The organism is Streptomyces liliifuscus, assembly GCF_016598615.1.
GTDB classification, from domain to species: domain Bacteria; phylum Actinomycetota; class Actinomycetes; order Streptomycetales; family Streptomycetaceae; genus Streptomyces; species Streptomyces liliifuscus.
Window position 1 is genome coordinate 7,449,981 of record NZ_CP066831.1, and the last position, 113,197, is coordinate 7,563,177.

The following is a 113,197-nucleotide window of genomic DNA, read 5'->3' on the forward strand; positions in this document are numbered from 1 at the left end:
GTCCGAGGCGATCGCGCGCTCCGGCAGCAGATCGTCCGCCAGAACCGGCCGCGGGGCGTCCTGCCAGGCGAAACACGCCTTGAGTCCGGCGGCGGCGGCCTGCGCGGAGCGGGTCGCGGCGAGCAGGTCGGGCACGACCGGACCGGCCACCACGGGTCCCGCGGCATACGGCCCGATCAGGGACTTCGCGACACCGAGCGGATTGTCGCTGCCACCCGCGATGACGACCAGCCGGTCCCCGAGCACCCCGGTCAGCACCTGGAGCTTGGCGTGCCGGGCCGCCCGCCGGATGGCCTCGACCGTCAGCTCGCTGTCACCGTCGGGTGCCGTGCCCAGCACCACGCACACATGCTCGGGAGAGTTCCAGCCGAGCGCCGCGGCTCGGGACACCGCACCTTCGTCGGCCTCCCCGGAGAGGACAGCGTTCACGACCAGGGACTCCAGCCGGGCGTCCCAGGCACCGCGCGCCTCGGCGGCCTGCGCGTACACCTGGGCGGTCGCGAAGGCGATCTCCCGCGCGTACACGAGCAGCGCCTCGCGGAGCACCGACTCGTCACCGGGAGCGGCCACCTCGTCGATGGCGCTCTCCATCACCTCGATCGTGGTGCGCACCATCTCGACGGTCTGGCGCAGGGTGATCGCCCTGGTCAGCTCGCGCGGCGCGGTGCCGAAGACGTCCGTGGAGATCGCCTGGGGAGCGTCCGGATGCCGGAACCACTCCTTGAACGCGGCGATACCGGCCTGGGCGACGAGGCCGATCCACGACCGGTTCTCCGGGGACATCGCCCGGTACCACGGCAGCGTCTCGTCCATGCGTGCGATCGCCTGGGCCGCGAGACTGCCGGACGACTTCTCCAGCCGCTTCAGGGTCGCGGCGTGCGCATGGGCGGCGCGGGCGGCGCGTTCGGTGTTGCTGGATTCGGGTTCGGGCACGGGACAAGACTGCCTTATCAGGACGGGAGTATGCGGCGGAGGGTCTCGGACGGCCCGTCCGACGGGTCTACGGTGGGTCCGTGATGGACGTACGGCGCGCCGACGAGCGCTACCGCGGAGGCGACCCGGCGGCCGGGATCGAGTCCCTGCACGCCTTCTCCTTCGGCCCGCACTACGACCCGGACAACCTCCGCTTCGGCGCGGTCATCGCCTGCAACGAGGAGCACCTCGCACCCGGCGCCGGCTTCGACGAGCACCCGCACAGCCACACCGAGATCGTCACCTGGGTCGTCGAGGGCGAGCTGACCCACCGCGACACGGCCGGCCACGAATCGGTCGTGGGCCCCGGTGACGTCCAGCGCCTCAGCTCGGCGGGCGGGGTCCGCCACATCGAACGCAACGACGGGGACACGCCACTGCTCTTCGTCCAGATGTGGCTGGCCCCGCTGGAGCCGGGCGGCGACCCCGCGTACGAGGTCGTCCACGGCATCGCCGACTCCACCCCGTACGCCGTCCCGGAGGCGGCCGCGATACTTCACGTACGCCGCCTGGCGCCGGGCGAGCGCACCGCCGTCCCGGACGCGCCGTTCGTGTACGCACATGTCGTACGCGGCGAAGTCCTGCTGGACAGCTGGGTGCTGAGCCCCGGGGACGCGGCCCGCATCACGGACGCGAAGGACCTGGAGGCGGTCGCCAGGGACGGGGCGGAGCTGCTGTTCTGGGAGATGGCGTAGGGAGCCTCTTACGGGGTGCTGGAGAGCTCGGCCAGCACCGCGTCCGTGAAGGCGGGCCACACCTCGACGGCCCACGGCCCGAAGGCCCGGTCCGTCAGCGCCACGCAGGCCGCTCCGGCATCGGGGTCGATCCACAGGAACGTACCCGACTGCCCGAAGTGCCCGAAGGTGCGCGGCGAGGACGAACTCCCCGTCCAGTGGGGCGACTTGGAGTCCCTGATCTCGAAGCCGAGGCCCCAGTCGTTGGGGTTCTGGTGCCCGTACCCCGGCAGGACGCCTTTCGTCCCCGGGTACTGCACGGTCATCGCCTCCGCGACGGTCCGCGGATCGAGCAGCCGCGGCGCCTGCACCTCGGCGGCGAACCGCACCAGATCGTCGACGGTCGAGACCCCGTCCTTCGCGGGCGAGCCGTCGAGGGCCGTCGACGTCATCCCGAGCGGTTCGAGGACCGCCTGCTTCAGATACTCACCGAAGGGAATCTCCGTCGCCTTCGCGATGTGATCCCCCAACTGCTCGAACCCGGCATTGGAGTACAGCCGCCGCACCCCCGGCGCCGCCGTCACCCGATGCTCGTCGAAAGCCAGCCCACTGGTGTGCGCGAGCAGATGCCGCACGGAGGACCCCTCGGGCCCGGCGGGCTCATCCAGCTCGACGGCCCCTTCCTCGTACGCGACAAGGGCGGCGTAGGCGGCGAGGGGCTTCGTCACGGACGCCAGCGCGAACCGCTGAGTGACGGGCCCATGGCTGCCGAGCACGGTGCCGTCCGCCCGCACGACGGCCGCGGCAACGGTTGGGACGGGCCACTTCTCGATGAGGGCGAGACTCTCCAAAGACATGCACAAGAGCCTACGACCACGGTGATGGCCCCGGTTCAGGGCAGCACCCCTTCAGGGGCGCGGGGAACTGCGCGACAAGCCCCCACCGGGCCCGCAGCTCAGAACCGAAGCCGCATCAAAGGATCAGGCGTACGAACAAACCCCATGGACGCATACAGCGGCGCGGCCTCCGCCGAAGCAGTCAGATCGATCTGCCCGACCCCTTCCTCCCGGAACCACGCGATCAACGCCTCCATACAGGCCCGCGCATACCCCCGCCGCCGCACCTCGGGGTCGCTCGCGACACTGAACACGTAGCCGATCCGCCCGTGCGGATTCCCGGCCCGCCCGATCCGGTACTCCACCGTCCCCACGACAAGCGCCCCCAGCACCCCCACCCGCTCGGGGTGATCGACGACGAACGCGGCGAAACCCCCGTCGGGATCGGCCAGCCGCCCCCGTACGGTGGTCAGGGACTCGGCATGCCAGTCGGTGGACGTGTCCGCGCCGGCCATGGAGTCGATCATCACCTGGCGCAGTCGAAGGAGTTCCTCGGCGTCCTCGGGCACGGCACGACGTACAAGACTCATGATCGGCACGGTAGCCACGGACCCCGGCCGATGTCGTCGGAATTTCATCGGAATCCGCTTGCTTGGAGTGCACTCCAAGGTTTTAGCGTTGAGGCCATGACGGTGATGGAGACCACGGACACCAGGAACGACACCTGTGCCGGCCCGCCGCACGCGGCCCGGCGTCCGGACGGCCAGGACCAGTACACGATCAGCGAGGTCGTCGCCTTCACCGGCCTGACGGCGCACACCCTCCGCTGGTACGAGCGGATCGGGCTGATGCCCCACATCGACCGCTCGCACACCGGCCAGCGCCGCTACAGCAACCGCGACCTCGACTGGCTCGACCTCGTCGGCAAGCTGCGGCTGACCGGAATGCCGGTCGCCGGGATGGTGCGGTACGCGGAGATGGTGCGCGAGGGCGACCACACGTACGCCGACCGCTTCGAGCTGCTCGAAGCCACCCGCCGGGACGTCCGGGCGCGGATCGCCGAGCTCCAGGACACCCTCGCGGTGCTCGACCGGAAGATCAATTTCTATGCGGACGCCGGGCGGGCCCTGGCGTCGGAGAGGTCCCGATGACGGACAGCAGGATCGCGAAGGCACAGCTCGGCACGGGCGGCCCGGAGGTCGGGGTACAGGGCCTCGGCTGCATGGGCATGAGCTTCGCGTACGGCCCGACGGACGCCGACGAGGCCCGGGCCACGCTGGAGCGCGCACTGGAACTCGGCGTGACGCACTACGACACGGCGGACGTGTACGGCCAGGGGGACAACGAGGAGTTCCTGGCACCGTTCTTCCGGGCGCACCGCGACGAGGTCGTCATCGCGACCAAGTTCGCCATGACGATCCCGCCGGACGAGCCGACGAAGCGGATCATCCGCAACGACCCGCCGTACATCAGGCAGGCCGTGGAGGCGAGCCTCAAGCGGCTGGGCGTCGAGGTGATCGACCTCTACTACATGCACCGCCGTGACGTGAACGTCCCCATCGAGGAGACCGTCGGCGCCATGGCCGAGCTGGTCCGCGAGGGCAAGGTCAAGCAGCTCGGCCTCAGCGAGGTCACGGGCGGCGAACTCCGTGCCGCGCAGACGGTGCACCCGATCGCGGCCGTCCAGTCGGAGTGGTCGCTGTTCAGCAGGGACATCGAGGCGGGCGTGGTCCCGGCGGCCCGCGAACTGGGCGTGACCCTCGTCCCGTACTCCCCGCTCGGCCGGGGCTTCCTCACCGGCTCCTTCACAAACGCCGACACGGAGCTCACCGCGGGCGACTTCCGCCGTCAGCAGCCCCGCTTCACCGGCGACAACGCGGCGGCGAACGCGGCCCTCCTGGAGCCGATCCGGGCGGTGGCGAAGGCCCACGACGCCTCCGCGGGCCAGATCGCCCTGGCCTGGGTCCACCAGCAGGCGTCCGTCCACGACCTCCCGGTCGTCCCCATCCCGGGCACCCGCAGGCGCACCCGGATCGAGGAGAACACGGCAGCCACCCGCATCGTCCTGAGCGAGGACGACCTGGGAGTACTGGACGGGATCGCCGCCCAGGTATCAGGCAACCGCTACGCGGACATGACGTTCGTATCGGCGGGCCGGGAGTAGCCCCTTCAGGGGCGCGGGGAACTGCGCGACAAGCCACGATGGTCCGCAGCCGACAACCGACCCCCAGCCCCTCACACCTCACAGCTCGGCCAGCAACTCCGCCTTCTTCACGGAGAACTCCTCATCCGTGACGAGCCCAGCCTCATGAAGCTCCCCAAGATGCCGGATCCGGTCGGCGATGTCGGCCGGATCCCGCCGAGGCCCGGCACCGGCATCGGCCCCCGCCCCGGTCACGGCCCCAGCAGGACTCTCGGGCAGGGCAGAAGACCCACCGGTCCGAACCGCCGCGAGCACGGACGCCGCGAACGGCAACGACTCATGAACCGGCCCGTACCCCAGCCCGAAGACAACGGCGGCCGGATCCTGATCCGCCTGAGCCGGCTGCGCAACCCCCGCATCACGCCGAAGCAGCCGCAGATGCCCCTCGAAGACCTCGGGCGAGCGCCACTCGACACCACACAGGTCGGACACGGCGAAACTCTGGTCGCCGGCCTTCCACTTGGCGGAGGACGCCCCCGTCCAGAACCACCGGAAGTGCACGGACTTCCCGTCGAAGGAGGCCTTCCCGTCGTACGCCTTGAACTGCAGCGGCGTCTCGGGCGGCCGCACCAGATACCGCTCGGCGGGACCCGCGTCCTTGCTCGGGAGCATCGCCCGCAGTTCGTCCGCGTAGTACTCGGCGAGCGTCTCCCGCTCGGCGGGCAGTACCAGGCGATAGGGGTCGGACGCGTCCTTGAGCTGTCCCGCGGCCGCCTCCATGAGCGGATCCGCTCCCGGTCTCGGCTCGGCGCGCAGGACGACCGTCCCGCGCTTGCCGGGCGTCAGCGTCACCGCCGCGATCGCGTCGAGCGGGATGCGGCGCTCACCGAGCGCCTGGAACAGCCTCGGCGTGCGGATCCCCCGTTCGAAGCGGATGAGCACGGAGTCGGACTCGAACTCCCAGGCGGCATGAAATCCGGCCAGTACGTCACCCATGCGGGCCATCGTATGCGGCATGCGCTTCGTAGTCCCCTCCCTGAGCAGACCGCACTTTCTTCGTTCTCTACGCGCGTCCGACTTCAGCCGTGTCGGACAAACCCTCCCGGCACACGTCATCCTCCTGGGCGCAGCGCACCGCGCGGTACGCGCCAATCCCGATCTCGGCGAAGTTCCGCAGGCTGTCGGTGCCGGGCACGAAGTACCCGGTGTGTCCCCGGGCGCCCCGGGCCGACAGCACCCGCGCGCCGAACTCCGCGGACATCGGATCGGCCCCGTGACCGAGCCCGCCGACCTCCAGATGCGGTACGTCCTCGATCCAGTCGTCGGCGTCCCGTACGGCCCACACCCGGGCGGAGGTGTGCAGCTGCGCGGCCCTCTCGACCCGCATACCGGGGCTGCCCGCCACCGCGATGTCGGAGACCCGGGAGGGCAGCGAGTGCGCGGCGACGCCGCAGACCACGGAGCCGTAGCTGTGGCAGTACAGGGCCACCCCGGAGCGTCCGGGCAGGGCCCGGACCAGGGCGTTGAGCCGGACCGCGCCCTCCTCGGCGCGAATCCCGGTGGCCGCGTCCATGCCGAGTCCGCTGGGCGCCGTGTAGTCGGCCCAGGCGATGACGGCCGTACGAGTCTCCGGGCTCGCGGCCCGCTCGGCGCTGTGGAGCGACTTCGCCATGCCGACGGGCGCCGAGTACGTCCGGTTGGTGCGCTGGAAGGTCAGGAGGTTGGTGTCGACGCCGGGCACCACGACCGAGACCCGCTCGGCCCTGTCCAGGTCGCCGAAGACCTCCGCGACCCGGCCCGAGCCCATCGGGTCGAAGGCGAGGATGTGTCGCTCGCCGCTCATCAGGTCCTCGTACCGGTGCATCCGGCGCCCGGCCTCGTGCTGTCCGGTCGGTGAGAGCCGGTCGTCGTGCATGCGTTTGAGCTCGACCTTGCGTGCCTGGTCGAGGGCGATGTGGTTGGCGCGGTAGCGGAGCTGTACCGGCGCCCCGTTCATGTTGCCGACCGCCAGCGGATAGCGGGCGGCGAGCCGGGCCCGCTGCCGCGCGTCGAGCGAGGCGAAGAAGTGGGCCAGCCGGGCGGGCTTCGTGTCGTCCGGGTCGGGCAGGCGATGTCCGCCTATGTGACCGCGTTCCCAGGCGGACAGCGACGCCGCGAGCGGTGTGGTCGCGCCCCGGTGGTTGCGCACGGCTGTCCAGCCGGTGGTCCCGAGCATCACGAACACCACGGCCAGCGCGAGCAACATGCGCCAGACGTTCAGTTGGGGGGTGGAGTCGAAGGAAGTCACTGAAAGGACACACTAGGAGAACGGGAGTGTCTCGCGTTAACCGAGTGAGGCGGATCACGTTTCAGGAGGGGTAATTGGGTAAAACCGGGCGCATATTGAGTCGTTCGGTCACCCTGTGTAGGTGAGTGACTCGCCCTGTCGAGCGCGGAGTTCGACTCTGCGTGCGACTGTCGTCACTCAGTGTCCGTATGGTCGTTCCCGCCGTCCGTATGCCAGTTCTCCGCCAGCGCGGGCCCCACCTGATCGAGATAAGAGGCGGTCAGCTCACGCATCGCCGCCACGCTGAAGTCCTCGCCCGCGCCCCAGAGCCGGCCCGTCAGCCGCATCACCCCGCCGAAAACGGCCATGGCCACGCGCGGCCGCGGATCGGTGTCCACGTCCAGGCCCTCACGCTCAGCGATCACTCGCGCGAGTTCCTCCTCCAGCCCCTCCTGACGGCGCAGGTGGGCGGCGAGCAGCGCCGGCGTCGACTCGATCAACTGGAAGGCGCGCATGTGCAGTTCGAGCGGGATGACGGCCTCGATGGCCTCACCGATGGTGTCCCAGCTCGCCATGACGGCCTGACGCAGCGCCTCCAGCGGGGCCTCGTGGGGAGGGCGCCCGCGCACCGCCTCGACGAAATGCGACTCGGCCATCTCTTGGACGGCGAAGGCGGCGTCCTCCTTGCCCGCGAAGTACCGGAAGAACGTGCGCTGCGAGACGTCGACCGCCTCGACGATCTCGTCGACGGTCGTCCGCTCGTACCCCTGGGTCGTGAACAGTTCCAGTGAGGCCCGCACCAGGGCGTCCCGGGTGCGTTGCTTCTTGAGCTCGCGCAGTCCCGGCCGTGACGCCGTGTCCATGGAACCTCTTCCCGTCTTCGTCCTTCTGCGTCTGTTTCGTCCCTCCGGCGCGCCGCAGGTGTCCGTTCGACCAGCTGAGCCTATCCGTGAGTGACGTGACAGTTACCGACTTGTGAATTGGTTTGTCAACTGTCAGTGGCTGTCATTAGCCTCGATGCATGACTAGTCAGACCACCGTCGACACGACCGGCCCGGCCGACAAGGCTCCGCCCGCCGCCTCCGGTCCGACCCCGGGCAAGGGGCTGCGCGGCCACCCTTGGTACACCCTGTTCACCGTGGCCGTGGGCGTGATGATGGTGGCGCTGGACGGCACCATCGTGGCCATCGCCAACCCGGCCATCCAGAAGGACCTGAACGCCAGCTTCGCGGACGTCCAGTGGATCACCAACGGCTACTTCCTCGCGCTCGCCGTCACGCTGATCACGGCGGGCAAGCTCGGTGACCGGTTCGGCCACCGGCAGACCTTCCTGATAGGTGTGGTCGGCTTCGCGGCGGCCTCGGGGGCCATCGGCCTCTCCGACAGCATCGCCTTCGTGGTCGTCTTCCGAGTGCTCCAGGGTCTGTTCGGCGCACTGCTGATGCCGGCCGCGCTCGGTCTGCTGCGCGCCACCTTCCCGGCCGAGAAGCTGAACATGGCGATCGGCATCTGGGGCATGGTCATCGGCGCCTCCACGGCCGGCGGTCCGATCCTCGGCGGTGTGCTCGTCGAGCACGTCAGCTGGCAGTCCGTCTTCTTCATCAACGTGCCGGTCGGCATCATCGCGGTCGTCCTCGGCGTGGTGATCCTCACCGACCACCGCGCGGAGAACGCGCCGCGCTCGTTCGACCTCCCCGGTATCGCCCTGCTGTCCGGCGCCATGTTCTGCCTGGTCTGGGCGCTCATCAAGGCTCCGGAGTGGGGCTGGGGAGATGCGCTGACGTGGTCGTTCCTGGCCGTCTCCGTACTCGGCTTCGGACTGTTCGCGTTCTGGGAGAACCGGGTGAGCGAGCCGCTCATCCCGCTCGGGCTCTTCCGCTCCGTGGCGCTGTCGGCCGGTGTGGTCCTGATGGTGCTCATGGCGATCGCCTTCATGGGCGGCCTGTTCTTCGTCACCTTCTACCTGCAGAACGTGCACGGGATGAGCCCGATCGACGCGGGTCTGCATCTGCTGCCGCTCACCGGCATGATGATCGTCGGCTCGCCCCTGGCCGGCGCGATGATCACCAAGACGGGACCGCGCATCCCGCTCGCGGGCGGTATGGCGCTCACGGCCATCGCCATGTTCGGTGTGTCGACGCTGGAGACGGACACGAGCAGCGGCCTCATGTCGATCTGGTTCGCGCTCCTCGGTCTCGGCCTCGCACCGGTCATGGTCGGTGCCACGGAGGTCATCGTGGGCAACGCGCCCATGGAGCTCTCCGGTGTCGCCGGTGGTCTTCAGCAGGCCGCGATGCAGATCGGCGGCAGCCTCGGTACGGCGGTCCTGGGTGCCGTGATGGCCTCCAAGGTCGACGGCGACCTCGCGGGCAACTGGGCGGACGCGGGCCTTCCGCAGCTCACCCCGGTCCAGTTCGACCAGGCCAAGGAGGCGGTCCAGGTCGGCGCGGCGCCGGTGGCACCGGGCACGCCGCCCGAGCTCGCCGAGAAGATCACGGGCGTCGCGCACGACACGTTCATCTCCGGCATGAGCCTGGCGAGCCTCGTCGCGGCCGGTGTCGCCTTCGTGGCCATCTTCGTCGCCTTCCTCACCAAGCGGGGAGCCAACGCGGAAGCGGGCGCGGGAGTCGGGCACATCTAGTCCGCCCACCCTTCTCCGCCATCTCGGGCCCAGCCCCGCCGAGTTCACTCGGCGGGGCTTTCGCCTATCAGGGTGACGCCGTTCCGTATGACTTTCATATCGGTCGCGCCGCAGGTCAGAGTGCTCTCAACTGATCCGTGGGGAACGGGCAGTTCGGTGAGGCCGGGGCGCGCTGCCGGAGGGGGGCAGCGCGCCGCGGAAGCCGGGGGAGAGAAAGTACGGGTCTGAACCGAAGGGACCGGGGTACCCGGCTTCCGAGCCCGAACCGGCCGATATGCGGCCGGCTCAGAGGTCCAGGGAGTTGATGATGGCGGGCTTCGGTCACACCACGCGCAAGCACCCTCGCTCACGTCGCCGTACGGGGTCACGGAGCGGGCCGGACCGCGCGACGCTCGGAATCATCGGAGTCATCTGCGCGGTCGCCGGTTTCTTCGTGCTGGGGATCATCCTCGGCCCACTGGCGATCGTCTGCGGATGGCTGGCCATGGGACGCCGCTGGAACGGCGCCCGCCCACTGCCGGCGGTGATCGCGCTCGTACTCGGCGCGATTGACACGATCCTGGCGATCGTTTGGATGGCCGGAACGGCGGGCCCGGGCAGCGGGATGTTCTAGCAGGACCGTGCGGTTGTGCGTCGTCTGCGGGTCGTCCGTGGCTGGTCGCGCAGTTCCCCGCGCCCCTAAAAACGGCCTCGTCTTTTAGGGGCGCGGGGAACTGCGCGACCAGCCCCCACGCACCCGCACCCGACGAACAAACACACACCGCTCAACTCAACCGCTCCTCCGCAACGACAGACGCCGAGTCGGACAACGCGGCAACCTGCGCCCGCAGGGCGCGTACCTCCTCCGCCAGTGCCTCGATCGCCGCGGTCTGCCGCCGCTCCTCCACATCGTCCGACTCGAACCGCGATATGAACCACGCGGCGATATTGGCGGTCACGACACCGAGAAGAGCGATCCCGGACAGCATCAGCCCGACCGCTATCATCCGCCCGAGCCCGGTGGTCGGAGCGTGATCGCCGTACCCCACGGTCGTCATCGTGGTGAAGGACCACCACACCGCGTCACCCAGCGTCCTGATGTTGCCCTCTGGCGACTCCCGTTCGACGGACAGCACGGCGAGCGAGCCGAACATCAGCAGCGCCACCACCGCACCCACGACATACGTGGTCAGCCGTATCTGCGGCGCCATCCGGGCCCGCTGCCCGACGAGCAGCAATGTGGAGACGAGCCGCAGCAGCCGCATCGGCTGGATGAGCGGCAACAGCACCGCGCACAGATCGAGCCAGTGCGTACGGACGAACTCCCGCCGCCGCTCGGTGAGAACGAGCCGTACGAGATAGTCCAGGGCGAACAACCCCCAGACCGCCCACTCCACCCTCGTGCACCAGGAGGTCACCTCCCGGTCGGCCTCGGGCCACACGATCGGCACGGCATAGGCAACGGCAAACGCCACCGCGAGCCCCAACAAGGGCCGCTGCGTACGCTGCTCCCAACGGTCCTGCGCCGACTGCTGCTTCATGCGCGCATAGTAGAAAACGCGAAAGGGGTGGCGAGCCCACGGCCCACCACCCCCACCGCACTGTGCTAGACGCACCTGGTCAGACGCGCCCCTGTCTTTTGGCTTTTAGGGGCGCGGGGAACTGCGCGACCAGCCCCCACGCACCCGCAGCCGACAACCGAGCCCGGCGCGGAGCGCTACGCATCTCCACCCGCGGCACCCGGATCCGCGGCAGCCGCATCCAACAACTGATACCGATCAATCGCCTGCTTGAGCACGGACCGATCAACCTTGCCCTCACGCGCGAGCTCAGTCAGCACCCCCACCACGATCGACTGCGCGTCGATGTGGAAGAACCGCCGAGCAGCCCCCCGGGTATCGGCGAAGCCGAACCCATCGGCACCCAGCGACTGGTACGTCCCCGGCACCCAGCGGGCGATCTGGTCCGGAACCGACCGCATCCAGTCGGAGACGGCCACGAACGGCCCCTGCGCCCCGGACAGCTTCCGCGTCACATAGGGAACCCGCTGCTCCTCCTCGGGGTGCAGCAGATTGTGCCGCTCCACCTCGACGGCCTCGCGCCGCAACTCGTTCCAGGAGGTCGCAGACCAGACGTCGGCCCGTACGTTCCACTCCTCGGCGAGGATCCGCTGGGCCTCGACGGCCCACGGCACGGCGACGCCGGACGCCATGATCTGTGCCGGGATGGAACCCGAAGTGCCTTCCGCGAAGCGGTGGATGCCCTTCAGGATGCCGTCGACGTCCACGCCCTCCGGCTCGGCGGGGTGCTGGATCGGCTCGTTGTAGACGGTGAGGTAGTAGAAGACGTCCTCGCCGTGCGGGTGCTCGGCGGACGAGCCGTACATCCGCCGGAGCCCGTCCTGCACGATGTGCGCGATCTCGAACCCGTAGGCCGGGTCGTACGCGACACACCCCGGGTTCGTCGAGGCGAGCAACTGCGAGTGTCCGTCCGCGTGCTGCAGACCCTCACCGGTCAGAGTCGTACGACCGGCGGTCGCGCCCAGTACGAAGCCGCGCGACAACTGGTCGGCCATCTGCCAGAACTGGTCGCCGGTGCGCTGGAATCCGAACATCGAGTAGAAGACGTACACCGGGATGAGCGGTTCGCCGTGCGTCGCGTAGGCCGAGCCGGCCGCGATCAGCGAGGCCGTGCAGCCCGCCTCGGAGATGCCGTCGTGCAGCATCTGCCCGGTCGGCGACTCCTTGTACGCGAGGAGCAGGTCGCGGTCCACGGCCTCGTACTGCTGGCCGAGCGGGTTGTAGATCTTCGCGCTCGGGAAGAACGAGTCCATGCCGAACGTGCGGTACTCGTCGGGCGCGATCAGCACGAACCGCTTGCCGATCTCCTTGTCCCGCATGAGGTCCTTGAGCAGCCGGACGAACGCCATGGTGGTGGCGATCGACTGCTGACCCGAACCCTTCTTCACACTCGCGTACGTCTTGTCCTCGGGCAGTGCGAGCGGCTTCGACCGCACGACGCGCGTCGGGACGTACCCGCCGAGCCCCTTGCGGCGGTCGTGCATGTACTGGATCTCCTCCGAGTTCCGGCCCGGGTGGTAGTACGGCGGCGCGCCGGACTCCAGCTCCTGGTCGGAGATCGGCAGGTGCAGCCGGTCGCGGAAGCCCTTGAGGTCGGCGACCGTCAGCTTCTTCATCTGGTGCGTGGCGTTGCGGCCCTCGAAGTTCGGGCCGAGCGTCCAGCCCTTGACCGTCTGCGCGAGGATCACGGTCGGCTGACCGGAGTGCGCCTTGGCCGCCGCGTAGGCCGCGTAGACCTTCTTGTGGTCGTGACCGCCGCGGCCCAGGTGCAGGATCTGGTCGTCGGTCATGTTCTCGACCATCGCCCGCAGCCGGTGGTCGTGACCGAAGAAGTGGTCGCGGATGTACGCGCCCGTCTCGGTGGCGTACGTCTGGAACTGTCCGTCGGGCGTGGTGTTCAGCTGGTTGACGAGCACGCCGTCGCGGTCCTGCGCGAGCAGCGGGTCCCAACTGCGGTCCCAGACCAGCTTGATGACGTTCCAGCCGGCGCCGCGGAACTGCGACTCCAGCTCCTGGATGATCTTTCCGTTGCCGCGCACCGGACCGTCGAGCCGCTGCAGATTGCAGTTGACGACGAAGGTGAGGTTGTCCAGGCCCTCGCGTGCGGCGATGGACAGCTGGCCGAGCGACTCGGGCTCGTCCATCTCGCCGTCACCGAGAAACGCCCAAACGTGGGACTTGGAGGTGTCCGCGATACCGCGCGCCTCCATGTAGCGGTTCATGCGCGCCTGGAAGATCGCGCCGAGCGGACCGAGGCCCATCGAGACCGTCGGGAACTCCCAGAAGTCCGGCATCGACCGCGGGTGCGGGTACGACGACAGGCCGTTCGGCGCCTTCGACTTCTCCTGGCGGAAGGCGTCGAGCTGCTGCTCGCTCAGCCGGTCCAGCATGAACGCGCGTGCGTAGATGCCGGGGGAGGCGTGCCCCTGGAAGAAGATCTGGTCGCCGCCGTCGCCCTCGTCCTTGCCACGGAAGAAGTGGTTGAAGCCCACGTCGTAGAGGGAGGCGGAGGACGCGAAGGTGGCGATGTGGCCGCCGACGCCGATTCCGGGGCGCTGCGCCCTGGACACCATCACGGCCGCGTTCCAGCGGGTCGCGTTGAGGATCTTGCGCTCGATCTCCTCGTTGCCGGGGAAGAACGGCTCGTCCTTGGTGGCGATGGTGTTGACGTAGTCCGTGCTGCGCATCTCCGGCACGGCCACGCGCTTCTCGCGGGCCCGTTCGATCAGCCGCAGCATGAGATAGCGGGCGCGCTCCCGGCCCCGCTGGTCGACGGCGGCGTCGAGGGAGTCGAGCCACTCCTGGGTCTCTTCTGGATCGAAGTCAGGGACCTGACTCGGAAGGCCGCCAATGATGATCGGGTTGCGATCGGGTCCGGAAGCCACGCTGTTCCTTCGCTCTCAGGGGGCCGCTTTTTCTCGGTTTTTCTCGGTTTTTTCTTGGGGGGTCTCTCTGGTTACCTGGGTCTCTGCACCGTTCCCCATCGTGTACCTCGGGGGCGGAAACGTCATCTCTACCGAGAGGTAACCGAGACGTTCGTCCCGTCTCCCCAAGGGCGGGCCAGGCAAATCGCAACGATACGCCCGACCCGTGACGCGTACCGCAAAGCCTTTCGAGTCCCGTACCCTCGTAGGGTTCGTAAATCCACAAATGGGGCAGATTGGTGTGGTGTGCGTCACCAATGGCCAGGATTCTCTGCCTGGAGTTGCGGCGACACGGTCGGGATCGTCACCGTTTCGGCGGTCCCGACGGCCGGGTACTTGCGCGATCCGCCCCGCCCGTGTGGACTACGGCCAATGCTTCGCGCACGCGCGTGGCTTGAACTTCCCCAAGCTCCAGGCTTCGCCCGAGCAGGGGGAGACCCCATTACCGAACATGATCAGGAGGCAACCCGTGAGCGCGACCGCGGACCACGCGGAGGAGCGGACGAGCCTGGCCACCAGGCTGGGATTCCAGCCCGAGCAGGTGGTCCAGGAGATCGGCTTCGACGACGACGTCGACCAGGAGCTCCGCGAGGCCATTGAAGAAGTCATCGGCAGCGAGCTCATGGACGAGGAGTACGACGACGTCGCCGACGCCGTAGTGCTCTGGTTCCGTGACGACGACGGCGACCTGACGGACGCGCTGGTGGATGCCACCACGTACGTCGAAGAGGGCGGCGCCGTCCTGCTGCTGACGCCGAAGACCGGCCGAGACGGGTATGTGGAGCCCAGCGACATCGCGGAAGCCGCGACGACCGCGGGTCTGTCCCAGACCAAGAGCATCAGCGTGGGGAAGGACTGGAGCGGGACCCGGCTGGCTACGCCGAAGGCGGCCAAGTCAAAGCGGTGACGCTCCGCTGAGTTGGGCGGGGGTTCAGGGGTTGGCACCCCTGGGCCCCCGTTTTTCGTTGGCGGGTGCGGGTGCGGGTGCGGGTGCGATTTCGGGTGCGGGTCCGGTGGGGGCTTGTCGCGCAGTTCCCCGCGCCCCTAGGTACCTAGGCCCCCAGGTACCTAGGGGCGCGGGGAACTGCGCAGTCTTTATGGGGGTTCGGGGGCGGAGCCCCTGAAAAGGGACGGGAATGGGTAGGGGCGGCGGGGGCGAAAAGAGGTTTCTGCGTAGGGTGGGGGACCCGAACGGCCCACGGAAGGGATGCAGGACCATGACGATCGAGGTCGGCGACAAGGCCCCGGACTTCGAGCTGAAGGACAACCACGGCGCCACCGTGAAGCTCTCCGACTTTCGCGGCGCGAAGAACGTGGTGCTGCTCTTCTACCCCTTCGCCTTCACCGGCGTCTGCACGGGCGAACTGTGCGCCCTGCGTGACAACCTGCCGAAGTTCTCCGACCGCGACACCCAGCTGCTCGCCGTCTCCAACGACTCCATCCACACCCTGCGCGTCTTCGCCGAGCAGGAGGGCCTGGAGTACCCGCTGCTGTCCGACTTCTGGCCGCACGGCGAGGTCTCGCGCGCGTACGGGGTCTTCGCCGAGGACAAGGGCTGCGCCGTGCGCGGCACCTTCGTCATCGACAAGGAGGGCGTCGTCCGCTGGACCGTCGTCAACGCCCTGCCGGACGCCCGTGACCTGAACGAGTACGTGACGGCGCTCGACAGCCTGTGATCCCGCCGGGATCGTGCCGGGATCCCGGCACGATCCCCGCTCCGTGACCGGCCTGTGATGCCGACACTCTGGGATTCTTCACGCCCAGGGCCTGCGGCGGTGGGGAACCCCTCACTAGGATCGACACGTTGATCCGATACCAACGCACTACGGGGCGCACCGCCCCTGGACACCAATGGGAGGACTCGTGGGAGTCAGCCTCAGCAAGGGCGGCAACGTATCGCTGTCGAAGGAGGCCCCGGGACTGACCGCGGTCATCATCGGTCTGGGGTGGGACATTCGCACCACCACCGGTACCGACTTCGACCTGGACGCCAGCGCCATCCTGACGAACGCGGAGGGCAAGGTCAGCAGTGACGCCAACTTCGTGTTCTTCAACAACCTGAAGAGCCCCGACGGCTCGGTCGAGCACACCGGTGACAACACCACAGGTGAGGGCGAGGGCGACGACGAGCAGATCAAGGTCAACCTCGCCGGCGTCCCGGCCGACATCGAGAAGATCGTCTTCCCGGTCTCGATCTACGACGCCGAGAACCGCCAGCAGTCGTTCGGCCAGGTGCGCAACGCGTTCATCCGCGTCGTGAACCAGGCGGGCGAGGCGGAGATCGCCCGGTACGACCTTTCCGAGGACGCCTCCACGGAGACCGCGATGGTCTTCGGCGAGCTGTACCGCCACGGTGCGGAGTGGAAGTTCCGTGCCATCGGTCAGGGGTATGCCTCAGGTCTGCGCGGCATCGCGCAGGACTTCGGCGTCAACGTCTGAGCCACCCCGGGGTCGTCGTCCGGCCCCGGGCAGCTTCAACCGCTTCACCTTTTTTCCGTCCGGCGTCGCACACTCCTAGTGCGGCGCCGGACGTGCTCGACAACCCAATGGCTTGACCGGGGAGGACAAGGATCATGGGCGTCACGCTCGCCAAGGGGGGCAATGTCTCCCTCTCCAAGGCCGCACCGAACCTCACACAGGTGATGATCGGGCTCGGCTGGGACGCACGCTCGACCACCGGAGCAGACTTCGACCTCGATGCCAGCGCGCTGCTGTGCAACTCGGGGCGGGTGCTCGGTGACGAGTGGTTCATCTTCTACAACCAGCTCAAGAGCCCTGACGGCTCGGTCGAGCACACCGGGGACAACCTCACGGGTGAGGGTGACGGCGACGACGAATCCCTCCTGATCGACCTCTCCAAGGTGCCCGCCAACGTCGACAAGATCGTCTTCCCGGTCTCGATCCATGACGCCGACAACCGCGGCCAGACCTTCGGTCAGGTCAGCAACGCCTTCATCCGGGTCGTCAACCAGGCCGACGGCCAGGAGCTCGCCCGCTACGACCTCTCCGAGGACGCCTCCACGGAGACCGCGATGATCTTCGGCGAGGTCTACCGCTACGGCGCCGAGTGGAAGTTCCGCGCGGTGGGACAGGGGTACGCGTCCGGACTGCGGGGCATCGCCCTGGACTTCGGGGTCAACGTCTCGTAGGGCCGCCGGATCCGGGGAAGGTGCCCCCGGTGACCGAAGGAGAGACCATCGCCCGCCATGCACCGAAAGCAGTGTGGCGGGCGGGGCGGAAGGCGCGTCACTGGCGTCCGCACCCTCTGGACCTGCGACTCTCCGGGTGGGGTGGCCCGGCCCTCTCGTCCGAGGGGGCGTCCCTCTAGACTTTGTGGTCAATGTTTCGTAAAGCCGGGTACGGCGGGGGGAAACCCCCTCCGGACTTCGTCCGGGGATAGCCCCCCATACTCACGATTGGGTAGCCAGTGGTTCTGAAAACCTTCGGCTGGTCGTTCGCGGTCACCGCGCTCGGCTTGGTCGCAGCGGTGCTGATCGACGGATGGACCGCGTTCGGGATCGTGCTGATCCTGTCCATCCTCGAGATCTCGCTGTCCTTCGACAACGCTGTGGTCAACGCCGGAATCCTGAAGAAGATGAGTGCCTTCTGGCAGAAGATCTTCCTCACCATCGGCATCCTGATCGCCGTATTCGGAATGCGGCTCGTCTTCCCGGTCGTGATCGTCGCGATCAGCGCCTCGCTCGGCCCCATCGAGGCGGTCGACCTGGCGCTCAACGACGCCGACCGCTACCAGGAACTGGTCACCGACGCCCACCCGTCGATCGCCGCCTTCGGTGGCATGTTCCTGTTGATGATCTTCCTCGACTTCATCTTCGAGGACCGTGACATCAAGTGGCTCGGCTGGCTGGAGCGCCCGCTGGCCAAGCTCGGCAAGGTCGACATGCTGTCGGCCTGCATCGCCATGATCATCCTGCTGATCACCGCGCTGTACCTCGCCCCGAAGGCCCACCTGCACGCCGGGTCCGCCGACAAGGCGGAGACGGTCCTGCTCTCCGGCCTCGCCGGCCTCGTCACCTACCTCGTGGTCGGCGGGCTCTCCGGCTTCTTCGAGAACCGTCTCGAGGAAGCGGAGGAGCGCGAGCACGAGCAGGAGGAGGAGGCCAAGCGCAGCGGCAAGCAGGTCTCCGCGGGGGCGCTCGTCGGCAAGGCCGCCTTCTTCATGTTCCTGTACCTCGAGGTCCTGGACGCGTCGTTCTCCTTCGACGGCGTCATCGGCGCCTTCGCGATCACGAACGACATCATCCTGATGGCCCTCGGCCTCGGCATCGGCGCCATGTACGTCCGGTCGCTCACGGTCTACCTGGTCCGCCAGGGCACCCTCGACGACTACGTCTACCTGGAGCACGGCGCGCACTACGCGATCGGCGCCCTCGCCGGCATCCTGCTCATCACGATCCGCTTCGAGGTCAACGAGATCATCACCGGCCTCATCGGTGTCGTCCTGATCGCCTGGTCCTTCTGGTCCTCCGTCCGCCGCAACCGAGCAATCGCGGCCGCAGAGGGAAAAGCTGAGGCCTCGGACGACAAGGCTGAGATCTCGTCCGGGGTGTGACACGGCTCCGAGTGAGGAACGCTCTGTGAGGGGCGGCCGTCGAGGGATTCCTCGCGGCCGCCCCGGCGCATTCATCGAGGTGAACAGGGAAGCGTGGGGGCGGGAATGAGCTTCTGGGAAGGCTTGTGGCGCGGACGGTCGACAGACTTCGACTCGGGCAGCGCGGCGACCAACGCCATCGAACTGACCAAACGGAACCAGACCATCTCGCTCACCAAGCAAGGCGCGGCCACCGGCAACCTCCGCATCAACCTGTCCTGGCGGATGCGCACCTCCGACATAGGCGGGTCCCAGCGGGACAGCCTGCTGCGCCACCCCTTCAAGGCGTTCAAGCCGGACGTGGTGCAGGCGCACACCCAGAGCATGGTCAACGTCGACCTCGACCTGGGCTGCATGTACGAGCTCGCGGACGGCACCAAGGGAGTGGTCCAGCCACTGGGCGGTTTCCTGGGCGAGCTCAACGGCGCGCCGTACGTGAAACTCAGCGGTGACGACCGCTTCGGCTCCGGCTCCGGCGAGACGATCTTCGTCAACCTCGACCACCGCGAGCAGATAAAGCGGCTCCTGGTCTTCGTCTACATCTACGACCAGACCCCCGCCTTCGACCGTACGCACGCGATCGTGACGCTCTTCCCGAGCAACGGCCCCCGGATCGAGATCGGCCTCGACGAGCGGCACTCCCAGGCCAGGTCCTGCGCGGTGGTCATGATCGAGAACATCAAGAACGAACTGGTGGTGCGTCGCGAGGTGAAGTTCGTGTACGGGTTCCAGGCCGAGCTGGACCGGCTCTACGGCTGGGGGCTCCAGTGGGGTCGCGGTTATAAGACGAAAGCCGACCGCTGACCACGCGGTGCCGTTGGGCTCGGCGGAGGCGCCTCGGAGCTCGGGGTGTCAGGTTCGGTGGCGGCCGCGGCTTGTCCGTGGCTTGTCGCGCAGTTCCCCGCACCCCTGAAGGGCGCGGGGCGCCCCTAGCGGCCGATGAACTGGGGGCCCTGCGGGGGCAGCCTGAAGTCCGGGTCGGGGAGGGGGGTCACCGGCTGGGGGTAGCCGTAGCCGGACTGGGCCGTTGCCGGAGCGGGCTGGGACGGGGCCGTCTGCGGGTAGCCGTAGGCGGGCTGGCTGGTGGGCTGTGGGTAGCCGTACGCGGGCTGCGCGGCCGGCGGCTGCTGCCGGGTGGGCTCCGGACCCGCGGCGGCCGGTGGATAGCCGTACGACGGCTGCTGGGGCATCGGGGGCAGCTGCGTGTGCTGCTCGGGCGGCAGCGGCTGCGCACCGGCGGGCGGGCCGGGCAGCGCGGACGCCGACTGGTCCCCGCCCTCGGACTCGTCCACCGAGATGCCGTAGTCCGACGCCAGCCCCTGCAGGCCGTTCGTATAGCCCTCGCCGAGCGCCCGGAACTTCCAGCCCTCGCCGCGCCGGTACAGTTCGCCGCACACCAGCGCGGTCTCCTCGCCGGTCTGTGGCTTGATGTCGAAGTACGCCACCGGCTCGGCGTCCCCGAGTACTGCGTCGTACAGCAGGATCCGCAGGGCGCTGACCCGGTCGAAGGTGACGCCGTCGGCGGAAGCGACAAGGAGAATTCGTCCCACTCCATTGTCAACGCCGACGAGATCCGACTGAATCGTGTCGGTGAGTCCCTCGGCGAGACCCTCGTTCACGCGCTTCTTGCCGAGTCGCCAGACCTTGCCCGAGGGATGCCGGGGCTGGTTGTAGAAAACGAAGTCCTCGTCGGACCGCACACGACCGTCGAGGCCGAGGAGCAGCGCCGAGGCATCCACGTCCGGGACACCCCGTCCCGGTGTCCAGCGCAGCACGGCGCGCACCGCAGTGGCGTCCAGCGGGACGTTCGACCCCTTCAGCATCGCGTGCGTCATGCGGTCATCCTGCCTTCTCGGTCCTGGTCACGACAACGCGGGGTGACTTCCCGACCGGCCCGATCCGCGGAGGGAAGACACAATGGTGTTTGCCTGCGTTACCTGAATTTCATGCCCGGTGGGAACCCTTGACATGGATCTCTACGTACTATTACCGGCCACATATCGTCAGGCCACCTAGCCGCCCCGGGGGAGACTCATGCGTCATTTCGGGCACATCGCCCCTGAGGTGCGGGAGCGCCTCTTCCACCAGGAGCCGTGCGTGTTCACCGCGGACTCCCCGGCCAGAATGCTGGCCGTGGCTCTCGGAGCCACCCTCTACAGCCCTGCCACCAGGCCGAAGCTGGCCGACGACATCGTCAAGCAGACCGGGCGCGGTGTCGTCTCGATGGTGCTGTGCCTGGAGGACTCGATCGACGACGCGGAGGTTCCCGAGGCGGAGGCGAACCTGGTCCGGCAATTCGCCGACCTGGCCGAACGCTGCCCGGAGACCGAGCTTCCGCTGCTGTTCGTCCGGGTCAGAGCGCCCGAGCAGATCCCCGACCTGGTCGGGCGGCTCGGCGCGTCCGTCCGCCTGTTGTCCGGATTCGTACTGCCGAAGTTCACCGAGGAGCGGGGAATCCCGTTCCTGGAGGCGCTCACCGCTGCCGAGGCCGCGAGTGGACGACGGCTGTTCGCGATGCCCGTCCTGGAATCGCCCGATCTGCTGTACCGCGAGTCGCGGGCGGAGACCCTCGCCGGGATCTTCCGGGCCGTCGACAAGTACCGCGACCGCGTGCTCGCGCTGCGGCTCGGCGTCACCGACTTCTGCTCCGCGTACGGACTGCGCAGGGCGCCCGACATGACCGCGTACGACGTGCAGATCGTCGCGTCCGTGATCGCGGACGTGGTGAACGTCCTCGGCAGAGCCGACGGCACCGGATTCACGGTGACCGGGCCCGTGTGGGAGTACTTCAGGGTCCAGGAGCGCATGTTCAAGCCCCAGCTGCGGCGCAGCCCCTTCACCCCGGAGGCCGAGGACCTGCGTGCCCTGCTGATCGAGCATGACATGGACGGGCTGCTGCGGGAGATCTCCCTCGACCGGGCCAACGGACTGCAGGGCAAGACCTGCATCCACCCCTCGCACGTCCTGCCCGTGCACGCGCTGTCCGTCGTCAGCCACGAGGAGTTCAGCGACGCGCAGGACATCCTGCGGCCCGAGCGGGGCGGCGGGGGCGTGCTGCGGTCCGCGTACACGAACAAGATGAACGAAGTGAAGCCGCACCGCGCCTGGGCCGAGCGCACCCTCCAGCGGGCCGAGGTCTTCGGCGTCGCGAACGAGGACATCGGCTTCGTGGAACTGCTCGCCGCGGGAATCCCCGGCTGACGGCCCCATCACGCCCATCAACGCTCACTGACACCGGCCGACACCCAAGGAATCCATGAACAACGCTGTGAACGACGGGGGCGGGGCAGGGGTCTGGTCGGCGACCGGATTCCACCCCGGGACCAAGGCCGGGGCCGACGCGGTCCCCGGCGCCGGAAGCCCGTCCGGGACACCGGGCGGAGCCGACGGTGACATCTGGTCCGGATGCTGGGTCGCCGAGCGGCTCGGCGTCGAACTCGTCGGGGACGAGGGGCTCGGCGAGCTGCTCGGGCTCGCGCTGCGGCGCAACCCCAAGCGGGCCCATCTGCTCGTGTCGCACGTGCTCGGCAAGCACATACCCCAGTCGCCCGCCGTGGTGTACGGGTACGGCTTCGCGCTCGGCCTCCGGGTGCGCGACCTGCTCGGCGAGGACGAGGCGCGCCGGGCCGTCGTCCTCGGGTACGCCGAGACGGCCACGGGGCTCGGACACTCCGTCGCGGACGGTGTGGGCCTCGCGCCCTGCCTCCACTCGACCCGGCGCCCGGTCGACGGTGTCGCACGGGCGGGCGGCTTCGAGGAGTCCCACTCGCACGCCACCTCGCACCTGCTGCTCCCGGAGAACCCCGGCCTGCTGGCGGGCGACGGCCCGCTGGTCCTCGTCGACGACGAGTTCTCCACCGGCAACACCATCCTCAACACCATCCGTGACCTGCACGAACGCTATCCGCGCGACCGGTACGTCATAGTCGCCCTGGTCGACATGCGCTCGGCCGCGGACTCCGGACGCCTGGACGACCTCGCCCGCGAGATCGGCGCCCGAGTGGACCTCGTGACGGCCGCCTCCGGCACCGTACGGCTCCCCGAGGGCGTGCTGGAGAAGGGGCAGGCGCTGGTCGCGCGGTACGAGTCCGAGGCGCAGGCCTCCGCCTCGGAGGCGCGGGAAGCGCAAGAGGCCCAGGGGGAGCCCGCCCGGCCGGTCCTCCGTGTCGAGCTGGGATGGCCCGCGGGGATACCCGACGGCGGACGGCACGGCTTCACGCCCGACCACCGCGTACGCCTGGAGGGCGCCCTGCCCGCCATGGCGGCCCGTATCGCCGACGCGCTTCCGTCCGACGCCCGCCGCGTCCTCGTCCTCGGCTTCGAGGAACTGATGTACGCGCCGCTGCGGCTCGGCGTCGCCCTGGAGAAGCTGACCGACGCCGAGGTCCGCTACTCCACGACCACCCGCTCCCCGGTGCTCGCCGTCGACGACCCCGGCTACGCGATCCGCACCCGGCTCGTCTTCCCCGCCCACGACGACCCCGCCGACGGCCCAGGCGAGCGCTACGCCTACAACGTCGCGGGCGCCGGCTTCGACGCCGTCGTCGCCGTGGTCGACTCCGCCGCCGACACGCCCGAACTGCACGCTCCCGACGGCCTCCTGGCGCGGCTCTCCGCGCACACGCCGAGCGTGCTGCTCGCCGTCGTCCCCTCGTACGCGCCGGCACGGCCGTCCACTGCGTCGCCCACTGAAAGGCCATCCATGCTGCCCGAGCCCCTCCGTGGCCCCGACTTCTCCTCGTACGCACCTGACGAGGTCGGCTGGCTGCTGCAGGATCTCTCGGACACGAAGCTGGAGGCACCGACCGAGGAGCGCGAGGAGGCCATCCAGAGCGGCGGCGCCCACTACGCGGAGTCGCTCCCGGTGGAGTACCAGCCGAGCGAGGCGTACCAGGAGCTGTTCCACAACGCGCTCGCCGTCTCGGCCACCCGTATCGCCCAGGCCGTCGGCGTCGTCACGGAGACCGTGCTCGCCGAGCGGTCGCCGCGCCCCGTCCTCGTGTCGCTCGCCCGCGCCGGCACCCCCGTCGGCGTCCTGATGCGCCGCTGGGCCCAGCACCGGCACGGCCTGGAACTCCCGCACTACGCCGTCTCCATCGTGCGTGGCCGCGGCATCGACGCCAACGCGCTGCGCTGGCTGGCCGCCCACCACGACCCGGCCGACATCGTGTTCGTGGACGGCTGGACCGGCAAGGGCGCCATCACCCGCGAACTCACCCAGGCCGTCGAGGAGTTCGAGGCCTCCGACGGCATCACCGGCTTCGACCCGGAGATAGCGGTCCTCGCCGACCCCGGCTCCTGCGTGCGCACCTACGGCACCCGCGAGGACTTCCTCATCCCCTCCGCCTGCCTCAACTCGACCGTCTCCGGCCTCATTTCGCGTACGGTCCTCCGTGCCGACCTGGTCGGGGAGCACGACTACCACGGCGCGAAGTTCTACCGCGAACTCGCCGACGTGGACGTCTCCGTCGAATTCCTGGACGCCGTCTCCGCCCGCTTCGACGAGGTGGGCGACGCGGTGGACGACCGGGTCAAGGAACTGCTCGCCACCGACCGCACCCCGACCTGGGAGGGCTGGGCGGCGGTCGAGCGGATCAGCGAGGAGTACGGCATCCACGACGTGAACCTCGTCAAGCCGGGCGTCGGCGAGGCGACCCGCGTGCTGCTGCGCCGCGTCCCCTGGAAGATCCTCGCCCGGGCCGGAGCGGGCGCCGACCTCGACCATGTACGCCTGCTCGCCGAGCAGCGGGGCGTACCCGTCGAGGAGGTGGCCGAACTCCCGTACACCTGCGTCGGGTTGATCCACCCCAAGTACACGCGCGGAGCGACCGGTGCCGACGGCAAGGCGGTGACGGTCTGATGACGAACACCGCCGAGACGACGAACTCCGGTTCGCTGCCCACCTCTTCACCTTCGCCCAAGGTGCTGGTCGCCAGCGATCTCGACCGCACGCTCATCTACTCCTCGGCCGCACTGGCCCTGACCATGCCGGACGCGCGGGCGCCCCGGCTGCTCAGCGTCGAGGTGCACGAGAGCAAGCCGCTGTCCTACATGACCGAGACCGCGGCCGGACTCCTCGCCGAACTCGGTGACGTGGCCGACTTCGTACCGACCACCACCCGCACCCGCAAGCAGTACCAGCGCATCCAACTCCCGGGCCCCGCCCCGAAGTACGCGATCTGCGCGAACGGCGGCCACCTGCTCGTCGACGGTGCGACGGACCCCGACTGGCATGCCTCGGTGACCGAGCGCCTCGCCCGCGAGTGCGCCCCGCTCGACGAGGTGCGCGAGCACATGGAGGCCACCGCCGACCCGGCCTGGGTACGCAAGCACCGCCTCGCCGAGGACCTCTTCGTATACCTCGTCGTCGAGCGCGAACTGCTTCCCGAGGACTGGGTGAAGGAACTGGCCGTCTGGGCGGAGAACCGCGGCTGGACGGTCTCCCTCCAGGGCCGCAAGATCTACGCCGTACCGAAGCCGCTCACCAAGAGCGCCGCGATGCGGGAGGTCGCCCGCCGCACGGGAGCGACCCTCACCCTCGCGGCCGGGGACTCCCTCCTCGACGCCGACCTCCTCCTGGCCGCGGACCGCGGCTGGCGCCCCGGCCACGGCGAACTGGCCGACGCCGGGTGGACGGCGCCCGGGATCACCGCCCTTCCGGAACGGGGGGTCGCCGCCGGCGAGCGGATCCTGAGGGAGTTTCTGCGGGAGGCCCGGTAGGGCTGTCGGTAGGGCTGCTGGTAGGGGTGGGTGGCGGAGGCGGTTGACCGGCGGGCTTCGGTAGGGGGGCCTGAACGGCGGCTGCGGACGGCTCAGGCAGCCACCTTCTCCTCGTCCCCGGTCTGCCCCTCCTTCGCGCGGCGCCGCCCGCCCCGGCCCGGCCTGAACAGCCGTACGCCCGCGAAGAGAAGCACCGCGAGCACCGCCCCCACCAGCACGACCTTCGAGTACGTCGACACATAGCCGGTGACCTGCGACCAGTTCTCGCCGAGCAGATAGCCGGCGAGGACGAAGACGGTGTTCCAGATCGCGCTGCCCAGCGTGGTCAGGCCGAGGAACACGGACAGACGCATGCGTTCGACGCCCGCGGGCACGGAGATCAGGCTGCGGAAGATCGGGATCATCCGGCCGAAGAACACGGCCTTGGTGCCGTGGCGGGAGAACCACGCCTCCGTCTTCTCGATGTCCGAGACCTTCACCAGCGGCAGCCGGGCCGCGATCGCCACCGTACGGTCGCGGCCGAGCAGCGCCCCCACGCCGTACAGCGCGAGCGCGCCTATGACCGAGCCGGCCGTAGTCCACAGCAGGGCCGCGAACAGGTTCATCTGCCCGGTGCTCGCCGCGAACCCCGCGAGCGGCAGGATGACCTCGCTCGGCAGGGGTGGGAAGAGGTTCTCCAAGGCGATGGCGATGCCCGCGCCCGGCGCCCCGAGCGTGTCCATGAGGCTGTTGATCCACTGCGGAGCACTGTTGTCCGGCGCGGCGGCTGCGATGGCTGTCATGCCCCCACGCTAGAAAACCGAAGCTGAAGAGAGCCTGAGGACGATTGCGGGGGGCCTGGTCCTTGTGGCGGACGACGGCAGGGATCCGTGCGGTGGACGACGACAGGGATCCACGTGCGGTGGACGACGGACGACGGCAGGGTTCCGTGCGGTCGTCCTCGGGGATCCGCGCGGTCCCGGTGGGTCAGCCGCAGCAGCCCCCGCCGCAGCAACCGCCTCCGCCCCCGCCACCGGCGCTGGGGCGGGGTGCGGGCGCCGAGGCCGAGCCGCCGACCGCGACCGTCGACAGCAGCTTCACCGTGTCGTCGTGGCCGGCCGGGCAGGCCGCGGGCGCGGACGACTCGGCCATCGGACGGCTCTTCTCGAAGGTGTCTCCGCAGGTCCGGCAGCGGTACTCGTAGCGAGGCATGGGCACAGGTTAGCGGGTGCTCCGCCCGTCTCCCATGGGCCCACCTTCGGGGGGAGTGGTTCGGCTCTCCGAGAGGGCGGGGTTGCCCTTGGCTCCGGGCAGGGCGCTCGCCCGGAGGTCCGCGCCGGCCCGCAGTCGCTGTTCGCGGGCGGCCTGCTCGGGGTGGCGGGAGCGCCAGTACGGGTTGTCGTGCGGCAGGGCCGAGCCGACACGTCCGTACATCCCGAAGAACATCAGCATCACGCCGACCACAAAGCTGAACAGCACGTTCTGGATGCGGAAGGCGAGGAAGTTGAAGCCCGTGTCGAGGAGGGCGAGGTTCACGAAGCCGCTGAGGATGAACAGGACACCGAGGATCATGTTGAGCGTCGAGGCGACATTGCCGCCGATCACCATGCCCACGAAGAGCAGCAGCCCGACACAGATCGACAGCACGCTCAGCGCGCCGTTGGTGTTCAGCCCCGCGACGGTGTCCCCGCCGGTGTCGAAGAAGCCGACCTTGTCGATCAGCCCCAGGATGCCGAAGGCGAGCAGCACAAGACCCATCAGCCCCGCGCCGACCCGGTAGAACTTGCTGAGACGGTGATCGACCGGCAGATGCTCATCGAGCCTGATCCGCCGCCTCGGCGCCGTACGAAGCACGTGCGTGGCCATATCCGCCTCCTCGGGTCCGAGCGGAGGCCGTACCTATCCTCAGCATCCGCCCCGGACGCCCGAACCGCCACACTTGAAGCAGACCTGAAAGACGCCGGGTAACCGGAGCGCCCCAAAGGGGCGCGGGGAACTGCGCGCCAAGCCCCCACGGCCCCGCACATACGCCACGGCCTGCATGGAATGCGCAACCCCCACGGCCCCGCACATCACCCACGGTCCGTATGCCATGCATCAGCCGCCCCACGGCCCCGCGCGCATTTCACCCGCCCCCGGCGGAGCGCTCACGCTCCGCCCCCACGCTCCTCACGAATCTGCGAAACCACCCGGCCCACAGTCCTCCGCACACCCTCCAGCTCGGTCAGGAAGTGCCAGTAGTCGGGATGCCGCCCCTCCAACGTCCCGATCGCACGCTCCAGCCGGGCCACCGATTCGTCGAGCGGCCGCGCATGCTGCGGGTCGGGCGTATTGCGCCCCGACATGGCCAACCGCTGCGCGTCCCGGATGGCGAACCGCGTGCGGTCGATCTCCCGCTGAGGGTCCTTCGACACCTCGTTCAGCCGCCGCAACCGGTCGCCGGCCGCGGACACGGCCTCGTCGGTCGTGTTCAGCAGCGCCCGGACCGTGGACAACAGCGACGTGGCGTCCGCCCACCGCTGCTCGTCCCGCGCGGTCCGCGCCTCCGCGAGCTTCCGCTCGGCCTGCCGGACGGTGTCCGCGGACTGGTCGGGCACATGCTGCAGGTCCTGCCAGCAGGAGGCCGAGAACCGCCGACGCAGCTCGCTCAGCACGGGCTCCACCTGCCCGGACCGCGTGGTGAGCGCCTGCGCGCGGGTCCGCAGCGAGACGAGGCGCCGGTCGATCTCGGCGGCCCGCTCCGGCAGCCGCTCGGCCTCCGCGCGGACCGCCTCGGCGTCCCGCGCGACCCGGTCGGCGCGCTCCAGCGTCTCCGGTACGCCGTGCTGTCCCGCGCCCTGGTTCAGCTTGGTGAGCTCCGGGGCGAGGGCGGCGAGCCGGGCGGCGAGGTCGTCGGCCTTGAGCTCCGTACCCCGTACGGCGTCGAGTGCGTTCGACGCGGCGAGCAGGGACTGGCGGGCGCGCTCGACGGCCGGGGCGAGGCGGGCCAGCTGTGTCTCCGCCTTGCCGAGGAGGGGGCCGAGCCCCTGCTCGAAGCGGTCCAGCTCCTGCTTGACCCGGGCGAGCTCGTCCTTGGCCTTCGTCAGCTCGGTGCGCGCGTGGGCGGCGACGGAGGCCTCGAGGTCGTCCCGGTCGAGGTCGTGGGCGTCGACCGCGCCGATGTACGTACGACTGGCCTCGTCGATGCGGCGGCCGAGCGCGTCGAAGTCGGAGACCGCGCGGCGGGCGGCGGGGGAGTCGTCGACGGCCGTGATCGTCTCGATCGAGATCCGCAGATCGCGCTGCGCGGTGTCGAGCTCGTAGAACGCGGCCGCCGCGGCGTCCTTCGCCGCCTGGGCCTCGGCCCGCTGACTCTCGGAGCGCCCGCCGAACCATCGCCGGGTGCCGCCGCCGGCGAACGCGGCGGGCAGCGTGAGCGCGAGCAGCGGGAGCGGAAGAAGCACCAGGGCCAGCAGGTCGCGGCCAGCACCACGCGCCCCCGTGCGCCCGAACCAGGCACGGGGGCGAGGAACTTGCTGTGCGCATGGCACAAACGGTGTGTACGGCTGCGAAGGTGTCGCCGTCACTTCCCTCTCCCGTGCTGTCATCCGTCCTGCCCCGTGTCATTCTCCCACCAGGTAAGGACGAACACACGGGCCGGTTAGTTCGCGGTACGCACGGTGACTTTCCCGTCCTTCGTGTGGGCGGACACCACATGCGAGCTGCCCTCGTCACGGGGCACGGACACATCCACTGCGCCGTCGTCGGTCCCGGTGGTGACGCGGTACGTCGCCTTCGGCAGCCCGATGGTCAGGGAACCGTCGTCCCCGCGCACCGAGACCCGGTCCGGTACGACGGTGAGGTCGAGCCGCACCGACCCGTCCTGCGTGTTCACGTCCACCCGCCGCGAGTCGACGCCGGTCGCCTCGACCGAGCCGTCGTCGGTACGCAGAGTGAGCGCCCCGGCCACGTCCTCGACCCGTACGGAGCCGTCCTTCGTGTGGATGTCCAGAGAGTCCTTGAAACCGTCGGCCTTCACGCTGCCGTCGTCGTCCCTCACGACGACCGCCACGTCACGCGGCACCTCGATGCGGTGCTTGGCCGAGCAGTCGGAGACCACACCCGAGCAGTGCATACGGAGCTTGAGGGTGTCGTCCTTCATCGCCCAGGTCACCTTGGGGTCCCCACCGATCGCGACCCGGCCCTCGAACCAGCGCGTCACCTGGACCTTGTCGACGTCCGCGGCGACCAGTTCGAGCGCCGAGTCGTCGGAGTCCACGGTCAGCGTCCGCCCACTGAGCGCGAAGGCCCGCTTCTCCGGATCCTTGTCGTCCCCCGCACTGGCCCCGCATCCGGTGGCGAACACGCCGACAGCCACGACCCCCACACCGACGGCGACAATCGAACGCCGCCGCCCACCGCTCCTCGAAGGCCGCTTGCTCAAAGATCGCTGAACACCACTCATGACAGGACTCCCCCGCACTCGAACGCCCTTGGCCCCACGCTGTGACCCGGACATACTTCGACCGTACGGAGCCGGGGCCCACCGGGGGATCCGGGCCACTCCCGGATCGGGGGTGGGGTAAACCCCCGCATCAGAGGGGGGCCGGGCCGGGCGCGGGACCAGCCTCTGTCCCGCGGTAACGGGTTTGCGGGGCACCGCCCCGGGCAATGTAGGCTGTCGACTCGTCCCGGGCGCGTAGCTCAGCGGTAGAGCGCCGCCCTTACAAGGCGGATGTCGGCGGTTCGAAACCGTCCGCGCCCACCAGTCCCAGGACACGACTAAGGCCCAGGTCGACCGGTGTGAATCCGGTGGTCTGGGCCTTGATCATTGTCGGCGACCGTTCGGCGCCGTGCCACTCGCACGCCAGATGGGCGGCGTGGGGGTCACTCACCTTCCTGACCTGTCTGTCGACGTAGCCGACGATCTGGTGGTCATGCCCGTTGACGAGGTGCAGGCAGATCAGTGCGGCCCGCACGGACGAGTGGCCCATACGGTGCATCAGTTCAAGGACGTTGAACTGGACGAGGCCTCCGAGGCAGGGCGCCGCGCACAGCAGCCCGGCCGTCTGCTACCCAGTCGGAGGCTCGGCGCTCAAAACCGACGAGGCGGCACGGTGTTCCTCGCATACGGCCCACCAACTGTCGCCACCCTTGTCCTCAACATGCACGCTCCACACAGCGTCATTGGGGCATGGAGCGTTCCAAGCACACTTCCCCAGGTGGGACTTTGTACCCGACCGGTGTTTGTTCGCTGTCCATCCGACCGGTGGCCCAAGTAGCTGCATGCTTCCAGTGAAGAGGATGCGGGCCGGCGACCGCAGCCGATTGCCCCGAGCCGGGAGCATCGCTGACTGCCGTTGCCGTCTCGAAACGGATCTCTCAGTCGGGTCGGCGGAACCGTGGTGACATCGATGCGCATCAGCAGTTGTCGGTGTGGTCCAGGATTGCGGTGGTGAGTGGGGCGTGCACCTCACGGGGGAGTGCGTGACCCATGCCAGGTATTTCCACGATGCGTGCGCCACGGATCGCCTGGGCGAGGTGGTGGGCGTGCGGTGGCGGGGCGACCGGTTCGGCCGGGGCAGAGATCACGAGGGTGGGCACGCTGGTCTGCGCCAACTGCTCAGTGCGATCCAGTCCGGAGGTGTCGGCACGGGCGTGCGCGGTGCTCGTGCTGTAGCGCCCAGCGTGTTCGATGACCTTGCGTTCCAGGCCGCGGGCGTACTCGGCGTCGAAGGGAAGCTGGTCGCCGCCCAGGAGCCGCCAGTGCTCAACCCGCCGCTCGAGTTCGGCTTCCAGGCCCCGGTCCTTCACGGGGCGGGCCCACATCTCCAGCAGTCGGGGGGCGATGCCGGGGAGTTCCTCGGGCGGGATCAGTGTTCCGTCCGGGTGCACGTACGGGACAGTGCTGAGTGCGCTCGTGCCGATCAGGGTGGCACTGAGCAGGCGGTCGGGATGGTCGGCGACAAGGAGCTGGGCGAGCATCCCGCCCAGGGACATGCCCACTACATGGGCGCGTTCCATACCGAGACCGTCCAGCGCGGTGACGGCGTCTTCCGCGAGCTGGGTGAGGGGGTAGGGCTGCTGGTCGAACGGCCAGGTGGAGCGGCCGGTGTCGCGATGGTCGTAGCGGATCACGCGATGACGAGAGGCGAGCATGTCCACCAGTTCGTCCGGCCAGCCCAGGCCGGACGCTTGCGCACCCATGATCAACAGAAGTGGAGGCGCATCGGCGGCGCCACGATCCTCCACCCACAGGTGTATGCCGGGCGCCGCGTCGACCAAGCGTTCCATGATGCTCCTCTGGTATCCGAGCTTGCCGATACGAGACGTATCGTATCGCCTATCGCGTCGCCTTCGATGGGGCGGGGGTGAGGCGTCGGCGTCAGGGGGCCGTGCCCGGTCCGAGGGGCTCGGCGGGTGAGCGGCTGTCGGGGCGACGAACTGCTCGATGCCTGTGCGAGGCTCAGGGTGACTTCGATGTTCGAAATAGTGCCCGGCGCAGGTGAGCTGCGAGCCTTGTTCTGGGTCGGCCGGGTCCTCAACAGGTCCGTGTGGCGGGGGCGTTGACCCCGGCCCTCTGTGTCAGCACAATGAGCGCGCACTCTTGAGAGCGCTCTCAGGGCGGGTGCTCCTCGTACGTTCGGCTCGTACGTTTTCAGGGAGAGTCATGGTCGGCAGGCAAGGTTCGGCGTTCGGTCGTCGTGCGCTCATCGGTGGCGGGCTCGGGGTCGCGGGGGTCGCCGTGGTTGGTTCCGGGGTGGCGCATGCCTCCGGGGGGTCCGGTCGGCGGCGTGGGCTCGGGTTCTTGGCTGCTGCCATGGACGGCTATCCGGAGCACGGGAGTGTTCGGCTGGCGCAGAGCTACAGCGATCAGGCGGGGCTCTTCAGTACGGCCTTCACGTACGACAACGCTTTGGCCGTTCTGGCTCAGCTGGCGGGTGGTACCGCCGGTGGGCGGGCCAGAGCCGTGGTGCTTGGTGATGCGTTGCTCTACGCCCAGGAGCACGACCCGGTGTACGACGACGGCAGGTTGCGGCAGGCCTACAACGTCGGGCCGTACACCTTCTTCGACGGGTCGCTGCAGCCGGACGGCTTCGTGCGGGCCGACGGCACCGCCAACGTGGGTACGCAGTTCGGGTTCACGGGTACGGCCGTGGGTGACATGGCCTGGGCGGGGATCGCCCTGAGTGCACTCGCCCGGCGGACCGGGGCCCGTCGTTTTCTTGAGGGCGCCGTGCGGATCGGTACGTGGATCGAGCGGATCGGGCGCACCGACGAACCCCTCGGGGGCTACAAGTTCGGCGTCAACGGGGCCGACGAGAAGTTGCCCTTCACCTCCACCGAGCACAACACCGATCTGGTCTGTCTGTTCGGCCGGCTCGCCCTGCTCACCGGCGACCGGGTGTGGCGGGAGCGGCGTGCGCGGGCCGAGGCCTTCGTCAAGAAGATGTGGGAGCCGGCCGGGGGCTTCTTCTACACCGGCACCAATGACGGGGTGACGGTCAACAAGTCCCCGATCCCCGAGGACACCCAGACCTGGACCCATCTCGCCCTCGACTCCCGCTCGTACTCCCGGTCCTTGGACTGGGCTGCGGCCGAACTCGCCGTGCTCGACCACGCCGACCGGCGGAACAGCACGGTTCCCGCGGGACAGACGTACGAAGGCGTCACCTTCAGCTCCGCCAGTCTGGTGGCGAACGAGGACGCCCCGATCGCCGAGTTCCAGCCCAAGCCCGACCGCAATGGGGTGTGGTTCGAGGGGACCGCTCATCTCGCGCTCGCTCTGCGGGATCGCGACGGGCGTCGTGATGAGGCGAGTGCTCGTCGGCTGGTCGCCAGTATCGAGCGGGCTCAGGATCTGCTCGGCGCCGGGCAGACCGTCGGCGGTCGTGCGCTTCCCGACCGTTCCGGTGTCGTCTCGGCGAGCAGCCCGCTCGACACCGGGTTCGGCTTCGGCTACTACCCGTACCGGCACGTGGGGGCCACCGCGTGGTACCTGCTGGCGGCTACGCGGACCAATCCGCTGCGGGCCTGAGCGGGGCGCGCCGGTCGGGCCGGCCTCATGGGCGAGCGGGTCGTGGGCCTCACGGAGGCTCAGGGGGCTCAGGGGGTGGAGCGGCCCTCCGCGCCCGGCTCCTGTGCCGGTGTCTCCGTCTCCCTTACGTGCTTGAGCGACATCCTCGCGTCCACCTTCTCCGCGGCCGCGACCTCCGCCCAGAAGCGGTGGCAGGTCACGAAGACCGTGAGTTCGCGCTCGCGCTCGCGGAGCTTCTCCACCTCGGCCTGTTCGTCGGCCGTCCAGCCGGGGGAGGCGGGGCGCTCCACCTTGCGCCAGCCGTGGTCGTCGCTGAAGCCGTCCAGGGGCTCGACCGACCAGGGGAGGCGCTTCAAGAGGGCCAGAAGCTCGGCCCGGACCTGATGCAGCTCCTCCTGACCGGCCAGGAGGTCACTCGGGAAGTCATAGGTCGTAGCCACGCGACAATGCTACGCCTGTTCGATTTTGGGATGCGAGTTCCTTGGGGGACTTCACGCGAATGTGTCGCGGCGACGGCCTCCTCCACGGCCACGGCGCACTGTCGGGCTCCTGGCGTTGTCCGACCCCCGTCCTAGGGTGGCCACCATGGACAGCGCAGAGACATCGCAGGTGAGACTGCACGCGTGGGCGGAAGGCGACTTCTGGCTTCTCCAGAGGGCCAACAGCCCCGAGATGACGGAGCACTTGGGCGGTCCGGAGACCGAGGAGAAGCTCATCGACCGGCACCGGCGTTACGTCGGCCTGGGGCCGGGGTGCATGTACCGGGTCACGTCGGCGGACACCGGCGACACCGTGGGCTCGATCGGCTTCTGGGAGCGGGAGTGGCGGGGCCGGAAGGTGTGGGAGACCGGGTGGGGGGTCCTGCCCGAGTTCCAGGGACACGGGTTCGCCGCGGCGGCGGCCCGCGCGGTCGTCGAGGAGGCGCGGGCCGCCGGGGAGCACCGGTACCTTCATGCCTTTCCGAGCGTGGATCACCCCGCGTCGAACGCGGTCTGCCGCAGCGCCGGATTCGAACTGCTCGGTACGGCCGAGTTCGAGTACCCGAAGGGCCACTGGATCACGTCGAACGACTGGCGGGTCGACCTCGGCGAAGGCTGACGCGGGGCTTGGCGGGGAGGTCCGTCCGTCCGGCGTGGGGCTTGGCGCCGGGGCCCGATGTCCATGGTCGTTTCCCGCGCTGTCCGTGGAGGCGTCGCCGTTTCCGGGCGCGATGTCAGTGGCGCGCGCGAGACTGGACGTATGTGCCGCAGCATCAAGACTCTCCGACCGCCCGTCCTGCCCGAAGAGGCCACGGAGGAGGACATCCGCGCCGCCGCGCTCCAGTACGTCCGCAAGGTCTCCGGCTTCCGCGCCCCGGCCGCGCACAACCGCGAGGTCTTCGACCGCGCGGTCGATGCGATCGCCGAGGCGACCGCCGAGCTGCTGGACGGGCTGGAGATACGAGGGCAGACGGCCGCGGGCCGCCAGGCCGACAACCGCCAGGCCGACAACCGCCAGGCCGACAGCCGTCAGGCGGGCTGACCGGCCGACCGGCTTCCGCCGAACAAGGCCTGCCGAATGGCGCTGGTCGATTGGCTTCCGCCGAAAAGGCCTGCCGAGCGGCGCCGGTCGAATGGCGTCCGCCGAACTAAGCCTGTCGGCTGGCGCCCATCGGCGGGCGTCCGCCGAACGAGGCCCGCCGAACGAGGCCCGCCGAACGAGGCCCGTAGAACGAGGCCCGTAGAACGAGGGCCGTACGAGGCGCGCGGCCACTGACCTGGCGTACGCAGCCTTGGTGCGCTCAGCCGCCAGGATGCGCTGAGTCGCCGGTGCGGCCAGCCAGCGGTGCGGCCAGTCAGTGGCGCGCCCACGCGAGGCCGAGCCCATCCGAGGCCGCGTCCACCCGAGGGTGTGCGCATCCGAGGGCGTGCGCATCCCAGGCCGCGTCCACCCGAGGGCACGCCCACCCGAGGGCACGCCCACCCAGGCCGCGTACGCCTCAGGCCTGAGGCGTACGTCTCAGGCACCCGCGTACGTCTCAGGCACCCGGGCCCGACTCAGGCCTCGGGCCCGCCTCAGGCGCCCGGGCCCGCCTCGGGCACCTGTACCTGCACCTGCGCCGGTACCGACACGGCTACGGGCACAGGCACAGGCACAGGCACAGGTGACGGTCGTCGCATCAGGAACGCCGCCCCCGCACCCGCCCCGAAGAGCGCCACCAGTGAGACGCCGGTGGCGAGCCAGGTCGCGCCCAGCCACTGGCCGCCGAAGTAGCCGAGGGCGACGCTGTACGCGGCCCAGGCGAGCCCCGCGAGGATCGACCACGGCAGGAATTCGCGGACGCGGCGGTGCGCGGCGCCCGCGCCGAGCGAGACGACCGAGCGGCCCGCGGGCGCGAAGCGGGCCAGCACGACCAGGGCGCCACCACCGCGGGCGAGCGCCGCGCCGAGACGTTCCTGCGCACCTCGCAGACGGCGGGAGCGGGCGATGGCGCGGTCCAGGCGCTCCCCGCCGCGCCAGGCCAGCCGGTACGCCACCAGGTCGCCGAGGACCGAGGCGGTCGCGGCGCAGAGGGTCAGCGCGAGGAGGTCGGGCACGTGCGCGGTCGGGATGTCCGGCACATGCACGGCAGCCGCACCGGTACCGGCCGCGGCCGCCGTCGCCGCCGTGATGACGAGGACGCCGCTCGGCAGTACCGGCAGAAAGACGTCGAACAGGACCGACAGAGCCACCACGGCATAGATCCATTGGCTGTAGATCCAAGGGCTGCCTGACAGCGACCCCACACTCTCAAGCACCCGAACTCCCCTGTGTCTCCCCCGTAGGCCCGAACCGTGCCGTGAATGCCGCGATGTCGCGGGGGAGCGGCAGGAGCGGCCTGTGACAGCCATACAGCGTACGCCTCGGGTCCGACAGGAGATCCACAGGGGGCACGTACGTTCGCCACATCATGTTCACCCGGCTGCCGCTTCCCGGCGGGCGGGCCCGCGCCGCGTCCCGTACCAACGGAGAGGGGCGACCAATGGTGTGAGGAGCGGAACCGGCGATGGTGTCAGGGATAGCGGCAGGGCGAGCGGTACGAAAACCGCGAACAGTTCGGACAGCTCGGACAGCTCGGACAGGAAGAGTGGGGCTCGCCGTCGTGGTGTTGGCGTCGGCCGCGCTCGCGACCGGCGCGGGCGGTGCGTACGGTGCGAATGGCGGCGACGGCGGCACGGTCGAGCCGGGCGGCAGTGCCGCCGGTGGCGGCGGTACCGGCGGCAAGCACGGCTACTCGATGCGGACCGACGCCCGTTTCGCCCCGCCCGGCGCCTTCGTCCCGTCGGCGGCCGTCACGTACGACATGAGGCTCGTGCCCGCCGGATCGTGGATCGAGGTGGGTCAGCGCAGTGCGGAGCGTGGTGCCACGACGGTGAAGCTGCGGGTGACCGGGCTGAAGGCGGGACACGAGTACGGCGCGCATGTGCACCGGAAGCCGTGCGGCGCCGATCCGGCCGCCGCGGGCGGGCACTACCAGCACCGGCCGTCCACGAACCCCGCCGATGTGAACCCCGACAACGAGGTGTGGCTCGACTTCACGGCCGATGCGCGCGGGATGGGTGCGGCGAGTGCGCGCCACGACTGGAACTTCCGGTTCGGTGAGGCCGGGTCCGTCGTGCTGCACGGTGAACAGGGCGGCTCGGGCGTGCGGTTGGCCTGCTTCAGCGTGCCCTTCGGCTGGGCCGCGTGAGCGCTCCGCCGGGTCCGGTGCGTCACCTGCGGGTGCGTCGTGGCTGGTCGCGCTGTTCCCCGCGCCCCTGAAAAGCAATCCCCGCGCCCCTGAAAGGGGCGCGGGGTGCCGGCCGTCAGGCCGTGACCGGCTTCGAGGAGCGCTTCCCGTCCGACGGGGAGGACGCGGACGAGGACGAGCGGCCCTTGAACAGGCGGTCGAGGCCGAAGGCGCCCGAGCCGGTGAAGACCAGCAGGAGCATCGACCAGGAGTACATGGCCGCGCCCTCGCCGTTGTTCCGGATCGGCCAGAGGTGCTCGGGCTGGTGGACCTTGAAGTACGCGTAGGCCATCGCGCCCGACGCGATGAACGCCGCGACGCGGGTGCCGAGGCCGAGCAGGACCAGGCTGCCGCCGACGAGCTCGATGACGGCCGCGTACCAGTTGGGCCAGGCGCCGGTCTCGACGGTGGAGCCCTTGCCGTCCAGTCCGCCGAGTACGCCGAGGAGCGAGACGGCGCCGTGGCAGGTGAAGAGCAGGCCGATGACGATCCGGAACAGGCCGATGGCGTACGGCTGGGCGCTGTTGAGGCGTCCGGTCATGTGGGGAGAACTCCTTCGGTCAGGATCCGGTCCGGAAAGGGACCGGTGTGGGGGACGGAACCGAGTGAGTGCTCAACGTTAGGTCGGCCTAATCAATGCTTGCAAGTTCAACTTTTGGCCATGCTTGTGTGTGTGCTGTGGGTTCCGGATCCGCCTCTCGGCCTTGTCCCGCTTGCTCCGCGGCCGTTCGCAGAACCGCCCTCGCCACCGCGTCGGCGTCCGACAGCGTGACCGAGTCCACACCGGGCCGGGCCCCGGCGGCGGTCACCCAGTGCACACCCTCCGTAGGCACTCCGATCGCGAACCGCCTTGCGTGCACGCGCCCCTGACGGTCGATCAGACGGTAGGGGCGCTGTGTTACGTCCAGCCCTCCGGTTTCGTAACCGTCCACCGTGTGCGGGCGGCACTGGCCCGTCTTCAGCAGCCGGGCGAGGAGTTCGTCGGCCGTCCGCCGGAGGTCCGGTTCCGGCAGCCGTGCCTCGACGAGCGTCGTCGCCCGCACGGTCGAGCCGGGTACGTCGGGCGAGTGCGCCACCCAGGCCCCGTCCTCGGCCCGCACCTCCAGTCGCGGGCCGAGCACCTCCAGGACGCCCGCCTCGATCAGCGCGGTCATCTCCTCGATACGACGCCGGGGCGGGCCGATCGAGAGGAACGCGTTGAGCGGGGTGTACCAGCGGTCCAGGTGCTCCCGGCGCGAGGCTCCCCCGAGCCCGCCGTGGTCGACGATCTGCCGCAACTCGTTGCGCAGGTCGCGCAGTACGTCGAGAGCCGCCTTGAGGGGACCGTCGACGTTGCCGAGCGCGGCCTGCGCGGCGTCCTCGCGGAGGTGGTCCAGCAGCCACTCCCGGAAGTCGCCGCGACCGGTGAAGACCCGACCGCCGTGCGGCCGTGAAATCCGGTCCCAGGACCAGCGGTCGGCCTCCGCGATCCCGAACTCGCCCAGGACCAGGGCCTCTTGGGGAGCACGGTGGGGGACGGCGAGGAAGCGCTCACGGAAGCCGCGTATCAGGGTGGAGGCAGGTCCCAACAGCCCCTCGTAGTAGACCGTTTCGACCTCCTTCGCCACCAACGGCCATATCTCCGCGAGGAAGTCCGGAGCGTCGCCCGAGTCCGCGCGCTTGCGGAAACGGGAGATGACGTCAGGCGTGAGGACGAGCGGCACGTGACGCCCGTACGGGCCCTTCGCGTTGTCGCCGCGCGCCTGGTACGGGATACCGCGGCGGGAGCCGGCCCGCAGGCGCGGCTCGCGGCCCGAGGGGAGGTAACGCAGGCCGCCGGGAGTGCGCCGGAAGCGGCCGCCGCGCGCCGTCGTCAACAGCGCCATGTGGTCGAAGAAGTTGAGGCCGAGACCGCGCAGGAGGACGGTCTCGCCGGGCGCGACGGAGGAGAGGTCGAGGTCCGCCGGGTTGGCGGGCGGGACATGGCGCAGGCCGTGCCGGTCGGCGTACGCGGCCAGGCGCTGCTGTGCCCGGTCGGCCACGGCCGGCAGATGGCCCTGGGCCAGGACCACGGCGGACAGGTCCGCGATGGTGCGGCCGTTGTCGAGTACGAGGATCTGGTGGCCGTCGGCCGTCTCGTCGAGGCGGGTCGCGCGCGCCCGGTGCGTCAGGACCCGCAGTGCGGGCGGTGCCCCGCGGACGACCTCGCCGAAGACCCACTCCAGGTACTGCCCGTACTGGGCGCGCGTCGGATAGTCGTCCGGGCCCAGCTCGCCGTCGGCCCAGGTGTGCAGGCTCGGGCCGGGGCGTATCGGGCCCGAGCAGTCCACGCTGTCGTCGGTGAAGAGGGTGACCTGCGAGGCCACGGTGTTCATCAGCAGCTCGGTCGGCTGGGCGGTGCGCCAGACCCGGCCGGGGCCCGGCGGCGACGGGTCGACGACATGGACCGTCAGCCGCGTGCCGGGCGCGAGGAGCTCGGGCGCGGAGGCGCAGAGGCGTTCCAGGACGCTGGTGCCGCGGGGTCCGGCGCCCACGAGCGCGACGGACGTGACGGCCGCGACGGACGCGGCCCGGCTTCTCCCGGACGTCGCGGTCTCCGCCGGTTCCGTGGTCCGTGCCGGGTCCGTCGGCTCCGCGGTCGCTGCAGACAAAGGTGTGACTCCCGGACAGGTGGGGCGCTGGGCAGAGCACACCGTCCGCCGGAAGCGGACGGTCCGCATCATCATGCCGTCGCGCGCCACGGGAGCCGAGCCCTGGAACGGATCAACCGGGCCGGTTGTGGGATGCGTCACGAACACCATGGGCAACAAGCGTGTGCATCACGGGCAACGCGACAGCACTTGGGCAACGTGGGCAACGTACGCAATAAACGTATGCAATCGGGGAATTGCGGGACGCTGTCGGTGGAGGTGGCCGGTCGCCGTGAGCTCCCCCGTCGCGGTCGTGTGAAGAACGGTGGCGCGCGGGGGAGTTGTGACTCTCCGTGTCCGTGTGTCAGCTGAGTTCGGATTCGACGATCGTCCGCAGCCGGGCCGCGCCGCCGCGTTCCTGTCGTGCCTGGTCGAGTCGCAGTCGTGCCGAACGGCCGCGCAGGGTCAGCGTCATGAGCTGGTTGCCGAACCAAGGGCCGCCGGTTTTCCGCCAGTCGACGGGTGGACGCCCGAGTCTGCCGTGCCGGGCGAAGCGGCGGCCGATCGCGCGGCCGACCCCGCTCCAGCCGAAACGGAAGCCGAGCCTTATCGAGAGCGGGATGGAGTTGTGGACGGGGGAGCAGGTCAGCTGGAGCACCCGGGCGTCGGGTCCCGGCAGGCCCTCCCGCCAGACCGGCTCGGCGATGTACGCGTGGTGCACGTCCCCGGACAGCACGCACACCGTCGCCGGTGCCTGCGGTCCCGAGCCGGCCTCGGCGATCAGCTCCGCCAGCGTGTCGAACGACGTCGGGAACGCCGCCCAGTGCTCCAGGTCCGCCGCCCGCCGCAGGTTCTCCCCGAACCGGGCCCAGCGCTCGCCGCGCTCGCCCCGGCACAACGCGGCGTTCCAGCCCTCCGCGTCGTGCACGAGGTTGGGGAGCAGCCAGGGCAGGGAGGTGCCGATGAGGAGATGGTCGTACGAACCCGGCTCCTCCAGCACCTGCTCGCGCAGCCATGCCTCCTGGGCCGGGTCGAGCATCGAGCGGTTCTTCTCGTCGAGGACGCGGGCCGCGCGGGAGTCGATCATCAGGAGCCGGGTGCGGCCGAAGTCGCGGCGGTAGCTCCAGCGGACCGAGGCCGGGTCGGTGTCGGCCCGGGCGGCGAAGGTGCGCAGGGCGTCCGTGCCGTCGGGGGTGGCGCGGACCGCTTCGTACAGGGGGTCCTCGGCGAGGAGCTCGGGCGGGAGGTTGCCGAGGTGCTGGTGGACCCAGTACGACATCAGGCCGCTCAGGATCCGCTCGCGCCACCACGGCGTGGCCCGCATGTCGGCGACCCAGGCCTCGCTGGTGTTCCAGTCGTCGATGACGTCGTGGTCGTCGAAGATCATGCAGCTGGGCACGGTGGAGAGCAGCCAGCGGATCTCGGGGTCGAGCCACGATTCGTAGTAGAGGTGCGTGTACTCCTCGTAGTCCGCGACCTCGGCGCCCGGCGGTTCGTTCAGCCCGCGGCGCGCCTCCAGCCAGCGGCGGGTGGCGTCCGAGACCTCGTCCGCGTACACCTGGTCGCCCAGCAGCAGCAGGACGTCCGGGCGTTCGCCGTCCGGGTCCGCGGCGATGCGGGCGGCGAGGGTGTCCAGGGCGTCCGGCCCTCCGGGGTCCTTCTCGTCGGCGGCCGGTGTGGCCCAGCGGCAGGAGCCGAAGGCGACCCGCACGGTCTCGTGGTCGTCCACCGGAGTGTGGATGACCGAGGGCGGGAAGCGGGACTCGGGGAGCGGCCAGACCTGTGCCCCGTCGAGCAGTACCTCGTACGAGGATGTCGTGCCCGGGGTCAGGCCGGTGACCGGGATCAGGGCGTAGTGATGGCCCGCGATCTGGAACGTACGGGCCTCGCCTCCCGCGCCGCCCGGGCAGCGCACCTCGGCGGTGCACGGGCGGCTCGCCTCGACCCAGATGGTCGCGGACGAGCCGTCGACGTACCTCAGCAGTGGACCCAGGCGCAGTCCCGCCACGCGATCACTCTCCTCCGTCGCCCCGTACGGTACGGAACGACGGAGGTGAGCGGGGAGGTTCCGTGCATGGTGCAGTTGATCAGTTGCCCAGCGGCCGCTCTTCTGCCGCCGGTCCGCTGTGGATCAGTTGGTGATCAGCAGCCGCTCAGGACCGAGCTGAGCTTGCTCTTCTCCGCCGAGTCGACGGAGAGGTCGTAGTAGTACTTCACCTGGACCCAGGCGCGTACGTAGGTGCAGGCGTAGGCGGTGCGCGAGGGCATCCACTCGGCCGGGTCCTGGTCGCTCTTCGACTGGTTCACGTTGTCCGTGACGGCGATGAGCTGCGGGCGGGTGAGGTCGTTGGCGAAGGCCTGGCGCGTGGAGGCGGACCAGCTGTCGGCGCCGGAGTCCCAGGCCTCGGCCAGCGGGACGAGGTGGTCGATGTCGAGGTCGGAGGCGGCGGTCCAGGTCGCGCCGTCGTAGACGGAGTACCAGCTGCCGCTGGTGGCCGCGCAGGCGGAGCTGGTGACGACGTTCGTGCCGTCGCGCTTCAGGACCGTCTCACGCGTGTTGCACGTGCCGCTGATGGTGATCCAGTGGTTGAAGAGATCGCGGTCGTAGCCGGTGCGGTCCTCGGTCGCCACGGTGAGCGAGGCGAGGTAGGTGCGGGCGGTGGCCGCGCTGACCGGGGTGGGCAGCGCGGCGGAGGCGGTCGGGCCGTTGAAAAGCCCGACCATGGCTATCAATCCGGCGAAGGCGGCCACTAGACTCAGCCGTCGACGCGCGTAGATCTTCGGCATGCGAACTCCCTTGGGGTGGGGGGAAGTTGACCTGCGAGCGACTGAATGCTCGCGGTGGCCGGTTTCCGGGAGATGTGCGTCAGGTGAGAAGTTAATGACGTGGTCATGACACAACAAGGGGCGGGGCGGGACTTTCGGGTTTTCGTCGGCCGCCTTGTTGTGGGTTCGTGTGGAATGGGGGCTCTGGGGTGGTAGCGGGATCGGGCCTTCGTTTTGTACCGTGGGGGAACAAAGTGGCTCCCGTCCGCACTCCCTGACCGGCGGGCGGGGCCGCCTTGTCCCCCCGGGGGTCACGGAATGGCCCGCCCGGGACCCTCTTCCACGCTTTGGAGCATGCCGATGACGGCGTCAACCGTGCTGACCGCCCGTGCCCTGCTGCTGGACATGGACGGCACCCTCGTCAACTCGGACGCCGTCGTCGAGCGCGTGTGGCGCCGCTGGGCCGACCGGCACGGGCTCGACGGGGACGAGGTCATGAAGGTCGTCCACGGGCGGCAGGGGTACGCGTCGATGGCCGTGCTGCTGCCCGGCCGGCCCATGGAGCAGAACTACGCCGACAACGCGCGGATGCTCGCCGAGGAGACGGCGGACATGGACGGGGTCGTGGCGATTCCGGGGGCCGCGGAGTTTCTTGCCTCGCTGCGGGGAGTGGTGGCGCATGCGCTCGTCACGTCCGCGGATGTGGCGCTGTCCACGGCGCGAATGGGGGCGGCGGGGCTTTCGCTGCCGGAGGTTCGGGTCACGGCCGAGTCCGTGGGGGCTAGCAAGCCGGATCCTGAGGGGTTTTTGAAGGGGGCGGCCGAGTTGGGTGTCGCGCCTGAGGAGTGTGTGGTGTTCGAGGACTCGGGGGCGGGGATCGCGGCGGGGCGCTCCGCGGGGATGCGGGTGGTCGGGGTCGGGCCCCGGGCCGGGTTTCATCGGCCGGATGTTGTTGTGCGGGATCTTCGGCAGGTGCGGGTTGAGGTTTTGGGGGGTGGGGTGGTTCGGCTTCGGGTGGGGTGACCTGGGGTCGGGGATTGTGGGCTGGGCCGGGCCGGGCTGGGCTGAGCTGAGTTGGGCTCGGCTGGACTTGGCTTGGCTGGGGGCTGTCGGGTGCGGGTTGTGTTGGGCTGGGCTGGTTGCGCAGTTCCCCGCGCCCCTGGGGTGGCTGGGGTTTGGTGTCGTGTGCGGGGCGGTGGGGGCTTGTCGCGCAGTTCCCCGCGCCCCTGAAAGCTTGGGGCCGGGCCGTTTGACAGGGCGGCCTCCGGCGCCTTCGCTGCCCGGAGCCCGGAGCCCGGAGCCCGGAGCCCGGAGCCCGGAGCCCGGAGCCCGGAGCCCGGAGCCCGGAGCCCGGAGCCCGGAGCCCGGAGCCCGGAGCCCGGAGCCCGGAGCCCGGAGCCCGGAGCCCGGAGCCCGGAGCCCGGAGCCCGGAGCCCGGAGCCCGGAGCCCGGAGCCCGGAGCCCGGAGCCCGGAGCCCGGAGCCCGGAGCCCGGAGCCCGGAGTCTTCGAGGCTCAGGGTCGTTTTCTACGGCTCCGTTGTTTCTGATTCCAGGCGGGTGCGGGTTTCTTTGTCGTAGGTGCCGGCGTCCTCGTTGTTTATGCCTCGGGTCAGTTGGTAGTTGCGGACGGCGGTTTCGGTTTTGTTGTCGTAGTCGCCGTCGGGGGTGCCTGCGAACAGGGCCACCTGTTGGAGGCGTTGCTGGAGTTCGGTGACCTCGGGGCCCTCGTCGCCGCGGCGCAGTGTCACGGGCTCGGCCTTCTCCGGTGGGGTGGAGGGCCGACTGGTCGTCGGGGTGGGGGCACCCGTCGACGGGGCTCGGGTCGTGGCGGTCGGGCGGGGCGGAGCGGGTGACGCCGTCGACCTCGTCGGTGACGGTGTGGCGCTCGCGCTGCTCGACTCCGTCGGTGAGGGTGACGGCGACCGCGTGGGCGACTCGGAGACCGACGGCGACGGCTCGTCCAGGGTCGCGTCCGGCACGCTCGCCCGTATGTCGTCCGGGGCCGCGCTCTCCCGCGACGGCGCGTCGTACGAGAACAGCCCGCTCGCGAACCCGGCCGCCGCGACCACCGCCGCTGTGGCGCCGGCCCCGACGAGCGCGAAGCGACGGCGTCGGCCCGTGCCCTCCGTGGGCTCCTCGGCCGGATCCAGCCGATGGGCCTCCTCGAAGAGGCTCCTGTCGGGAGAGGGGGAGTGGGGCAGCGCCGTCGCGCGGGGCAGCTGGGCTGTGGCGGCCGCGTCCGCCGGCTCCCTTTCGTGCATCTCGCTCGTGGGCGGCGGCTCGGACGGCGCCCCGTACCCGTAGCCGTGGTCATAGCCCTGCTCGTACCCGTGCTCGTGCTCGTGCCCGCGTCCGTGCTCGTACGCCGTGCCGTCAGCCGCAGGGGCGCCCGGCGTCCCGGCGGGCGGTTCCGGAGTGGCTGAGGCTGCCGAGTCCGCCGCTTCCGGTGTCGGTGGGGCCAGGTCCACGTAGGGGCGTATGCGCAGGGGGTCGAAGTCCTCCGCCGCGGCGGCCTCCGCGGAGCGGGTCTCCAGGAGGGCGTCCGCCGCCCGGCGGCCGCAGTCGCACGTGGGGGAGCCCCCCGACTCCCAGGGCGCCCCGCATTCCGGGCATATGTGCCCGTTCCGGTCGTTCACGTGTGGGTTCCTCCCCGTACGAACTCCAGCGATTATGCAGACACCCTCCACACAATCTCCCGGTTACCCCCGGAATCCCGGACTCCGTAGCGGATTCAACAGGCCATAACCGGTCACACCGACCAGGATGGAAGAGAAAACGGGACTCTCGTGGCCGGGAGGTCTTCATGGCCGAGGATGCGCACGGTGCGAACGACACGAACGGCACGGACACACCGAAGGCGGCCCCCCACACCCGGGACCATTCGCGCGGTGCCACCGCCGGTCAGGAGCATCCGAAGGGCGGCGTCCTCGTCTCGATCGGCGCCCTGCTCCTCGGACTCCTCCTCGCCGCGCTCGACCAGACCATCGTGTCGACCGCGCTGCCGACCATCGTCAGCGACCTGGGCGGTCTCGACCACCTGTCGTGGGTCGTCACCGCGTATCTGCTCGCCTCGACGGCCGCCACCCCGCTCTGGGGCAAGCTCGGTGACCAGTACGGACGCAAGAAGCTGTTCCAGACCGCCATCGTGATCTTCCTGATCGGCTCCGCACTGTGCGGTATGGCGCAGAACATGCCCCAGCTGATCGCCTTCCGCGCCCTCCAGGGACTCGGCGGCGGCGGACTCATCGTGCTGTCGATGGCGATCGTCGGCGACATCGTCTCGCCCCGCGAACGGGGCAAGTACCAGGGCCTGTTCGGCGCGGTGTTCGGCGCGAGCAGCGTGCTCGGCCCGCTGCTCGGCGGGCTGTTCACCCAACACCTGAGCTGGCGCTGGGTCTTCTACATCAACCTCCCCATCGGGATCGTCGCGCTCGCCGTCATCGCGACCGTCCTGCGCATCCCGGTCCGCGCCCAGAAGCACACGATCGACTACCTCGGTACGTTCCTGATCGCGGCCGTCGCCACCTGCCTGGTCCTCGTCGCCTCGCTCGGCGGCAGCACCTGGGCCTGGGGCTCGGTGCAGATCATCGGCCTCGCCGTGCTGGGTGTCGTCCTCGCCGTGGCGTTCGTGGCCGTCGAACGGCGGGCCGCCGAACCCGTACTGCCCCTGAAACTGTTCCGGATCCGCACCTTCACCCTCGCCGCCGTGATCAGCTTCATCGTCGGCTTCGCGATGTTCGGCGCGATGACCTACCTCCCGACGTTCCTCCAGGTCGTCCACGGCATCTCGCCCACCATGTCGGGCGTGCACATGCTGCCGATGGTGGCCGGACTGCTCGTCTCCTCGACCGTCTCCGGGCAGATCGTCAGCCGCACGGGCCGCTGGAAGGTGTTCCCCATCGCCGGTACGGGCGTCACCGCGCTCGGCCTGCTGCTCCTGCACCAGCTCGACGAGAACAGCTCCGCGGCCGAGATGAGTTCGTACCTCCTCGTGTTCGGCCTGGGCCTCGGCCTGGTCATGCAGGTCCTCGTGCTGATCGTGCAGAACGCCGTCTCGTACGAGGATCTCGGCGTCGCCACCTCCGGCGCCACCTTCTTCCGCTCCATCGGCGCCTCGTTCGGCGTCGCCATCTTCGGCACGGTCTTCGCGAGCAGGCTGGGCAGTGAACTCACCGCCGCGCTCCGGGGGCAGGACCTCCCGCCGAGCCTCGGCACGGACGCGCTGAAGGCCGACCCGAAGATCATCGCCGACCTCCCGGCCGCACTCCGGCCGCCCGTCGTCGAGGCGTACTCCACATCCATCACGGACGTCTTCCTGTACGCGGCCCCGGTCGCCCTCGCCGGCTTCGTGCTCGCCTGGTTCCTGCGCGAGGACAGGCTGCGGGCCTCCGTCACGGCACCCGACGCCACCCAGACGCTGGCCAGCAACCCCGTGGAGCGCTCCTCGTACGACGAGGTGTGCCGCGCGCTGTCCGTGCTCGGCACCCGCGAGGGGCGGCGCGAGATCTACAAGAAGATCACCGCCCGCGCCGGGTACGACCTGCTGCCCGCCGCGAGCTGGCTCCTGCTGCGGATCAGGCGCTACGGCTGGGCCGAGCCCGCCGTCCTCGCCGAGCGCAGCGCCGTGCCCCTGCATGTCGTCATCGCGGCCGCCCGCCAGGTCGAGGAGAGGCATCTCGCCGTACGGGAGGGACTCGACCTGGTCCTGACCGACCAGGGCCGTGAAGCCGCCGAGAAGCTGGCCCAGGCCCGTGAGGAGTCCCTCGCCGAGCTCCTGGGCGACTGGTGGGGCCCGGACCGCCCCACCGACCTGGTCCGGCTCGTGAAGGAGCTGAACGCCGAGATGTGCGGCTCCAACGAGGAACGCCCCCACAACGGAACCGTGCCGAAGCCGACCGGCCGGGTGTGGCTCACCAAGTGAACCCGGGCTGGCGGCCCGGCAGTTGACGCGCGGGGCACGGCCACCGGTGGGACATGACCACGGGCGGGCGGCTCAGGTGGTGAGTCGCTTGGCGAACCAGTGCTCGGCGTACACGTCGTCGTTGTACGCCTCGGTCTCCGCGTAGCCGTGCCGGGCGTACAGCGCCCGCGCCTCCACCAGGTCGCCCCGCGTGTCGAGGATCAGCCGCCCGGCCCCGAGCGCCCGGGCAGCCGCCTCGGCCGCCCCGAGCAGAACGGCACCCCCGCCCCTGCCCCGCAGATCCCGGCGTACGAAGACACGCTTGAGCTCGCCCGTCGCCGCGTCGCGCAGTCGTACGCCCGCCATGCCCGCCGCCTCACCGTCGTGCCGTGCGACGAGCAACACCCCACCGGGCGGGGCGAATTCGGCTCCGGCGTCGGCGGCGATCTCGCGTTCCAGCTCGGTTGGGTCGGTGTCGTGCCCGCGGTGCAGCCGGTACCAGCGGTCGCTGACCTCCGTGTAGTACGCCCGCCAGAGGGCGACCGCGGCCGGCGAGTCGAACGGCTCGGGGGCGACGGCCCAGGGCTCCGGCACACCGGCCGTACGTGTCTTCATGGCGGGCATTGTCACGAGACGCCGTACGCCGTCCGCAAGCGAATTACCTCCGTGGCCGACGCGCTGCCGTACGGATGTCGCGAGCGCAGTTTGGGGACCGTCGTCCGGGCAACCCGGCTTGGGAAGCGGCCCACTGGGCCCAGAACCCGGAAGGCATTCCATGTCCACAGGCTTGATCATTCTTCTGATCGTGGTCGCGGTGGCTCTCGTGGCCGCCGTGGTCGCCCGGTCCGTCGTGGCCCGCGGGGCGGGCGGCGGGCGAGGCCTGAAGCGGCGCTTCGGGCCCGAGTACGACCGTGCCGTCGCCCGGCACGACGGCGACTCCAAGGCCGCCGAGCACGAACTCGAAGAGCGGGTGAAGCGGCACGGATCGCTGCGCGAGCAGCCGCTGGAGCCCGGGGCACGGGAGCGGTACATGGTCCGCTGGACCGCCGTGCAGGAGCAGTTCGTCGACTCGCCGCGCGACGCCGTCGTCGAGGCCGACCGGCTCATCGCCGAGGTGGCCGGCGCCCGCGGGTTCCCGGACGGCAGCCGTCACGACGAGCAGCTCGACGCGCTCTCCGTGCACCACGCGCACCACGTCCACGGCTACCGGCGCGTCCACCGGGCCGCGCACGCGCCCAAGGCCGGCTCCGGCGCGGGCTCGGCGGCCGGTACGGAGGAACTGCGCGAGGCCCTCGTCGAGGCCCGCGCGCTCTTCCAGGACCTGACGGCCCCGGTCCGCGGGGAAGAAAAGGCGCTGTCCCGGGGGAAGAACGAGTCCCGCGAGGAGACCGACGAAGCGCCCGCGACCACCCGAACCGACAAGGCCCGCGGCCGCACGCACGCGCCGTGGGCACTCAACAGGCGCCATGTGAAGGGCAGTTGAGAGCCATGCCGGACGACAACAAGACGACCGGACCCTCACCGGAACAGCGCAACGACCCCCCGACGTCGGCAGACCGGCCGTCGTCCCCCGACCGGCGAACACCGGCCGACCGACGCGCGTCAGCCGACCGACGGACTTCCCCCGACCGGCGGACCTCTCCCGACCACCAGACACCTGCCGACCCGACCCGGACACCTGACCGGACCGGGACACCCGCTCCGGCCGGGGCACCCGACGAGACCGGGATCATCGGCCGGACGGAGGCCCCTGACCGGACCGGGATCATCGGCCGGACGGAGGCACCCGACCGGGCAGGGTCACCTGACCGCGCCGAGACTGCCGGCCGGACCGGAGCCGGCGGTCGGACCGGGTCACCGGACCGGACCGAGGCTGTCGGCCGGGCCGGGTCACCCGACCGGACCGAGATACCCGACCGGACCGGGGCTGCAGGCCGGGCCGAGGCCGCCGGAAGGCCCGCCACCCCCGGAGGGCCCCCCGCTTCCGACACCGGCGCAGGCACACCCGCCCCGTCAGGGGCGCGGGGAACTGCGCGCTCAGCCCAAGACGACCTGCACGAGACCACGGCGGGGAGTTCAAGGGCTCCCGGCGACACACCTGTCCCAGGCAGCCCGCCCGCCACCCAGACCAAGTCGACCGCCGGAACCGCCGGAGCCGGAGGCGCAGGCGGACGCCTGATGTCTCCCGACGCCGGCGAAAAGTGGACCCACCAGCTACAACACGCAGTGGCCGGCTTCATAGACGGCCCCCGCGGCTCGGTCGAGGAGGCCGACAAGGTCCTCCAGGAGGTCGCGGCCCGCTTCACCGACGCCGTGACCGAGCGCCGCCGCACACTCCGTACGTCCTGGCAGACCACCGGCGAGGAAAAGACCGACACCGAACAACTCCGGCTGGCCCTACGGGACTACAGGGAACTGGCGGAACGACTGCTGCGGCTCTGAGCCCACGTACCCCCGCGAACTCCCGTACATCAACGCGAACCCCCGTACGCGAACTCCCGTACGCGATACGCATCTTGCGCAGCGAGGCCCTGCCCCGGGCCATGTGTCGGGGCAGGGCCTCACCCGTGCCCCAAGAGGGCGGCGCGGTCTTCAGCCGGCGCGACGCTCGTGCCACTCGCGGACGATCTCGTCGACGTCGTACGGCTTGAGGCCCAGCGGCGGCCCGGGCGGCGGCTTGAACATCATCTCGCGGATCTTCTTGTTGATCTCCGTGATGATCCGCCGTACCGCCTGCTCCGACGGGGCCTTCGAGACCGCCTCAAGGGCGTCCTCGGCCTCCTTGCGGAGGGCCAGCGTCGGCGGCAGTACGGTCAGGCCCTCGCGGATCATCTTCTGCTTGATCCACCACAGTTCGTCGTACGACGTGTCGGGACCGCTCGACAGAGGTTTGCCCATGCCGGGGAGATCGGCGAACTCCCCACGGGCCTCCGCGTCGCGGATCTGCTTGTCGACCCAGGACTCGAAGCTGACACCAGGAGGCTTGCGCTCGGTCATGCGTCCATTGTGCCGGACGGTGTGGGACTGCGCCGGACGCTGTGGGGCCGGGCGAATTATCATTCGGCGGCGACACCTCGCCGGGGCGTCAACCGCGTCCTGGCGCGGGACAATTGGAACGCGGGAACGCGCGGGAACGAAGGAGCACACGTGCTCGAACTCACCATGGCCACGGTGTCCGGGACGGACGCCGGCGCGACGGCCGGTATGCAGATGGCCGACGCGCCGAGCGAGCCGGGTGCCGTGCTGCGGGTGGGGCGGGACCGGGGCGTGTGCCGCCTCGCGACGCCCGACGACTGGCTGTTCGTCTCGCGGGTGCACGTGGAGTTCCTGTGCGGCCCCGAGGGCAGCTGGCAGGTGACCTGGCTGCGGGGCTCGCACGACGAGCCCTCGTCCGAGGTGCGGTTCACGCTGGTCGGCGGGGCCGCCCCGCAGATCCTGCCGTACGGCGGGACGGCCAAACTGCCCCTCGGTGGTTCCGGCGAACTGATCATCTACGACCGCACGGGCCCCCGCAGCGTCAACGTGGGCTTCTACCACGAGGCCTGACCCCCGAGGGCGAGAGCCCGTAGCCGTCCGCGAGGGTCCCGGAGGGCTTGCGGCGGTACGCCCCGGAGGGGCTACGGCAGTACGCGCGCCAGCGCGAACCCGTCGTACCCCTTCGAGCCCACCGTCTGGACAGCCGTGGCGGTCAGTTTCGGGTGGGTGGCGAACAGGTCGAGGGACTCGCGGGTGCCCAGGACGCTCGGGTCGTCGCTGGTGGCGTCGGTGACGGCGCCGCCGCGGACGACGTTGTCGAGGATGATCAGGCTGCCGGGGCGGGTGAGCTTCACGGCCCACTCCACATAGCGGGGGTTGTTGACCTTGTCCGCGTCGATGAAGACCAGGTCGAAGGGGGCCGCGTTCCCGTCGCCCTCGTCGGCCAGCCTCGCCAGGGAGTCGAGCGCCGGGCCCACCCGGACCTCGGTGATCTTGTCAAGGCCGGCCCGGGCGAGGTTGCGGCGGGCCACCTCGGCGTGTCGCTCGCTGTACTCCAGCGTGATCAGCCGGCCGTCCTGCGGGAGGGCACGGGCCAGCCAGATGGTGCTGTAGCCGCCGAGCGTGCCGATCTCCAGGATGCGGGTCGCGCCCTGGATCACGGCGAGGAGATGCAGCAGCTTGCCCTGCGGCGGGGCGACGTTGATATGGGGCAGACCGGCGGCGTCGCTGTCGTTCAGCGCGTCGGTCAGGGCGTCGTCCGGCGGGGCGAGGAGGCCGGTGAAGTAGTCGTCCACGTCGTGCCAGAGCTGCGGCTCGGTCATACGAATATGCCTTTCGTCTGTCTAGTTAGGTGCGCTAACGAGTTCTGTCGCCGAATATAGCCGGTTACCGACAGGTTGGGTGGTTGTATTCCACCCACGGCGACTCGCGGAGGTCTCGCGGCGACTTGCGAGGGAGCCACACCGGCCGTACAACACCTCCATCCGGACAAAAGGCTGAAGGACGTCAGGTGAAGAGGGGGTTGCCTGCGTCTCACGGCGGGGGGAGTGCGAGCCTCTTAGGATTCGAACAGGAAACAGACGCACCCAGACCCATGGGACACCGGGGACGAACGGGGCGGGAGGGCCGACGGCGCGTGGCGAATGTGGAGCACGGTGGGCGACCAGGGGATGCCTTCGGGGCGGCGGCGCCCGGAGCGGCGAAGGCACGGCTGGGACTGGTCCGCGCGGGCCTCTGGCTGATCGCCGCGGTCCTGGCGGTACGGCAGGTCGCCGTCGTCCTGAGCACGCCGAGAGGCGAACGGCTGACGGACCTGGAGACCTGGGTCGGACCCAACGGCGTGCTCCATGTGAACGGGTCGTTGTACGACTCGACCCAGTTCACGGGCACACCCTTCGCCGGGCTCGTCCTCAAGCCCCTCACCCGTTCGGCCGAACAGGCCCTCGGCTGGGGCTGGACCTTCGGCACACTGCTGCTGGTCGCGGCCCTCGGCCTGGTCGCCGCGCGCGCCCTGCCACAGCCCGTGAGCCGCCGAACGGCCCTGCTCGCCGCGCCCGTCGCGATCAGCCTGCTGATGCTGTCGCTGCCCGTGCGCAACACGCTGTACCTCGGCCAGACCAGCATCATTCCCGTGCTGCTCGTGCTCCTCGGCTGCTTCGCCGTGCGCGGGGAACGGGCGAGCGGGGTACTGATCGGGCTCGCGGCGGCCCTGCAGCCGACCGTGCTCCTCTTCGCGCCGCTCCTGTGGTTCACCGGCCGCCGCCGGGCCGCCGCCTCCACCGGGATCACCTTCGCCGCGGGCACCGCGCTCGCGTGGGCGGCGATGCCGCACGACTCGTACACGTACTGGGTGCACCACCTGGCGGGAGTCGGGCTCGGGCGGCCCGCCGACGACCTCGCCAACCAGTCGCTGCACGGCGCGTTGCTGCGGCTCGGCCTCGAAGGCCCGCTGGAGATCGGGCTGTTCCTGGCGCTGGGCGCGGCCGTCGCCGTGCTCGGCCTGCGCCGCGCCGTGCGCTACGCCCGCGACGGGCAGTTGCTGCTCGCGGTCGCGATCACCGGCTGTGTCGCCGTCGCCGTGTCGCCCACCACCTGGCAGCACCAGCTGCTGTGGGTGCTGCTGGCGTTGGTCGGCCGGGTCGGCAAGAAGGCGGGCGACCGGTACGTATGGCCCGTGGCCGTCATCCTCGTGATGACGCTCCCGGCGAAGATGATGCTGCCGAACATGGCGGCCCTCTACCCGCTGCGTGACAACGTCGTCCTGCTCGCCGCCCTCGCCGCGGCCACCGTGGTTCCGTTTCTGTCCCGTACGTCGGAGTACTACCGGTCGCCCGTCCCGACCGAGTACGCGCGGCCGGTGCCCACGCGCTTCAAGCACGTGCCGCTGCTGCCGTTCCTGCGCCGGGTCCTCACCCGACCCAACCTGCTGCTCGAACTGCTCCTGATCCGCGTCGGCTACTCCGCGTACCAGCAGGTCAGGCTCGCGGCGACCGGCGGCACCAACACGGGGGGCCGGGCCACCGCCGAGGAGCACGGCGAGCAGATCCACGCGATCGAGAAGTTCCTGCACATCGACGTCGAGCGCTGGGTCAACCACGCGGTGGTGGACGTCCCGTGGCTGCAGGGCTTCTTCGACTTCTACTACACGTCGTTCCACTTCGTGGTGCCGCTGAGCGTCCTCGGTGTCCTCTACGTCCGCCGCCCCGCCGAGTACCGCTGGGCCCGTGCGGCGCTCGGCTTCGCCACGCTGTTCGCGCTCGTCGGCTTCTGGCTCTACCCGCTGGCCCCGCCGCGGCTGATGCCGGGCCTCGGTTTCATCGACACCGTGCACGGCGTGCAGGACTTCTCCCAGCCGGACTACGGGACGCTGACCGCGCTCACCAACCAGTACGCGGCGATGCCCTCGCTGCACTTCGGCTGGTCGCTGTGGTGCGGGCTCGTCATCGCGATCCTCGCCCCGAAGTGGTGGATGAAGGCACTCGGCCTGCTGCACCCGCTGTTCACGGTCTCCGCGATCGTGGCGACCGCCAACCACTGGGTCCTGGACGCGGCGGGCGGCGCGGCCGTCGTCGGCGCGGGCTTCGCCCTGACCTACCTCCTCCAGGGACCACGCCCGCGGCCGCTGGCCGAACCGGCGGCGGAGTCGGCGGAGGTCAGCATCGCGGAGCCGGTCCCGGCGAAGGGCCGTACCCCGAGCTGATCCGGTACTCGCCCGGCTCGGTCACCGTCAGGCGCGTGAACTCGCCGGCCTTCTCCAGGCAGCCGCCCTCGGCGTACAGCCAGGGCGAGAAGGCGACGCGCACGGTCACCGAGCCGGCCCGCGGGACGTGCACGAGGACCTGGGCGCTGTCGGCCCGCACGACGGCGGCGGGCCTCGACACCAGGGGCACCGCCCCGCGCACGCGGTAGACCCGCCAGTTCACGTCCCGCCACACCGGCTCCAGCCACTCGGTGCCCCGCGCGACCAGGCGCGCCTCGTCCTCCGCGAAGCCGTCCGGCTTCCCCGAGGGCAGCACGACGAACCCGACCGCCCACCGGTCCAGCCAGGCGCGGTACGTCGTCTCCGAGAACGTCCCGTCGTAGAAGAGCCGGCCCCGCTCCATGTCCAGCTGCCGGTTCCAGCCGCGCGCCAGGTTCACATGCGGGGCGAGTGCGGTCGCCTCGCGGTGGTTGCGGGCCGGGACCACCTCGACGCGCGTACGGTCGGCGCCGAGCCGGTCCAGGGCCTCCACGACGCTGGTGGTGTCGTGGGCCCAGGCCGGTACCACCGTCGACACCTGCAGATCATCGACCGTCTTCTTGCCGACCCAGCCCACGGAGAAGACCAGCGCCATGGCGAGAGCAACCCGTCTCTGCTTGCTGCGCCTGCGGGGCACCCCGGCCGGTGCCGAGGTGGCCGGCACCGCGAGCAGCGCGGCCAGCAGGGCGGCCGGTGCGAACAGTTCCGCGAGCCGTTCCACGTTCGTGCCGACCGGGGAGGGGATCAGATACGTGAGGACCGTCCCGGCCGCGTACACGACGGCTCCCCAGCGCAGCACCCGCCAGCCGCGCGGCGCGAGGGTCAGTACGACGAGGCCGATCACGACGGGCGGCCAGATCCGGGCCGCGGGCATCAACTGCTCGCCGGTGAACGGGAACAGCAGGGTGGTGGTGCCCACCACCACGACCGGCGGGACGATCAGCGTGGCGGCCCGCACCCGGTCCCGTACGAGGGCGTGGCCGGCGCCCGCCACGACCAGGAACAGCCCGGCCACCGGGCTCGCCATGGTCGCCAGCGCCGCGTACGCCACCGCGAGCGGCACGCGGCGCTCCCGGGTCAGCAGCACACAGGCCGCGAGTCCGAGCGCGACTCCGAGGGCGAAGGTGGTCCGCCCCGAAGCGACGTTGCACCACAGCGCGAGCGAGGCGAGCAGTGCCGGGCCGAGCGGCCGGCGGATCCCCGTACGGACGATGAGGACCGAGGCCAGCCAGGCGGCGAGGAGCCCGGAGGCGACGGTGACCGTGCGCACGCCGAAGGCTGCCATTAAATAGGGCGAGATCAGGCTGTAGTTGGCGGTGTGCATCCCGCCGTACCAGAACAGGCTGTACGCCGAACCGCCGTGCCGGGACGCGAAGTCGGCCCAGGCCTCCTGCGCCGCGAGATCACCGCCGCCGGTGGCCAGGAACAGCCACCACACCACATAGAGCGGCACGGTCGGCAGCGTGGCGAGGAGGGGAACGCGGTACCGCCTCCAAACCGGGCGGAGGTCCCGCTTCCTGGAGGTGGCCGCGCCCTCCGGCCGGACGAGTGACAGTTCGGCTGGGACCACGGCTCGGCTTTTCCGTTCGAAGTCTTCGAAGGTGTCAGTTGGCTGTGCCATCCGTGAAGACGCGTAACGGACCGGAAACGTTCACTCCTTTTCGGGCACGGGGCAACCCATTGGAACCCGGGGGAGGCAGGGGCGGGGCGTAGGGGGGATGCCCCTGCCTCCCGCGTAGCGGGTCACCGGCGGCTCAACCGGCGCTGACCTGCAGTTCCTTGACGCCGTTGATCCAGGCCGAGCGCAGCCGGCGCGGGTCGCCGACCAGCCGGAGGCCGGGCATCGCGTCGGCGATCGCGTTGAAGATCAGGTCGATCTCCAGGGTGGCCAGCGACTTGCCGAGGCAGAAGTGCGGGCCGCCGCCCCCGAAGCCGAGGTGTGGATTCGGGTCGCGGGTGATGTCGAAGACCTCCGGTGTTTCGAAGACCTCCGGGTCGTTGTTGGCGGAGGAGTAGAAGATGCCGACGCGGTCGCCCTTCTTGATCTGTTTGCCGCCCAGTTCGGTGTCCCGGGTCGCCGTGCGCTGGAAGGAGACGACGGGTGTCGCCCAGCGGACGATCTCCTCGGCGGCGGTCGCCGGGCGCTCCCGCTTGTAGAGGTCCCACTGGTCGGCGTGGGTGAGGAAGGCGTGCATGCCGTGGGTGATGGCGTTACGGGTCGTCTCGTTGCCCGCGACGGCCAGCATCAGTACGAAGAAGCCGAACTCGTCCGAGCCGAGGTTGCCCTCGTCCTCGGCGGCGACCAGGGTGCTGACGATGTCCTTGGCCGGACACTGCTTGCGGTCGGCGGCCATGTTCATCGCGTAGGCGAGGATCTCGGTGGCCGACTCGGCGCCGATCTCCTCGGTGATGGCGTACTCCGGGTCGTCGTACGCAATCATCTTGTTGGACCAGTCGAAGATCTTGGCGCGGTCCTCCTGCGGGATGCCGATCAGCTCGGCTATCGCCTGGAGGGGCAGTTCGCAGGCGACCTCGGCCACGAAGTCGAAGGAACCGCCGGGGCCCGCGTTCGCCAGCGCGGTCTCCACGATCCGGCCCGCGCGGCCGCGCAGGTTCTCCTCCAGCGCGCGGATGGCGCGCGGGGTGAAGCCGCGCTGGACGATCTGGCGGACCCGGGTGTGCTCGGGCGGATCCATGTTCAGCAGGATCAGCCGCTGGGCGTCGATCGCGTCGCGCTCGATGTGCTCGCCGAAGCGGATGATCGCGGTGTTGAGAGTGGAGGAGAACAACTCGGGGTGCGTGGACACGTACTTGACGTCGGCGTGCCGGGTGACGGCCCAGTAGCCCTCGTCCCCGAAGCCGGCGAGATTGGGCGGCTGGGGGATCCAGCGGACCGGTTCGGTCCGACGCAGCTCGGCGAACTCCGGGAAGGGCACGCGGTGGTGCAGCACGTCGGGGTCGGTGAAATCGAACCCGTCGGGCAGCGCTGGACAGGTCATCGGCAACTCCAGGTCGTGCGACGGTCGGGTTCTGTCGTGTTCTGACGGTCGGGCTCTGTCGGTCGAGTTCCGGCAGTCGGGATCTGCCGGTCGGGTGCTGTCGTGTTCTGACGGTCCATCAGGTACCGGGAATTGCCGTGAAGGTAGTAACGGGTTCTACAAGTGGCAAGAGGCGCGACAACCCGAATTGCGTGCGGAAGTCGTGCAGATCGCGACTTCGGGAGCTGCACGACCCTTGCGGTGACGGACGCCGGGTCAGCAGACTGCAGGCAGAACTAGAACGCGTACTAGTTCAGCGTGGCGGGTGGGCCGGGACGCCCGCGCCGCGCGGGTGACCCGAGGAGAGGAACTCCCCATGGCCGCGGAACCCGTGATCGTAGAAGCCGTGCGCACCCCCATCGGCAGGCGTGGCGGCGCACTCGCCAACCTGCACCCCGCCTACCTGCTGGGCGAGACCTACCGAGAACTCCTCGGCCGTACGGGTATCCACGCGGACTGCGTCGAGCAGGTCGTCGGCGGAGCCGTCACCCACGCCGGCGAGCAGTCGGGCAACCCCGCCCGTACGGCATGGCTCGCGATGGGACTGCCGTACGAGACGGCGGCGACGACCGTGAACGCGCAGTGCGGATCCTCGCAGCAGGCCTCCCACATGGTCGCCAACATGGTCGCGGCGGGCGTCATCGACATCGGTATCAGCTGTGGCGTCGAGGTCATGTCCCGAGTGCCGCTCGGAGCCGCCTCCAAGCACGGTCCTGGCAAGCCGACCCCCGACGAGTGGAACGTCGACCTGCCGAACCAGTTCGAGGCCGCCGAGCGCATCGCCCGTCATCGGGGGCTGACCCGCGAGAACGTGGACTCGCTGGGCCTCATCTCGCAGGAGCGGGCCGCGGCGGCGTGGGCGGAGGAGCGCTTCAAGCGGGAGACGTTCGCCGTCCAGGTGCCCACCACGGAGGACGAGCAGCGGGCCGGGCAGGGCATGTGGCGCCTGGTCGACCGTGACGAGGGCCTGCGCGACACGTCCATGGAGGCGTTGGCCGGCCTGAAGCCGGTGATGCCGACGGCGGTGCACACGGCGGGGAACTCGTCGCAGATCTCCGACGGTGCGTCTGCCTTGATGTGGGCGTCGAAGAGGATGGCTCGGGCGCTGAAGCTCCGGCCGCGGGCGCGGATCGTCGCTCAGGCGCTGGTGGGGTCGGACCCGCACTTCCACCTCGACGGCCCGATCGACGCGACGAAGGCGGTGCTGGGGAAGGCGGGGATGTCTCTGAAGGACATCGACGTCATCGAGGTCAACGAGGCATTCGCGTCAGTGGTGTTGAGCTGGGCCCAGGTCTTCGAACAGGACCTGGAGAAGGTCAACGTGAATGGTGGCGCGATCGCGCTCGGGCACCCCGTGGGTGCCACCGGGGCGCGGCTCATCACCACGGCACTCCATGAACTGGAGCGCCGGGACAAGGAGTTCGCGCTCATCACGATGTGCGCGGGTGGCGCGCTGGCCACCGGGACGATCATTCAGCGGTTGTAGCGGCCCAGTTGAGGAACGTGGTGAAGGTGGCGGGGTCGAGGGTGAGGGTTGGCCCCGCCGGGTTCTTTGAGTCGCGGATGGCGATGGTGGGGGCGGGGGCGGCGGGTATGTCGGCCACCTCGACGCACTCGCCGCCTTGGTCGCTGCTGTAACTGGACTTACGCCACTGGATCCCCGTCGGCATCGCGTTGTTCGCCATAGCGTTCCTCCATCACCCGCCGGATCAGCTCCGCCGAATCCCTGATGGAGAGAGCAGCGGCCTGAAGATGATCGTAACGGAGCGAACAGTCCTTGACCGTGTCCGGGTTGGCGGTCGGGTGTCCGCTTCCGTAGTGCTCCGTGTAGACGATGGCTGGGTCGCCGGTGAAGCGGAAGAGGGTGAATGAGCCTGTCAGTCCCGCGTGTGCTCCTACGGAGAACGGCAACACCTGGATGTTGATCCGGGGATTGTGCTCGAAGGCCAACAGGTGGGCCAGTTGTCCCCGCATGGTCTCCCGGCCGCCGATCTCCTGGCGGAGAGCCGCCTCGCTGATGACCGCCCACAGGACCGGCGGCTCGTTCTTCTCGAAGATGCGCTGGCGGGCGAGGCGTACGGTGGTGCGGTCGTCGAGGTCGCTCCGATCCAGCGTGCCGAGCACGGCGCGGGCGTATGCCTCGGTCTGGAGCAGCCCATGGACCGAGTGCGTGTGGAAGGTGCAGATCTCAACCGCCCGCGCTTCCAACTCCGCCACCTGTTGGAACCAGGCCGGTAGTTGACTGCGCATCACCAGCGCGACGAGTCGCGACAGCAACCCGCCCGTCCCCAGCGCCGCGTCCACCCGCTCGCTGAACTCCTGCGTGGGCAGCTTGCGGGCCGTTTCGATCTGGCCGACCAGTGAGCCCGTGTAGTTGACGATGTCGCCGAGCTGTTTCTGGGTGAGTTCGGCGGCCTCGCGATGCCGTCGCAACTCGAACCCGTAGTAGTCGAGCGGCGACGCGCCCGGGTCGAGGACGTTGATGTGGGTCACGTACGGACCTCTCTCGCACGATGTGCAACTCGGCCCACTGCGGGACCAGTTGTATCCGTTCTGTGGCCGAGGGTAGTCATGCGAGGTCAGCCTTGTGGGGTGAACTACTACATTCCCCCCACCCTCGCGGGCCCCCGCACCGCCCAGTACCGCATGCGCCTCACCGTCGGCGAGCACTCGCCTCAGTACGTCCGCCGCATCGTGCGGTCGTACCTGCGCGAGTGGGAGATGGCCGAGCTGACCGACGCCGTGGAACTGGCCGTGACCGAGCTCCTCGCCAACGTCGTACGCCATGTCCCGGACCGGCGCTGCGAGTTCCTGCTGCTGCGGCAGGTGGCGGGGGTCCGGGTGGAGGTGACGGACGGGTCCTCGCGTCTTCCGTCGATTCCCGTCGAGCTGTCACCCGAGTCGGAAGGCGGACGCGGGCTCGTACTGCTCGACGCGGTGGCTGACAAGTGGGGAGTTGATCCTCTGTCCGGCGGCGGTAAGAGCGTGTGGTTCGAGTGCGGAAGCACGCTCTGACGGCGGGAGCGGCGGCCGGACGGGCTGTGGGAGTGGACCGTCGGCCGGTCGACCTCTCGGATACCGGAGAACGCCATGTCGTGTTCATGGTCACGTCATGGGAAGTCCGTCGCTCCCCTCGATTCTCGCGCTCATGACATCTCGAAGAACCTCGCTGAGGCTGGGCCTGTCCATGGGGCTCTCCGGCCTCCTGCTGGCCGTCGCGGGTGCCCTCACCCCCGCGGCGGCGGCGACCAACTGGTCGTACTTCAACGACTTCGGACAGCCCTGTCTCCGCTCGTCGACCGCGAGCACCAACGTCTGGGTGAGCACCAGTTGCCCGGACAACAGCTCCGTCAAATGGCACTGGGGCGCGGAGTCGAACCAGTGGGGCGGCCACACGATGCGCCGACTTGTGAGCAACGCCAACGGCGGTTGCCTCACCACGGATGTCGGCGCCGAGACGAACGCTGTTCGGACGGAGCCTTGCGGAGGCGGCCGTTCGGGACAGTTCTGGACCGCCGACGGCGACTACTTCCAGAACCAGAACGGGAACTACCTCCGTACCTCTCCCAGCGGTGACGGCGTCTACACCAGCCCCTGGAGCGTGATCGCGGACTACGACATCGACATCACGCGGTTCGTCTGGTGGGGCTTCAACGGCAGCGACTGGGACTGACGCATTCGGCTCCGGTGACGCCTCCCGGTCCGCACGGGCCGGGAGGCGGACGTCACGTCCGTGATGGACTCGTGCGCCGGCCCCTTCCGAAAGGGTCGCCCGGCCTGCTCCATCGGCAGCGACATGGCCGTCTTCAGCCGAATCCCCTCACTCCCGCCCCGAAGTCACCACCGCCAACACCCCCACGATCCCCGCCGCGACCAGCAGTGGAATGCCCAGGCCGTGGTCGAGGACCAGCCAGGCGCCGAGCAGGGCGCCCGCGAACATCGCGGTCACCAGGGACGCGCGGCGCAGGGAGTGGTGGCCGTTGCCGCCTGCGGCGGGGGAGTCGCCCGCGAGGCCGGTCAGGGTCATTGTCACGACGGTGGTGGTCGTGAGGGCGGGTACGCCCAGCTTGCGTACCGTCGCGTTGCGCAGGCCCATCGCGAAGGCGGTCACCGCGATGACGGCGTACACCGTGGCGCCGGTGTCGGGTGTGGCGAAGGCGATCACGGCGGCCGCGCCGACCAGCACCGCCTCGGCGGCCAGTGAGAGACGGGTCCAGGTGCGGCGTGAGCGCTCGCCGAGCCGGAGCGCGATCCGCCCGCCCGCCACCGCGCCCACGAGGAAGGTGGCCAGTGACGTCAGCGTGTGGGACACCGAGAAGCCAGGGGCGCCGGCGGCGGCGAAGCCCAGGACCACGATGTTGCCGGTCATGTTCGCCGTGAAGACGTGCTCAAGGCCGAGATAGCTCACCGCGTCGATCAGCCCGCTGACCACGGTCAGGGCCAGCAGGACGACGACCAGCCGCAGGCCGCGTGCCTCGGGATCGGCGCCCGGGGCGGGGGCAGGGTCGGGGCCGGGATCGGGGGTCTGCGTGGGCTCGGGGCCGCCTGTCTTCCCTGTCTCTTCGGCGCTCATGGGGCCTCCGGTCGGCGCGCGTGGGCTCGGTGCCCGCAAGTTCACCACGGGTGGCCGTCGAGATTCCGGATGCGCCCCACCGGAGCATGGCGAAGGCGGCGGCCCCGGGGATCGGGGGCCGCCGCCTTCGCGTACGGGGGTGCACCCGCCCGGGTGCACGTGGGGTCTTGCGGGCCGGTCAGTACCAGCCGTTGGCCTGCCAGAAGTTCCAGGCGCCGGTCGGGCTGCCATAGCGGTCGTTCATGTAGTCGAGGCCCCACTTGATCTGGGTCTTCGGGTTCGTCTTCCAGTCGGAACCGGCGGAGGCCATCTTCGAGGCCGGCAGGGCCTGGACCAGGCCGTAGGCGCCGGAGGAGGAGTTGGTGGCGGTGACGTTCCAGCCGCTCTCGTGCTCGACGATCTTGCTGAACGCCTTGTACTGCGAGTCGTTCGGGATCATCTTCTGCGCGATCGCCTTGGCCGAGGTGGAGGAGGCCTTCGAGGGGGCCGCGGCCTGAGCGGGGCCCGCCGCGAACACCATGCCGGCGGTGGCAGCGGCCACGGCGGCACCGGTGAGGGCCTTCTTCGGAGTGGCGATGCGGCGGATGCGGGTGGAGATGGACACAGAGAACCTTTTCCTTCGGGGACATGGCGGTCGCTCGTACGCCGTGACCCGTAAGGCCTTGGCATGCGTCGGCGCCGAGGCCCGGGTGGGCTCGTCGGCGCCTTGCGACTCCTCCAGAGAAACAGGCTCGGAGGGCGTCCGCAATGACCCCTTTTGCTAGTTGTGGTCGTATCCGCCGCAAAAGGTCCTTCTGTGACGTGGCTCTCAATCCGCAGGTCAGGGGCAATAAGGGCGTGCGCATGACAAGCGGAATGATCTACTACCGCGCTTAGCAAGTGACTTAGGTCCTGTGGGCCGCCTCACGGTCGGTGTAACCCGCAGTGGTTGAAGCGTCTACGGTGTGCGGCCGGACGGTGTGACGGGCACCGCATCACGTGGCTCCTCGAAGGTGACCGACGTCTCGAACGCCGCCCTCCGCGTGGCCCGTCGGAGCGCCTTGAGGACGGTCGCGCCGAGCGTGAGGGTCAGAACGACGGTCACCACGGCCCGGCCCAGGTCCCAGCCGAGCGAGGTGGCCAGACAGTACGCGACGAAACGGGCCAGGTTGGCGTCCACGTCGTCGTGCGGGTCGAAGGCGACGTTCGACGACAGCGCGTCCATGAAGGGCCAGCCGGCCAGGTTCATGAACGTGCCGTACGCGAAGGCCGCGGCGAACCCGTACAGGGCGAGCATCGACAGCTCGCCCCGGCCGCGCAGCCGGTCCGCGCCCGGGAGCAGGCCCGCCCCCATCGTGAACCAGCCCATGGACAGCATCTGGAACGGCATCCACGGCCCCACCCCGCCCGTGAGCAGCGCCGACGCGAACATCGTGACCGCCCCGAGCACGAATCCGAAGCCCGGCCCGAGAACCCTCCCGCTCAGCACCATCAGGAAGAACATCGGCTCGATGCCGGCGGTTCCGGCCCCGATGGGCCGCAGCGCGGCCCCCGTCGCGGCGAGTACGCCGAGCATGGCCACGGCCTTGGGCCCGAGCCCCGACTCGGAGATCGCCGCCCCGACGACCCCGACCAGCAGCACCAGCAGCCCCGCGAACAGCCAGGGCGCGTCCTTCGAGTGGGCACTCACCTGTGAGGTGGGCCCACTGAAGAACGGCCAGGTGAGCGCCGCCAGACCGACGAGGCTCACGAGGAGGAGGGCAGCGAGGGAACGGGGGCCCAGGCGGACGGGGCGGGCTTGACGCTGGGGGAGGGGGCGAGGTTCGGGACGGGGGCGAGGTTCGGAGTGGGGGAGAGGTTCGGGGTGGGGGTGCGGCTTCTCGTTCATGAGCCCGGCTCCTTCTGCCCTTCGGCCGCGCGGAGCGCCTCGCGTACCTGCGGTACCGTCAGCCATTTCTGCGGGGCGAGGATCTTGGTGACCTGCGGAGCGAAGGACGGCGAGGCGACGACGACCTCGGCCGTCGGGCCGTCGGCGACGGGTTCGCCGTCGGCGAGGATGACGACCCGGTGGGAGAGTTCGGCGGCCAGCTCGACGTCGTGGGTGGCCAGCACGATGGCGTGGCCCTCGGCCGCCAGCCCCCGCAGGACGGTGACCAGACGGGACTTCGCCGCGTAGTCGAGGCCGCGGGTCGGCTCGTCGAGGAGGAGCAGGGGCGGCCGGGCCGTCAGGACGACCGCCAGGGCGAGCGCGAGCCGCTGGCCCTCCGAGAGGTCTCGTGGATGCGTGTCGTCCTCGATGCCCGGGAGCAGCTCGGACACCAGGGTCCGGCAGGTGCCCGGTTCCGCCTCCGCGTCGGAGTCCGCGGCCGTGCACTCCCCGGCCACCGTGTCGGCGTACAGCAGATCGCGGGGTTCCTGCGGTACGAGGCCGACGTGGCGGATGAGTTCACGGGGTGCCGTGCGGTGGGGCTCGACGCCGCCCACGCGCACGGATCCCGACGCCGGTGCGACCAGGCCGACGAGGGCGGAGAGCAACGTGGACTTGCCGGCACCGTTGCGGCCCATCAGGGCGACGGTCTCGCCGGGGCCGACGGTGAGCGTGACGGCGTGGAGCACCTCGGTGCGTCCGCGGCGGACGGAGAGGTTCTCAATCACCGCTGAGTGGTTGGTGGTTGGGGTTGTTGGCCGGGGCGCGGTCCTGGGCGTGGTCTCGGGGGTGCGCCTGCGGAAGAGACGGGGGCGGGGGAGGGGGTCACGGGTGGGCGTCGGGACGGCTTCCGTCGGGTGCGGGTGCGGGTGCGGGGGCGCTGTGGGGTTCGCGGAGGGGCTCGCCGTGCCCGCCGTACTCGCCGTGTTCGCTGCTTCGTACGTGGTGTTCTTCAGCCGGTCCCGCAGAGCGCCCGCCCTGCGTCGGGCGTCCCGCACGGTCAGCGGCAGGGGTGACCAGTCGGCGAGCCGGCCCAGCGCCACCACCGGCGGGTACACCGGGGAGACGGCCATGACCTCGGACGGGGTGCCCAGCACGAGAGGGGCGCCGGGGGTGGGGAGCAGGGCGACCTGGTCGGCGTACTGGATGACGCGTTCCAGGCGGTGCTCGGCCATGAGGACCGTCGTGCCGAGGTCGTGGACGAGGCGCTGGAGGACGGCGAGGACCTCCTCCGCGGCGGCCGGGTCCAGGGCCGAGGTCGGTTCGTCGAGGACCAGGACCTTGGGATGCGGGGTGAGGACCGAGCCGATCGCCACGCGTTGCTGCTGGCCGCCGGAGAGCGTGGAGATGGGGCGGTCGCGCAGGTCGGCGAGGCCGAGCAGGTCGAGCGTCTCCTCGACGCGGCGGCGCATCACGTCGGGTGCGAGGCCCAACGACTCCATTCCATACGCGAGTTCGTCCTCCACCGTGTCCGTCACGAAGTGCGACAGCGGATCCTGGCCCACCGTGCCGACCACGTCCGCGAGTTCGCGCGGCTTGTGGGTCCGGGTGTCACGGCCCGCCACCGTCACGCGGCCGCGCAGGGTGCCGCCCGTGAAGTGCGGGACCAGCCCGTTCACCGCGCCGAGCACCGTCGACTTGCCGACCCCGGACGGTCCGACCAGCAGCATCAACTCGCCCTCGGGGACGGTGAGTTCGATGCCCTGGACGGTCGGCCCTGCCGCTCCGTCGTATGTCACGGAGACATTCTCGAAGCGGATCATGAGGGTTCCTTGCGGGTGTTCTCGGGGCCGGTTTTCTCGGAGTGGGCGGCTTTGCGGCGGGTGTTCTCGGGGGCCGGGGCGACGAAGGCGGGGAGGAGGCCGAGGAGGATCGCCGCCGCGGGCCACAGGGGGAGTGCCGGCGCGGTCAGCGGGACGACACCGGGGTGCAGGGCCGCGGAGTTGGCCGGGGCGTAGGAGGAGTACAGGATCAGCAGCGTCGCGACCGCCGCGCCGGACGCGGCGACCAGCCACGCGCGGACACCCCACGCGTCCGGCCGGTAGCGCGTACGCAGCGAGCGGCGCCCGCCGAGCCATAGGCCGGCGAGGGCCGCGGCGAGTCCGGCGAGCAGTACGGGCAGGCCGTAGCTGCCGCCTTCCGCGGTGAGCAGGCCGTACGTGCCTGCGCAGACCCCGACCAGGCCGCCGAGTGTGAGCACGGCGGTGGTGCGGCGGACGCTGGGCGGTACGTCCGCCGTTCGGCCGTAGCCGCGTGCGTCCATCGCCGCCGCGAGGGAGACGGACCTCTCCAACGCGCCCTCCAGGACCGGGAGTCCGACCTGGAGCAGGCCGCGCAGGCCCTTGTCCGGGCGGCCGCGGAGGCGCCGGGCGGCGCGCAGGCGCTGCACGTCCGCGATCAGGTTCGGGGCGAAGGTGAGGGCCACCACTACGGCAACTCCCGCTTCGTACAAGGCTCCTGGCAGGGATTTGAGGAGGCGGGCCGGGTTCGCGAGGGCGTTCGCCGCGCCTACGCAGATGAGGAGGGTGGCGAGTTTCAGGCCGTCGTAGAGGGCGAAGACGAGGCCTTCAGCGGTGACTCGGCCGCCGATGCGGATGCCATCTGCCCAGTCCGGGAGGGGGAGTTCGGGGAGGGTGAGGAGGGTGTGGGTGCCGGGGATGGGGGAGCCGAGGGCTACTGCGAAGGCGAGGCGGATCACCAGGACGGCCAGGGCGAGTTTCACGAAGGCCGCGTAGGAGTGGGCCCAGGGGGCCTCTGTTCGGCGGGCCGCCACCACGTAGCCGGCTACGCCGATGAGGAGGGCCAGGAGGAGGGGGTTCGTTGTGCGGGAGGCGGCTGTGCCCAGGCCCAGGGCCCAGAGCCACCAGGCGCCTGGGTGGATTGCGTTGGTTCTGGTTGCCTGCGGCGCGGTCAGTCTGCGTTGAACTTTTCTGGATCGGGCACCCGGAGTCTGTGGCTGTGCCCACCCTCCCCCACTCTCGGCTTCGCTCGAGCGGGGGGACCCCCATCGCCCTGCGGAACACCTGCCCACAGTGGTAGCGGCAGTAGCGGCAGCAGCAGTGGTAGCTGTGGAAGCGGGGGGCTGGGGCTTGTCGTTGTTGTTCGTGGTCATTGTGCGGGCCCGTCAGTCGCGGCGGCGGCGGGCTTGCCAGGTTGCTGCCGTGGCCAGTGCCGCCACCGCGGCGATCCCGGCCATCAGGCCCAACGACGGGCCGCCGTCCCCGTCCCCCTTCTCGGCGCCGGACTTGCTCTCCGTCTCCGCGCCGGGTGAGGTCGAAGCCGTCGGGCGGTCGCCCGAGACCGGTTCGCCGCAGCCCGTGCTCGGGTAGCCCGCGATGGCGCAGAGCAGGGCGTTGGTGTCGTAGCGGAGGGGCTTGGCGACGGCGGCGAGGGCGTCCGCGGTCGTGGCGTCCTCGTCGATGCGGGCGCAGGCCGTGCGGGGGCCGGGCGGGGTCGAGCCGGCCGGGGCGTCCGCGGCCGTGCCGAAGTCGAGGACCAGGCCGACCCGCTTGGACCCCTCCCGCGCGGGCGTCTTCGCGCAGATCGTCGCGAAGTCGGCCGCCCCGCGCGGCTTCGCCGAGTCCTTGGAGTCCTCGCTCACCGAGAAACGGAACCCCTGGACATCACCGTCCGAGGGCCGCGCGGTCGACGGCCCCTGGGTCGCGTACACCCACGTATCGGCTGTATCGGCCGTACCGGCGGTGGAGTTCCGGTCCCAGAAGGACCAGTAGCGGTAGCCGACCGCCTGGGCCTGCCCCGCCGTGCCGAGGACGGCGAGCAGGAGACACAGGACCGGCAGAACCAGGCGGCGGCAGGTCACGGCTGCTGCTTCTTGTTACGGCCGCTGAGGAGGAAACCGATGCCGATACCGCCGACCAGGCCGACCCCGATGATCCACCAGAGGCTGACCCCGCCGTCGTCCTCGTCCGAGGCGGTGTCCTTCTCGTCCTTGTCGTCCTTGCCGTCGACCGGGGCGGTGGAGGCGTCGGTGGACGCCGCCGCGGGGCCGGTCGCGCCGAGCTGCTTCACGAGGTCGGCGCCGCCGAAGGCACGCGGGTCCGTGCCGGTGGCGTTCGCCGCGAAGATCAGCTGCGCGTACGCCGCCGGGCCGCTCTTCGCCGCCCAGGTACCGGAGTTCTTCTCCAGCCAGGCCAGCGGCTTCTCGGTGTCGGCCGTGCGGCCGGCGGCGGCGAGCGCGACGACCGTGTCGGCGGTGTTGCCGTAGTCGGGCTGGTCCTCGGCGCCGGGGAGCGAGGACTTCAGGTAGCCGTTCTTGGCGACCGCGCCCGCGAGGTACAGGGCGCCGTTGGCCGCCGCGTCCTCGATCGTGAGGGAGTCGCCGCCCTCGCACCGGGACGCCTTCGGAGAGGCCTTGTCGGCGCCGTCCTGGTCGGGATCGGTGTCGAGGCCCTCGCCGAGCGCACCCAGCACCCCGGCCGCCGTGGCGTCCGCGTTCGCCGCGAGCTTGCCCTTCTTGTCCGGCTGGAAGGCGAAGGCGCCGCCGCCGTTCTCGTCGCAGGGGACGGAGAGCCCGAGCAGGGCGTCGTACGGCGTCCGGTCGTCCTTCGAGGGCAGGTCCTTCGGGTCGGTGTCCCCGGCGTCGAGCGCCCCGATCACGACGGACGTCGAGTTGGTGTCGCTGGGCGTGCCGGGGAAGTAGCCCCAGCCGCCGTCCTTGTTCTGTACGGACTTCAGCCACTTCACGGCCGCGCCGGTCACGGCGTCGCTCGCGTCGAGAGCCTCCAGGGCCTGCAGTGCGGCGGCTGTGCTGTTCGTGTCGACCTTGGTCTTGGCGTCGCACTTCGTGCTCGGGTCGGGGCGGTAGGCCGCGAAGGCCCCGCTCTCGCACTGCTGGCCGGTGAGCCAGTCGACGGCCTGCTTCGTGGGCTTCACCCCCACGGTGTCCTGGGCGAGCAGCGCGAGCGACTGCCGCCAGACACCGTCGTAGGTGGGGTCGGTGCTGCCGTACAGGGCGGAGGGGAACGCCTGGGAGGGGGTCGCGCCGGGCGACTCGTCGGCGAGGGCGGCGGGCGCGAACGCCGTACCGATCACGGCGGTGGCGGCCAGTACCGCTGCGCTGCGGCGGACAAACATGATCGGTGGTGCCTTTCCCTGTCAAGGAGCCAGGCAGCCCAGAACCCGGGCGGCTCGGCTCCGTATGCCTCGACGGTGCCGGTCACCGGCGGACCCGGTGACGCGAGCCGGTCACTTCCGTACGAGGCAATCCGGCTCGCCACCCCGATCGGCTGATCGACTGATCGGCCGGTCGACCGGGTGGCACACGGTTGCGGGTCAGCGCCGGATTTGCACCGGCTTCCCCCCGTACGACTGTGATGACGACCCGCTCACTGTACCGGCCCGTAGCAAGACCCTGAGGGCCGCCTGTGGAGCTGCCTGTGAGGCCGGACGGCTCCGGGTGGCTTCTGCCCATGGGGATACCCGCGGGGGCCGGGCGATTGCTCGGATCGGGACGTACGGCGGATGTCTACGCGCTCGACGGCCACGACGGCCACGACGATCACGATGGCCAGGGTGGCCTCGACGATTGCGACGGCCTCGGCGATGGTCCCGGCGGCGGGGCGTGGGTGCTGCGCCGGTACCGGGACGGCTACGGGGACGCGCAGGCCGAGGCGGCCGTCATGGAGTACGTACGAGGTCACGGCTATCCCGTGCCGCGCGTGCGGGCGGCGGACGCGCGCACCGACCTCGTGATGGAGCGGCTGTAGTCACCAGGACCGACCACTCCGAGTCCCCGGACATGCCATGGCGTCCGGGGAGGGCGGGTTCAAACGGCCACGTACGTCACCGGATCGCTGCCCGGTACCGCTTCCGCGTGGCCCAGTTTCACCAGGCGGCGCAGGTGGGCCTCCGCCTCCGAGACGGCGATGTTCCTCGATCCGTAGGGGATGTCGTCCCACGGGCGGTTCCACTCCATGCGGACGGCGAGCTGCCAGGAGGTGAGCGGGGTGACGAGGAGGGAGCGGAGGTCGGTGAGGCGGGACTCGTGGTGGTCCAGCAACTCCCTTACGCGGGAGGGGGCGTCGGTGAAGGCGTGCAGGTGGGCCGGGAGGACCTCGGCCGGTTCGAGGCGGCCGATCCGTTCCAGTGAGTCGAGGTAGTCGCCGAGCGGGTCGGCGACGGTCTCGTCGTCCGGGTCCTCGTACAGGCCGATGTGCGGGGTGATCCTCGGCAGGAGGTGGTCGCCGGAGAACAGGCGTCCGTGGCCCGGGAGTTGGGCCGGATGGGCCTCCTCCAGGTGGAGGCAGACATGGCCGGGGGTGTGGCCCGGCGTCCAGATCGCGCGCAGGCGGCGGCCGGCGAGGTCGAGGAGCTCGCCGGGGACGATCTCGCGGTCGGGGAGCGCGGGGGAGGCGCCGGGGAACATACGGGAACGGGCCGTGCGCATCGGCGCCACGTGCTCCTCGGGAGCGCCCGAGGCGGTCAACTTGTCGGCCATGTACGTGAACCAGCGCCCGGGCCTGGTCCCGCGCGTCCGCCGTACGATCGAGATGTCGGCGGCGTGCATCGAGATCCAGGCGCCGGACGCCTCCCGTACCTTGCCCGACAGGCCGTGGTGGTCCGGGTGGTGATGGGTGATCACCACTCCGTGGATCTCCGCGACGGACGTCCCGCACGCCAGGAGCCCCTCGGCGAGTGCGTCCCAGGACGCCGGATCGTCCCAGCCCGTGTCGATCAGCACCGGCCCGCGGTCGGTGTCCACGACGTACACGAGTGTCGTTCCGAGTGGATTGTCCGGGATGGGAACCTCGACGGACCGTACGCCGCCGCCGTGATCGGTCACCTGTGCCATGGGTTCCCCTGTCGCCGACTCCCGGCCACTATAACTAGAACCAGTTCCAATGGGAGCCCAAGTCACTCATCGGGTCGGCGCGACGGATCGCGGGCGCGGTGAAGTGATGTGAGGTCCGTGGACTCCTCCAACTAGAACTGGTATCAGTTCCAGTGTCGTCATGTCTGATGAACCGTCAGTCTGATGCACCGTCAGAAATGTCCTGCGGAGAGGCAGTCGGCCATGACCGAGCTCGTGGAACACGGACAGCTGTTCATCGGCGGGGAGTTGGCCGCTCCCCTGGGCCAGGACGTGATCGAGGTGATCTCCCCGCACACCGAGGAGGTCATCGGCCGGGTGCCGCACGCCTCGCGGGCGGACGTCGACCGGGCCGTCGCGGTCGCGCGGACCGCGTTCGACGAGGGCCCCTGGCCGCGGATGTCCCTCGACGAGCGCATCGAGGTCGTCACCCGGATCAAGGACGCGATCGCCGTACGCCACGAGGAGATCGCCCGTGTCATCTCCTCCGAGAACGGCTCCCCTTACTCCTGGAGCGTCCTCGCACAGGCCCTCGGCGCGATGATGGTGTGGGACGCGGCGATCACCGTCGCGCGGGACTTCACGTACGAGGAGACGCGCGACGGAGTGCTCGGGAAGATCCTCGTGCGGCGCGAGCCGGTCGGGGTCGTCGCGGCCGTCGCCCCCTGGAACGTCCCGCAGTTCGTGGCGGCGGCCAAGCTCGCGCCCGCGCTGCTGACCGGCTGCACGGTCGTGCTCAAGCCCTCGCCGGAGTCGCCGCTCGACGCGTACATACTCGGCGAGATCGCGAAGGAGGCCGGGCTGCCGGAGGGAGTGCTCTCGATCCTGCCGGCGGACCGTGAGGTGAGCGAGTACCTGGTCGGGCATCCCGGAATCGACAAGGTCTCCTTCACGGGTTCGGTCGCCGCGGGCAGGCGGGTCATGGAGGTCGCCTCGCGCAATCTCACGCGCGTGACACTGGAGTTGGGCGGGAAGTCGGCGGCGGTGGTCCTGCCGGACGCGGACATCGAGACCTCCGTGCCGGGCATCGTCTCGGCGGCCTGGATGAACAACGGCCAGGCGTGCGTGGCGCAGACCCGCATCCTGCTGCCGCGGTCGCGCTACGACGAGTTCGCGGAGGCGTTCGCCGCGGCGGCGGGGGCGCTGGTGGTCGGCGACCCGCTGGACCCGGCGACCCAGGTGGGCCCGCTGGTCGCGCAACGGCAGCAGCAGCGCAACCTCGACTACATCCGCATCGGCCAGGAGGAGGGCGCCAAGATCCTCACGGGCGGCGGGCGTCCGGCGGGCCTCGACCGCGGCTGGTACGTCGAGCCGACGCTCTTCGGTGACGTCGACAACTCCATGCGGATCGCTCGCGAGGAGATCTTCGGGCCGGTGATCTGTCTGCTCCCGTACGGCGACGAGGCCGAGGCGGTCAAGATCGCCAACGACTCCGACTACGGGCTGAGCGGCAGCGTCTGGACGGGCGACGTGGCCCGTGGCATCGACGTGGCCCGCCAGGTCCGTACCGGCACGTACTCCGTCAACACCTTCAGCCTCGACATGCTCGGTCCCTTCGGCGGCTACAAGAACTCCGGCCTGGGGCGCGAGTTCGGTCCCGAGGGTTACAGCGAGTATCTGGAGCACAAGATGATCCACCTGCCGGCGGGCTGGGAGGCCTGAGGATGGGCGACCGCTGGCACGTCGAGGTCGACCGCTCCCTCTGCATCGGCTCGGCCCAGTGCACCCACCTCGCCCCCACCGCCTTCCACCTCGACTCCGCCATGCAGTCCCACCCGGCGGACCCGGAGTCCGACGCCAACGAGAAGGTCCTGGAGGCGGCGGAGGGGTGTCCGGTGGAGGCGATCATGATCACCTTGCTGGGGAGCGGGGAGGCGGTGTTTCCGCCGGAGGAGTGAGTCCTGGTGGAGGGGGCGCGTGTTCGGCTGCCGGCCGGTGGGGGCTGAGCGCGCCCACGCGGCGGAGCCGCATGTCGATACAGCCCCGCGCCCCTTACGGGGCTGTGGGTGCGGCCGTCGGCTACTGGGCGCGGCGGAGTCGCACATCGATGCGGCCCCGCGCCCCTTGCGGGGCCGTCAGTCGTCCGTTGACGTCAGGTCGATCAGTCTGCACACCGTTTCGATGTCGATCTTGACCTGGGCGATGGAGGCTCGGCCGGAGAGCCAGGTGATGAGGGCCGAGTGCCAGGTGTGTTCGATGACGCGGACCGCGGAGAGCTGGGCGGGGGTGGGGTCGTCGAGGCCCATCGCGTCGAGGATGATCACCGTGGTCTGGCGGGAGACCTGGTCGACCTCGGGGCTGACGCTGCGGTCGGCGAAGGTCAGGGCGCGGACCATCGCGTCGGCGAGATGCGGCTCGCGCTGAAGGGCGCGGAAGGCGCGCATCAGCGTCTCCGCCACCCGCTCCGCCGCCGTGTCGCCCGCCGGCGGCTTCTTGCGGAGCGTCCCGTGCATATGGGCGAGCTGGTCCTGCATCGTCGCGACCAGCAGATGCACCTTGGAAGGGAAGTAGCGGTAGAGCGTGCCCAGGGCCACCTGGGACGACTCCGCGACCTCCCGCATCTGCACCGCGTCGAAGCCGCCCCGGCTCGCCAGCTGTGCGCTCGCGTGCAGGATGCGCCGCCGCCGCGCCTCCTGGCGCTCGGTGAGCGGGGGAGTGACCGGCTGCGCGGCCCGTACCGCCGGCTGCGCGGCCTTCGCCGAAGTCTTGGCTTCCGCAGGCATGGATCCCGTTCCGTGACGTTCGTACAAGATTCGTAGAACAGAGGGCTCGATGGGGACGAGTGGGCGACAGCAGAGTAGAGCCCGGCCGTGGCGTGAATCACCTGATCCACCGCTCACAGGAGAGCTACCTGCCGGTAGATTCTGTGCTCCCTGAACGATCAAGTCTGAAACTTGTTCTAGATTACCGTCCCGAAGTAATCTCGCGGGAACGTGCTGGAAGAAGGGGGCCGAGAGTGACCCATGAGGCCATGGAGGCAGGCCTCCACGCGGGCTCGGCCGCCGACGCCGACCGACCGCTGCGCATCGCGCTCCTCACCTATAAAGGGAACCCGTTCTGCGGCGGCCAGGGCGTCTATGTACGGCACCTCTCGCGCGAGCTCGCCCGCCTCGGCCACGAGGTGGAGGTCATCGGCTCCCAGCCCTACCCCGTGCTCGACGAGGGCGAGGGGCTCGACGGGCTCTCCCTCACCGAGCTGCCCAGCCTCGACCTGTACCGCCACCCGGATCCCTTCCGGACGCCGAAGCGTGACGAGTTCCGTGACTGGGTCGACGCGCTCGAAGTCGGCACGATGTGGACCGGCGGTTTCCCGGAACCGCTGACGTTCTCGCTTCGCGCCCGCCGTCATCTCCGCGCCCGGCGCGGCGACTTCGACGTCGTGCACGACAACCAGACCCTGGGGTACGGGCTGTTGGGGGACGTGGGTGCCCCGCTGGTCACCACCATCCACCACCCCATCACCGTGGACCGGCAGTTGGAGCTCGACGCCGCGGAGGGCCGGCGCCGCCGGATGTCCGTACGCCGCTGGTACGCGTTCACGCGCATGCAGAAGCGCGTCGCGCGCAGGCTCCCCTCCGTCCTCACCGTCTCCGGCACGTCCCGGCAGGAGATCGTCGAGCACCTCGGTGTACGCGACGACCGCATCCACGTCGTGCACATCGGCGCCGACACCGACCTCTTCTCACCGGATCCGTCCGTGCCGCAGGTGCCGGGGCGGATCGTCACCACGTCCAGCGCGGACGTTCCCCTCAAGGGCCTCGTCTTTCTCGTCGAGGCGCTCGCCAAGGTCCGTACCGAGCACCCCGCGGCCCACCTCGTCGTGGTCGGCAAGCGTGCCGAGGACGGGCCGGTGGCCCAGCTCATCGAGCGGTACGGCCTCGAAGGCTCCGTCGAGTTCGTGAAGGGCATCTCGGACGCGGAGCTCGTCGACCTCGTGCGGTCCGCCGAGGTCGCCTGCGTGCCCTCCCTCTACGAGGGCTTCTCGCTGCCCGCCGCCGAGGCGATGGCGACCGGTACGCCGCTCGTGGCCACGACCGGCGGGGCGATCCCCGAGGTCACCGGCCCCGACGGCGAGACCTGCCTTGCCGTCGGGCCCGGCGACGCGGGGGCGCTGGCCGCTGGGCTGAGCAGGCTGCTGGGCGACCCCCGCCTGCGTGAACGACTCGGCTCCGCCGGACGGGAACGCGTCCTCCGCCACTTCACCTGGGCCAAGGCCGCGGAGGGCACGGTAGCCCGCTACCGTGAGGCGATCGCGAGCGCTGACCGCTCCGCGCCCCAGCCACAAAGCCGCTCCGCGGCAGGCACTGACCGCTCCGCGCCCCAGCCACAAAGCCGCTCTGCGGCAAGCACTGACCGCTCCGCGCCCCAGCTTCCCGGCCGCTCCGCGGCCTCACAGGATGCGGGCCCGGCGCCCGCCACGCCTACAACCGAGGCGCCCGCGCCCGTCATGTCCGCGCCCGTGGCGCCCGCCGCGCCCGCACAGGCCGCGCCCGCACACGCGGCGCCCGCACACGCGGCGCCCGCACACGCGGCGCCCGCACAGGCCGCGCCCGCCGCACCCGCGGCGCCGGCCGCCTCGCCCGGCGCGGTGCCCCCCGAGCCCGCCCACGCGGTGCCCGCCACGCCCGCGCCCGCGGCGTCGGCCACCTCGCCCGGTCCGGTGGACGCCACGTCCGCGAACCGGCCCCCCACCCCCACCCCCGTGAACATGGCCGCCTCCGGGGCCACCCCCGTGGACACCCCTCACCGTGAAAGCAGGACCACGTGCTGACCGTCGACTTCTCCCGGTTTCCGCTTGCCCCGGGGGACCGTGTGCTGGATCTCGGGTGCGGGGCGGGGCGCCATGCGTTCGAGTGCTACCGGCGCGGCGCGCACGTCGTCGCGCTGGACCAGAACGCCGAGGAGATCCGCGAGGTCGCCAAGTGGTTCGCCGCGATGAAGGAGGCGGGCGAGGCGCCGGAGGGTGCGACCGCCACCGCCATGGAGGGTGACGCGCTCCAACTCCCCTTCCCCGACGAGTCGTTCGACGTCGTCATCATCTCCGAGGTGATGGAGCACATCCCGGACGACAAGGGCGTGCTCGCCGAGATGGTCCGCGTGCTCAAGCCCGGCGGACGGATAGCCGTCACGGTCCCGCGCTACGGGCCCGAGAAGGTCTGCTGGACGCTCTCGGACGCGTACCACGAGGTCGAGGGCGGCCACATCCGCATCTACAAGGCGGACGAGCTGCTCGCCAGGATCCGCGAGGCCGGCCTCACGCCGTACGGCACGCATCACGCCCACGCGCTGCACAGCCCCTACTGGTGGCTGAAGTGCGCGTTCGGCGTCGACAACGACAAGGCGCTGCCGGTGCGGGCGTACCACAAGCTCCTCGTCTGGGACATCATGAAGAAACCCCTGGCCACCCGGGTCGCCGAACAGGCGCTGAACCCCCTGATCGGCAAGAGCTTCGTGGCGTACGCGACCAAGCCCCACCTGCCCGTCGACGCTGCCACGGTGGACCCTTCGTGACGACACCGCGCACGGAGCACCTCGTCCTGACCGGAGTGCTCACCGCGGAACAGGCCGCGCAGACAGTCCGGGGCATCCTGGCCGTGCAGCGCGCGGACGGCGCCATACCGTGGTTCCGCGGCCACCACCTCGACCCTTGGGACCACACCGAGGCCGCCATGGCCCTGGACGCGGCCGGCGAGCACGAGGCCGCCGGGCGGGCGTACGACTGGCTGGCCCGGCACCAGAACCAGGACGGTTCCTGGTACGCGGCCTACGCCGACGGGGACGCCACCGACGTCACCGACCGCGGCCGCGAGACCAACTTCTGCGCGTACGTCGCCGTCGGCGTGTGGCACCACTACCTCGCCACCGGCGACGACACGTTCCTGGACCGGCTCTGGCCGACCGTGTTCGCGGCCGTCGAGTTCGTCCTCGAACTGCAGCAGCCCGGCGGACAGATCGGCTGGAAGCGCGAGGACGACGGGACGCCCGTCAACGACGCGCTGCTGACCGGGAGTTCGTCCGTCCACCACGCCCTGCGCTGTGCCCTCGCCATCGCCGAGGAGCGCGAGGAGCCGCAACCCGACTGGGAGTTGGCGGTGGGCGCGCTGCGCCACGCGATACGCCGGCACCCCGAGCGGTTCCTCGACAAGGACCGCTACTCGATGGACTGGTACTACCCGGTGCTCGGCGGCGCGCTGACGGGCGCCGAGGCGAAGGACCGCATAGAGGGGGGCTGGGACCGGTTCGTGGTCCCGGGGCTCGGCGTGCGGTGCGTCGTCCCCAACCCTTGGGTGACGGGCGGCGAGTCGGCCGAACTCGCCCTGGCGCTCTGGGCCGTGGGCGAGTCCGACCGTGCCCTGGAGATCCTTCAGTCGATCCAGCATCTGCGGGACCCGGGAACCGGCCTGTACTGGACGGGCTATGTCTTCGACGCCCAGGCCGTCTGGCCCGAGGAGCTGACCTCCTGGACGGCCGGTTCCCTGCTCCTCGCCGTCGCCGCTCTGGGCGGCGACGAGGCGACGTGCGCGGTCTTCAGCGGCGACCGCCTGCCGACGGGCCTGGACCCCGACTGCTGTCAGTAGGGGCCGGGCACCTGCTCGGTACGTACGCGCACCTGCTCAGTACGTACTCCACCTGCTCAGTGCGTACTCAGTGACGGTGGGCGCGGTTGGCGATCGCGTGCCCCACGAAGAGGTACACGACGGCCGCGAGGCCATACCCTGCGACGACCCGTGCCCACTGCTCGTCGAAGGTGAACAGGTCGTGCGACCAGCCGGCGAGCCAGCGTGCCGCGTCGTGGATGAACTGGACGAAGTCATTGCCCTGGTTGGCGTCCAGCAGGTACATCAGGATCCAGAGGCCAAGGATGAGGGCCATGATGTCGGCGACGACCGCGATGACCGTGCCGGCCTGGTTGGCACCGTTACTGCGAGTTCGAGAGGACATGCTCTGCGAGTTGCCCTTGAATCCTGGATGAAACCCGTTGCGGTCGGTCGGGTTGGAATCCGTCGAGGTCAAGGTGACCCCAGGGAGGCGGTGACAGGCCCTCCCCGTGATGGTTCGCCAGCGATTAATCTTGGTTCCAACTGCCGTTCGTCGTGAGGTGGTTCGGCGGTAAGCGCTGTCACCGACGATCCTGCCCCACGCTAGGGGGAGACGCCGGTGTCCGCGAACAGATCCGTGTCAGAGGAACCCCGTCTGGTCGTCAACAGACCCGAGCGCAGTCGCCTGCGCCGCACACTCGCTCTCACACTCCCGGTCCCTGTGGTCGGCTTGGTCCTGCTCCTGGCCTCCGGCCATCTGCTGATGCCGCTCGACCGGGTCGTCACGATCGAGGCCAAGATGGCCTCCAAGAGGGACTTCTTCGAGGATCCCGAGGTCCAGCGCATCCTGATGGAGCGCGGCTTCCGGGTGCACATCACGAGCATGGGCTCCCGGGGCATCGCCACCCAGGACGTCGCGGGATACGACGTCGTCTTCCCCTCCGGGCAGCCCGCCGCAGACCTGATCACCGACAAGCGGGCGGCGGCGGGCCGACCGGCCCTCACCTACCGGCCGTTCGTCAGCCCCATCGTCCTCGGCACCTACCGGGAGTACGCCGAGACACTGCGGGACGTGAAGATCGCGAGCCCACAGCCGGGCCAGGGCGCCGATCCGCTGTACTACACGCTCGACATGGCCAAGTTCCTGAGACTGGCCGAGGACGGGACGAGGTGGGACGACCTCGACGTCGAGCGCCGCCGCGTGCAGAACGGCAACAAGATCCTCGCCCAGACCTCGGACATCTGCGAGTCCAACTCCGGCGGCACCTACCTCGGCCTCGTCTCCTTCGTATGGCACAAGAACGAGGCCCCGAGCACCGAGAAGCAGGCCGACCAGTACGCCAGTGCCATCAAGAAGCTGCTCATCGCACAGGGCCTGCCGGGCTCCGAGCGGGCCGAGACCTATCTGTCCGTGGACGGCAAGAGCATTGCGCCGATCTCCGTCATCTACGAGCACCAGTTCCTCGCCCACCAGATCCGGTACGAGGCCACTCACGGAAAGCCGGACAACGAGCGTGTGCTGCTCTACCCGTCGACCCGCTTCGTCACCGAACCTCAGCTCGTGGCGCTCACCGACGACGGCGAACGGCTCGGCGAACTGGTCCTGAAGGACCCCGAACTCCAGCAAAGAGCAATGGAGTTGGGCTTTCGCGTACGGGACGCCACCAGCGACTCGACCAGTGAGCAGCTGGCGGCCTTTCTGAAGGACCGCGGCATCCAGGTGCCCGTCACCTCCGCCGACGACACCAAGGCGGTCCTCCCCAGCCTGCCCCTCCTGGAACGCATGATCAAGGCCGTAGGCGACTGCCCGGAGCTACCCGGGGAAGCCAAGTGAGGCGCGGGCTGAGCATTCTGACGCTGTGTCTGACCCTGACGGTCACCGTCGGCTGCTCGGGGGGCGACGGGCAGCGGACGACCACCCTCCGCGTCCTCGCCGGCCCCGACCTCGCCGTACTGGAGCCGCTCCTCGACGAGTTGAGGGACGAGACCGGAGTCGAGCTCGACATGGACTACCGGGCCGACGCGGACACCGGTGACGCCCTGGTACCCGGCACCGGAAAGGGCGGCGGCGGACACGACCTCGCCTGGCTCTCCACCGACCGCTCCTTCCGGCTGCGCCACAAGGACACCGCCCAGCGGCTGCTGCGTACCCCGACCATGCTCTCCCCGGTCGTGGTCGGACTGCGGCCGGACACCGCACGCGAGCTGCGGGCCAAGTCACCCGGCGGCAACCTCAGTTGGGCCGACATCGCCGACGCCGCCGCCACCGGAACCGTACGCTTCGGGATGGCCGACCCCCGTAAGACGGGCACCGGCATGGCCGCCCTCGTCGGCGTCGCGACCGCCGCGGCGGGCACCGGTGGCGCGCTGCGCGAGAAGGACGTGTCCTGCGACCGGCTGCGCGGTTTCCGTTCCGGCCAGAAACTTACCGCCGACTCCACCCGCGACCTGCTCGACGACTTCGTCGACCACCCGGGCACGGCCAACGCCCTCATCACGTACGAGTCCGATCTGCTCGCCCTCAATTCCGGTGGCCGGCTGAAGGAGAAGCTGGAGATCGTCCGCCCCGAGGACGGCATGGTCCTCGCCGACTTCCCCCTGCTGCTCCTCGACCAGGACGACGCGGACCGGCGGGCCGCGTACGACAAGGTCGTGGAGTGGCTGCAGCGGGACTCCGTACAGGAGAAGATCATGCGGACGACCCTGCGGCGACCGGTCGGGGCGTCGGTCGCCCGGGACGGACAACTCCGCGTCCCGATCGGCAACGCCCTCTACTTTCCCGACCAACCGGCCGTCCTGGAAAGGCTGTTGGACGACTACGGCGATCCCCGGCGACGCGTCCCCGACCAGGTGATCTTCCTGCTCGACTTCTCCGGGTCGATGCGCGGCGAGCGCATGGCGGCCCTGCGCGAGGCCTTCGCGGACCTCAGCGGCGCGGACTCCTCGGCGACGGGCAAGTTCGCGCGCTTCTACCAGGGTGAGCGGCTGACCGTCGTGCGGTTCGGCGGCCGTGTGCTGGAGGAGAGGACCGTCACCGTCGACGGACAGAAGGACCTGAAAGCGCTCGCCGACGTCGTCGCGCGCGGCGGCTACGGCGACGCGACCGCCGTCTGGACCGCGCTCGACCACGGCTACCGCACGGCCTCGACCGTGGTGGCCGACGACCCCGAACGGGCCGTGTCCATCGTCCTGATGACGGACGGCGAGAACAACTCCGGTATCGCGTACGAGGAGTTCGTACGCCGCTACGAGGCGCGGTCGGCCGGGACGCGCGCCGCGGTCCACACCTACCCCGTGCACTTCGGGGAGGCCGACGCGGGCGCACTGCGGCGCGCGGCCAAGAAGACGGGCGGACGCATGGTGGAGGCGCAGGGCTCATCCCTTTCCGAGGCGTTCAAGGAGATCCGTGGCTGTCGTTGACGCGCAGTGGTGGGGTGTGTGGTGGCCCTGGATGACGGTGTGGCTGGTCACCGCGGCCGGTCTGGTGACGCTCGGTGCCGTGCTGGCGCGGCACGTGCGTGAGCGAAGACGGCGGGCGCTCGGGCGGCGGTCCGCGTACAGCATCTGCTTCTACCTCGACGAGAAGGCGGTGATGGACCTCTACCGCATCGGCAACTACAGCGCGGCGCTGGAGCAGGCGGTCGAGCACCGGACCAACGTCAACACCAGCCTGGGTCTTTGGGGCAGGCTGCTGCCGTGGACGGTCAAGGCCAACCGGGACATCAGCCAGGAGAAGTTCAGCAGTTACGTCCAGAAGAGCGAGCCGATCTCCGTGATCGGGATGCTCATGGACGCCTTCGAGCGCGCCGACGTCATCGTCCACGCCGACCTGCGCTCCGGGGACGTCACGCCGAACCGGGCCCTCGCCGAGACCCTCGGTCCCGAGGCCGGCCGCGGCGGCCTCGCGCTCAGCGACATCGAGGAGTTCGTCTCGGTCCGCGGCCGCTTCCTGGTCGAGTCGGAGTCGGCCGAGGAGATCGTGCTGCGCGCCCCCTACGGGGATCCCGGGGAGCCCGCTTACGTCCGCGTCACCTGTGCGGCGGGCGGTCTGCGGGGCGAGCGGATCAACGACGGGACCTTCCAGGCGCGCTGCCTGGGCAAGATGACCGGCTGGCGCTCGGACAGCCGCGAGGTCACGCTGGAGGCCATCGCCATATTCCGCTAGCCGACAGCGGGCCCCAAAGGAGCGCGGGGAACTGCGCGATCAGCCACAGACGACCTGCGGCCGCGAACCCGCCTCAGGACACAACGGCGAAGAGGCGAACCGCCGAGCCCGGCGGAGCACTCAGTTGAGCTCGGCCAGCGTGCGCAGCGTGAGCCGGTCCGGTGACAGCACCAGCAGGTCGGTCACCGGACCCTTCCTCCACAACTCCAGCCGCTCCGCGATCCGTTCGCGCGGGCCGACGAGCGAGATCTCGTCGGCGAACGCGTCGGGCACGGCCAGCACGGCCTCCTCGCGACGGCCCGCCAGGAACAGCTCCTGGATACGGCGGGCCTCCTCCTCGAAGCCCATCCGCGCCATCAGATCGGCGTGGAAGTTGCGTGCCGCGTGCCCCATGCCGCCGATGTAGAAGCCGAGCATCGCCTTCACGGGCAGCAGCCCTTCGGCGACGTCGTCACAGACCTTGGCCCGGGCCATGGGCGCGACGAGGAAGCCCTCGGGAGCGGCATCGAGGGAGGCCTCGTACACATCCGTCCTGAACGGGGACCAGTACAACGGCAGCCAGCCGTCCGCGATCCGGGTGGTCTGCGCGATGTTCCTGGGCCCCTCGGCGCCCAGCAGGATGGGCAGTTCGGCGCGCAGAGGGTGCGTGATCGGCTTGAGCGCCTTGCCGATCCCCGTCCCGTCCTCGCCCCGGTACGGATGCGAGTGGAACCGCCCGTCCAGCTCAACGGGCGCCTCGCGCCTGAGGACTTGGCGTACGACGTCGACGTACTCCCGGGTCGCGGTGAGCGGCGACTTGGGGAACGGACGCCCGTACCAGCCCTCGACGACCTGGGGACCCGACAGTCCGAGGCCGAGCATCACGCGGCCGCCCGAGAGATGGTCGAGCGTGAGCGCGTGCATCGCGGTCGTGGTGGGGGAGCGGGCGGCCATCTGGGCAATCGCCGTACCCAGCTTGATCCTTGAGGTCTGCGCGGCGATCCAGGTGAGCGGTGTGAAGACGTCGGAGCCCCAGGACTCGGCGGTCCACACGGAGTCGTAACCGAGCCGCTCCGCCTCCTGGGCGAGAGGCACATGGTCCGCCGAGGGGCCGCGTCCCCAGTAGCCGAGAGCGAGTCCGAGCCGCATGCACACCACTCCTGACGATGCGTCAGATACCTGATATCCCGGCGACTGTACGCCGAACGGCCCCCCACCCGGAAGAGCGCCGAAGTGCTCGTGAGGGTGGAGGGCCGTGGTGGAACCCGGCGGCGGTGTGTGTCAGCCGCGCTGGATCCCGGACGTGTCCTGCAGAACACCGCGGCGGCCGTCCTGCGTCTGCGCCACCAGGCTCGGGCCGCGCTGCTCGACGGCCAGGTACCAGGTGCCCGGCGCCAGTTCGGCGATCGGCGTCGGTGAACCGTCCTCCGCGAACAGCGGACGCGGCACCGGCACGGCGAACCAGAACGGCGAGAACTCCCCGGCGGGCGGCTGTGCCTGCGGGGCCTGCGCCTGCTGAGGCTGGGGCTGGGTGCCGAACGGCTGACCCGGCTGACCCTGCTGCGGCTGACCGCCGTAGGGCTGGCCCGGCTGCGGGGCACCGGCGCCCGGGTAGCCGTAACCACCCGGCGGCTGACCGCCGTACGGCTGCGGAGCGGCCGGCTTGGGGGCCGGGAGGAGGGGGCCCTTGAGGGCCGGCACGAGGGGAGTGGCGACCGCGGCGCCGGCCAGGGCCAGCGTGGCGACCAGGCTGAGGATGAGACCGGTGCCCGCCCCGAAGTCGGTGAGACCGCCGTTGTTGTCGAAGCCGCCGGCCGGGTCGAAGATGTTGCCGAGCGCGCTCCAGGCGGAGAACACCGTGAAGGCGATGCCGAACTGGCCGAGGTCGAGACCGGCGACCTTCGGCAGCTGCGGCAGGCCGCGGGCGGCGACGATCAGGGCGGCGCCGATGAGGCCGGCGAAGGTGACACTCAGGAGGACAGGGCCACTTCCCCAGGCGTTGGGAATGTCGGCGCTGTCGCTGGCCCCGTCGATCGAGTAAATGTCGAGGAACGACGCGATCAACAGCAGAACCGCTGCTCCGATCACCACGCCGTCGCCTCGAGTGAGGGAGCGGATATTCACTTCAGGTCCTTCGTCAGTCGTCTCGTCATCGGTGGAGGCGTCGCTGTCACCATGTCGCCGTAAGGCCGCGGTGTGAAGCGCGGGGGTGGCCCCTCATCGTAGGGACGACACTATCGTCAGGCCCACAGGGGTGTCCGCACGGATATGTGCGCTGATCACTACCCGTGCAGGAAACTCACGATTCCCTCAGAGATTCCTTGCGCCGCCTTCTGCCTCCACGCGCTGCTGGTCAGCTGTGCGGCGTCCTTGCTGTCGCGCATGTTGCCGCACTCGATGAAGACCTTGGGAACCGTTGACAGATTGAGACCGCCGAGGTCCTTGCGGACGTCGAGACCGGTGCCGCCGCCGATGTAGTTGGAGGGGGCGCTGCCGGTGACGCGCAGGAAGCTGCCCGCGACGCGCTCGCCGAGTTCGCGGGACGAGGCCACGATCGGCCGGGTGTCGGCCGCGCCGGAGTGCACCGAGCCGGGCAGGATCACATGGAAGCCGCGGTTGCCGGCGCCCGCGCCGTCCGCGTGGATCGACACCACGGCGTCGGCGCCGGCCCTGTTCCCGATCTCGGCCCGCTCGTCGACGCACGGGCCCCAGGGGCGGTCGCCGTCCTGGGTGAACTTCACGGTGGCGCCCTCCTTCTCCAGGACGGTGCGCATCCGGCGGGCGACGTCGAGGGTGAACTTCGCCTCGGTGTAACCGTCGTTGGTCGCCGTACCCGTTGTGTCGCACTCCTTCGAGTTCGTCCCGATGTTCACCTGCTGGTTGATCTCGGACGTGTGCTGGAAGTTGCCGGGGTTGTGACCGGGGTCGATGACGACGACCTTGCCCTTGAGCGGGCCGGAGGCGGCGGGGGCCGACGCGGAGGGCGACTCGCCGGGCTTCTCGCTGTCGCCCGTCCGGCCGGAGTCGCCGGGCTGCTCCTTGCCGTCGTCCGAGGCGCCCGGCGTGGCGGGCCTGCCCCACGAGGAGGCGGACGAGGGCGACGCCTGTGCGTCCCCGCCGGAGTCCCCCACCGTCTGCCACACCAGCCAGCCGACCAGCGCGCCCGGCACGAGCGCGGCGACCGCGACGGTCAGAGGGCCGCGCAGGGGGCGGCGCGGGGGACGGGGAGGTTCGAAGTCAGGACCTACGTACGACACGCCTGCCACCTTACGGGCAGCCCCCGGGGTCCGCAGGTTTCCCTGGGCCACGCCGGTGACGGGCGTCGACGACCACGTGGTGCGGGCCGGAGCGCCCCTGTTCGGGGGCTCCGGCCCGTCTGTGTCGCGTACGGCCGTTCTGCCGGATGGTTACGTGTCGGAGATGTCGAGCCTGCTCACCTTGATGGCGGACGTGTCGTGCTCCCAGACGACGAAGAACTTGCCGGGCGCGTACTCGTCGGCCATCGGGTACGTGTCCCAGCCGGCGCCCGTGCCGGCCGGTGTCGGGTCGTCGGCGGGGCCGTCGGCGAACAGTTTGGCGGCTCCCCACGCCTTCCCGGGGCTCTTGACCTTGTAGTTCAGGACCTTGCGGTAGGCACTGGCATCAAGAGAGGTGTTCGCGATGGTCAGATACCGGCCGGCGCTGTCCGTGGTGAAGAAGACCTTGGAGTCGTTGGACGGCACGTTGCTGTCCAGGGCCCAGTCGGTCCAGGACTGGCCGCCGTTGTCGCTGGTGGCCGTCACCGCGGAGACCTTCGACACGGCGTAGTTGCTGCGCGCGACCATGATCAGCTTGTTCGGGTCGTCCTGCGAGACGGTGAGCTGCGGTTCGCCGCCCATGTACTTGTTCGGGTCCGGGATGGCGGGACGGGCCACCCACTTCTTGAGGTCGGTGGAGTACAGCACCCCGTTCTCCCGGCCCGACGCCCAGTACGGCATGACGTGATCCCCGTTGGCCAGTTGGAGCGGACGTCCGGCGAAGGCGAGGTTCCCCAGGCCCTCGTCGGTGGTGGTGGCCGGGTCGTCGAGCGGTATGTCGACGGCGTAGTCCTGCCAGGTGTGCCCCTGGTCGGTGCTGCGCTTGACGACGATGTCGTTGATCGGCAGACCGTTGTCGTTGTTTCCGTCGCCGTCGGTCTCGCTGTCGTCCAGGACCGGAGTGCGGCCCATGTACGCGAAGAGCTCGTCGCCCACCTGGTAGAGGGTGACGTAGTGCCAGAGGTACTCACTGGTCTCCTGCGCCAGCACCTTCGGGTGGGACCACTTCGCCCCGCCGTCGGTGGTGTACGAGTACCGGATGTACCCCTCGTCGACCCGGCCGGGCAGGGTGCCCTCCCGCCAGGCCACGACCGCGTTGTTCGAGCTGGTGCTGATGATGTCGGGGACGCGGAGGCCGTCGCCCTCGGTCTCCTGGTTCGTGTAGACGGTCCTCACGTCGGAGACCCCCGCGGCGGACGCGCTTTCGGGGGCGACGAGGAGGGCCGCGAGCAGGGCGGCGACGAGGGTGAGGAACGTCGTCAGGTAGATCGGCCGAGGTGCTCCCGAGGGCCGCTGTCCCGTTACCAGAGCCACTGCTGGTCCCTCCCCGAGCAGGTCCACTGCATGGCCTCGGTTCCGTTGGTCGTGGTGCTGTTGGGGATGGCCAGGCAGAGGGAGCTGTTGGCGTTCCGCAGCCGGTCGGTCTCGTCGTGGGCCCAGACCTGGTCGGTGTTGTCGCTGCACGGCCACTGGATGGCCTTGGCGCCCCCGTCGGTGCTCGAACTCCCGATGGCGAGGCACTTGCCGGTCGCCTGGTTGCGGACCCGGTAGCCGTTCGTCACGGGTTCGAGCGTCCAGTACTGGCTCGCGCTGGTACTGCACGTCCACTGGATCAGCACGACCCCGTTGGCCGGATTCGCGCTGGGGACGGCGAGGCACTTTCCGGTGCCCTGGTTGTAGAGCCGGGCGTACACCGGCGCCTCGGCGGCCGCGGCCGCCACGGTGGTCCCGGCCGTCTCGGCGCGCTCCGCCGCCGACGCCGTGCCGGTCAGCGAGGACCCCGTCAGCACGGGCGCGCTCAGCAGGGCGACGGCCGCCGCGACGACGGCTCGTCCTCGCACCCTGGAGCTCGCTGACGCTCTGCTCCTTGTCAACTGCTCATCCCTTTCTGCGTGTTCGAGAACGAGGGGTGGCCCTCCGGAAGAGGGCCACCCGGTTGATCACTACCAGAGCCACCGCTGGTCAGTGCTCGTGGTGCAGGTCCACTGAATGGCTTCGGTGCCGTTGGCCGGGCTGGCGCTGGGGATGGCCAGGCATCTGTCGCTGTTCAGGTTCCGCAGGCGGTCGATGCTGTCGTGGATCCAGATCTGCTCGCTGCCGCCGCCGCACGTCCACTGAATGGCCTGGGTGCCGTTGGCCGTGCTGGCGTTGGGCATGGCGAGACACTTGTTGCTGTTCAGGTTCCGGACGCGGTAGCGGTCGCCGTTTCCGCCCTCCACCGCTTCCAGCTGCCACTGCTGCTCACCGTCGCCGCTGCAGTCCCACTGGATCAGGCCGATGCCGTTGGCCGTGTTGGCGTTGGGAACGGCCAGGCAGTTTCCGGTGCCCAGATTGACGAGAGTCTTGTAGGCGGCCGCATCGGCGTTGGCCGCCGTGGATAAGGCCAGTGCGCAGGCGGCCGTGGTGGCCACTGCGGCTACTCGCCCGATGATTTTCGTGGTCTTGGACATGGTGATGTGCCCCTCGGTCCGGTCGGGAACGGTGTGCGAGACGTACCCGGCAAGAATGCGGTGGGGCTCCTGGGACTGTCGTGAGCGGTGAGTCCACAGATCCTGCGCTCTGCGTCTACTCCGCCTGTTCCGCCTGTTCCGCCTGTTCCGTCTGCTCCCTCGGCTCCGGCGAGGAAAGAGCCTGGAGCCGGTACTCCTTGGGCGTGAGCCCGTACGTGCTGCGGAAGGCGCGGGCGAAGTCGGAGGCGCGGGGGAGGCCCCAGCGGGCGGCGACGGTGTGGATGGGGACGGCGTGCAGCGCGGGGTCCGCCAGATCGCGCCGGGCACCCTCCAGTCGCAGCCGGCGGATCCAGGCCGCGACCGTCTCGCCCTCGCCGTCCTCGCCCGGCGCATGCTCCTGGAAGAGCCGGTGCAGATAGCTGACGGAGATGTGGTGCGCGGCGGCGATCACGGGTGGTGCGAGCCCCGGGTCGCGCAGGTTCTGCCGGATGAACGCCCGTATGCGCGTGGTCATGGCCCGATGGCGGGTCTCCGGCGGCAGGATGTCCTCCGCGTCGAGCACCTGGGCGAACCAGGCCGACAGCAGGTCGAGCAGCACCGTCCCCAGGCGCGGTGCGTCGGACGGCTCGAGGACGTCGGACTGCCGGTCCAGGCCGATGAGGAACTCCGTCAGCAGCGAGCCGGTCCCCTCCCGCCCCGACAGCCGCCTGCCCAGCAGTTCCCGGACCCGGCCCGGCGACAGGGGCAGCAGTGACCTGGGGAAGTCCACGGCCACACCCGTGATCAGCTGGCGGCCCCCGCCGTCCGGCGGTCGCACGTCGTACGGCTCGGAGGTGTCGGTCACCCACAGGTCGCGCGGGCCGTACAGGTCGGTCCGCCCGATGTGGTCCAGCCCCAGCCCGCCGCCGAGCATCAGGGACAAGTGGTACATCTCGGGGTCGCACTGACGCACCATCTTCTCGGTGCGCAGGAATCGCGAGGGCAGGAACGACGTAGGCCACACCATCATCGGCCCCAGCTCCAGCAGGCGCTGTTCCGCCCAGAAGTCGCCGGCGTGGTCACTGGTGATGTCGCTCGGTGCGATCGCCCGGTGGACCAGGTCACGCCAGTAGTCGAACCTGTGCTCAGCAGGCACGTCCTCGCTCCGGAACACCGTCCCGATCATCCCGCCCCGTCCCTCCCCGGCCGTCGGGCGCGCTGCGGCCCAACTCCGCCCGTGCGGAGGGTACTTCAATCTTCATACGGTGAATTCGGGTGCCATGGAAGCCGACTCGGAGAGGGCATCCCGACGGCTGGCAGGTGGCGCGTGGGTGAAATTCAGGTCCTGGGCGGCGGGTGGTCCGGCTCGGGCCGTGCCCGCCCTCAGATCCCCGAGCCCGTCCGCCGCAGCACCCGCAGCGAATCCGTCACCGAGACCTCCGTGAACGCGCCCGACGCCAGCGCCCGCAGATACACGCGATACGGCGCCTGCCCGGTGAACTCGTCCACCGGGTCGGGGAACACGTCGTGGATGAGCAACAGTCCGCCCTCGGCGACATGGGGAGCCCAGCCCTCGTAGTCACCGGTCGCGTGCTCGTCGGTGTGGCCGCCGTCGATGAAGACGAGGCCGAGAGGGGAGTTCCAGAAGGCGGCGATCTGCGGCGAGCGGCCGACGACGGCGACCACGTGGTCCTCCAGACCCGCCCGGTGGAGCGTACGGCGGAAGGTCGGGAGTGTGTCCATGACGCCGAGCTCCGGGTCGACCGTCGCCGGATCGTGGTACTCCCAGCCCGGCTGCTGCTCCTCGCTGCCGCGGTGGTGGTCGACGGTGACGGCCGTGACACCGGCCTCCCGTGCCGCACCGGCCAACAGGACCGTGGAACGCCCGCAGTACGTGCCGACCTCCAGCAACGGCAGCCCCAGCCGCCCCGCCTCGACAGCAGCCCCGTACAACGCAAGCCCTTCCCCCACGGGCATGAACCCCTTGGCCCCCTCGAAGGCAGCGAGAATCTCCGGCTTGGGCGCGGCGGGCATGGGGTTCCTCCAGGTCGTACGAGTACGGGGGCGCCCCATGGTGCACCACGGGACGGGGCTGCGCCCCGTCAGGGGCGCGGGGAACTGCGCGACCAGCCCCCACCGACCCGCGGACGAACTACGACGCCCCCAGCGGAACGCTCACCCCGGGCAACGAGAGATCCAGCTCGACCGCCCGGTCACCCCCCGGGTGCGTGGCCGACGAGGCCAGCGGCTCGTGGCCCAGAGCCTTCGCGGCCAGCACATACGCCCCCTCGGAGGGCACGGAGAGCGCATAGCCGCCGTCCTCCCCGGAAAGCGTCGCCCCCGCCTGCCGCCCCCGCCGGTCGATCAGCGTGACCTTGGCCCGGGCGACCGGAACACCGTCGGCGGTGAGAACCCGGCCACGGAACCCGGCCTGAGCGGCCTGCCCGGCCGGGGCCGATCCGGGCGAGACCTCGCCGGATTCGGCGTCCTCGCTGGACGCGATCAGATGCGGCTTCTCCGCGTTCACGGCAGCCCGCCGCCCCGGCAGGAACGCCGCGAACACCAGCCCCAGCAGCACCGCACCCGTGGCGATCAGGAACGACACCCGGAACCCCTGCATCGTGGGCACCGCGACTCCGCCCACCTGGTCCGCCGTGTTCGCCAGCACCATGCCGATCACGGCACTGGACACGGACGTACCGATCGAGCGCATCAACGTGTTGAGGCCGTTCGCCGCACCGGTCTCCGACGCCGGGACGGCCCCGATGATCAGTGCGGGCAGCGAGGAGTACGCGAGACCGATGCCCGCGCCCAGGACGACGGCGATGACGATGGTCTGCCAGGCGGCGCTCATCAGGCCGAGGCCGGCGCCGTAGCCGACCGCGATGATCAGCATGCCGATCATCAGGGTGACCTTGGGGCCGTACTTGGCGGAGATACGGGCGTACACCGGCGCCGTGAACATCATCGTCAGGCCGAGCGGAGCCACGCACAGACCCGCGACGACCATGGACTGGCCGAGGCCGTAACCGGTCGACGTAGGCAGCTGGAGGAGCTGGGGCAGGACGAGCGAGACGGCGTAGAAGGCGACGCCGACCATGATCGAGGCGAGGTTGGTGAAGAGCACCGCGGGGCGGGCCGTGGTGCGCAGGTCGACCAGCGGCGCCTTCACGCGCAGTTCCATCAGGCCCCACAGGAGGAGCACGACGGCCGCCGCGCCGAACAGGCCGAGCGTGGTGCCGGAGGTCCAGCCCCAGTCGCTGCCCTTGGTGATCGGCAGGAGGAAGAGGACGAGACCGGCGGAGAGGCCGAGCGCGCCCCACACGTCGAAGGTGCCCACGGCGCGCATCGGGGATTCCGGTACGAAGGCGAGGGTGAGCAGGATCGAGAGGGTGCCGAGGCCCGCGGAGCCGAAGAAGAGCGCGTGCCAGTCTGCGTGCTGCGCGACCAGGGCGGCGACCGGCAGGGCCAGACCGCCGCCGACGCCGATCGAGGAGCTCATCAGGGCCATCGCCGAGCCGAGCTTCTCGCGCGGCAGCCCGTCGCGCATCAGACCGATGCCGAGCGGGATGGCGCCCATCGCGAAGCCCTGCAGGGCACGGCCGACGATCATCACGAGCAGATCACTGGTGAAACCGGCTATCAGCGAGCCCACGACCATCACGGCCAGGCTCGCGATCAGCATGCGCCGCTTGCCGAACAGGTCGCCGAGGCGCCCCATGATCGGTGTGGAGACGGCGCCCGCGAGCAGGGTCGAGGTCATCACCCAGGTGGCGTTGCTCGGCGAGGTGCCCAGCAGCTCCGGCAGGTCCTTGATGACCGGCACGAGCAGGGTCTGCATCACCGCGACAACGATGCCCGCGAAGGCCAGCACCGGAACGATTCCGCTGCCGCTGGGCCTTCGCGTGCGCGGGTCCGTCGTTGTCCGGGTCATTACGTGCTGCCTCCAGAGGCGAGAGCGGGGTAGGTGCAAGGTGAACCCCGTGCGCCCAGGCAACTATTCCGTTGCTTCGAGCCGCTAACGAATTCTTGACTTTCTCATTACGTGAAGAAGTGGATCGGCCCGCATCTGACCTTCCGTCAGATTGGAACGTGTTCTAGTCTGCGCCGCATGGGGATCGGGATCACGCGGGAACAGCGGGACCTGGCCGAGGCCGTACGCGGCTGGATCGCCCGGACGGTGCCACCCGAGGAAACGCGCAAGCTGCTCGACGCACCCGGCGGCCAGGGCGGCCGCCCCGCCCACTGGGACGCGCTCGCCGCGCAGGGATTCCTCGCGGTGCACCTCCCGGAGAAGTACGGAGGCGGCGGCGGGACGGTGCTCGACCTCGCCGTCGTACTGGAGGAGGCCGCACGGGCGGCGCTCCCCGGGCCGTACGCGGCGAACGCGCTCGCCTCGCTGGTGCTCGCGAGGGCGGGCGCCACGGCCGAGGAGCTGGTGCGGGACATGGCCGCGGGTGAGCGGATCGGGGCGGTCGCCCTCGGGACCGGGACGCTGACCGCCGTGGCCGACACGGACGGAGCGGACGGGTACGGGTACGTGCTCGACGGGACGGCTCCGCCCGTACTGTCCGGCGGCGACGCGGACGTGCTGATCCTGGCGGCGTCGGAGGCACGAGCAGGAGCAGAGGCAGGGGCGGGGGCGTCGGGGGCGGTGCCGGTGCCGGGTGGTCGCGCGGTGTGGCTGGCCGTGGACGCCTCGCAGCTCTCCGTCCGCGTCCACGAGAGCGCCGACCCGACGCGCGCGACCGCGGAGGTGGTGGCCACGGCAGTACGCGTCCCGCCCGAGCGCGTCCTCGACATCGACTCGGCGCTGGTGCGGGACCTCGCCGCCGCCGTGTTCGCCGCCGACGCGTGCGGGACCGCCGCGTGGGCGCTGGAGACCGCGGCCGAGTACGCGAAGGTGCGGGAGCAGTTCGGCCGGCCCATCGGGCAGTTCCAGGGGATCAAGCACCTGTGCGCCGACATGCTGGTCCGCGTCGAGCGGGCCGCCGCGCTGGCGTGGGACGCGGCCCGGGCCGTACAAGAACCCGACGACGCACGGGAGTTGGTGACCTCTCTCGCCGCCGGTGTCGCGCTCGACGCGGCCCTCACGTGCGCCAAGGACTGCGTCCAGGTGCTGGGTGGCATCGGGTTCACCTGGGAGCACGACGCGCATCTCTACCTCCGACGGGCCCTGGTGGCAAGGCAGTTGCTCGGCGGTGGGCAGCTGCTGCGGGCGGTCGGAGCGGCGGAGAACGGGGCGAGACGCGAGCTCCGCACCGAGCTTCCCGAGGCGGAGGCTGCGCGGCACCGGATGGCGGCCCGCGCGGTGATCGCGCGCGTACGCGGCCTCGAACCGGCAGCCGTACGAAGGGAGTTGGCGCCCACCGGATACACCGCACCCCATCTGCCCCCGCCGTACGGACTCGGCGCGGGACCCGTCCAGCAGCTCGCCGTGCAGGAGGAGCTGGCCGCCGCCGGAGTGCGCGTCGGCGACCTGGGGATCGCCACCTGGGTCGTACCGTCGCTCATCGCCTACGGGACCCCAGAGCAGCAGGAGCGGTATCTGCTGCCGACGCTGTGCGGGGACGTGCTGTGGTGCCAGCTCTTCTCGGAACCCGGGGCCGGGTCCGACCTCGCCTCGCTCCGCACGCGGGCCGAGCGGACGGCGGACGGGCGCTGGCGGGTCAACGGGCAGAAGGTGTGGACGAGTTCGGCCCAGTGGGCGGACTACGGGATCCTCCTCGCCCGGACGAACCCGGACGCGCCCAAGCACAAGGGGCTCACGTACTTCGTCGTCGACATGAAGGAGACGGACGGCATCGAGATCCGTCCCCTGAAGGAGATCACCGGCGAATCCCTCTTCAACGAGGTCTACTTCGACGATGTCGTGCTGCCCGCCGATGCCGTGGTCGGTTCGGTCGACGACGGCTGGCGGGTCGCGCGCAACACGCTCGGCAACGAACGCGTCCACATGGCCGACCAGTTGACCTTCGGCACCGGCCTCGAAGCGATCGTCGCCCGCTCCACCGGCCTCGACGACACCGTGCGGGAACGCGTCGGAACCCTGATCGCGGAGGCCCACGCGCTGGGCTGCATCGGACTCCGTACGACCATGCGGCAGGTCTCGGGCGTGGACCCGGGCGCCGGTGCCTCCGTACGCAAGCTCGTCCAGACCGCGCACCAGCAGAAGGTCGCCGAGCTGGCACTCGAACTCCTCGGCCCGGCCGGTGCGTTGTGCGAGGGCGCCGGGGAGCGGGCCGTGCACGGATTCCTGCTCAGCCGGTGTCTGACCATCGCCGGCGGGACGACGCAGGTGCAGCTGAACGTGGTCGCGGAGCGCATCCTCGGCCTGCCGAGGGACCAGCGGGCGGAAGAGCGAGCGGAAGGCCGGGGAGAGTCATGAAGGCGTATGTCGTCGGTGTGGGCATGACCAAGTTCGAGAAGCCGGAGACCCGGGACTGGCAGTACTGGGACATGGTCCGGGAGGCGGGCACGGGCGCCCTTGACGACGCCGGGATCTCGTACGACGCCGTGGAGCAGGTGCCCGTCGGCTACTGCTTCCAGGCCTCCACGGCCGGACAGCGGGCCGTCTACGAACTCGGCCTGAGCGGAGTGCCCGTCTACAACGTGAACAACAACTGCGCGACCGGCTCGACCGCGCTGATGCTCGCCCGGCAGTTCGTGGAGGGCGGCGCGAGCGACTGCGTACTGGCGGTGGGCTTCGAGAAGATGGCGCGGGGCGCGCTGGGTGGCGGGGCGGACGGCGGTGACTTCAAGACGTCACCTGTGGCGCGTCATTACGCCGTGATGGCGGCGCGGCACGGCTTCGAGATGACTCCGCCCACCGCCCAGATCTTCGGGAACGCGGCGCGCGAGCACATGGAGAAGTACGGCACGACCGAGGCGCAGCTCGCGGCCGTGGGGGCCAAGAACCACCGGCACTCGGCGAACAATCCCTACGCGCAGTTCCAGGACGTCTACTCGGTCGACGAGATCCTCGCGGCGCGTACCGTGCACGCGCCGCTGACCAAGCTCCAGTGCTCGCCCACCTCGGACGGGGCCGCCGCGGCCGTCGTCGTGTCGGAGCGGTTCGTGGAGCGGCACGGGCTGGGGGAGCGGGCGGTGGAGATCGTCGCGCAGGCGATGACCACCGACACGGAGGAGTCGTTCGCGTCCGGGTCGTGCGTCGACGTCGTCGGGCAGCCGATGTCCCGGGCCGCCGCCCGGCAGGTGTACGAGAGGGCCGGGCTCGGCATCGAGGACGTCGACGTCGTGGAACTCCACGACTGCTTCTCCGTCAACGAACTCCTGACGTACGAGGCGCTCGGCATGTGCGAGGAGGGCGAGTCCGGGAAGCTGGTGGAGTCGGGCGCGACGACATACGGCGGACGCTGGGTGGTGAACCCCTCGGGCGGGCTCATCTCGAAGGGGCATCCCCTGGGAGCCACCGGAATCGCCCAAGTCGCCGAACTGGTCTGGCAGTTGAGGGGCGAGGCGGCGGCACGGCAGGTGACGGGCGCGCGGGTGGGCCTCGCCCACAACATCGGGCTCGGGGGCGCGGCGGTGGTGACGCTGCTGAGGCGGGGCTGAGCGGGGTCTCCGGGCGGGGCCGGGCGGCTGAGAAAGGGCGGCCAGGGGTCCTAGGTCCTGCGGTGGACGGATCGTGCAGCGAAATTCCGATGTACGGGGCACGAGGCCGCTGCGAGCATGACACCCATGCCCACGCTCAGAACCGCCGCAGAGATACCCGTGTCCGGTCGTGCCGCGCCGCCCACCTGGCTGGTGGTCGCACTCGCCTGCGCGGGACAGTTCCTCGTCGTCCTCGATGTGTCCGTGGTCAATACGGCGTTGCCGTCGATGCGGGCCGACCTGGGGCTCAGCGCCCCGGGGCTCCAGTGGGTCGTCAACGCCTACACGATCGCCTTCGCCGGGTTCATGCTGCTCGGCGGGCGGGCCGGGGACCTGTACGGCCGCAAGCGGATGTTCCTGGTCGGGCTCGCGCTGTTCACGCTGGCCTCCCTCGCGGGCGGGCTCGCCCAGGAGGGCTGGCAGTTGCTGGCCGCACGGGCCGTACAGGGTCTCGGGGCGGCGGTGCTCGCGCCCTCGACACTGACGATCCTGACGTCGGCCGTGCCCGAGGGCGCGGCCCGCGCGCGGGCCATCGCGACCTGGACCGCCGTCGGCGGGGGCGGCGGCGCGGCGGGCGGGCTCGTCGGCGGGGTCCTCGTCGACGGGCTGTCGTGGCGGTGGGTCCTGCTGATCAACGTGCCCATCGGCGCGGTGGTGCTGGCCGGCGCCCTGCTCTGGCTCGTCGAGAGCCGGGCCGGCGACGGACGGCGGATCGACCTGCCCGGAGCTTTGCTGGTGACGGCCGGCCTCGCGACCCTCGCGTACGGGATCGTGCAGACCGAGGCCGAGGGGTGGGCCTCGGCCGAGACCCTGGTGCCACTGGCCGCCGGGGCCGCCCTGATCGGGCTGTTCCTGCTCGTCGAGGCGCGGACGAAGGTGCCGTTGATGCCGCTGAAGCTGTTCCGGCGGCGGTCCGTGTCCTCGGCGAACGTGGCGATGTTCCTGTGCGGCTCGGCGATGTTCTGCATGTGGTTCTTCATGACGCTGTACGCGCAGAACGTGCTCGGCTATTCGCCGCTGGACGCCGGACTCGCGCTCGTGCCCAGCTCCCTGGCGGTGATCCTCGGCTCGAAGGTCGCGCCGCGGTTGATGCCGGTCGTCGGAGCGCGGAATGTCGCGGTCCTCGGGGCGTTGGTGGCCGCCGCCGGGTTCGGCTGGCAGTCCACGATGACCGCCGACGGCGCGTATCTCACCACGATCATGTTCCCCGGCATCCTGATGATGCTCGGCGCCGGGCTGTCCGCGACGCCGCTTGCCGCGCTGGCCACGTCGGGGGCGGAGCCGGGGGAGGCCGGGCTGGTGTCGGGGCTGATCAACACCTCCCGCACGATGGGGGGTGCGATCGGGCTCTCCGTGATGTCGACGATCGCCGCGGCGCGGACCGGGGGTGGGGTGTCGCCGGAGGCCCTGACGGAGGGGTACGCGCTGGTGTTCCGCACGGGTGGGGGTGTGTTGCTCGTGGGGGTTGTGCTGATGCTGGTGTGGCTCCCGCGGGTGGCTCCGCCGGCGGTGCGTTGACGGCTGCGGGTGGGTGGGGGCTGGTCGCGCAGTTCCCCGCGCCCCTTAAAGGCAAGGGCTACCGCCCCCCAAAAAGACGAAAGCGCGGGGGCGCAGCCCCTGCCTTTCGTCTTTAGGGGCGCGGGGAACTGCGCGACCAGCCCCCACCCACCCGCAGACAACGAACCCGCTTACAGCCACCCCTGCTGGCGAGCCTCCCGCATGGCCTCCATGCGATTGCGCGTGGCCGTCTTGCCGATCGCCGACGAGAGGTAGTTGCGGACGGTCGACTCGGAGAGGTGAAGCTTCGACGCGATGTCGGCCACCGTCGCCCCGTCCACCGAGGCCTTCAGCACATCGCACTCACGCGCGGTGAGCGGATTCGGCCCAGCGCTGAGCGCGGCCGCCGCGAGCGCCGGATCGATGACCGTCTCACCCGTCAGCACCCGGCGGATCGCCTCGGCCAGTTCCTCCACGGGCCCGTCCTTGACGAGGAACCCCGCGGCGCCCGCCTCCATGGCCCGCCGCAGATAGCCCGGCCGGCCGAAGGTGGTGAGGATCAGCACCCGGCAGTCGGGCACCTCGTCCCGGAGCAGCGCGGCGGCGTCGAGGCCGCTGATCCCGGGCAGTTCGATGTCCAGGAGTGCCACGTCCGGCCGCGACTCCAGGGCCGCTCCCACGATCGCGTCCCCCGTTCCGACCTGTGCCACCACCTGGATGTCCGCCTCCAGACCGAGGAGGAGGGCGAGGGCGCCCCGCATCATCCCCTGGTCCTCGGCGAGCAGAACGCGGATGGACTTGGCGGGCCGGTAGTCCCGGGGCATCTCGTTCACGCGCTCAGAGTAGGCCGGGGAAGTGCTCCGCAGGGGGTGCGTTGTTCGGCTGCGGGTCCGTGGGGGCTGGTCGCGCAGTTCCCCGCGCCCCTCAAAAGCAAGGGCTACCGCCCCCCCAAAGACGAAAGCGCGGGGGCGCAGCCCCTGCCTTTCGTCTTCAGGGGCGCGGGGAACTGCGCGACCAGCCACAACGCACCCGCAGCCGAACAACACACCCCCCGGCGGAGCCGACCCGCACCTACCGAGCAGCCTCCACCGGCTCCGCCATCCTCGCCGGCTCCGCCGGATCCACCGGAAGCTCCGCCGTCACAGTGAACCCGTTCCGCACCCCGGGCCCCGCCTCCAACGACCCCCCGGCCGCCGCGAGCCGCTCGGTCAACCCCTTCAGACCCGTACCGCCGATCCCCGTACCGCCGATGCCGGGCACGGGCGATTCCGGCGCGGCCGGGGGCGCCACCCCCCGACCGTCGTCCATGACACGCAACCGAACATGCTCCGCGGAACCGTCCACCGTGATCTCACAACGCCCCGCGCCACTGTGGCGCACCACGTTGGTGACCGCCTCGCGGACGACCCAGCCGAGCAGGACCTCGGTCTGGGCGGCGAGCGGCGGCCCGGACCGGCGGACGACCGGTTCGATGCCGGCGGCCCGCAGGGCCGATCCCGCCCGGTCGAGATCCGCGGCCAGGCTGCCCTCCCGGTAGCCGGTGACCGCCTCGCGGATCTCCGTGAGCGCCTGGCGGCCGACGGACTCGATGTCGGAGACCTGGACCAGCGCCGCGTCCATGTCGCGGGGCGCGAGCCGACGGGCCGCCTCCGACTTCACGACGATGACGGAGAGCGTGTGCCCGAGGAGATCGTGCAGGTCACGGGAGAAGCGCAGCCGTTCCTTCTCGACAGCCTGGCGGGCCAACTCCTCGCGCGCCGCGCGCAGTTCACGTACGGCGTCCGACAGGGAAAGGATCGCCGCGGTCACCATGGTGGACAGGAACGTGCCGTACGCGACGTTCACCGCGCCCCAGCCGTCCCGCAGCCCGGCCACGACACCCGCGAGCGTGCTCAGCCCGATGCCGGTCCTGCCGAGCCACCGACCGCGGACGATCGCGCCCGCGGCCAGGCCGAGCAGCGGGAAGAAGAGCAGCCAGCTGCCGCCGTACAGGCCGCCCAGGAGACAGGTCACCACGCCGAGGGCGAGCAGCGCGCCCCGGGTGGAGCGGGCCTCGCGGGCCTCCTTGGTGAAGGCCCGGAACACCACATGGATGTAGAGGGAGTTGAAGACGAGGAGGCCGATACCGCCGATCCACGGGTTCGGGGTCTTGCCCTGGAAGAGGTTGGAGAAGGCGCCCATGCCCATGAGCAGCCAGGGGAGGAGCGCGAAACCGCTGGGCGGCGGGCCCAGATGCTCCGGGAGCTTCCCGGTCTTCCGTACGGCCTTCTGGTCGGCGACGAACGCGTCCCGGTCGGCCTTCCAGTCCGTCCGCTTCTCCTGCCACGCGGACATCTGGCAGATGGTCCTTCGCATCCAGGACATGTCTCCAGCCCCCGTTCAGACGGTCCGCGCGGTCCTGCGGTACGAGACCACAGCGTACGAGCCGAAGGCCAGCAGCCAGGCGGTCAGCACCAGCACCGCCCCGAGGGCGGGCGCGTGCCCGTCGGCGACCGACGTGCCGAGCTGCGCGAACCGGTTCGTGGGTGTGTAGGTGGACAGCGACTGCAGCCACCCGGGGAAGAGGCTCAGCGGGAACCACAGGCCGCCGACCACCGCGAGCGTCAGGTTGCACACCATGTTCACCACGCCCGTGGCCTGCGCGGTCAGCCGGTAGCCGTTGCCGAGGCCGAGCAGGGTGAAGGGGATCGAGCCGAGCCAGAGCAGCAGCGCGATCGCCGCCCACTTCCATGCGTCGAGCCGTACGCCGTTGACCAGGCCGCCCGCCACGAGGACCGCGACGATCGCCGGCAGCACCGTCACCGCACCCGTGAGCGCCCGGCCCATCACGACCTGGCGCGGGCTCATCGGTGTGATCCGCAGCTGCCGCAGCCAGCCGATGCTCCGGTCCTCGGCGACCCCGCCGCCGGTGTTGAGGGCCGAGCCCATCGCGCCGTACGCGGCCATGCCGATCATCGAGACGGTCCGCCAGTCGCCGTCGGCGCCGTCACCGAGGTTCGTGAACAGCAGATACATCACCGTCGGCATCAGGACACCGCCGATCATGAAGCCGACGTCCCGCAGCGTCCGGCGCACTTCGAGCCGCAGATAGTCGAGCATCACACCGTCTCCAGGAAGGTACGGGCAGGGGCGTCGGAGGAGGTCAGGGCGAGGAACGCGTCGTCCAGCGAGGCCGGTGCGACCTCCAGGGCGCGTATCGCGCCGCGCTCGGCGAGGGCGATCACCGTCGCGTCCGAGTCGTCGGTCCGCAGCCGCGCCCGGTCCCCGCGCACCTCCACGGAGACCACACCGGGCAGGGCCGCCAGCCCGTCCGTGCCCGCGCCGGCCAGGTCGAAGGCGACGAGGCTGCCGCCCGCGGCCCGCTTCAGCTGCTCGCCGGTGCCGTCGGCGACGATCCGCCCGTGGTCGATGACGACGATCCGGTCGGCGTTGGCGTCCGCCTCCTCCAGATAGTGGGTGGAGAAGAGGACGGTGTGGCCGCGCCGCGTGTACGCCCGCATCGAGTCCCAGAAGGCGTACCGCGCCTCCACGTCCAGCGCCGCGGTCGGCTCGTCGAGCACGAGCAGCGCGGGGTTCCCGACGAGTGCGACCGCGAACCGCACCCGCTGCGTCTGGCCCCCGGACAGCCGGTCCACGCGCCGCCCGGCCAGCTCGGCGATGCCCGCGAGCTCCAGCGCCTCGGCGACGGGCATCGGCGCGGGATACGTACCGGCCACGAACCCGACCAGCTCGCCCACCGTCACCCGCGGCACCGGCCGGCCGTCCTGGAGCATCGCGCCCACGCGCCCCGCCCGCACGGCCTCCTCCGGGGTGCCACCGAAGAGGCGTACGACGCCCTCGTCCGGCTCGTTCAGGCCCAGCAGGAGTGAGATCGTGCTGGACTTGCCCGCGCCGTTGCGGCCCAGCAGCGCGACCGTCTCGCCGCGCGCGATCTCCAGATCGACACCGTCCACGGCCCGCACCGCCCCGAAGGCCTTCACCGCCCCCGCGAAGGAAACGGCCTGGTCCGCGGCCTCGCCCCCTCTGGTCTCCGCCGCCGTATCCCTCGTGTCCGTCATCGTCCTCGTCCCCGTCCTCGTCATGGGTACGACGCTACGAATCCGGGGGCCGGCGGGGCAGATGCGCAATGTACGGACTCGGGCAGGACAAATGTCACTGCCGGGCCCCCGCAACCCATCTGACATGCCGTCAGGAGTCTTCACATGTGCCGGACCCTGAGCTATACAGGTGGTCGCCGGACTGGAACGCGTTCTAGAACAGGCGGGTTCCTCGGCTCAGTGTCGACCTCGGTGCGGCCGACGGTGCGGACGGCCGCACCGGGGTCTTCCCCGCCAGCAGTCAGGAGCCCCATGCCCATCGACGTTGCCCAGGCTCTCGCGGCCGAGCCCCGGTCCGCCGGGATCGCCTGGGGTCACAAGGACGTCCAGCTCTACCACCTCGGCCTCGGCGCCGGTGCGAACCCCGACAAGGACAGCCCCGCGACGGACCCCGACGAGCTGCGCTACACCCTGGAGTCGCGGCTGCACGTGCTGCCGAGCTTCGCCACCGTCGCGGGCTCCGGCTCACCGGGCGTGATCAACAGTCTCTCCATGCCGGGCATCGACGTGAACCTCGCGCACGTACTGCACGGCGGCCAGACCATCACGCTGCACCGCCCGATCCCCGTCGAGGGCCGGGCGACCGCCACCGGGCGGATCGCGGCCGTGTACGACAAGGGCAAGGCCGCCATCCTCGTCATGCGCACCGATGTCGCCGACGACGAGGGCCCGTTGTGGACCAGCGACGCCCAGATCTTCGTACGCGGCGAAGGGGGCTTCGGCGGCGACCGCGGCCCCTCCACCCGCCCCGAACCACCAACAGGCGATCCGGACAGGACGGTTGAGCGAGTCATCCGCGAGGACCAGGCGCTCCTGTACCGGCTCTCCGGCGACTGGAACCCCCTGCACGCCGACCCCGAGTTCGCCAAGCTCGCCGGCTTCGACCGGCCGATCCTGCACGGGCTGTGCACGTACGGCATCACGCTGAAGGCCGTCGTGGACACGGCACTCGGCGGCGACGTCGGCCGGGTCCGCTCCTACGCCACGCGCTTCGCCGGGGTCGTCTTCCCGGGCGAGACCCTGCGCATCCGTATGTGGCAGGGGGACGGCACGGTCCGCGTGACGGTGGGCGCCGCCGACCGGGACGACGCACCGGTCCTCGCCGACACCGTCGTGGCGCACAACTGAGCCCCGCACCCGCACCTGCACCCGTGCTGTATGTCCCGCACCTGAGTCGCCCGTGAGCCGCAAGTCCCGCATCCGAGTGTCGGCACACCTGAGTGTCGTACGTACGTTTCCGAGGGGAGCCGCACCATGCGCGCAGCCGTACTGCACGAGATAGGCCAGGACAAGCTGGAGATACTCGACGACGTCGAGGCGACGGGCTTCGGCCCCGGCCGGGTGAGGATCCGGGTGCGGGCCACCGGCCTGTGCCACTCGGACCTCTCCGCGATGGCCGGGGTGCTGCCCCAGCCCGCGCCGTTCGTCCCCGGGCACGAGGGGGCGGGCGAGATCCTGGAGGTCGGCGAGGGCGTCACCAACATCAAGCCCGGCGACCGGGTCGTCGTGTGCTGGCTGCCCGCCTGCGGCGCCTGCCCCGCCTGCAAGCGCGGCCAGACCCAGTTGTGCCTCGCCGGGTTCATGAACGCGGGCACGCCCAACTTCAAGCGCCCCGGCGGCGATGTGTTCGGCTTCGCGGGCACCGGGACCTTCACCGAGGAGGTCGTCGTCGACGCGGGCTGCGCCGTGCCGATCCCGGACGACGTGCCCTTCGACATCGCCGCCCTCATCGGCTGCGGCGTCACCACCGGACTCGGCGCCGCCCTCAACACCGCGGATGTGGAAGCCGGTTCGTCGGTCGCCGTCATCGGCTGCGGAGGCGTCGGCATCTCCGCGATCCAGGGCGCCCGGCTCAAGGGCGCCGCCGAGATCGTCGCCGTCGACCCGGTCGCCTCCCGCCGCGAGGCCGCGCTGAAGTTCGGCGCCACCAGGGCCGTGTCGCCCGACGAACTCCCCGACGCCAAGCAGTCGGTGACCGCGGGCGAGGGCTTCGACTACGTCTTCGAGGTCGTCGGCCGCTCCGCCACCGCCCGCACGGCGTACGACAACACCCGCCGCGGCGGCACGCTGGTCGTCGTCGGCGCGGGTGCCATGGACGATCACCTCCAGCTCAACATGTTCGAGCTGTTCTTCGACGAGAAGCGGATCCTGCCGTCCATGTACGGCGGCGGGGACGTCCTGCGGTCGTACGAGCGGACCGTCGCCCTCTGGCGGGCAGGGCGCATCGACCTGGAGGGGCTGATCACCCACCGGGTGCCGCTGAGCGACATCAACGAGGCGCTCGACCAGATGCGTACGGGTGTGGCGCTGCGTACGTGCATCGAGATCTGACGCCCGTCCGTCGAGCACCCTTCGATCGACACGGGACCTCCAACTGCCGATCCCTGAAAGGACCTTGATGTCACTGCCACTTGAGGGCCGGTCCGCGGTCGTCACGGGCGCGGGCCGCGGCCTCGGCCGGGCGGAGGCGCTGGAGCTCGCCCGGCTCGGCGCCGCCGTCGTCGTCAACGACTTCGGACAGCCCGGCCGGGACGGCTCGGGCGCCGCGTCCGCCACGCCCGCCGAGGAGGTCGCCGCCGGGATCCGGGCGGCGGGCGGTCGTGCCGTCGCGCACACCGGGGACGTGGCCGACCACCAACAGGCCCGGGAACTGGTCGAGTTGGCGGTCGCCGAGTTCGGACAGCTGGACATCCTCGTCAACAACGCGGGCATCCTGCGCGACCGGATGGTCTTCTCGATGTCCGAGGACGAGTGGGACTCGGTGATCCGGGTCCATCTCAAGGGCCACTTCAACACCACCCACTTCGCGGCCGCGCACTGGCGTGCCCGGTCCAAGGCCGCGGACGCGCCGGTGTACGGGCGGATCGTGAACACCTCCTCGGAGGCGTTCCTCGCGGGCTCCGCGGGACAGCCCAACTACGCGGCCGCCAAAGGCGGAATCGTCGGGCTCACCACCTCGACGGCACTGGCGCTCGCGAAGTACGGCGTCACGGCGAACGTCATCTGCCCGCGTGCCCGGACCCGGATGACGGCGGACGTCTTCGCGGGCTTCCAGGAACCGGCGGACGACGGGTCCGAGGACCGGCTCGACCCGCTCGCTCCCGAGCATGTCGCCCCGCTCGTCGGCTATTTGGCCTCGCCCGCGGCCGCACACGTCAACGGCCAGTTGCTCGTCGTGCACGGCGGGATGGTCGCGGTCGTCGAACGCCCGCGGGTGGCCGCCAAGTTCGACACCAAGCAGGACGCCTTCACGTACGACGAACTCGACGCGCTGCTCACACCGCACTACGCGGACCGGCCGGCGGGGGAGACGTTCGCGGCGGCGGAGGTGCTGGGGCTCAAGCACGAGTGACAGGTTGTGCCGGGGTGCCGCTCGCACGGAAAGGCCCCGCCCGACGAGTGTCGGGCGGGGCCGTGTGACGTTCCGGACCTGAGGTCGTCAGGCCGCCGTGTCGCCGTGCTCGGCGGGCTTACGGTGCCGGCCGCGAGGGGTCGCCTCGCCCTCCTGCGCGGAGACGGGCCCCCGGTGCCGGCCGTGGCCACCGTCGTCTGCTGCCTGGGCCACCGTCGCCCGCGGGTCGGTGGCCGTCGTCTCCATGGTGTTCGTGTCGCTCATGTGGAAATTCACCCCGTGTCAACAAGATCCTTCGGTACAGCGCGGGCGAGTCTAACGGGCGGGTGTGACAGTGCCGAGGGGTGGTTGGGGCTACTCGGTGGTCACTTTGAGGGGGGCGGAAGGGGGCTTCGTATCGGCGCTCACCCGAAGAGCGCGGAGGGCCGGCGGGCACTCGGTACTCACCTGCTCGATGTGCAGTGGGTTCACCACCTGAACCGGCGCCTGGGCCGTCGTCCGGACCGACGGTTGGACCGACGGCTGGACCGCCTCATGGACCGCCGCCCGGACTGCTGGGCGAATGCTTTCAGCGGGAGCTCCGCCGGTCCCGTCGGCGGCCACGGGGCTGGGGCTCTCCGGGTCGATCGGAGCCAGGAGAAGGGTGCTCTCCGGGTCCGCCGGGACCATGCCGAGGGGACTTCCGGCAGCCGCGTCACTGCCGCCTTCGACGGGTGCACGGCTCTCATGCTCGGCCACCGAGTGGCCGGCGCTCTGCGCAGCCACCTGCCCTGTGCTCTCGACGGCAGTCCATCCGGCACCTGCCTGCCCTGTGCTCTCGACGGCAGTCCAGCCCGTGCCCTCCCTGCGGACCGGCTCCGGGGCCCGGGCGGCGACCCAGTCCGTGCCGCCCGCCGTGCCCGTGCCAACCGGCCCCGCGCCCGGACCGGTTGGCCGACCCGCTCCCGGTCCCGCCCCCTGGGCCAACCGGCGGCCGGCGAACGCGTTCGCCATCAGGCGTCCCGTCAGCGGTGCCTGTTGGAGGGGTACGGGACGGGCCGCCGCGGGCTCCGGGGGACCCGCGACCGACGGCCCCCGTGACGCGTCCCCCCGCGCCTCAGCCGTACGGTTCGGATCCCCCGGGCCCCCGTCCCCCGCCCCCGTGGGCGCTCCCACCCGTGACACGCCGCACGGCACCGCCCCCGTCGCGTACGGCAGATGGAGCACCCCGTCCCTGGTCCATTGGCCCGAGCCCGCCAACCAGCCGTCGGGCGCGGCCAGTTGGTGGACGTGCCGCTCGGCGGGACGCCACACGCCGAGCCAGCTGCCCGAGGGGCCCCCGATCCGCAGGGCCACCGCGCAGCTCTCCGGGGTGAGCACCTGACCCGGCTGGATCGCGAACGGGGCGACCGCCCGGCCGGGCAGTCGCAGGTATTCAGGGAAGCGCACCGGAAGCGTGCTCCCCAACACGCCCCAGCCGAGCCGCTCCTGGCCGGGGGACGGCGCGTCCGACCGGATCAGGAGCAGCCCGCTGTCGGCGTCCGCGAGCAGCAGCCGGTCGTTGCTCCGCTCGGAGATCTGCAGCAGCGGCGACACCTCGCCCCCGCGCTCCAGATCGACCACGACCGTCTTGGTCCGGCCGTCCAACTCCCGGTCCAGCGCGAGCAGTCGGTCCCCGCCGCCCAGCCACACCCCGCCCGAGCAGCGGCCCGGTACCTCCGCCAGATGCTCGGGCCCGAAGGCGCCGCCCGCGACCAGCCACACGGCCGTCGAACTCCGGCCCACGGCAAGGGCGTACGCACGGGTGCCGGCCGGAGCGGGAGGCAGCAGCCGCAACTCCGTGCCCACGTCCGGGCATTCGACCGCGCCGAGCAGTACCTCACCCGTCCCCGGGCCCGTCGGATACAGCAGCGAGAAGGTGTGCCGTCCGTCGACGAGACGGTGGATGAGCACCCGCCCGTCCGCCATCGGCAGCACCTCCGTGCCGGGCTCCTCCGGCTGGTTGCCGGGCAGTGGCACGGCGTACGGCTCGGGGCCGTCCAGTGTCCAGCGCTCCGGGAACCAGGAGTCGCCGCTTCGGGCCAGGCGGGCCGCGTACGACCCGTCGACGGTGATCACGCACCCTGTTCGCGCGGCCCACTCGTTCTCGTTCACCGCCGCGGACGATGGGGTTCCCCCCTGCTCGAGCGAAGTCGAGACCTCGGGGGAGGCACAGGCCGTCATCGTTCGGTCACCTCCGGCCACGAAACCTAGTTTTCGCACGCACAGGCGTGGGACCGGCAGGTGACCGCTTCACACATAAGAGTGGCCCGTTTCTGATTCGCCTGAGGGAACGGGGGCGGGTGTGCTGAGCGGGGGTGGGGCGGTTTATGGTTAGGGCTGCCTAAGTGGCGCTTGAGCGTTGCCTGTGGGGTTCCTGAGGTCCTCGCCGTGCCCCTCGCGCGCCACCGGGGTCCGGGTCCGTCCCGGCCCCGATCCTGAACCTGCACCTGATCATGAACCACCGGAGTGTGTGCCTGATGTCCCTACGACGCCGCGGTTCCGCCGCCGTCGCCCTCGCCGTGGCGGCCGCTCTCTCGCTCGCCGCCTGCGGGTCGGGCGACTCGGACTCGGGTTCCGGCTCCGGAAAGTCCGACAACGGCGCCGGCAGCAAGTCCGTCGCCACCGGCGGCGAGGACTTCGCGAAGGCAGCCGAGGAGACGGCCAAGATGGGGACGACCGCCAAGGCCGGCGAGTTCCCGCGCACGATCGAGCACGCGATGGGCGAGACCGAGCTGAAGGCCAGGCCCGAGCGTGTGGTCGTCCTCGACGTCGGCGAGCTCGACAACGTCGTCTCCCTCGGTGTGAAGCCCGTCGGCTGGGCGCCCACCGAGGGCTCGGCCGGGATCCCCTCGTACCTGAAGAAGGACGCGGGCAGCCCCAAGGACGTCGGCACGATCAACGCCCTCAACCTGGAGGCGATCGCGGGCCTGAAGCCCGACCTGATCCTCGGCAGCGAGCTGCGCGCCGCCAAGCTCTACCCGCAGCTCTCCAAGATCGCCCCCACCGTGTTCTCCATCCGTCCGGGCTTCACCTGGAAGGAGAACTACCTCCTCAACGCGGCCGCGCTGGACAGGACGGCCGAGGCGAGGACGCAGCTCGCCGCGTACGAGAAGAAGGCCAAGGCCCTCGGCGACGAGCTCGGCCCCGACAAGCCGACCGTCACCATGCTCCGCTACCTGCCGGGCATGATCCGCCTCTACGCGAAGGCGTCCTTCATCGGCACGATCCTTGAGGACGTCGGCATCCCGCGCCCCAAGAACCAGCAGATCAACGACCTCGCGGCGGAGATCAGCCCGGAGAAGATCGACGACGCCGACGCCGACTGGATCTTCACCGGGGTCTACGGCGACGCGAAGAAGACCGACCGCGCCACCGCCGAGGACAACCCGCTCTGGAAGAAGCTCGGCGCGGTCGAGGACGGCCAGGCCAAGGACGTACCCGACGAGACCTGGTACCTCGGCCTCGGCGTCACCGCGGCCGACGAGGTCCTCGACGACCTCAAGGGCTTCCTCGCCAAGTAGGACGACGACCGCACGGCCACCTCGCCGAGCGCCCGCAGCGGGGTCGCCCGGTCACAGCTGGTCAAGTAGCCCGCGACCGGTGGGGCACGGACACAAGGCAGGTAGCCTTTTGTTCGTGCCCCGTCTGTCTGAAGTCATCGCCGCGCTCGACGCTCTCTGGCCCCCCGCGAGCGCGGAGGACTGGGACGCGGTCGGGACGGTCTGCGGAGACCCCGACCAGGAGGTCTCCCGCGTACTCTTCGCCGTCGACCCGGTCCAGGAGATCGTGGACGAGGCGGTGAAGCTGGACGCCGACCTGCTGGTCACCCACCACCCGCTCTATCTGCGCGGTACGACGACGGTCGCGGCCTCGACCTTCAAGGGCCGCGTCGTGCACACCCTCATCAAGAACGACATCGCGCTGCACGTCGCCCACACGAACGCCGACCGCGCCGACCCGGGCGTCAGCGACGCCCTCGCCGGAGCCCTGGACCTCCGCGTCGTACGCCCCCTCGTGCCGGACCCCGCAGACGCCGACGGCCGCCGGGGCCTCGGCCGGGTCTGCGAGCTGGACCACCCGCTGACCGTCCGCGAGTTCGCCGCCCGCGCCGCCGAGCGGCTGCCCGCCACCGCGCAGGGCATCCGCGTCGCGGGCGACCCCGAGGCGCTGGTGCGGACCGTCGCGGTCAGCGGCGGCTCCGGCGACAGCCTCTTCGCCGACGTACGCGCCGCCGGCGTGGACGCTTTCCTCACCGCGGACCTGCGCCACCACCCGGCGTCGGAAGCCCGCGCCCACAGTCCCCTCGCGCTGCTCGACGCGGCGCACTGGGCCACCGAGTGGCCCTGGTGCGAGCTGGCCGCCGCCCAGCTCGACGAGATTTCCGACCGTCACGGCTGGGACCTGCGGGTCCATGTCTCGAAGACGGTCACCGACCCGTGGAACTCCCACTCCCCTTCACCTGGAGCCCCCAACTGAACGCCGCGCCCGCCGACCAGATCCGACTCCTCGACGTCCAGTCCCTCGACGCCCGCCTGCAGCAGCTCGCGCACAAGCGGAGGTCGCTGCCCGAGCACGCCGAGATCGAGTCGCTGACCAAGGACCTCACGCAGCTGCGGGACCTGCTCGTCGCCTCGCAGACCGAGGAGAGCGACTGCTCCCGCGAGCAGACCAAGGCGGAGCAGGACGTCGACCAGGTGCGCCAGCGCGCCTCGCGCGACCAGCAGCGCCTCGACTCGGGTGCCGTCACGTCCCCCAAGGACCTGGAGAACCTCCAGCGAGAGATCGCCTCCCTCGCCAAGCGCCAGGGCGACCTGGAGGACGTCGTACTGGAGATCATGGAGCGCCGCGAGTCCGCGCAGGAGCGGGTCGCCGAACTGACCGAGCGGGTCTCGTCCGTCCAGTCGAAGATCGACGACGCGACGGCCCGCCGGGACGCCGCGCAGGAGTCCCTCGACGGCGAGGCCGCGTCGGCGACGAAGGAGCGCGAGGTCATCGCGGGCTCCGTCCCCGCCGACCTGCTCAAGCTCTACGAGAAGCTCCGCGAGCAGCAGGGCGGCGTCGGCGCGGCCCGCCTCTACCAGCGCCGCTGCGAGGGCTGCCGCCTGGAGCTCAACATCACCGAGGTGAACGACGTGAAGGCGGCGGCCCCGGACGCGGTCCTGCGCTGCGAGAACTGCCGCCGAATCCTGATCCGCACGTCGGAGTCGGGCCTGTAGGCGTTTGTAGAGGTCTGTAGAGGTCTGTAGAGGTCTGTAGGGGTCTGCGGAGTCCTGTTCGGGTCTGTAAGGAGCTTCTGGCTTGCGCGAGTTGATCGTCGAGGCGGACGGGGGTTCCCGGGGAAACCCGGGGCCCGCGGGCTACGGAGCCGTGGTCATCGACGCGGCGACGGGGGAGACGCTGGCCGAGGCGGCGGAGTACCTCGGCGTCACCACGAACAACGTCGCCGAGTACAGCGGCCTGGTCGCGGGCCTCCGCGCGGCCCGCGACCTCGACCCCACGGCCACCGTGCGCGTCCGCATGGACTCCAAGCTCGTCGTCGAGCAGATGTCGGGCCGCTGGCAGATCAAACACCCCGCGATGCGCCCCCTGGCAGCCGAGGCCCGCTCGATCCTCCCGGCCGACCAGGTCACGTACGAGTGGATCCCCCGAGCGGAGAACAAGCACGCGGACCGCTTGGCGAACGAGGCGATGGACGCGGGGAAGAGGGGCGAGCAGTGGTCGCCGTCGAGGCCGACTGCGGATACGGATGCGGGGGCCGCGAGGTCAGCGCCCCGTAAGGGGCGCGGGGAACTGCGCGATCAGCCCCCACCGGCCCGCAGCGAGACGACTCCCGCGAGCACCACTGACGCACAGGGGTCGCTGGCAGCGCCGGGTTCGGTGGCGCCCCTCAAGGGGCGCGGGGAACTGCGCGACCAGCCACAACGGGCCCGCAGCCAGACAACTCCCGTCAGCACCCCCCACGCCAACGACATCCGAGCCGCACGGAACGTGGCCTCCGACGCACCGGCCGCCGCAGGGGGCGCGCCTCCAGACCTCGGCACCCCCACCACCCTCGTACTGCTCCGACACGGCGAAACCCCCCTGACCCCCCAGAAGCGGTTCTCCGGAAGCGGCGGCAGCAACCCCCCGCTGTCGGACACGGGCCGCCACCAGGCCGACCGCGTCGCAACCGCGCTAGCCGCCCGCGGGACCGTACAGGACGTCATCTCGTCCCCCCTCGCCCGCTGCCGCGAAACCGCGGCGATCGTCGGGGACCGGCTCGGACTGGACGTACGTATCGAGGACGGCCTCCGCGAGACGGACTTCGGGGCCTGGGAGGGACTGACGTTCGCCGAGGTCCGCGAGCGGTACCCGGACGACATGACCGCCTGGCTGAGTTCCCCGGACGCCGAACCCACCGGCGGCGGCGAGAGTTTCGAGGCGGTGGCGCACCGGGTGGGCGCGGCCCGCGACAAGTTGCTCGCGGCGCACACCGGCCGCACGGTACTTGTCGTCTCCCACGTCACGCCCATCAAGACCCTTGTACGGCTGGCCCTGGGTGCCCCGCCGGAGGCGCTGTTCCGGATGGAACTGTCGGCGGCGTCGCTGTCGGTGGTGGCGTATTACGGGGACGGCAATGCGAGCGTGCGTCTCCTCAATGAGACGTCAGCGTTGCGCTAGAGCGGGGGTTGGGCTCGGGTGGTGGGTTGACCGCGGGCCGGTGGGGGCTGGTCGCGCAGTTCCCCGCGCCCCTGAAGGGGCGCGCCTCAGCTGGAGGGGTGCCCCAGGCTCGCGGCCTCCCTTGCCAGAGTCTCCACCCGTCCCCAGTCCCCGCCCGCTATCGCGTCAGCAGGCAGCATCCAACTCCCGCCCACGCAAAGGACGTTGGGCAGCGCCAGATACTCCGGTGCGACGGCCGGCCCGATGCCCCCAGTCGGGCAGAAGCGGGCCTGAGGAAGCGGCCCCGCCAGGGACTTGAGGTACGCCGTACCGCCGGCGGCCTGGGCCGGGAAGAACTTCATGTCACTCACGCCCCGCTCCAGCAGCGCCACGACCTCAGACGTCGTGGAGACCCCCGGCAGGAACGGCACCCCGGACGCCTTCATGGCATTGAGCAGTACGTCCGTCCAGCCCGGGCTCACCAGGAAACGTGCCCCGGCGGCCACCGACTGGGCCACCTGTTCCGGCGAGATGACCGTGCCGGCCCCGACCACCGCCTCCGGAACCCCGTCGGCGATCGCCCGGATCGCGTCGAGCGCCACCGGCGTCCGCAGCGTCACCTCGATCGCGGGCAGCCCGCCCGCGACGAGCGCGCGGGCCAGCGGCACGGCGTCCGCGACGTGGTCGACGACGACCACGGGGACGACGGGCGCCAGTTCGAGCACGGACGAGGACAGCGACGACGAGGGCAGCGGCGAAACCATGCGCTCATCCTGCCCGCGCCCCGCAGCATGCGCAAAGCTCGTTGCGTATGTTGCAACGGTCAGGCTCGCGCCCAGCGAACCCCACGTGCTCAGCGCAGGAGGGCGCCGCGGGTGCCCGGCAAATCGGCCCCCGTGCTCAGCAAGGGGCGTCGCGGGTGCTCAGCAGGGAGCAATGCGGGCGCCCGACAAATCGCCCCGCGTGCTCAGCAAGGGGGGCGTCGCCGGTGCCGAGCAAGCCGTCTGAATTCTGAACGCCGAGCAAGCCGCCCGCCCGCTCAGTGAATCTCGTCCACCAAAACGTCCAGCATCCACGCCCGCCCAGCCCCCGCAGGAGCCGCCGCCTCCACCACGTACCCGAGATCCCGCAGCGCCTCCACCAGCTCGGCGGGCCCCGAAGGCACGGCACCGGACTGCATGAGGCTGCGGACGATCCGCCCCTTGGTCGCCTTGTTGAAGTGGCTGACGACCTTCCGGGTCGGCGCGTGCAGCACCCGTACGCTCGCTGTACGCCCCGCGACCTCGCCCTTCGGCTTCCACGCGGCCGCGTACGCAGAGGACCGCAGGTCGAGCACGAGCCCGTTCCCCGCCGCCTCGGGCAGCACGGAGGCCATCGGCGCCCGCCAGTGCGCACCCAGCGCGCCGAGCCCCGGCAGCTTCACACCCATCGAGCAGCGGTACGAGGGAATCCGGTCCGTCACCCGGACCGCGCCCCACAGCCCGGAGAAGACGAGCAGCGAGCGCGCCGCCCGCCGCTTGGCGGCCGTGTCGAGCGAGGCCAGGTCGAGGGCGTCGTACAACACCCCCGTGTAGATCTCCCCGGCGGGCCGCGCCCCCGCGGTCCGCAGCTCCGTGTTCTTGCCGACCTCGCCGCGCAGGCCCTCGCTCAGCCCGAGCACCTCGCGGGCCTTCTCCTCGTCGCCCGCGCAGAGTTCGACGAGTTCCTCGAACACCGCCTGCCGCGCCTTGGCGAGCCCCGGCAGCGACAGCGACTCCGGCTTCAACGGCGCGCCCCGCCCGGAGGGAGCCTTTCCTTCGGACGGCGGCAGCAGCACAAGCACGGCGGTTCTCCCTGGGGCGTTCGGTACGGCATCGGTACGACGTTCGGTACGGCATTCGGTACGTGAGAGGGGTACGCGCAAGCCTACGGGGTGCCGCTCGCCCCACCCCGCCATACGCTCGCCCTATGCCCCGCCGCCAGATTCGTGTGACCGGCGCAGCCGAGGCGCCCCTGCGGGCCGCGCTGCGCGCACTGCGCACCGAGCTCGACGTGCCCGAGTCCTTCGGGCCGCAGGTGCTCGCCGAGGCGGAACGGGCCGCCCGTGAACCCACGCTTCCGGCGTACGACGCGACGGACATCCCCCTCTTCACCATCGACCCGCCGACGTCCACCGACCTCGACCAGGCGATGCACCTGTCCCGCCGCCCGGACGGCTACCGCGTGCGGTACGCCATCGCGGACGTCGCTGCCTTCGTCGTACCCGGCGGGGCCCTGGACGCGGAGGCCCACCGCCGCGTGACCACCCTCTACTTCCCGGACGGCAAGATCCCCCTCCACCCGCCGGTACTGAGCGAGGGCGCCGCGAGCCTGCTGCCCGGCCAGACCTGCCCGGCCGTCCTCTGGACGATCGACCTGGACGCGGACGGCCGCCCCACGGCCACCGACGTCCGGCGCGCCCTGGTCCGCAGCCGCGCCAAGCTCGACTACGAGTCCGTGCAGAAACAGCTCGACGCGGGCACCGCCGAGGAACCGCTCGCCCTCCTCAAGGACGTCGGACTCCTGCGCGAACAACAGGAGGTGGCCCGCGGCGGCATCTCCCTCAACGTCCCCGAGCAGGAGATCGCCGAGCGCGACGGCACGTACGAACTCGCCTACCGCGCCCCGCTTCCCGCCGACGGCTGGAACGCGCAGATCTCCCTCCTCACGGGCATGGCCGCGGCCGAGCTGATGCTCGCGCACGGCACGGGGGTGCTGCGGACGCTCCCGGCAGCGCCCGACGGCGCGGTCGGCCGGCTGAGGCGTACCGCGCGGGCGCTGCGCATCGACTGGCCGCACCATGTCTCGTACGCCGAGCTGATCCGTACCCTCGACCCGCACCTGCCCCACCACGCGGCCTTCCTCCAGGAGTGCACGACGCTGCTGCGCGGCGCGGGCTACACGGTCTTCCGTGGCGGTGTCACCCCGGACCTCACGACCCACGCCGCCGTGGCCGCGCCCTACACCCACTGCACGGCCCCGCTCCGCCGCCTGGCCGACCGCTACGCCTCGGAACTGTGCCAGGCGGCGGCAGCCGGGGACGAACCGCCGGAGTGGGTGCTCGCCGCCCTCGACGACCTGCCGAAGCGGATGGCCGAGGGCTCGCGCCGCGCGGGCACGGTCG

101 protein-coding genes, 1 tRNA gene, 3 pseudogenes and 1 riboswitch (2 of these 106 only partly in view) are annotated in these 113,197 nt (G+C 70.7%); of the genes and pseudogenes, 49 read left to right on the forward strand and 56 right to left on the reverse strand.

The window, feature by feature from the left end:
* A protein-coding gene (gene fasR, locus JEQ17_RS32065) for a fatty acid biosynthesis transcriptional regulator FasR (RefSeq protein WP_189838055.1) crosses the window boundary here: on the reverse strand, window positions 1-933 show its 5' portion. The gene continues 273 nt to the left of window position 1, outside the view; the window shows 933 of its 1,206 coding nt (coding positions 1-933); the start codon lies at window positions 931-933; its stop codon lies off the left edge, out of view.
* A gap of 80 nt (window positions 934-1,013) precedes the next feature.
* Here fasR and JEQ17_RS32070 point away from each other — a divergent pair, with 80 nt between their 5' ends.
* Window positions 1,014-1,667 carry a pirin family protein gene (locus tag JEQ17_RS32070; protein WP_234048456.1) on the forward strand — a complete coding sequence of 218 codons (654 nt, stop codon included), beginning with the start codon at window positions 1,014-1,016 and terminating at the stop codon, window positions 1,665-1,667.
* 8 nt (window positions 1,668-1,675) lie between these two features.
* On the opposite strand, the gene JEQ17_RS32075 is transcribed toward JEQ17_RS32070, so the two are convergent.
* Both JEQ17_RS32075 and JEQ17_RS32080 read right to left on the reverse strand, forming a co-directional pair.
* On the reverse strand, window positions 1,676-2,503 hold the full coding sequence (locus tag JEQ17_RS32075) for a serine hydrolase domain-containing protein (protein ID WP_200398420.1): 828 nt from the start codon (window positions 2,501-2,503) through the stop codon (window positions 1,676-1,678).
* A gap of 98 nt (window positions 2,504-2,601) precedes the next feature.
* The gene (locus JEQ17_RS32080) at window positions 2,602-3,072 is read right to left on the reverse strand and encodes a GNAT family N-acetyltransferase (protein WP_200398422.1); all 471 of its coding nucleotides are present in this window, start codon (window positions 3,070-3,072) and stop codon (window positions 2,602-2,604) included.
* Window positions 3,073-3,168: 96 nt separating this feature from the next.
* Here JEQ17_RS32080 and JEQ17_RS32085 point away from each other — a divergent pair, with 96 nt between their 5' ends.
* Both JEQ17_RS32085 and JEQ17_RS32090 read left to right on the forward strand, forming a co-directional pair.
* On the forward strand, window positions 3,169-3,633 hold the full coding sequence (locus JEQ17_RS32085) for a MerR family transcriptional regulator (RefSeq protein ID WP_200398424.1): 465 nt from the start codon (window positions 3,169-3,171) through the stop codon (window positions 3,631-3,633).
* Window positions 3,630-4,646 (forward strand): aldo/keto reductase, encoded by a 1,017-nt coding sequence (locus JEQ17_RS32090; RefSeq protein WP_200398425.1) that lies wholly within the window; start codon window positions 3,630-3,632, stop codon window positions 4,644-4,646. The genes JEQ17_RS32085 and JEQ17_RS32090 overlap by 4 nt, the downstream gene beginning before the upstream one ends.
* Before the next feature lie 78 nt (window positions 4,647-4,724).
* Here JEQ17_RS32090 and JEQ17_RS32095 read toward each other — a convergent pair whose 3' ends face one another.
* The 3 genes from JEQ17_RS32095 to JEQ17_RS32105 form a co-directional block, all read right to left on the reverse strand.
* The gene (locus tag JEQ17_RS32095; protein WP_200398427.1) at window positions 4,725-5,621 is read right to left on the reverse strand and encodes a DUF4429 domain-containing protein; all 897 of its coding nucleotides are present in this window, start codon (window positions 5,619-5,621) and stop codon (window positions 4,725-4,727) included.
* Window positions 5,622-5,688: 67 nt separating this feature from the next.
* Window positions 5,689-6,912, reverse strand: a complete 1,224-nt coding sequence (locus tag JEQ17_RS32100) for an alpha/beta hydrolase (protein ID WP_200398429.1) — start codon at window positions 6,910-6,912, stop codon at window positions 5,689-5,691.
* Between the two features lie 173 nt (window positions 6,913-7,085).
* Window positions 7,086-7,754 (reverse strand): TetR/AcrR family transcriptional regulator, encoded by a 669-nt coding sequence (locus JEQ17_RS32105; RefSeq protein ID WP_200398430.1) that lies wholly within the window; start codon window positions 7,752-7,754, stop codon window positions 7,086-7,088.
* A 158-nt stretch (window positions 7,755-7,912) separates the two neighbouring features.
* On the opposite strand from JEQ17_RS32105, the gene JEQ17_RS32110 reads away from it, so the two are divergent.
* Both JEQ17_RS32110 and JEQ17_RS32115 read left to right on the forward strand, forming a co-directional pair.
* Window positions 7,913-9,532, forward strand: a complete 1,620-nt coding sequence (locus JEQ17_RS32110) for an MFS transporter (RefSeq protein ID WP_200398431.1) — start codon at window positions 7,913-7,915, stop codon at window positions 9,530-9,532.
* Window positions 9,533-9,836: 304 nt separating this feature from the next.
* Window positions 9,837-10,145: a small hydrophobic protein gene (locus JEQ17_RS32115; RefSeq protein ID WP_200398432.1), complete on the forward strand. Its 309-nt coding sequence runs from the start codon at window positions 9,837-9,839 to the stop codon at window positions 10,143-10,145.
* A gap of 151 nt (window positions 10,146-10,296) precedes the next feature.
* On the opposite strand, the gene JEQ17_RS32120 is transcribed toward JEQ17_RS32115, so the two are convergent.
* Window positions 10,297-11,052: a potassium channel family protein gene (locus tag JEQ17_RS32120; protein WP_200398433.1), complete on the reverse strand. Its 756-nt coding sequence runs from the start codon at window positions 11,050-11,052 to the stop codon at window positions 10,297-10,299.
* A 176-nt stretch (window positions 11,053-11,228) separates the two neighbouring features.
* Window positions 11,229-13,976 carry a pyruvate dehydrogenase (acetyl-transferring), homodimeric type gene (gene aceE, locus JEQ17_RS32125; RefSeq protein WP_200398434.1) on the reverse strand — a complete coding sequence of 916 codons (2,748 nt, stop codon included), beginning with the start codon at window positions 13,974-13,976 and terminating at the stop codon, window positions 11,229-11,231.
* A 508-nt stretch (window positions 13,977-14,484) separates the two neighbouring features.
* On the opposite strand from aceE, the gene JEQ17_RS32130 reads away from it, so the two are divergent.
* The 6 genes from JEQ17_RS32130 (at window position 14,485) to JEQ17_RS32155 (ending at window position 19,431) form a co-directional block, all read left to right on the forward strand.
* Window positions 14,485-14,922 carry a DUF3052 domain-containing protein gene (locus JEQ17_RS32130; protein ID WP_055611766.1) on the forward strand — a complete coding sequence of 146 codons (438 nt, stop codon included), beginning with the start codon at window positions 14,485-14,487 and terminating at the stop codon, window positions 14,920-14,922.
* A gap of 310 nt (window positions 14,923-15,232) precedes the next feature.
* Complete coding sequence (locus tag JEQ17_RS32135) at window positions 15,233-15,691, forward strand: peroxiredoxin (RefSeq protein WP_200398435.1); 459 nt, start codon at window positions 15,233-15,235, stop codon at window positions 15,689-15,691.
* 187 nt (window positions 15,692-15,878) lie between these two features.
* Entirely contained in the window at window positions 15,879-16,454 is a 576-nt protein-coding gene (locus JEQ17_RS32140) for a TerD family protein (protein WP_055617911.1), read from the forward strand.
* Window positions 16,455-16,588: 134 nt separating this feature from the next.
* Window positions 16,589-17,164, forward strand: coding sequence for a TerD family protein (locus JEQ17_RS32145; protein WP_055617906.1), 576 nt, complete (start codon window positions 16,589-16,591; stop codon window positions 17,162-17,164).
* 278 nt (window positions 17,165-17,442) lie between these two features.
* A complete protein-coding gene (locus tag JEQ17_RS32150) occupies window positions 17,443-18,588 on the forward strand; it encodes a DUF475 domain-containing protein (protein ID WP_200398436.1) in 1,146 nt (381 codons plus the stop codon).
* Between the two features lie 105 nt (window positions 18,589-18,693).
* A complete protein-coding gene (locus JEQ17_RS32155) occupies window positions 18,694-19,431 on the forward strand; it encodes a TerD family protein (protein ID WP_200398437.1) in 738 nt (245 codons plus the stop codon).
* 125 nt (window positions 19,432-19,556) lie between these two features.
* Here the strand turns inward: JEQ17_RS32155 and JEQ17_RS32160 are convergent, their stop codons facing one another.
* Window positions 19,557-20,462 (reverse strand): TerD family protein, encoded by a 906-nt coding sequence (locus tag JEQ17_RS32160; protein ID WP_200398438.1) that lies wholly within the window; start codon window positions 20,460-20,462, stop codon window positions 19,557-19,559.
* A gap of 199 nt (window positions 20,463-20,661) precedes the next feature.
* Here JEQ17_RS32160 and JEQ17_RS32165 point away from each other — a divergent pair, with 199 nt between their 5' ends.
* The 3 genes from JEQ17_RS32165 to JEQ17_RS32175 are packed head-to-tail and all read left to right on the forward strand — an operon-like array spanning window position 20,662 to window position 25,347.
* Entirely contained in the window at window positions 20,662-21,828 is a 1,167-nt protein-coding gene (locus JEQ17_RS32165) for an HpcH/HpaI aldolase/citrate lyase family protein (RefSeq protein ID WP_200398439.1), read from the forward strand.
* A gap of 55 nt (window positions 21,829-21,883) precedes the next feature.
* The gene (locus JEQ17_RS32170) at window positions 21,884-24,487 is read left to right on the forward strand and encodes a phosphoribosyltransferase (RefSeq protein ID WP_200398441.1); all 2,604 of its coding nucleotides are present in this window, start codon (window positions 21,884-21,886) and stop codon (window positions 24,485-24,487) included.
* Window positions 24,487-25,347 (forward strand): HAD family hydrolase, encoded by an 861-nt coding sequence (locus JEQ17_RS32175; RefSeq protein ID WP_234048457.1) that lies wholly within the window; start codon window positions 24,487-24,489, stop codon window positions 25,345-25,347. The genes JEQ17_RS32170 and JEQ17_RS32175 overlap by 1 nt, the downstream gene beginning before the upstream one ends.
* 92 nt (window positions 25,348-25,439) lie before the next feature.
* Here JEQ17_RS32175 and JEQ17_RS32180 read toward each other — a convergent pair whose 3' ends face one another.
* The 5 genes from JEQ17_RS32180 to JEQ17_RS32200 all read right to left on the reverse strand — a co-directional run bounded on the left by JEQ17_RS32180 (window position 25,440) and on the right by JEQ17_RS32200 (window position 29,683).
* The gene (locus JEQ17_RS32180; RefSeq protein ID WP_200398443.1) at window positions 25,440-26,129 is read right to left on the reverse strand and encodes a DedA family protein; all 690 of its coding nucleotides are present in this window, start codon (window positions 26,127-26,129) and stop codon (window positions 25,440-25,442) included.
* A gap of 184 nt (window positions 26,130-26,313) precedes the next feature.
* Window positions 26,314-26,538, reverse strand: coding sequence for an FmdB family zinc ribbon protein (locus JEQ17_RS32185; RefSeq protein WP_055616513.1), 225 nt, complete (start codon window positions 26,536-26,538; stop codon window positions 26,314-26,316).
* Between the two features lie 9 nt (window positions 26,539-26,547).
* Complete coding sequence (locus JEQ17_RS32190) at window positions 26,548-27,192, reverse strand: DUF4383 domain-containing protein (RefSeq protein ID WP_200398445.1); 645 nt, start codon at window positions 27,190-27,192, stop codon at window positions 26,548-26,550.
* Window positions 27,193-27,473: 281 nt separating this feature from the next.
* Entirely contained in the window at window positions 27,474-28,892 is a 1,419-nt protein-coding gene (locus JEQ17_RS32195) for a hypothetical protein (protein WP_200398447.1), read from the reverse strand.
* 74 nt (window positions 28,893-28,966) lie between these two features.
* Window positions 28,967-29,683: a DUF4097 family beta strand repeat-containing protein gene (locus JEQ17_RS32200; RefSeq protein WP_200398449.1), complete on the reverse strand. Its 717-nt coding sequence runs from the start codon at window positions 29,681-29,683 to the stop codon at window positions 28,967-28,969.
* Window positions 29,684-29,998: 315 nt separating this feature from the next.
* Between JEQ17_RS32200 and JEQ17_RS32205 the strand changes: the two genes are divergently transcribed.
* Window positions 29,999-30,073, forward strand: a tRNA-Val gene (locus JEQ17_RS32205).
* Between the two features lie 653 nt (window positions 30,074-30,726).
* Here JEQ17_RS32205 and JEQ17_RS32210 read toward each other — a convergent pair.
* Window positions 30,727-31,599, reverse strand: coding sequence for an alpha/beta fold hydrolase (locus JEQ17_RS32210; RefSeq protein ID WP_200398451.1), 873 nt, complete (start codon window positions 31,597-31,599; stop codon window positions 30,727-30,729).
* 376 nt (window positions 31,600-31,975) lie between these two features.
* Here JEQ17_RS32210 and JEQ17_RS32215 point away from each other — a divergent pair, with 376 nt between their 5' ends.
* The gene (locus JEQ17_RS32215; RefSeq protein ID WP_200398453.1) at window positions 31,976-33,343 is read left to right on the forward strand and encodes a Tat pathway signal sequence domain protein; all 1,368 of its coding nucleotides are present in this window, start codon (window positions 31,976-31,978) and stop codon (window positions 33,341-33,343) included.
* A 68-nt stretch (window positions 33,344-33,411) separates the two neighbouring features.
* Here JEQ17_RS32215 and JEQ17_RS32220 read toward each other — a convergent pair whose 3' ends face one another.
* Window positions 33,412-33,783, reverse strand: a complete 372-nt coding sequence (locus tag JEQ17_RS32220; RefSeq protein WP_200398455.1) for a hypothetical protein — start codon at window positions 33,781-33,783, stop codon at window positions 33,412-33,414.
* Window positions 33,784-33,928: 145 nt separating this feature from the next.
* On the opposite strand from JEQ17_RS32220, the gene JEQ17_RS32225 reads away from it, so the two are divergent.
* Window positions 33,929-34,441 carry a GNAT family N-acetyltransferase gene (locus JEQ17_RS32225; RefSeq protein WP_200398457.1) on the forward strand — a complete coding sequence of 171 codons (513 nt, stop codon included), beginning with the start codon at window positions 33,929-33,931 and terminating at the stop codon, window positions 34,439-34,441.
* A gap of 141 nt (window positions 34,442-34,582) precedes the next feature.
* The gene (locus JEQ17_RS32230) at window positions 34,583-34,864 is read left to right on the forward strand and encodes a DUF2277 domain-containing protein (protein ID WP_200398459.1); all 282 of its coding nucleotides are present in this window, start codon (window positions 34,583-34,585) and stop codon (window positions 34,862-34,864) included.
* A 533-nt stretch (window positions 34,865-35,397) separates the two neighbouring features.
* On the opposite strand, the gene JEQ17_RS32235 is transcribed toward JEQ17_RS32230, so the two are convergent.
* On the reverse strand, window positions 35,398-36,120 hold the full coding sequence (locus JEQ17_RS32235) for a DedA family protein (protein WP_200398461.1): 723 nt from the start codon (window positions 36,118-36,120) through the stop codon (window positions 35,398-35,400).
* A gap of 329 nt (window positions 36,121-36,449) precedes the next feature.
* Between JEQ17_RS32235 and JEQ17_RS32240 the strand changes: the two genes are divergently transcribed.
* Entirely contained in the window at window positions 36,450-37,052 is a 603-nt protein-coding gene (locus tag JEQ17_RS32240; RefSeq protein ID WP_234048458.1) for a superoxide dismutase family protein, read from the forward strand.
* A 115-nt stretch (window positions 37,053-37,167) separates the two neighbouring features.
* On the opposite strand, the gene JEQ17_RS32245 is transcribed toward JEQ17_RS32240, so the two are convergent.
* From JEQ17_RS32245 to JEQ17_RS32260, 4 genes are all read right to left on the reverse strand, one after another.
* Complete coding sequence (locus tag JEQ17_RS32245) at window positions 37,168-37,632, reverse strand: DoxX family protein (protein WP_200398465.1); 465 nt, start codon at window positions 37,630-37,632, stop codon at window positions 37,168-37,170.
* A gap of 88 nt (window positions 37,633-37,720) precedes the next feature.
* On the reverse strand, window positions 37,721-39,604 hold the full coding sequence (locus tag JEQ17_RS32250) for an FAD/NAD(P)-binding protein (RefSeq protein ID WP_234048802.1): 1,884 nt from the start codon (window positions 39,602-39,604) through the stop codon (window positions 37,721-37,723).
* Window positions 39,605-40,064: 460 nt separating this feature from the next.
* Complete coding sequence (locus JEQ17_RS32255; protein ID WP_200398467.1) at window positions 40,065-41,708, reverse strand: alkaline phosphatase D family protein; 1,644 nt, start codon at window positions 41,706-41,708, stop codon at window positions 40,065-40,067.
* Between the two features lie 134 nt (window positions 41,709-41,842).
* The gene (locus tag JEQ17_RS32260) at window positions 41,843-42,487 is read right to left on the reverse strand and encodes an HNH endonuclease family protein (protein ID WP_189838102.1); all 645 of its coding nucleotides are present in this window, start codon (window positions 42,485-42,487) and stop codon (window positions 41,843-41,845) included.
* 333 nt (window positions 42,488-42,820) lie between these two features.
* Between JEQ17_RS32260 and JEQ17_RS32265 the strand changes: the two genes are divergently transcribed.
* Window positions 42,821-43,489 carry an HAD family hydrolase gene (locus JEQ17_RS32265; RefSeq protein WP_200398469.1) on the forward strand — a complete coding sequence of 223 codons (669 nt, stop codon included), beginning with the start codon at window positions 42,821-42,823 and terminating at the stop codon, window positions 43,487-43,489.
* Between the two features lie 243 nt (window positions 43,490-43,732).
* Window positions 43,733-44,044 (forward strand): annotated as a pseudogene (locus JEQ17_RS50750) (hypothetical protein); the annotation flags it as partial.
* Here the strand turns inward: JEQ17_RS50750 and JEQ17_RS32275 are convergent.
* A complete protein-coding gene (locus JEQ17_RS32275; RefSeq protein WP_200398472.1) occupies window positions 43,993-45,102 on the reverse strand; it encodes a peptidoglycan-binding domain-containing protein in 1,110 nt (369 codons plus the stop codon). The pseudogene JEQ17_RS50750 and the gene JEQ17_RS32275 sit on opposite strands and share 52 nt — an antisense overlap.
* 167 nt (window positions 45,103-45,269) lie before the next feature.
* Between JEQ17_RS32275 and JEQ17_RS32280 the strand changes: the two genes are divergently transcribed.
* Complete coding sequence (locus tag JEQ17_RS32280; RefSeq protein ID WP_200398474.1) at window positions 45,270-47,387, forward strand: MDR family MFS transporter; 2,118 nt, start codon at window positions 45,270-45,272, stop codon at window positions 47,385-47,387.
* Window positions 47,388-47,459: 72 nt separating this feature from the next.
* Here the strand turns inward: JEQ17_RS32280 and JEQ17_RS32285 are convergent, their stop codons facing one another.
* Window positions 47,460-47,981, reverse strand: a complete 522-nt coding sequence (locus JEQ17_RS32285) for a GNAT family N-acetyltransferase (protein WP_200398476.1) — start codon at window positions 47,979-47,981, stop codon at window positions 47,460-47,462.
* Window positions 47,982-48,141: 160 nt separating this feature from the next.
* Here JEQ17_RS32285 and JEQ17_RS32290 point away from each other — a divergent pair, with 160 nt between their 5' ends.
* A complete protein-coding gene (locus JEQ17_RS32290) occupies window positions 48,142-48,849 on the forward strand; it encodes a hypothetical protein (RefSeq protein ID WP_200398478.1) in 708 nt (235 codons plus the stop codon).
* A 695-nt stretch (window positions 48,850-49,544) separates the two neighbouring features.
* Entirely contained in the window at window positions 49,545-49,808 is a 264-nt protein-coding gene (locus JEQ17_RS50905) for a hypothetical protein (RefSeq protein ID WP_383383513.1), read from the forward strand.
* Between the two features lie 150 nt (window positions 49,809-49,958).
* On the opposite strand, the gene JEQ17_RS32300 is transcribed toward JEQ17_RS50905, so the two are convergent.
* The gene (locus JEQ17_RS32300; RefSeq protein WP_200398480.1) at window positions 49,959-50,363 is read right to left on the reverse strand and encodes a DnaJ family domain-containing protein; all 405 of its coding nucleotides are present in this window, start codon (window positions 50,361-50,363) and stop codon (window positions 49,959-49,961) included.
* A gap of 150 nt (window positions 50,364-50,513) precedes the next feature.
* Here JEQ17_RS32300 and JEQ17_RS32305 point away from each other — a divergent pair, with 150 nt between their 5' ends.
* Window positions 50,514-50,912, forward strand: a complete 399-nt coding sequence (locus JEQ17_RS32305; protein ID WP_200398482.1) for a hypothetical protein — start codon at window positions 50,514-50,516, stop codon at window positions 50,910-50,912.
* Window positions 50,913-50,983: 71 nt separating this feature from the next.
* On the opposite strand, the gene JEQ17_RS32310 is transcribed toward JEQ17_RS32305, so the two are convergent.
* Entirely contained in the window at window positions 50,984-51,664 is a 681-nt protein-coding gene (locus tag JEQ17_RS32310) for an O-methyltransferase (protein WP_200398484.1), read from the reverse strand.
* 314 nt (window positions 51,665-51,978) lie between these two features.
* Here JEQ17_RS32310 and JEQ17_RS32315 point away from each other — a divergent pair, with 314 nt between their 5' ends.
* On the forward strand, window positions 51,979-54,042 hold the full coding sequence (locus JEQ17_RS32315; protein ID WP_200398486.1) for a bifunctional glycosyltransferase 87/phosphatase PAP2 family protein: 2,064 nt from the start codon (window positions 51,979-51,981) through the stop codon (window positions 54,040-54,042).
* Here the strand turns inward: JEQ17_RS32315 and JEQ17_RS32320 are convergent.
* Window positions 53,996-55,702 (reverse strand): hypothetical protein, encoded by a 1,707-nt coding sequence (locus tag JEQ17_RS32320; RefSeq protein ID WP_200398487.1) that lies wholly within the window; start codon window positions 55,700-55,702, stop codon window positions 53,996-53,998. The genes JEQ17_RS32315 and JEQ17_RS32320 overlap by 47 nt on opposite strands.
* A gap of 133 nt (window positions 55,703-55,835) precedes the next feature.
* Window positions 55,836-57,080 (reverse strand): cytochrome P450, encoded by a 1,245-nt coding sequence (locus tag JEQ17_RS32325; protein WP_200398489.1) that lies wholly within the window; start codon window positions 57,078-57,080, stop codon window positions 55,836-55,838.
* A 355-nt stretch (window positions 57,081-57,435) separates the two neighbouring features.
* Between JEQ17_RS32325 and JEQ17_RS32330 the strand changes: the two genes are divergently transcribed.
* Complete coding sequence (locus JEQ17_RS32330; protein WP_200398498.1) at window positions 57,436-58,605, forward strand: steroid 3-ketoacyl-CoA thiolase; 1,170 nt, start codon at window positions 57,436-57,438, stop codon at window positions 58,603-58,605.
* On the opposite strand, the gene JEQ17_RS32335 is transcribed toward JEQ17_RS32330, so the two are convergent.
* Window positions 58,589-58,804, reverse strand: coding sequence for a DUF397 domain-containing protein (locus tag JEQ17_RS32335; protein ID WP_200398500.1), 216 nt, complete (start codon window positions 58,802-58,804; stop codon window positions 58,589-58,591). The two genes, JEQ17_RS32330 and JEQ17_RS32335, sit on opposite strands and share 17 nt — an antisense overlap.
* On the reverse strand, window positions 58,764-59,612 hold the full coding sequence (locus tag JEQ17_RS32340) for a helix-turn-helix domain-containing protein (protein ID WP_200398502.1): 849 nt from the start codon (window positions 59,610-59,612) through the stop codon (window positions 58,764-58,766). The genes JEQ17_RS32335 and JEQ17_RS32340 overlap by 41 nt, the downstream gene beginning before the upstream one ends.
* Before the next feature lie 99 nt (window positions 59,613-59,711).
* Here JEQ17_RS32340 and JEQ17_RS32345 point away from each other — a divergent pair, with 99 nt between their 5' ends.
* Both JEQ17_RS32345 and JEQ17_RS32350 read left to right on the forward strand, forming a co-directional pair.
* The gene (locus JEQ17_RS32345; RefSeq protein WP_234048459.1) at window positions 59,712-60,134 is read left to right on the forward strand and encodes an ATP-binding protein; all 423 of its coding nucleotides are present in this window, start codon (window positions 59,712-59,714) and stop codon (window positions 60,132-60,134) included.
* Between the two features lie 133 nt (window positions 60,135-60,267).
* Window positions 60,268-60,792, forward strand: a complete 525-nt coding sequence (locus JEQ17_RS32350) for a hypothetical protein (RefSeq protein WP_200398506.1) — start codon at window positions 60,268-60,270, stop codon at window positions 60,790-60,792.
* A 147-nt stretch (window positions 60,793-60,939) separates the two neighbouring features.
* Here the strand turns inward: JEQ17_RS32350 and JEQ17_RS32355 are convergent, their stop codons facing one another.
* The 7 genes from JEQ17_RS32355 to JEQ17_RS32385 all read right to left on the reverse strand — a co-directional run bounded on the left by JEQ17_RS32355 (window position 60,940) and on the right by JEQ17_RS32385 (window position 68,692).
* Window positions 60,940-61,692: a YoaK family protein gene (locus JEQ17_RS32355; protein ID WP_200398508.1), complete on the reverse strand. Its 753-nt coding sequence runs from the start codon at window positions 61,690-61,692 to the stop codon at window positions 60,940-60,942.
* A 178-nt stretch (window positions 61,693-61,870) separates the two neighbouring features.
* A complete protein-coding gene (locus JEQ17_RS32360; protein WP_200398510.1) occupies window positions 61,871-62,296 on the reverse strand; it encodes an aggregation-promoting factor C-terminal-like domain-containing protein in 426 nt (141 codons plus the stop codon).
* A gap of 333 nt (window positions 62,297-62,629) precedes the next feature.
* Entirely contained in the window at window positions 62,630-63,559 is a 930-nt protein-coding gene (locus JEQ17_RS32365; protein ID WP_200398512.1) for an ECF transporter S component, read from the reverse strand.
* On the reverse strand, window positions 63,556-65,361 hold the full coding sequence (locus JEQ17_RS32370; protein ID WP_200398521.1) for an ABC transporter ATP-binding protein: 1,806 nt from the start codon (window positions 65,359-65,361) through the stop codon (window positions 63,556-63,558). Before JEQ17_RS32370 ends, JEQ17_RS32365 begins: the two co-directional genes overlap by 4 nt.
* Window positions 65,358-66,710 (reverse strand): energy-coupling factor transporter transmembrane component T, encoded by a 1,353-nt coding sequence (locus JEQ17_RS32375; protein ID WP_407700104.1) that lies wholly within the window; start codon window positions 66,708-66,710, stop codon window positions 65,358-65,360. The genes JEQ17_RS32370 and JEQ17_RS32375 overlap by 4 nt, the downstream gene beginning before the upstream one ends.
* A 12-nt stretch (window positions 66,711-66,722) precedes the next feature.
* On the reverse strand, window positions 66,723-67,418 hold the full coding sequence (locus JEQ17_RS32380; protein WP_200398522.1) for an SCO2322 family protein: 696 nt from the start codon (window positions 67,416-67,418) through the stop codon (window positions 66,723-66,725).
* Window positions 67,415-68,692, reverse strand: a complete 1,278-nt coding sequence (locus JEQ17_RS32385) for a prenyltransferase/squalene oxidase repeat-containing protein (protein ID WP_200398523.1) — start codon at window positions 68,690-68,692, stop codon at window positions 67,415-67,417. Before JEQ17_RS32385 ends, JEQ17_RS32380 begins: the two co-directional genes overlap by 4 nt.
* Window positions 68,693-68,841: 149 nt before the next feature.
* Window positions 68,842-68,971, reverse strand: a riboswitch (cobalamin riboswitch).
* A 56-nt stretch (window positions 68,972-69,027) separates the two neighbouring features.
* Between JEQ17_RS32385 and JEQ17_RS32390 the strand changes: the two are divergent.
* Window positions 69,028-69,321, forward strand: a pseudogene (locus JEQ17_RS32390) (phosphotransferase); the annotation flags it as partial.
* Between the two features lie 62 nt (window positions 69,322-69,383).
* On the opposite strand, the gene JEQ17_RS32395 reads toward JEQ17_RS32390, so the two are convergent.
* A complete protein-coding gene (locus JEQ17_RS32395; protein WP_200398524.1) occupies window positions 69,384-70,409 on the reverse strand; it encodes an MBL fold metallo-hydrolase in 1,026 nt (341 codons plus the stop codon).
* Window positions 70,410-70,631: 222 nt separating this feature from the next.
* On the opposite strand from JEQ17_RS32395, the gene JEQ17_RS32400 reads away from it, so the two are divergent.
* The gene (locus tag JEQ17_RS32400; protein WP_200398525.1) at window positions 70,632-72,089 is read left to right on the forward strand and encodes an aldehyde dehydrogenase; all 1,458 of its coding nucleotides are present in this window, start codon (window positions 70,632-70,634) and stop codon (window positions 72,087-72,089) included.
* Window positions 72,090-72,091: 2 nt separating this feature from the next.
* Window positions 72,092-72,325 carry a ferredoxin gene (locus JEQ17_RS32405; protein ID WP_200398526.1) on the forward strand — a complete coding sequence of 78 codons (234 nt, stop codon included), beginning with the start codon at window positions 72,092-72,094 and terminating at the stop codon, window positions 72,323-72,325.
* Window positions 72,326-72,502: 177 nt separating this feature from the next.
* On the opposite strand, the gene JEQ17_RS32410 is transcribed toward JEQ17_RS32405, so the two are convergent.
* On the reverse strand, window positions 72,503-73,150 hold the full coding sequence (locus JEQ17_RS32410; protein ID WP_055612251.1) for a TetR family transcriptional regulator: 648 nt from the start codon (window positions 73,148-73,150) through the stop codon (window positions 72,503-72,505).
* A gap of 233 nt (window positions 73,151-73,383) precedes the next feature.
* On the opposite strand from JEQ17_RS32410, the gene JEQ17_RS32415 reads away from it, so the two are divergent.
* Genes JEQ17_RS32415 through JEQ17_RS32425 form a run of 3 tightly spaced genes read left to right on the forward strand, consistent with a single transcriptional unit; the run spans window position 73,384 to window position 77,005 of the window.
* The gene (locus JEQ17_RS32415) at window positions 73,384-75,198 is read left to right on the forward strand and encodes a glycosyltransferase family 4 protein (protein WP_407700105.1); all 1,815 of its coding nucleotides are present in this window, start codon (window positions 73,384-73,386) and stop codon (window positions 75,196-75,198) included.
* Window positions 75,192-75,938, forward strand: coding sequence for a class I SAM-dependent methyltransferase (locus tag JEQ17_RS32420; RefSeq protein WP_200398527.1), 747 nt, complete (start codon window positions 75,192-75,194; stop codon window positions 75,936-75,938). The genes JEQ17_RS32415 and JEQ17_RS32420 overlap by 7 nt, the downstream gene beginning before the upstream one ends.
* Window positions 75,935-77,005, forward strand: coding sequence for a prenyltransferase/squalene oxidase repeat-containing protein (locus JEQ17_RS32425; RefSeq protein ID WP_200398528.1), 1,071 nt, complete (start codon window positions 75,935-75,937; stop codon window positions 77,003-77,005). The genes JEQ17_RS32420 and JEQ17_RS32425 overlap by 4 nt, the downstream gene beginning before the upstream one ends.
* Before the next feature lie 67 nt (window positions 77,006-77,072).
* On the opposite strand, the gene JEQ17_RS32430 is transcribed toward JEQ17_RS32425, so the two are convergent.
* Window positions 77,073-77,369 (reverse strand): hypothetical protein, encoded by a 297-nt coding sequence (locus tag JEQ17_RS32430; protein ID WP_055617873.1) that lies wholly within the window; start codon window positions 77,367-77,369, stop codon window positions 77,073-77,075.
* A 216-nt stretch (window positions 77,370-77,585) separates the two neighbouring features.
* Here JEQ17_RS32430 and JEQ17_RS32435 point away from each other — a divergent pair, with 216 nt between their 5' ends.
* The 3 genes from JEQ17_RS32435 to JEQ17_RS32445 are packed head-to-tail and all read left to right on the forward strand — an operon-like array spanning window position 77,586 to window position 81,131.
* Window positions 77,586-78,800: a hypothetical protein gene (locus JEQ17_RS32435; RefSeq protein ID WP_234048460.1), complete on the forward strand. Its 1,215-nt coding sequence runs from the start codon at window positions 77,586-77,588 to the stop codon at window positions 78,798-78,800.
* Window positions 78,797-80,386 (forward strand): vWA domain-containing protein, encoded by a 1,590-nt coding sequence (locus JEQ17_RS32440; RefSeq protein WP_200398530.1) that lies wholly within the window; start codon window positions 78,797-78,799, stop codon window positions 80,384-80,386. The genes JEQ17_RS32435 and JEQ17_RS32440 overlap by 4 nt, the downstream gene beginning before the upstream one ends.
* Window positions 80,373-81,131 carry a hypothetical protein gene (locus JEQ17_RS32445; RefSeq protein ID WP_200398531.1) on the forward strand — a complete coding sequence of 253 codons (759 nt, stop codon included), beginning with the start codon at window positions 80,373-80,375 and terminating at the stop codon, window positions 81,129-81,131. The genes JEQ17_RS32440 and JEQ17_RS32445 overlap by 14 nt, the downstream gene beginning before the upstream one ends.
* A 120-nt stretch (window positions 81,132-81,251) precedes the next feature.
* On the opposite strand, the gene JEQ17_RS32450 is transcribed toward JEQ17_RS32445, so the two are convergent.
* The 9 genes from JEQ17_RS32450 to JEQ17_RS32490 form a co-directional block, all read right to left on the reverse strand.
* Window positions 81,252-82,259 carry an LLM class F420-dependent oxidoreductase gene (locus tag JEQ17_RS32450; RefSeq protein ID WP_200398532.1) on the reverse strand — a complete coding sequence of 336 codons (1,008 nt, stop codon included), beginning with the start codon at window positions 82,257-82,259 and terminating at the stop codon, window positions 81,252-81,254.
* A 132-nt stretch (window positions 82,260-82,391) separates the two neighbouring features.
* A complete protein-coding gene (locus JEQ17_RS32455) occupies window positions 82,392-83,234 on the reverse strand; it encodes a hypothetical protein (protein WP_200398540.1) in 843 nt (280 codons plus the stop codon).
* A gap of 158 nt (window positions 83,235-83,392) precedes the next feature.
* The gene (locus JEQ17_RS32460) at window positions 83,393-84,367 is read right to left on the reverse strand and encodes an N-acetylmuramoyl-L-alanine amidase (RefSeq protein ID WP_200398542.1); all 975 of its coding nucleotides are present in this window, start codon (window positions 84,365-84,367) and stop codon (window positions 83,393-83,395) included.
* Window positions 84,368-84,517: 150 nt separating this feature from the next.
* Window positions 84,518-85,720 carry a sialidase family protein gene (locus tag JEQ17_RS32465; protein ID WP_200398544.1) on the reverse strand — a complete coding sequence of 401 codons (1,203 nt, stop codon included), beginning with the start codon at window positions 85,718-85,720 and terminating at the stop codon, window positions 84,518-84,520.
* Window positions 85,708-86,247, reverse strand: a complete 540-nt coding sequence (locus tag JEQ17_RS32470; protein ID WP_234048461.1) for an RICIN domain-containing protein — start codon at window positions 86,245-86,247, stop codon at window positions 85,708-85,710. Before JEQ17_RS32470 ends, JEQ17_RS32465 begins: the two co-directional genes overlap by 13 nt.
* Window positions 86,248-86,349: 102 nt before the next feature.
* The gene (locus JEQ17_RS32475; protein ID WP_200398548.1) at window positions 86,350-86,856 is read right to left on the reverse strand and encodes an RICIN domain-containing protein; all 507 of its coding nucleotides are present in this window, start codon (window positions 86,854-86,856) and stop codon (window positions 86,350-86,352) included.
* Between the two features lie 115 nt (window positions 86,857-86,971).
* The gene (locus JEQ17_RS32480; protein ID WP_200398550.1) at window positions 86,972-88,021 is read right to left on the reverse strand and encodes a helix-turn-helix domain-containing protein; all 1,050 of its coding nucleotides are present in this window, start codon (window positions 88,019-88,021) and stop codon (window positions 86,972-86,974) included.
* A gap of 197 nt (window positions 88,022-88,218) precedes the next feature.
* Window positions 88,219-88,869, reverse strand: coding sequence for a class I SAM-dependent methyltransferase (locus JEQ17_RS32485; protein WP_200398551.1), 651 nt, complete (start codon window positions 88,867-88,869; stop codon window positions 88,219-88,221).
* Between the two features lie 118 nt (window positions 88,870-88,987).
* The gene (locus JEQ17_RS32490; protein ID WP_200398552.1) at window positions 88,988-90,769 is read right to left on the reverse strand and encodes an MFS transporter; all 1,782 of its coding nucleotides are present in this window, start codon (window positions 90,767-90,769) and stop codon (window positions 88,988-88,990) included.
* Window positions 90,770-90,946: 177 nt separating this feature from the next.
* Between JEQ17_RS32490 and JEQ17_RS32495 the strand changes: the two genes are divergently transcribed.
* From JEQ17_RS32495 to JEQ17_RS32505, 3 genes are all read left to right on the forward strand, one after another.
* Window positions 90,947-93,223 carry an acyl-CoA dehydrogenase gene (locus JEQ17_RS32495; protein ID WP_200398553.1) on the forward strand — a complete coding sequence of 759 codons (2,277 nt, stop codon included), beginning with the start codon at window positions 90,947-90,949 and terminating at the stop codon, window positions 93,221-93,223.
* Window positions 93,220-94,410 (forward strand): lipid-transfer protein, encoded by a 1,191-nt coding sequence (locus tag JEQ17_RS32500; RefSeq protein WP_200398554.1) that lies wholly within the window; start codon window positions 93,220-93,222, stop codon window positions 94,408-94,410. Before JEQ17_RS32495 ends, JEQ17_RS32500 begins: the two co-directional genes overlap by 4 nt.
* Before the next feature lie 126 nt (window positions 94,411-94,536).
* Window positions 94,537-95,967 (forward strand): DHA2 family efflux MFS transporter permease subunit, encoded by a 1,431-nt coding sequence (locus tag JEQ17_RS32505; protein ID WP_234048462.1) that lies wholly within the window; start codon window positions 94,537-94,539, stop codon window positions 95,965-95,967.
* A 170-nt stretch (window positions 95,968-96,137) separates the two neighbouring features.
* On the opposite strand, the gene JEQ17_RS32510 is transcribed toward JEQ17_RS32505, so the two are convergent.
* From JEQ17_RS32510 to JEQ17_RS32525, 4 genes are all read right to left on the reverse strand, one after another.
* Window positions 96,138-96,770: a response regulator transcription factor gene (locus JEQ17_RS32510; protein WP_200401841.1), complete on the reverse strand. Its 633-nt coding sequence runs from the start codon at window positions 96,768-96,770 to the stop codon at window positions 96,138-96,140.
* A 247-nt stretch (window positions 96,771-97,017) separates the two neighbouring features.
* Complete coding sequence (locus JEQ17_RS32515) at window positions 97,018-98,280, reverse strand: sensor histidine kinase (RefSeq protein WP_325176298.1); 1,263 nt, start codon at window positions 98,278-98,280, stop codon at window positions 97,018-97,020.
* 45 nt (window positions 98,281-98,325) lie between these two features.
* Window positions 98,326-99,045, reverse strand: coding sequence for an ABC transporter permease (locus JEQ17_RS32520; RefSeq protein ID WP_200398564.1), 720 nt, complete (start codon window positions 99,043-99,045; stop codon window positions 98,326-98,328).
* On the reverse strand, window positions 99,045-100,004 hold the full coding sequence (locus tag JEQ17_RS32525; protein WP_200401842.1) for an ABC transporter ATP-binding protein: 960 nt from the start codon (window positions 100,002-100,004) through the stop codon (window positions 99,045-99,047). Before JEQ17_RS32525 ends, JEQ17_RS32520 begins: the two co-directional genes overlap by 1 nt.
* Before the next feature lie 291 nt (window positions 100,005-100,295).
* On the opposite strand from JEQ17_RS32525, the gene JEQ17_RS32530 reads away from it, so the two are divergent.
* The 3 genes from JEQ17_RS32530 (at window position 100,296) to JEQ17_RS32540 (ending at window position 103,395) form a co-directional block, all read left to right on the forward strand.
* A complete protein-coding gene (locus tag JEQ17_RS32530; protein WP_200398566.1) occupies window positions 100,296-101,171 on the forward strand; it encodes a MaoC/PaaZ C-terminal domain-containing protein in 876 nt (291 codons plus the stop codon).
* Between the two features lie 126 nt (window positions 101,172-101,297).
* Window positions 101,298-102,374, forward strand: coding sequence for a Zn-dependent alcohol dehydrogenase (locus tag JEQ17_RS32535; protein ID WP_200398568.1), 1,077 nt, complete (start codon window positions 101,298-101,300; stop codon window positions 102,372-102,374).
* 67 nt (window positions 102,375-102,441) lie between these two features.
* Entirely contained in the window at window positions 102,442-103,395 is a 954-nt protein-coding gene (locus JEQ17_RS32540) for a 3-oxoacyl-ACP reductase (protein ID WP_200398570.1), read from the forward strand.
* Between the two features lie 87 nt (window positions 103,396-103,482).
* Here JEQ17_RS32540 and JEQ17_RS32545 read toward each other — a convergent pair whose 3' ends face one another.
* Together JEQ17_RS32545 and JEQ17_RS32550 are read right to left on the reverse strand one after the other, a co-directional pair.
* Window positions 103,483-103,659: a hypothetical protein gene (locus JEQ17_RS32545; protein ID WP_200398572.1), complete on the reverse strand. Its 177-nt coding sequence runs from the start codon at window positions 103,657-103,659 to the stop codon at window positions 103,483-103,485.
* 726 nt (window positions 103,660-104,385) lie between these two features.
* Window positions 104,386-105,597: pseudogene (locus JEQ17_RS32550) on the reverse strand (hypothetical protein); the annotation flags it as partial.
* Between the two features lie 296 nt (window positions 105,598-105,893).
* On the opposite strand from JEQ17_RS32550, the gene JEQ17_RS32555 reads away from it, so the two are divergent.
* The 4 genes from JEQ17_RS32555 to JEQ17_RS32570 all read left to right on the forward strand — a co-directional run bounded on the left by JEQ17_RS32555 (window position 105,894) and on the right by JEQ17_RS32570 (window position 110,076).
* Entirely contained in the window at window positions 105,894-106,937 is a 1,044-nt protein-coding gene (locus tag JEQ17_RS32555) for an ABC transporter substrate-binding protein (protein WP_200398573.1), read from the forward strand.
* Window positions 106,938-107,052: 115 nt separating this feature from the next.
* The gene (locus JEQ17_RS32560; protein ID WP_200398576.1) at window positions 107,053-107,892 is read left to right on the forward strand and encodes a Nif3-like dinuclear metal center hexameric protein; all 840 of its coding nucleotides are present in this window, start codon (window positions 107,053-107,055) and stop codon (window positions 107,890-107,892) included.
* A complete protein-coding gene (locus tag JEQ17_RS32565) occupies window positions 107,889-108,632 on the forward strand; it encodes a zinc ribbon domain-containing protein (protein WP_200401843.1) in 744 nt (247 codons plus the stop codon). The genes JEQ17_RS32560 and JEQ17_RS32565 overlap by 4 nt, the downstream gene beginning before the upstream one ends.
* An 82-nt stretch (window positions 108,633-108,714) precedes the next feature.
* The gene (locus JEQ17_RS32570; protein ID WP_200398577.1) at window positions 108,715-110,076 is read left to right on the forward strand and encodes a bifunctional RNase H/acid phosphatase; all 1,362 of its coding nucleotides are present in this window, start codon (window positions 108,715-108,717) and stop codon (window positions 110,074-110,076) included.
* 86 nt (window positions 110,077-110,162) lie between these two features.
* Here the strand turns inward: JEQ17_RS32570 and eda are convergent, their stop codons facing one another.
* Both eda and yaaA read right to left on the reverse strand, forming a co-directional pair.
* Window positions 110,163-110,819: a bifunctional 4-hydroxy-2-oxoglutarate aldolase/2-dehydro-3-deoxy-phosphogluconate aldolase gene (eda, locus tag JEQ17_RS32575; protein ID WP_200398578.1), complete on the reverse strand. Its 657-nt coding sequence runs from the start codon at window positions 110,817-110,819 to the stop codon at window positions 110,163-110,165.
* 275 nt (window positions 110,820-111,094) lie between these two features.
* Window positions 111,095-111,877: a peroxide stress protein YaaA gene (gene yaaA / locus JEQ17_RS32580; protein ID WP_200398579.1), complete on the reverse strand. Its 783-nt coding sequence runs from the start codon at window positions 111,875-111,877 to the stop codon at window positions 111,095-111,097.
* A gap of 125 nt (window positions 111,878-112,002) precedes the next feature.
* Between yaaA and JEQ17_RS32585 the strand changes: the two genes are divergently transcribed.
* Window positions 112,003-113,197, forward strand: the 5' portion of a protein-coding gene (locus tag JEQ17_RS32585) for an RNB domain-containing ribonuclease (RefSeq protein WP_200398580.1). 251 nt of this gene lie beyond the right edge of the window; the window shows 1,195 of its 1,446 coding nt (coding positions 1-1,195); it begins with the start codon at window positions 112,003-112,005; its stop codon lies off the right edge, out of view.

Excerpts from the sequence above, each read along its gene's own strand:
- JEQ17_RS32335 (WP_200398500.1), bottom strand. The coding sequence starts at position 58,804 with ATGGCGAACAACGCGATGCCGACGGGGATCCAGTGGCGTAAGTCCAGT.
- JEQ17_RS32160 (WP_200398438.1), bottom strand. The coding sequence starts at position 20,462 with ATGACGCACGCGATGCTGAAGGGGTCGAACGTCCCGCTGGACGCCACT.
- JEQ17_RS32320 (WP_200398487.1), bottom strand. The coding sequence starts at position 55,702 with ATGGCACAGCCAACTGACACCTTCGAAGACTTCGAACGGAAAAGCCGA.
- JEQ17_RS32120 (WP_200398433.1), bottom strand. The coding sequence starts at position 11,052 with ATGAAGCAGCAGTCGGCGCAGGACCGTTGGGAGCAGCGTACGCAGCGG.
- JEQ17_RS32545 (WP_200398572.1), bottom strand. The coding sequence starts at position 103,659 with ATGAGCGACACGAACACCATGGAGACGACGGCCACCGACCCGCGGGCG.
- JEQ17_RS32350 (WP_200398506.1), top strand. The coding sequence starts at position 60,268 with ATGACATCTCGAAGAACCTCGCTGAGGCTGGGCCTGTCCATGGGGCTC.
- JEQ17_RS32555 (WP_200398573.1), top strand. The coding sequence starts at position 105,894 with ATGTCCCTACGACGCCGCGGTTCCGCCGCCGTCGCCCTCGCCGTGGCG.
- JEQ17_RS32515 (WP_325176298.1), bottom strand. The coding sequence starts at position 98,280 with ATGTCCGCGTGGCAGGAGAAGCGGACGGACTGGAAGGCCGACCGGGAC.
- JEQ17_RS32530 (WP_200398566.1), top strand. The coding sequence starts at position 100,296 with ATGCCCATCGACGTTGCCCAGGCTCTCGCGGCCGAGCCCCGGTCCGCC.
- JEQ17_RS32145 (WP_055617906.1), top strand. The coding sequence starts at position 16,589 with ATGGGCGTCACGCTCGCCAAGGGGGGCAATGTCTCCCTCTCCAAGGCC.
- JEQ17_RS32085 (WP_200398424.1), top strand. The coding sequence starts at position 3,169 with ATGACGGTGATGGAGACCACGGACACCAGGAACGACACCTGTGCCGGC.
- JEQ17_RS32170 (WP_200398441.1), top strand. The coding sequence starts at position 21,884 with ATGAACAACGCTGTGAACGACGGGGGCGGGGCAGGGGTCTGGTCGGCG.
- JEQ17_RS32135 (WP_200398435.1), top strand. The coding sequence starts at position 15,233 with ATGACGATCGAGGTCGGCGACAAGGCCCCGGACTTCGAGCTGAAGGAC.
- JEQ17_RS32525 (WP_200401842.1), bottom strand. The coding sequence starts at position 100,004 with ATGACGGACACGAGGGATACGGCGGCGGAGACCAGAGGGGGCGAGGCC.
- JEQ17_RS32280 (WP_200398474.1), top strand. The coding sequence starts at position 45,270 with ATGGCCGAGGATGCGCACGGTGCGAACGACACGAACGGCACGGACACA.
- JEQ17_RS32165 (WP_200398439.1), top strand. The coding sequence starts at position 20,662 with ATGCGTCATTTCGGGCACATCGCCCCTGAGGTGCGGGAGCGCCTCTTC.
- JEQ17_RS32410 (WP_055612251.1), bottom strand. The coding sequence starts at position 73,150 with ATGCCTGCGGAAGCCAAGACTTCGGCGAAGGCCGCGCAGCCGGCGGTA.
- JEQ17_RS32075 (WP_200398420.1), bottom strand. The coding sequence starts at position 2,503 with ATGTCTTTGGAGAGTCTCGCCCTCATCGAGAAGTGGCCCGTCCCAACC.
- JEQ17_RS32095 (WP_200398427.1), bottom strand. The coding sequence starts at position 5,621 with ATGGGTGACGTACTGGCCGGATTTCATGCCGCCTGGGAGTTCGAGTCC.
- JEQ17_RS32510 (WP_200401841.1), bottom strand. The coding sequence starts at position 96,770 with ATGCCCCGGGACTACCGGCCCGCCAAGTCCATCCGCGTTCTGCTCGCC.
- JEQ17_RS32450 (WP_200398532.1), bottom strand. The coding sequence starts at position 82,259 with ATGCGGCTCGGACTCGCTCTCGGCTACTGGGGACGCGGCCCCTCGGCG.
- JEQ17_RS32475 (WP_200398548.1), bottom strand. The coding sequence starts at position 86,856 with ATGTCCAAGACCACGAAAATCATCGGGCGAGTAGCCGCAGTGGCCACC.
- JEQ17_RS32230 (WP_200398459.1), top strand. The coding sequence starts at position 34,583 with ATGTGCCGCAGCATCAAGACTCTCCGACCGCCCGTCCTGCCCGAAGAG.
- JEQ17_RS32290 (WP_200398478.1), top strand. The coding sequence starts at position 48,142 with ATGTCCACAGGCTTGATCATTCTTCTGATCGTGGTCGCGGTGGCTCTC.
- JEQ17_RS32480 (WP_200398550.1), bottom strand. The coding sequence starts at position 88,021 with ATGATCGGGACGGTGTTCCGGAGCGAGGACGTGCCTGCTGAGCACAGG.
- JEQ17_RS32325 (WP_200398489.1), bottom strand. The coding sequence starts at position 57,080 with ATGACCTGTCCAGCGCTGCCCGACGGGTTCGATTTCACCGACCCCGAC.
- JEQ17_RS32080 (WP_200398422.1), bottom strand. The coding sequence starts at position 3,072 with ATGAGTCTTGTACGTCGTGCCGTGCCCGAGGACGCCGAGGAACTCCTT.
- JEQ17_RS32215 (WP_200398453.1), top strand. The coding sequence starts at position 31,976 with ATGGTCGGCAGGCAAGGTTCGGCGTTCGGTCGTCGTGCGCTCATCGGT.
- JEQ17_RS32520 (WP_200398564.1), bottom strand. The coding sequence starts at position 99,045 with ATGCTCGACTATCTGCGGCTCGAAGTGCGCCGGACGCTGCGGGACGTC.
- JEQ17_RS32185 (WP_055616513.1), bottom strand. The coding sequence starts at position 26,538 with ATGCCTCGCTACGAGTACCGCTGCCGGACCTGCGGAGACACCTTCGAG.
- JEQ17_RS32190 (WP_200398445.1), bottom strand. The coding sequence starts at position 27,192 with ATGGCCACGCACGTGCTTCGTACGGCGCCGAGGCGGCGGATCAGGCTC.
- JEQ17_RS32310 (WP_200398484.1), bottom strand. The coding sequence starts at position 51,664 with ATGACCGAGCCGCAGCTCTGGCACGACGTGGACGACTACTTCACCGGC.
- JEQ17_RS32155 (WP_200398437.1), top strand. The coding sequence starts at position 18,694 with ATGAGCTTCTGGGAAGGCTTGTGGCGCGGACGGTCGACAGACTTCGAC.
- JEQ17_RS32090 (WP_200398425.1), top strand. The coding sequence starts at position 3,630 with ATGACGGACAGCAGGATCGCGAAGGCACAGCTCGGCACGGGCGGCCCG.
- JEQ17_RS32260 (WP_189838102.1), bottom strand. The coding sequence starts at position 42,487 with ATGCCGAAGATCTACGCGCGTCGACGGCTGAGTCTAGTGGCCGCCTTC.
- JEQ17_RS32265 (WP_200398469.1), top strand. The coding sequence starts at position 42,821 with ATGCCGATGACGGCGTCAACCGTGCTGACCGCCCGTGCCCTGCTGCTG.
- JEQ17_RS32370 (WP_200398521.1), bottom strand. The coding sequence starts at position 65,361 with ATGATCCGCTTCGAGAATGTCTCCGTGACATACGACGGAGCGGCAGGG.
- JEQ17_RS32395 (WP_200398524.1), bottom strand. The coding sequence starts at position 70,409 with ATGGCACAGGTGACCGATCACGGCGGCGGCGTACGGTCCGTCGAGGTT.
- JEQ17_RS32485 (WP_200398551.1), bottom strand. The coding sequence starts at position 88,869 with ATGCCCGCCGCGCCCAAGCCGGAGATTCTCGCTGCCTTCGAGGGGGCC.
- JEQ17_RS32110 (WP_200398431.1), top strand. The coding sequence starts at position 7,913 with ATGACTAGTCAGACCACCGTCGACACGACCGGCCCGGCCGACAAGGCT.
- JEQ17_RS32330 (WP_200398498.1), top strand. The coding sequence starts at position 57,436 with ATGGCCGCGGAACCCGTGATCGTAGAAGCCGTGCGCACCCCCATCGGC.
- JEQ17_RS32285 (WP_200398476.1), bottom strand. The coding sequence starts at position 47,981 with ATGAAGACACGTACGGCCGGTGTGCCGGAGCCCTGGGCCGTCGCCCCC.
- JEQ17_RS32245 (WP_200398465.1), bottom strand. The coding sequence starts at position 37,632 with ATGACCGGACGCCTCAACAGCGCCCAGCCGTACGCCATCGGCCTGTTC.
- JEQ17_RS32405 (WP_200398526.1), top strand. The coding sequence starts at position 72,092 with ATGGGCGACCGCTGGCACGTCGAGGTCGACCGCTCCCTCTGCATCGGC.
- JEQ17_RS32540 (WP_200398570.1), top strand. The coding sequence starts at position 102,442 with ATGTCACTGCCACTTGAGGGCCGGTCCGCGGTCGTCACGGGCGCGGGC.
- JEQ17_RS32495 (WP_200398553.1), top strand. The coding sequence starts at position 90,947 with ATGGGGATCGGGATCACGCGGGAACAGCGGGACCTGGCCGAGGCCGTA.
- JEQ17_RS32385 (WP_200398523.1), bottom strand. The coding sequence starts at position 68,692 with ATGTTTGTCCGCCGCAGCGCAGCGGTACTGGCCGCCACCGCCGTGATC.
- eda (WP_200398578.1), bottom strand. The coding sequence starts at position 110,819 with ATGGTTTCGCCGCTGCCCTCGTCGTCGCTGTCCTCGTCCGTGCTCGAA.
- JEQ17_RS32355 (WP_200398508.1), bottom strand. The coding sequence starts at position 61,692 with ATGAGCGCCGAAGAGACAGGGAAGACAGGCGGCCCCGAGCCCACGCAG.
- JEQ17_RS32105 (WP_200398430.1), bottom strand. The coding sequence starts at position 7,754 with ATGGACACGGCGTCACGGCCGGGACTGCGCGAGCTCAAGAAGCAACGC.
- JEQ17_RS32500 (WP_200398554.1), top strand. The coding sequence starts at position 93,220 with ATGAAGGCGTATGTCGTCGGTGTGGGCATGACCAAGTTCGAGAAGCCG.
- JEQ17_RS32180 (WP_200398443.1), bottom strand. The coding sequence starts at position 26,129 with ATGACAGCCATCGCAGCCGCCGCGCCGGACAACAGTGCTCCGCAGTGG.
- JEQ17_RS32300 (WP_200398480.1), bottom strand. The coding sequence starts at position 50,363 with ATGACCGAGCGCAAGCCTCCTGGTGTCAGCTTCGAGTCCTGGGTCGAC.
- JEQ17_RS32490 (WP_200398552.1), bottom strand. The coding sequence starts at position 90,769 with ATGACCCGGACAACGACGGACCCGCGCACGCGAAGGCCCAGCGGCAGC.
- JEQ17_RS32115 (WP_200398432.1), top strand. The coding sequence starts at position 9,837 with ATGATGGCGGGCTTCGGTCACACCACGCGCAAGCACCCTCGCTCACGT.
- JEQ17_RS50905 (WP_383383513.1), top strand. The coding sequence starts at position 49,545 with ATGTCTCCCGACGCCGGCGAAAAGTGGACCCACCAGCTACAACACGCA.
- JEQ17_RS32430 (WP_055617873.1), bottom strand. The coding sequence starts at position 77,369 with ATGTCCTCTCGAACTCGCAGTAACGGTGCCAACCAGGCCGGCACGGTC.
- JEQ17_RS32375 (WP_407700104.1), bottom strand. The coding sequence starts at position 66,710 with ATGACCACGAACAACAACGACAAGCCCCAGCCCCCCGCTTCCACAGCT.
- JEQ17_RS32365 (WP_200398512.1), bottom strand. The coding sequence starts at position 63,559 with ATGAACGAGAAGCCGCACCCCCACCCCGAACCTCTCCCCCACTCCGAA.
- JEQ17_RS32505 (WP_234048462.1), top strand. The coding sequence starts at position 94,537 with ATGCCCACGCTCAGAACCGCCGCAGAGATACCCGTGTCCGGTCGTGCC.
- JEQ17_RS32175 (WP_234048457.1), top strand. The coding sequence starts at position 24,487 with ATGACGAACACCGCCGAGACGACGAACTCCGGTTCGCTGCCCACCTCT.
- JEQ17_RS32400 (WP_200398525.1), top strand. The coding sequence starts at position 70,632 with ATGACCGAGCTCGTGGAACACGGACAGCTGTTCATCGGCGGGGAGTTG.
- JEQ17_RS32210 (WP_200398451.1), bottom strand. The coding sequence starts at position 31,599 with ATGGAACGCTTGGTCGACGCGGCGCCCGGCATACACCTGTGGGTGGAG.
- JEQ17_RS32225 (WP_200398457.1), top strand. The coding sequence starts at position 33,929 with ATGGACAGCGCAGAGACATCGCAGGTGAGACTGCACGCGTGGGCGGAA.
- JEQ17_RS32535 (WP_200398568.1), top strand. The coding sequence starts at position 101,298 with ATGCGCGCAGCCGTACTGCACGAGATAGGCCAGGACAAGCTGGAGATA.